93 protein-coding genes (1 of these 93 cut by a window edge) are annotated in these 95907 nt (G+C 63.3%); 41 read left to right on the top strand and 52 right to left on the bottom strand.

Features of this window, described 5'->3' with window-relative positions; translation table 11 throughout:
• Window positions 1-180: 180 nt before the first annotated feature.
• The 15 genes from ACP7DW_RS24750 to ACP7DW_RS24680 all read right to left on the bottom strand — a co-directional run bounded on the left by ACP7DW_RS24750 (window position 181) and on the right by ACP7DW_RS24680 (window position 15649).
• Window positions 181-2421: an Ig-like domain-containing protein gene (locus ACP7DW_RS24750; protein WP_426056943.1), complete on the bottom strand. Its 2241-nt coding sequence runs from the start codon at window positions 2419-2421 to the stop codon at window positions 181-183.
• A gap of 50 nt (window positions 2422-2471) precedes the next feature.
• Window positions 2472-3260 (bottom strand): LytR C-terminal domain-containing protein, encoded by a 789-nt coding sequence (locus ACP7DW_RS24745; RefSeq protein ID WP_426056944.1) that lies wholly within the window; start codon window positions 3258-3260, stop codon window positions 2472-2474.
• A gap of 38 nt (window positions 3261-3298) precedes the next feature.
• On the bottom strand, window positions 3299-4231 hold the full coding sequence (locus ACP7DW_RS24740; RefSeq protein WP_426056945.1) for a type II secretion system F family protein: 933 nt from the start codon (window positions 4229-4231) through the stop codon (window positions 3299-3301).
• A gap of 41 nt (window positions 4232-4272) precedes the next feature.
• Window positions 4273-5247 (bottom strand): type II secretion system F family protein, encoded by a 975-nt coding sequence (locus ACP7DW_RS24735; protein WP_426056946.1) that lies wholly within the window; start codon window positions 5245-5247, stop codon window positions 4273-4275.
• A 6-nt stretch (window positions 5248-5253) separates the two neighbouring features.
• Window positions 5254-6600 (bottom strand): CpaF family protein, encoded by a 1347-nt coding sequence (locus tag ACP7DW_RS24730; RefSeq protein WP_426057053.1) that lies wholly within the window; start codon window positions 6598-6600, stop codon window positions 5254-5256.
• Window positions 6601-6646: 46 nt separating this feature from the next.
• Window positions 6647-7807 (bottom strand): AAA family ATPase, encoded by a 1161-nt coding sequence (locus ACP7DW_RS24725; RefSeq protein WP_426056947.1) that lies wholly within the window; start codon window positions 7805-7807, stop codon window positions 6647-6649.
• Between the two features lie 37 nt (window positions 7808-7844).
• Window positions 7845-8123 (bottom strand): pilus assembly protein, encoded by a 279-nt coding sequence (locus ACP7DW_RS24720; protein WP_426056948.1) that lies wholly within the window; start codon window positions 8121-8123, stop codon window positions 7845-7847.
• A 10-nt stretch (window positions 8124-8133) separates the two neighbouring features.
• A complete protein-coding gene (locus ACP7DW_RS24715) occupies window positions 8134-9669 on the bottom strand; it encodes a type II and III secretion system protein family protein (protein ID WP_426056949.1) in 1536 nt (511 codons plus the stop codon).
• Between the two features lie 24 nt (window positions 9670-9693).
• Window positions 9694-10536 carry a Flp pilus assembly protein CpaB gene (gene cpaB / locus ACP7DW_RS24710; RefSeq protein ID WP_426056950.1) on the bottom strand — a complete coding sequence of 281 codons (843 nt, stop codon included), beginning with the start codon at window positions 10534-10536 and terminating at the stop codon, window positions 9694-9696.
• A gap of 16 nt (window positions 10537-10552) precedes the next feature.
• Complete coding sequence (locus tag ACP7DW_RS24705) at window positions 10553-11908, bottom strand: ATP-binding protein (protein ID WP_426056951.1); 1356 nt, start codon at window positions 11906-11908, stop codon at window positions 10553-10555.
• A gap of 27 nt (window positions 11909-11935) precedes the next feature.
• Window positions 11936-12529 carry an A24 family peptidase gene (locus ACP7DW_RS24700; protein WP_426056952.1) on the bottom strand — a complete coding sequence of 198 codons (594 nt, stop codon included), beginning with the start codon at window positions 12527-12529 and terminating at the stop codon, window positions 11936-11938.
• A gap of 139 nt (window positions 12530-12668) precedes the next feature.
• Window positions 12669-12830, bottom strand: coding sequence for a Flp family type IVb pilin (locus ACP7DW_RS24695; RefSeq protein ID WP_426056953.1), 162 nt, complete (start codon window positions 12828-12830; stop codon window positions 12669-12671).
• Between the two features lie 70 nt (window positions 12831-12900).
• Window positions 12901-13047 (bottom strand): hypothetical protein, encoded by a 147-nt coding sequence (locus tag ACP7DW_RS24690; protein WP_165829357.1) that lies wholly within the window; start codon window positions 13045-13047, stop codon window positions 12901-12903.
• Window positions 13048-13222: 175 nt separating this feature from the next.
• A complete protein-coding gene (locus ACP7DW_RS24685) occupies window positions 13223-13912 on the bottom strand; it encodes a response regulator (protein WP_426056954.1) in 690 nt (229 codons plus the stop codon).
• Between the two features lie 39 nt (window positions 13913-13951).
• Window positions 13952-15649: a sensor histidine kinase gene (locus ACP7DW_RS24680; RefSeq protein ID WP_426056955.1), complete on the bottom strand. Its 1698-nt coding sequence runs from the start codon at window positions 15647-15649 to the stop codon at window positions 13952-13954.
• Window positions 15650-15925: 276 nt separating this feature from the next.
• Between ACP7DW_RS24680 and ACP7DW_RS24675 the strand changes: the two genes are divergently transcribed.
• Genes ACP7DW_RS24675 through ACP7DW_RS24665 form a run of 3 tightly spaced genes read left to right on the top strand, consistent with a single transcriptional unit; the run spans window position 15926 to window position 18392 of the window.
• Window positions 15926-16417, top strand: coding sequence for a TadE family protein (locus ACP7DW_RS24675; protein ID WP_426056956.1), 492 nt, complete (start codon window positions 15926-15928; stop codon window positions 16415-16417).
• Window positions 16414-17028 carry a TadE/TadG family type IV pilus assembly protein gene (locus tag ACP7DW_RS24670; RefSeq protein ID WP_426056957.1) on the top strand — a complete coding sequence of 205 codons (615 nt, stop codon included), beginning with the start codon at window positions 16414-16416 and terminating at the stop codon, window positions 17026-17028. Before ACP7DW_RS24675 ends, ACP7DW_RS24670 begins: the two co-directional genes overlap by 4 nt.
• Complete coding sequence (locus ACP7DW_RS24665) at window positions 17028-18392, top strand: VWA domain-containing protein (RefSeq protein ID WP_426056958.1); 1365 nt, start codon at window positions 17028-17030, stop codon at window positions 18390-18392. The genes ACP7DW_RS24670 and ACP7DW_RS24665 overlap by 1 nt, the downstream gene beginning before the upstream one ends.
• A gap of 14 nt (window positions 18393-18406) precedes the next feature.
• On the opposite strand, the gene ACP7DW_RS24660 is transcribed toward ACP7DW_RS24665, so the two are convergent.
• Window positions 18407-20257 carry an amidohydrolase gene (locus tag ACP7DW_RS24660; RefSeq protein ID WP_426056959.1) on the bottom strand — a complete coding sequence of 617 codons (1851 nt, stop codon included), beginning with the start codon at window positions 20255-20257 and terminating at the stop codon, window positions 18407-18409.
• Window positions 20258-20323: 66 nt separating this feature from the next.
• Window positions 20324-20977, bottom strand: a complete 654-nt coding sequence (locus ACP7DW_RS24655; protein ID WP_426056960.1) for a hydrolase — start codon at window positions 20975-20977, stop codon at window positions 20324-20326.
• Between the two features lie 217 nt (window positions 20978-21194).
• Between ACP7DW_RS24655 and ACP7DW_RS24650 the strand changes: the two genes are divergently transcribed.
• Window positions 21195-21446, top strand: a complete 252-nt coding sequence (locus ACP7DW_RS24650; RefSeq protein ID WP_426056961.1) for a hypothetical protein — start codon at window positions 21195-21197, stop codon at window positions 21444-21446.
• Window positions 21447-21450: 4 nt separating this feature from the next.
• Here the strand turns inward: ACP7DW_RS24650 and ACP7DW_RS24645 are convergent, their stop codons facing one another.
• From ACP7DW_RS24645 to ACP7DW_RS24635, 3 genes are all read right to left on the bottom strand, one after another.
• Window positions 21451-23595, bottom strand: coding sequence for a TonB-dependent receptor plug domain-containing protein (locus ACP7DW_RS24645; RefSeq protein WP_426056962.1), 2145 nt, complete (start codon window positions 23593-23595; stop codon window positions 21451-21453).
• A 69-nt stretch (window positions 23596-23664) separates the two neighbouring features.
• On the bottom strand, window positions 23665-25092 hold the full coding sequence (locus ACP7DW_RS24640) for a M23/M56 family metallopeptidase (RefSeq protein ID WP_426056963.1): 1428 nt from the start codon (window positions 25090-25092) through the stop codon (window positions 23665-23667).
• A gap of 3 nt (window positions 25093-25095) precedes the next feature.
• Window positions 25096-25473 (bottom strand): BlaI/MecI/CopY family transcriptional regulator, encoded by a 378-nt coding sequence (locus ACP7DW_RS24635; RefSeq protein ID WP_426056964.1) that lies wholly within the window; start codon window positions 25471-25473, stop codon window positions 25096-25098.
• A 269-nt stretch (window positions 25474-25742) separates the two neighbouring features.
• Between ACP7DW_RS24635 and ACP7DW_RS24630 the strand changes: the two genes are divergently transcribed.
• Together ACP7DW_RS24630 and otnI are read left to right on the top strand one after the other, a co-directional pair.
• A complete protein-coding gene (locus tag ACP7DW_RS24630; RefSeq protein ID WP_298412075.1) occupies window positions 25743-27113 on the top strand; it encodes a DEAD/DEAH box helicase in 1371 nt (456 codons plus the stop codon).
• 130 nt (window positions 27114-27243) lie between these two features.
• Window positions 27244-28020, top strand: a complete 777-nt coding sequence (otnI, locus tag ACP7DW_RS24625) for a 2-oxo-tetronate isomerase (RefSeq protein WP_426056965.1) — start codon at window positions 27244-27246, stop codon at window positions 28018-28020.
• A gap of 22 nt (window positions 28021-28042) precedes the next feature.
• On the opposite strand, the gene ACP7DW_RS24620 is transcribed toward otnI, so the two are convergent.
• The 3 genes from ACP7DW_RS24620 to ACP7DW_RS24610 are packed head-to-tail and all read right to left on the bottom strand — an operon-like array spanning window position 28043 to window position 30714.
• Window positions 28043-29140, bottom strand: a complete 1098-nt coding sequence (locus tag ACP7DW_RS24620; RefSeq protein ID WP_426056966.1) for a sensor histidine kinase — start codon at window positions 29138-29140, stop codon at window positions 28043-28045.
• A complete protein-coding gene (locus ACP7DW_RS24615; protein ID WP_426056967.1) occupies window positions 29140-29895 on the bottom strand; it encodes a LytR/AlgR family response regulator transcription factor in 756 nt (251 codons plus the stop codon). The genes ACP7DW_RS24620 and ACP7DW_RS24615 overlap by 1 nt, the downstream gene beginning before the upstream one ends.
• A 57-nt stretch (window positions 29896-29952) precedes the next feature.
• Entirely contained in the window at window positions 29953-30714 is a 762-nt protein-coding gene (locus tag ACP7DW_RS24610; RefSeq protein WP_426056968.1) for a hypothetical protein, read from the bottom strand.
• A 200-nt stretch (window positions 30715-30914) separates the two neighbouring features.
• Here ACP7DW_RS24610 and ACP7DW_RS24605 point away from each other — a divergent pair, with 200 nt between their 5' ends.
• A complete protein-coding gene (locus tag ACP7DW_RS24605) occupies window positions 30915-31445 on the top strand; it encodes a hypothetical protein (RefSeq protein ID WP_426056969.1) in 531 nt (176 codons plus the stop codon).
• A gap of 29 nt (window positions 31446-31474) precedes the next feature.
• Entirely contained in the window at window positions 31475-33808 is a 2334-nt protein-coding gene (locus tag ACP7DW_RS24600) for a CHAT domain-containing protein (RefSeq protein WP_426085238.1), read from the top strand.
• A gap of 3 nt (window positions 33809-33811) precedes the next feature.
• Here the strand turns inward: ACP7DW_RS24600 and ACP7DW_RS24595 are convergent, their stop codons facing one another.
• Window positions 33812-34261, bottom strand: a complete 450-nt coding sequence (locus tag ACP7DW_RS24595; RefSeq protein ID WP_426056971.1) for a hypothetical protein — start codon at window positions 34259-34261, stop codon at window positions 33812-33814.
• Window positions 34262-34531: 270 nt separating this feature from the next.
• Here ACP7DW_RS24595 and ACP7DW_RS24590 point away from each other — a divergent pair, with 270 nt between their 5' ends.
• The 4 genes from ACP7DW_RS24590 to ACP7DW_RS24575 all read left to right on the top strand — a co-directional run bounded on the left by ACP7DW_RS24590 (window position 34532) and on the right by ACP7DW_RS24575 (window position 36754).
• Window positions 34532-35326 carry a hypothetical protein gene (locus tag ACP7DW_RS24590; protein ID WP_426056972.1) on the top strand — a complete coding sequence of 265 codons (795 nt, stop codon included), beginning with the start codon at window positions 34532-34534 and terminating at the stop codon, window positions 35324-35326.
• Window positions 35311-35772, top strand: coding sequence for a hypothetical protein (locus ACP7DW_RS24585; RefSeq protein ID WP_298412063.1), 462 nt, complete (start codon window positions 35311-35313; stop codon window positions 35770-35772). The genes ACP7DW_RS24590 and ACP7DW_RS24585 overlap by 16 nt, the downstream gene beginning before the upstream one ends.
• 80 nt (window positions 35773-35852) lie before the next feature.
• Window positions 35853-36272, top strand: a complete 420-nt coding sequence (locus tag ACP7DW_RS24580) for a VOC family protein (protein WP_426056973.1) — start codon at window positions 35853-35855, stop codon at window positions 36270-36272.
• A gap of 110 nt (window positions 36273-36382) precedes the next feature.
• Complete coding sequence (locus ACP7DW_RS24575) at window positions 36383-36754, top strand: TraR/DksA family transcriptional regulator (protein ID WP_426056974.1); 372 nt, start codon at window positions 36383-36385, stop codon at window positions 36752-36754.
• Window positions 36755-36952: 198 nt separating this feature from the next.
• On the opposite strand, the gene phbB is transcribed toward ACP7DW_RS24575, so the two are convergent.
• Window positions 36953-37699, bottom strand: coding sequence for an acetoacetyl-CoA reductase (gene phbB / locus ACP7DW_RS24570; protein ID WP_426056975.1), 747 nt, complete (start codon window positions 37697-37699; stop codon window positions 36953-36955).
• A 232-nt stretch (window positions 37700-37931) separates the two neighbouring features.
• On the opposite strand from phbB, the gene ACP7DW_RS24565 reads away from it, so the two are divergent.
• Both ACP7DW_RS24565 and ACP7DW_RS24560 read left to right on the top strand, forming a co-directional pair.
• Complete coding sequence (locus tag ACP7DW_RS24565; protein WP_298412050.1) at window positions 37932-38252, top strand: hypothetical protein; 321 nt, start codon at window positions 37932-37934, stop codon at window positions 38250-38252.
• Between the two features lie 87 nt (window positions 38253-38339).
• Window positions 38340-39206, top strand: a complete 867-nt coding sequence (locus tag ACP7DW_RS24560; protein WP_099760024.1) for a universal stress protein — start codon at window positions 38340-38342, stop codon at window positions 39204-39206.
• A gap of 20 nt (window positions 39207-39226) precedes the next feature.
• Here ACP7DW_RS24560 and ACP7DW_RS24555 read toward each other — a convergent pair whose 3' ends face one another.
• The 8 genes from ACP7DW_RS24555 to ACP7DW_RS24520 all read right to left on the bottom strand — a co-directional run bounded on the left by ACP7DW_RS24555 (window position 39227) and on the right by ACP7DW_RS24520 (window position 45267).
• Entirely contained in the window at window positions 39227-39580 is a 354-nt protein-coding gene (locus tag ACP7DW_RS24555; RefSeq protein WP_071078622.1) for a hypothetical protein, read from the bottom strand.
• Window positions 39581-39777: 197 nt separating this feature from the next.
• Window positions 39778-40344, bottom strand: coding sequence for a hypothetical protein (locus ACP7DW_RS24550; RefSeq protein WP_426056976.1), 567 nt, complete (start codon window positions 40342-40344; stop codon window positions 39778-39780).
• A gap of 114 nt (window positions 40345-40458) precedes the next feature.
• Window positions 40459-41202 (bottom strand): amino acid ABC transporter ATP-binding protein, encoded by a 744-nt coding sequence (locus ACP7DW_RS24545; protein ID WP_426056977.1) that lies wholly within the window; start codon window positions 41200-41202, stop codon window positions 40459-40461.
• The gene (locus tag ACP7DW_RS24540; protein WP_426056978.1) at window positions 41199-41891 is read right to left on the bottom strand and encodes an amino acid ABC transporter permease; all 693 of its coding nucleotides are present in this window, start codon (window positions 41889-41891) and stop codon (window positions 41199-41201) included. Before ACP7DW_RS24540 ends, ACP7DW_RS24545 begins: the two co-directional genes overlap by 4 nt.
• Window positions 41891-42574 (bottom strand): amino acid ABC transporter permease, encoded by a 684-nt coding sequence (locus ACP7DW_RS24535; RefSeq protein WP_426056979.1) that lies wholly within the window; start codon window positions 42572-42574, stop codon window positions 41891-41893. The genes ACP7DW_RS24540 and ACP7DW_RS24535 overlap by 1 nt, the downstream gene beginning before the upstream one ends.
• A 14-nt stretch (window positions 42575-42588) precedes the next feature.
• Window positions 42589-43419, bottom strand: coding sequence for a transporter substrate-binding domain-containing protein (locus ACP7DW_RS24530; RefSeq protein WP_426056980.1), 831 nt, complete (start codon window positions 43417-43419; stop codon window positions 42589-42591).
• Window positions 43420-43531: 112 nt separating this feature from the next.
• On the bottom strand, window positions 43532-44404 hold the full coding sequence (locus ACP7DW_RS24525) for a zinc-dependent peptidase (RefSeq protein WP_426056981.1): 873 nt from the start codon (window positions 44402-44404) through the stop codon (window positions 43532-43534).
• Window positions 44405-44730: 326 nt separating this feature from the next.
• Window positions 44731-45267, bottom strand: a complete 537-nt coding sequence (locus ACP7DW_RS24520) for a winged helix-turn-helix domain-containing protein (RefSeq protein ID WP_099760033.1) — start codon at window positions 45265-45267, stop codon at window positions 44731-44733.
• Window positions 45268-45682: 415 nt separating this feature from the next.
• Between ACP7DW_RS24520 and ACP7DW_RS24515 the strand changes: the two genes are divergently transcribed.
• The 7 genes from ACP7DW_RS24515 (at window position 45683) to ACP7DW_RS24485 (ending at window position 52605) form a co-directional block, all read left to right on the top strand.
• Window positions 45683-45919, top strand: a complete 237-nt coding sequence (locus ACP7DW_RS24515; RefSeq protein ID WP_426056982.1) for a hypothetical protein — start codon at window positions 45683-45685, stop codon at window positions 45917-45919.
• Between the two features lie 372 nt (window positions 45920-46291).
• Window positions 46292-47293 (top strand): ABC transporter substrate-binding protein, encoded by a 1002-nt coding sequence (locus ACP7DW_RS24510; protein WP_298412005.1) that lies wholly within the window; start codon window positions 46292-46294, stop codon window positions 47291-47293.
• A gap of 27 nt (window positions 47294-47320) precedes the next feature.
• On the top strand, window positions 47321-48130 hold the full coding sequence (locus ACP7DW_RS24505; RefSeq protein WP_373629728.1) for an ABC transporter permease: 810 nt from the start codon (window positions 47321-47323) through the stop codon (window positions 48128-48130).
• A gap of 11 nt (window positions 48131-48141) precedes the next feature.
• A complete protein-coding gene (locus tag ACP7DW_RS24500; RefSeq protein WP_426056983.1) occupies window positions 48142-48933 on the top strand; it encodes an ABC transporter ATP-binding protein in 792 nt (263 codons plus the stop codon).
• A gap of 30 nt (window positions 48934-48963) precedes the next feature.
• Complete coding sequence (locus ACP7DW_RS24495; protein WP_426056984.1) at window positions 48964-50862, top strand: sensor histidine kinase; 1899 nt, start codon at window positions 48964-48966, stop codon at window positions 50860-50862.
• Window positions 50862-52208, top strand: a complete 1347-nt coding sequence (locus tag ACP7DW_RS24490) for a sigma-54-dependent transcriptional regulator (protein WP_081344829.1) — start codon at window positions 50862-50864, stop codon at window positions 52206-52208. The genes ACP7DW_RS24495 and ACP7DW_RS24490 overlap by 1 nt, the downstream gene beginning before the upstream one ends.
• A gap of 100 nt (window positions 52209-52308) precedes the next feature.
• Entirely contained in the window at window positions 52309-52605 is a 297-nt protein-coding gene (locus ACP7DW_RS24485; RefSeq protein WP_426056985.1) for a hypothetical protein, read from the top strand.
• A gap of 1 nt (window position 52606) precedes the next feature.
• Here ACP7DW_RS24485 and ACP7DW_RS24480 read toward each other — a convergent pair whose 3' ends face one another.
• Window positions 52607-53125, bottom strand: coding sequence for a hypothetical protein (locus ACP7DW_RS24480; protein ID WP_426056986.1), 519 nt, complete (start codon window positions 53123-53125; stop codon window positions 52607-52609).
• Between the two features lie 162 nt (window positions 53126-53287).
• Between ACP7DW_RS24480 and ACP7DW_RS24475 the strand changes: the two genes are divergently transcribed.
• The 4 genes from ACP7DW_RS24475 (at window position 53288) to ACP7DW_RS24460 (ending at window position 58420) form a co-directional block, all read left to right on the top strand.
• Window positions 53288-53968, top strand: a complete 681-nt coding sequence (locus tag ACP7DW_RS24475) for a hypothetical protein (protein ID WP_426056987.1) — start codon at window positions 53288-53290, stop codon at window positions 53966-53968.
• A 54-nt stretch (window positions 53969-54022) separates the two neighbouring features.
• Entirely contained in the window at window positions 54023-54256 is a 234-nt protein-coding gene (locus tag ACP7DW_RS24470; protein ID WP_426056988.1) for a hypothetical protein, read from the top strand.
• Window positions 54257-54365: 109 nt separating this feature from the next.
• Entirely contained in the window at window positions 54366-56684 is a 2319-nt protein-coding gene (locus tag ACP7DW_RS24465; protein ID WP_426056989.1) for a T6SS effector phospholipase Tle3 domain-containing protein, read from the top strand.
• Window positions 56685-56797: 113 nt separating this feature from the next.
• Entirely contained in the window at window positions 56798-58420 is a 1623-nt protein-coding gene (locus ACP7DW_RS24460) for a type VI lipase adapter Tla3 domain-containing protein (RefSeq protein WP_426056990.1), read from the top strand.
• Here the strand turns inward: ACP7DW_RS24460 and pbpC are convergent, their stop codons facing one another.
• Window positions 58421-60517, bottom strand: coding sequence for a penicillin-binding protein 1C (gene pbpC, locus ACP7DW_RS24455; RefSeq protein ID WP_426057054.1), 2097 nt, complete (start codon window positions 60515-60517; stop codon window positions 58421-58423).
• Between the two features lie 17 nt (window positions 60518-60534).
• Window positions 60535-66279, bottom strand: a complete 5745-nt coding sequence (locus tag ACP7DW_RS24450; protein WP_426056991.1) for an alpha-2-macroglobulin family protein — start codon at window positions 66277-66279, stop codon at window positions 60535-60537.
• 471 nt (window positions 66280-66750) lie between these two features.
• Here ACP7DW_RS24450 and ACP7DW_RS24445 point away from each other — a divergent pair, with 471 nt between their 5' ends.
• Entirely contained in the window at window positions 66751-67779 is a 1029-nt protein-coding gene (locus tag ACP7DW_RS24445; RefSeq protein ID WP_426056993.1) for an OmpA family protein, read from the top strand.
• 69 nt (window positions 67780-67848) lie between these two features.
• Window positions 67849-68796: a YihY/virulence factor BrkB family protein gene (locus ACP7DW_RS24440; protein ID WP_426056994.1), complete on the top strand. Its 948-nt coding sequence runs from the start codon at window positions 67849-67851 to the stop codon at window positions 68794-68796.
• 61 nt (window positions 68797-68857) lie between these two features.
• On the opposite strand, the gene ACP7DW_RS24435 is transcribed toward ACP7DW_RS24440, so the two are convergent.
• The 3 genes from ACP7DW_RS24435 to ACP7DW_RS24425 form a co-directional block, all read right to left on the bottom strand.
• Window positions 68858-69979 (bottom strand): AI-2E family transporter, encoded by a 1122-nt coding sequence (locus ACP7DW_RS24435; RefSeq protein WP_426057055.1) that lies wholly within the window; start codon window positions 69977-69979, stop codon window positions 68858-68860.
• Between the two features lie 150 nt (window positions 69980-70129).
• Window positions 70130-70441 carry a BON domain-containing protein gene (locus ACP7DW_RS24430; RefSeq protein WP_071078641.1) on the bottom strand — a complete coding sequence of 104 codons (312 nt, stop codon included), beginning with the start codon at window positions 70439-70441 and terminating at the stop codon, window positions 70130-70132.
• 82 nt (window positions 70442-70523) lie between these two features.
• Window positions 70524-71078 carry a hypothetical protein gene (locus ACP7DW_RS24425; protein WP_071078642.1) on the bottom strand — a complete coding sequence of 185 codons (555 nt, stop codon included), beginning with the start codon at window positions 71076-71078 and terminating at the stop codon, window positions 70524-70526.
• A gap of 268 nt (window positions 71079-71346) precedes the next feature.
• Here ACP7DW_RS24425 and ACP7DW_RS24420 point away from each other — a divergent pair, with 268 nt between their 5' ends.
• From ACP7DW_RS24420 to ACP7DW_RS24410, 3 genes are all read left to right on the top strand, one after another.
• Window positions 71347-71793: a glycine zipper 2TM domain-containing protein gene (locus tag ACP7DW_RS24420; protein WP_070278587.1), complete on the top strand. Its 447-nt coding sequence runs from the start codon at window positions 71347-71349 to the stop codon at window positions 71791-71793.
• A gap of 67 nt (window positions 71794-71860) precedes the next feature.
• Complete coding sequence (locus ACP7DW_RS24415; RefSeq protein ID WP_010396415.1) at window positions 71861-72013, top strand: DUF3309 family protein; 153 nt, start codon at window positions 71861-71863, stop codon at window positions 72011-72013.
• Between the two features lie 44 nt (window positions 72014-72057).
• Entirely contained in the window at window positions 72058-72360 is a 303-nt protein-coding gene (locus ACP7DW_RS24410) for a hypothetical protein (protein ID WP_426056995.1), read from the top strand.
• A 27-nt stretch (window positions 72361-72387) separates the two neighbouring features.
• Here ACP7DW_RS24410 and ACP7DW_RS24405 read toward each other — a convergent pair whose 3' ends face one another.
• From ACP7DW_RS24405 to ACP7DW_RS24375, 7 genes are all read right to left on the bottom strand, one after another.
• A complete protein-coding gene (locus tag ACP7DW_RS24405) occupies window positions 72388-73572 on the bottom strand; it encodes a patatin-like phospholipase family protein (RefSeq protein WP_426056996.1) in 1185 nt (394 codons plus the stop codon).
• A 105-nt stretch (window positions 73573-73677) separates the two neighbouring features.
• Entirely contained in the window at window positions 73678-74016 is a 339-nt protein-coding gene (locus tag ACP7DW_RS24400; protein ID WP_426056997.1) for a hypothetical protein, read from the bottom strand.
• Window positions 74017-74091: 75 nt separating this feature from the next.
• The gene (locus tag ACP7DW_RS24395; protein ID WP_298409171.1) at window positions 74092-74478 is read right to left on the bottom strand and encodes a phage holin family protein; all 387 of its coding nucleotides are present in this window, start codon (window positions 74476-74478) and stop codon (window positions 74092-74094) included.
• Between the two features lie 18 nt (window positions 74479-74496).
• Complete coding sequence (locus ACP7DW_RS24390; protein ID WP_034786336.1) at window positions 74497-74799, bottom strand: DUF883 family protein; 303 nt, start codon at window positions 74797-74799, stop codon at window positions 74497-74499.
• Between the two features lie 58 nt (window positions 74800-74857).
• On the bottom strand, window positions 74858-75394 hold the full coding sequence (locus tag ACP7DW_RS24385) for a ferritin-like domain-containing protein (protein ID WP_071078647.1): 537 nt from the start codon (window positions 75392-75394) through the stop codon (window positions 74858-74860).
• 75 nt (window positions 75395-75469) lie between these two features.
• Window positions 75470-76369 carry an OmpA family protein gene (locus ACP7DW_RS24380; RefSeq protein ID WP_426056998.1) on the bottom strand — a complete coding sequence of 300 codons (900 nt, stop codon included), beginning with the start codon at window positions 76367-76369 and terminating at the stop codon, window positions 75470-75472.
• A gap of 35 nt (window positions 76370-76404) precedes the next feature.
• Complete coding sequence (locus tag ACP7DW_RS24375; protein WP_298409162.1) at window positions 76405-76809, bottom strand: DUF4398 domain-containing protein; 405 nt, start codon at window positions 76807-76809, stop codon at window positions 76405-76407.
• Between the two features lie 257 nt (window positions 76810-77066).
• On the opposite strand from ACP7DW_RS24375, the gene ACP7DW_RS24370 reads away from it, so the two are divergent.
• Entirely contained in the window at window positions 77067-79106 is a 2040-nt protein-coding gene (locus ACP7DW_RS24370) for an AsmA family protein (RefSeq protein WP_426056999.1), read from the top strand.
• Window positions 79107-79276: 170 nt separating this feature from the next.
• On the top strand, window positions 79277-79495 hold the full coding sequence (locus tag ACP7DW_RS24365; RefSeq protein ID WP_010396384.1) for a glycine zipper 2TM domain-containing protein: 219 nt from the start codon (window positions 79277-79279) through the stop codon (window positions 79493-79495).
• Between the two features lie 78 nt (window positions 79496-79573).
• On the opposite strand, the gene ACP7DW_RS24360 is transcribed toward ACP7DW_RS24365, so the two are convergent.
• Entirely contained in the window at window positions 79574-80350 is a 777-nt protein-coding gene (locus ACP7DW_RS24360) for a Crp/Fnr family transcriptional regulator (protein WP_426057000.1), read from the bottom strand.
• 177 nt (window positions 80351-80527) lie between these two features.
• On the opposite strand from ACP7DW_RS24360, the gene ACP7DW_RS24355 reads away from it, so the two are divergent.
• The 4 genes from ACP7DW_RS24355 to ACP7DW_RS24340 all read left to right on the top strand — a co-directional run bounded on the left by ACP7DW_RS24355 (window position 80528) and on the right by ACP7DW_RS24340 (window position 82786).
• On the top strand, window positions 80528-81181 hold the full coding sequence (locus ACP7DW_RS24355) for a glycine zipper 2TM domain-containing protein (RefSeq protein WP_426057001.1): 654 nt from the start codon (window positions 80528-80530) through the stop codon (window positions 81179-81181).
• A gap of 113 nt (window positions 81182-81294) precedes the next feature.
• Window positions 81295-81606: a hypothetical protein gene (locus ACP7DW_RS24350; RefSeq protein ID WP_426057002.1), complete on the top strand. Its 312-nt coding sequence runs from the start codon at window positions 81295-81297 to the stop codon at window positions 81604-81606.
• Window positions 81607-81789: 183 nt separating this feature from the next.
• Window positions 81790-81936 (top strand): lmo0937 family membrane protein, encoded by a 147-nt coding sequence (locus tag ACP7DW_RS24345; protein WP_298409150.1) that lies wholly within the window; start codon window positions 81790-81792, stop codon window positions 81934-81936.
• 214 nt (window positions 81937-82150) lie between these two features.
• Complete coding sequence (locus ACP7DW_RS24340; RefSeq protein ID WP_298409187.1) at window positions 82151-82786, top strand: OmpA family protein; 636 nt, start codon at window positions 82151-82153, stop codon at window positions 82784-82786.
• A 70-nt stretch (window positions 82787-82856) separates the two neighbouring features.
• Here the strand turns inward: ACP7DW_RS24340 and ACP7DW_RS24335 are convergent, their stop codons facing one another.
• Window positions 82857-85703 (bottom strand): M16 family metallopeptidase, encoded by a 2847-nt coding sequence (locus ACP7DW_RS24335; RefSeq protein ID WP_426057003.1) that lies wholly within the window; start codon window positions 85701-85703, stop codon window positions 82857-82859.
• 286 nt (window positions 85704-85989) lie between these two features.
• Between ACP7DW_RS24335 and ACP7DW_RS24330 the strand changes: the two genes are divergently transcribed.
• The 3 genes from ACP7DW_RS24330 (at window position 85990) to ACP7DW_RS24320 (ending at window position 88541) form a co-directional block, all read left to right on the top strand.
• Window positions 85990-86265, top strand: coding sequence for a hypothetical protein (locus ACP7DW_RS24330; protein WP_426057004.1), 276 nt, complete (start codon window positions 85990-85992; stop codon window positions 86263-86265).
• Between the two features lie 82 nt (window positions 86266-86347).
• Window positions 86348-87895, top strand: coding sequence for a TerC family protein (locus ACP7DW_RS24325; protein ID WP_426057005.1), 1548 nt, complete (start codon window positions 86348-86350; stop codon window positions 87893-87895).
• Between the two features lie 67 nt (window positions 87896-87962).
• The gene (locus tag ACP7DW_RS24320; protein WP_298409143.1) at window positions 87963-88541 is read left to right on the top strand and encodes a DUF3617 domain-containing protein; all 579 of its coding nucleotides are present in this window, start codon (window positions 87963-87965) and stop codon (window positions 88539-88541) included.
• Here the strand turns inward: ACP7DW_RS24320 and ACP7DW_RS24315 are convergent.
• A complete protein-coding gene (locus tag ACP7DW_RS24315) occupies window positions 88529-89638 on the bottom strand; it encodes a porin (RefSeq protein ID WP_426057006.1) in 1110 nt (369 codons plus the stop codon). The two genes, ACP7DW_RS24320 and ACP7DW_RS24315, sit on opposite strands and share 13 nt — an antisense overlap.
• 318 nt (window positions 89639-89956) lie before the next feature.
• On the opposite strand from ACP7DW_RS24315, the gene ACP7DW_RS24310 reads away from it, so the two are divergent.
• On the top strand, window positions 89957-92068 hold the full coding sequence (locus ACP7DW_RS24310) for a site-specific recombinase (protein WP_141172336.1): 2112 nt from the start codon (window positions 89957-89959) through the stop codon (window positions 92066-92068).
• The gene (cls, locus tag ACP7DW_RS24305) at window positions 92065-93456 is read left to right on the top strand and encodes a cardiolipin synthase (protein WP_426057007.1); all 1392 of its coding nucleotides are present in this window, start codon (window positions 92065-92067) and stop codon (window positions 93454-93456) included. The genes ACP7DW_RS24310 and cls overlap by 4 nt, the downstream gene beginning before the upstream one ends.
• Before the next feature lie 243 nt (window positions 93457-93699).
• Here cls and ACP7DW_RS24300 read toward each other — a convergent pair whose 3' ends face one another.
• The 3 genes in view from ACP7DW_RS24300 to ACP7DW_RS24290 are tightly spaced (at most 33 nt apart) and all read right to left on the bottom strand, a layout consistent with a single transcriptional unit that may run on beyond the window.
• Window positions 93700-94518, bottom strand: coding sequence for a metallophosphoesterase family protein (locus tag ACP7DW_RS24300; RefSeq protein ID WP_426057008.1), 819 nt, complete (start codon window positions 94516-94518; stop codon window positions 93700-93702).
• Window positions 94519-94521: 3 nt separating this feature from the next.
• Window positions 94522-95409 (bottom strand): diacylglycerol/lipid kinase family protein, encoded by an 888-nt coding sequence (locus ACP7DW_RS24295; protein WP_426085174.1) that lies wholly within the window; start codon window positions 95407-95409, stop codon window positions 94522-94524.
• Between the two features lie 33 nt (window positions 95410-95442).
• Window positions 95443-95907, bottom strand: the 3' portion of a protein-coding gene (locus ACP7DW_RS24290; RefSeq protein ID WP_426057009.1) for a phosphatase PAP2 family protein. It continues 288 nt past the right edge of the window; only the last 465 of its 753 coding nucleotides appear in the window; the start codon falls outside the window, past its right edge — the gene reads right to left on this strand; it ends in the stop codon at window positions 95443-95445.

Below are 95907 nucleotides of genomic sequence, written 5' to 3'. Positions count from 1 at the left end.
GACAACGCTCAATTTAAAAGCCAGACTGTAATCGCGCTGGCTGCGCCTAAACCCTTGTTCCATTTGACACTCCTTCTCTGCATCGAAAAAGTGTCAACTTATTCCAGGATGGGTCACTGATGTCAAAAAAGCTGCCGGAGGAAACTCCGGCAGCTTTTTTATCGCCCAAATGTATGGCGATCAGTCGCTGACCGCATACGACGTCGACGTCAGGATGCCATTCGGCGTGCGTACCGTCACCGTCAACAGGCCGTTGCGCACGCTGTTCGGCTGGCACGCGGTGCCGATCTGGGTCACGTCGCTGATCATCTGCACGGGATAGATCCAGTTCGCGGAACTGGCGCTGTCCATGCTCGGCACGACAAAGCTGGTGCCGCTGACGATGCTGCCATTGCTCGCCGAGAAGCTGATCGTCGTGCCGGCCGGCAGCGGATTGCCGGGCAAGTCCATCGCCTGCCCCGTAACAGCGGCACGATTCATGGCAAACACGGTGTCATTGCTATCGCGGATGGCGAGCGGGAAGGTCCGTACCCGGTTTTCGAACACGGTGCCATCGACACACTTGTCCAGATCAATGGTGGCAGCGCCCAGCGGCGTGAAACGCGCCGTGCTGCCGGACAGCACCTGCACCAGTGCCTGGCGTATATGCACGGTGTTGGCGGCCGTCGTATTGGCGCTGGAGGCAGCGCGTCGGACGCCATTGTATTGCCCATCACCGGCCTGGTCCCAGATGCCGTTGCCATTCGAGTCAATTGGCATTTCGTTATTGGCACGCACGGCATTGCCCGTGCTGTAGGCGTCATCCTTGAAATTGGCATTGCTGCCAACAATGGCGCGGTCATTGCGGAACGGTTCACCCAGGTCGACATAGCTTTCGCCGGTATCATACAAATTGTTGCCATTCGCATCGACAAAGCTCTCCTCGCCCAGCGCAACCGCCAGGATGGTCACGCGGCCGTCAAGCGGACGGGGGTTGCCGGGGCAGAAACGCACGCTGCACGAACCCGCTATGCCCTTCTGCGTGATCACCGTACCATCCGTCAAGGTCGTGTTGACCAGGCCCGTCAGGCAGGATGCATCGACGGTGCCGCCTTCGGCCGTGAAGCTGACGGCCGTGCCGTCGGGCACGGGATTGTGGAAGTGGTCGCCCAGGCGCGCCGTGATGGTGGCCCCCGTCGGCGCGGTGCAGCCGGCAAAATCGCCGCCTTCCGTATTGAACATCGACGTGCTCAAGGTAAAGCTGTCCTGCTCGGGTACGCCGGTGGACACCACCAGCTGGTCCGAGACCGTCGACAGGCTGGTGCCTTGCAGGGTGGCCGTGACGCGGATCGGCGTGTTCACCGTGCCGGAAGCTACCGTGGTGCTGACGCTGCCATCGGCGCCGCTGGTCGATTGCGCCGGATTGAGGCTCAGGCCGCCGGCCGTGGTGTTGAGCGAGAAATTGACCGCTTTGCCGCTGACGGGATTGCCATTCCTGTCGAGCACCTTGAAAGTGACGATGGATGACTCTTGCCGGCCCGCACCGCCCGTGCCTTTCAGGGCGATGTTTTGCGGCAGCGCCGAGACAAAGCCGATCTGGCCGGCAGCGGCCGTCTGCACCGTCAGGGTGCCCGTCTGGCTCAAGGTGGTGGCATTGAAGACGGTGCTGGCCGTGATCACGTCGGGCGCGCCGCAGCCCTTGTCGATGTAGGACGTGCTGGCCACGCCATTGACCGTATTCACAGGACTGCTGATGGCCGCCTTGCCGGCTGCGGCGCAAGGCGAGCTGAAGACGACAGACTGTACCGGCGCATACACGGCCGCGCCATTCATCACCGTCACGCTCAGGCCAGCCGTGCCGCCCGCCGACAGGGTCGCCGGCACGACGCCCACGCCGCCCAGGGTCAGGGTCGGGAAGACCACCGTGTAATTGATATTCGACGTCAACACGCTGCCGTTCACCGTGGCGCTGGCCGTCAGCGCAAAAGCGCCGCTCTGGCTGCCGGCTGCGATGACGATGCTGGCCACGCCGTTCGCGTCCGTCAGGGCGCTGGCCGCACCCGGGGTGAAGCTGGCGCTCTTGTCGCTGCTGTTCAAGGTCAGCAAGACGCCCGACAGCACCGCACCCTTGCCATCCTTCACGACGGCTTGCACGGTGGCGCTGTTGCCGGGACTGACCGAGGTGGTCGCGTTGCCGGCCCCGTCTTTCAGGCTCAGCGCCAGGGTCGCCGGCACCGGCACGACAGGCGTCACGGGAACCACCGGCGTGACGGGTGGCACCACGCAGCCGGGCAGGTTCGGATTGCGGCTCGGGTCCAAGGTGCTGCAATCGCTGCTGCCGGAACCGCCCCCACCACAGCCGGCCAGCAACGTCACTGCCGTGCCGGCAGCCAGACACAGCGCCCAGCGCGCCGGCACACCGCTACTCTTCAATCCAGACATGTACTTCTCCCTGTTATTTTGCTGCTGATCATGTATTACTGCTATCTTGTTCAAGCCTGGTCGCGTCCCAGAATCAGGCGGATGCCGGCGCCGCGCCCCACGCTGGTGACGGCCACCAGTTGCACGGCCTCCCCCCGCTGCGCCAGGGCTTGCCGCAAGGCATCGGCCTGGCGTGCGTGGCCGGGCGCGTAGAGGATCTGGCTGCGTTCCTGGCGAAAACCGGGCTGGTTGCGCAGCCGGCTGACCGCCATGCCCCGCGCCTGCACGCGCAAGCGCATCTGCGCCGCCATGCCGCGTATGCCATTGCCATTGATGATTTCGATCTCGGCCAGCGCCTCCGGCGCGACGGCCACGGCTGGCGCGACCGGCGCGGCCGGCACCAACGCCAGCTGCGCCGCCTGCACCAGTTGCAAGTTATTACGCGCCAGTGCCGTGCCGCCATCGCACGCCATGGCCTGCTCGAGCATGCTGGACGCTTGCGCCAGCTCCCCTTGCAGGTAATACACATAGCCGAGATTATTCAGGGGCTGGGCAGCCTCAGGAAAGTCGCGCACCAGCGCCAGCAGCGCCATGGCAGCCTGTTCCAGCCGGCCCTGGCGCGCGTCGAGCACGGCCAGCACATTGCGCGCCGCCAGTTGCTGCGGATCAAGGGCGATCGAGGCGGCAAAGGCTTCGGCGGCAAGCACCAGCTGGCCCCGCTCCTGGTAAAACTTGCCCAGTTCAAAATACGTGACGGCATTCTGGCCGGCGGAATGGCTGGTGCGCTGTACGCCCTGGATCTGCCACTGCGGCGGAGCATGGCTGGCTGTGCAGCCCGACAACAGCAGGAATGCAAGCATATACAAGCCTGACATCCCGAACCTGCTCAATAGCGGCCTCATACCGCCCCCATCGCTGGCAGCAGGGCGCGGCGGATCTGCAGCAGGGCAGGCCCCATGAGCACCACCAGCAAGGACGGGAAAATGAAGAAAATCAGCGGGAACAGCAGCTTGAGCGCGATCTTCGCCGCCGTTTCCTCGGCCCTCTGGCGCCGTTTGGTGCGCAGCTCGTCCGACTGCACGCGCAAGGAGGCGGCGATGCTGGTGCCGAAACGCTCCGCCTGTATCAGCAGGGTCACCAGCGCATCGACATCTTCCACGCCCGTGCGCAGGGCCAGGTTGCGCAAGGCCTTGTCCTTGGCGCTGCCGGCGCGCAGCTCCAGCGTCACCAGTTGCAACTCCTCGGCCAGGATCTCACTTTTCATGCCAATTTCCTGCGCCACGCGTGCCAGCGCCGCATCCATCGCCAGGCCCGCTTCGACGCAGACGGTCATCAAGTCCAGCGCATCGGGAAAGGTTTCGAAGATTTCGCGCTGCCGCTCTTTCAGGCAATGCTTGAGCCATAAGTCGGGCAGGTAATAGCCCAGGGCTGCGGCCAGCACCAGCCACAGGAACAGCTTGTGCTCGCCATGGCGCAGCAGCAGATACGCCAGCAGCGGAAACAGCAGGGTCAGCCCCGTCTTGGCCGCATAAAACAGCGCCGGCGCGGAGCTCTTGCGCCAGCCCGCATTGATGAAGCGGATGCGGATGGGCGACTCTTCCCAGCCATCTTCAGGCAAGGATAACTTGGCCAGCGGACGAGTCAGGCTGACGACACGCGCCATCCAGCGCTGACTGGTGCGGCGTCCCTTTTCGGTATCGACCTTCTTGCCGTCAAGCGTATCGAGGCGCACTTGCACCGCGTTGCCCGCAAACAAGCGCGCCAGCACCAGAACGATGCCGAACACGATCAGGAACAGCACCACCAACAGGCCAATCTGCAAGCCGCTCATCGTGCCACCTTCCGTATAGTCAATTGCATCATTTCATGGCCTCACACGCGAATCCGGACAATCTTGCGGATGAAAAGGATGCCAATCACCAGCATGCCCAAGGCCATCGCCACCATCTTGCGGCCGCCGCTGTCCGTATACAACACGGCGAGGAACTCGGGGTTTGTCACCTGCATCATCAGCGCGGCGGCGAAGGGCAGCGAACCGAGTATCCAGGCCGACATGCGCCCTTCGGCCGACAGCACGCGCACCTGGCCCATCAATTTAAGGCGGTCGCGGATGATGGCGCTGATACTGTTCAGCAACTCCGTCAGGTTGCCGCCCGTTTCACGCTGGATCAGCACGGCGATGACGAAATAGCGCAGGTCCGTACTGGGCACGCGCGCCGCCAGGCCCGACAGGGCATCGGACATCGCCACACCAAAATTGACTTCATCAAACACGGCGCGGAATTCATCGGCCAGGGGACCCGTCATCTCGTCGCCGACCATTTTCAGGGCCGTGGGAAAGGCGTGGCCGGCACGCATGGCGCGGCTCATCATGTCCAGGGTGTCGGGTAACTGCTGCTCGATGCGCACCAGCCGGCTGGTCTTGGCGCGGGCCACGAGCAGGAACGGCAGCGCTGCACAGGCAAGGCTCAGAAGCAGACGCAGATACCAGGGCAAGGGGCTGAGGCTGCCCAGCAGCAGCCCGAATAGCCAACCCAGCAGGCAATAGCCGAGCAGCTTGCCCACGTTCCAGTTTTTACCCGACTGCAACAGCAAGCGGTCCAGCCATTGCACCCCGGGCAGTGCCTCCAGCAAGCCCTGTACGCCCGCATGCGAGCTGAGCAGCCGATCCTTGGTGATCGACACGGTTTTCTGCGCGTCGTCGCTGGCCGTATTCATCGCCCGCAAGCGGCGCGCCACGCGTCCGGCGCCAGCGCCGCGCGACTGCAGGTTGAAGTAAACGGCGCCGACCAGCAGCATGACCGCCAGGAAGATCAACAGATATACCAGATACGAAAGATAGCCCATGCCGCGTCAGCGCCCGCTGCCGGTCGGCTCGAAGACCGCGCTGGAAATGCCGATGCCAAAACTCTTCAGGCGTTCCAGGAAATGGGGACGGATGCCGCTGGCCGAGAAATACCCGACGACCGCGCCGCTCTCCCCCACCCCCGTCTGCTTGAAGCTGAAGATTTCCTGCATCGTGATGACATCGCCCTCCATGCCCGTGATTTCCTGGATCGACGTGACCTTGCGCTTGCCGTCGATCAGGCGCGACACTTGCACCACCACCGATATGGCCGAGCTGATCTGCTGGCGGATGGCCTTGCTGGGCAGGTTGGCGGCCGCCATGCTGATCATGTTTTCCAGTCGCGTAATGGCGTCGCGCGGGGTGTTGGCGTGGATGGTGGCCATCGAGCCTTCATGGCCCGTGTTCATCGCGCCGAGCATGTCGAGCGCTTCGGCGCCGCGCACCTCGCCCAGGATGATGCGGTCGGGACGCATCCGCAAGGCATTGCGCACCAGCGCGCGCTGCGACACTTCCCCCTTGCCTTCGATATTCGGCGGGCGCGTTTCCAGGCGGACCACGTGCGGCTGCTGCAATTGCAGCTCGGCCGCGTCTTCCACCGTGACGATGCGTTCGGTATGGCCGATAAAGCCGGAAATCACGTTCAGCATGGTGGTCTTGCCGCTGCCCGTGCCGCCGGAAATGAGGATATTCATTTTCGCCTTGCCCAGGCCCTGCAGCACCTCGGCCATCTCGGCCGTCATGCTGGTATAGGCGACCAGGTCAGCCAGGCGCAGGGGATCGACGGAAAAACGCCGGATCGACATCACGGGCCCGTCGATGGCCAGCGGCGGGATGATGGCGTTGACGCGCGACCCATCGGGCAGGCGCGCATCGACCATGGGGCTCGATTCGTCGATGCGGCGGCCCACGCGGGAGACGATCTTGTCGATGATCTTCATCAGATGGGCATCGTCATTGAACACGACATCGGTCAATTCCAGCTTGCCGCGCCGCTCGACATACACTTGCTTGTGACCATTGACGAGGATGTCCGACACGGTCGGGTCCGACAACAAGGTTTCCAGCGGGCCAAAACCAAGCATCTCGTTGCGGATGTCGCGCGTCAGGTTCTTGCGCTCGACATCATTGATGACCACGGCTTCTTCGTCGAGCAGGCGCTCGACCAGGCTGCGCAATTCGTCGCGGATCTGTTCCTGCGTCAACCGCTGCATGCTTTCCAGGTCAACGCGCTCGAGCAGCAGCGAATGGATGCGCTGTTTCAGCTCCCGGTAGCTGCGGTTGTCGATGGACGGCGCGCGCTGCGGCGTCAGGGTAGCGATCTTGCCATTACCGAGACGCTCGCGGATCGACAGACTGGGGGCGGGAGAAGTTGCCATGAGAATTCCTGTTCGAGTGGTGTTAGGCGCGCCGCAGCACGCGGCTCAGCCAGCCCTGCGGCACGGCTTCGGCGCTGACGCCCGTCAGGCTGGCGGCAAACTCCTGCAGCGAGCGCGTGATGGGGCTGTTCTTATCCAGCTGCAAGATCGGCATGCCCTGGTTGACCGATGCGGCGGCCGACGCATAATGATTCGGCACCGTGCGGTCGATCGTGGTGCCATACGCCGCCTCCAGGTCCTGCAGGCGGATTTCGCCGCCCTTGTCGTGCCGGTTGACGATCAGGCGCACCTTGTCCTTGTCGTATTCCAGCGAACGGAACATGCCCAGCAGGCGCTTGCCATCGCGGATGTACGGCAAGGTCGTTTGCAGGATGGGGAAAATCAGGTCCGCGTGGTCGAGCGCGCGCACGCTGACCGCATCGAGGTTGCGTCCCACGTCGAGCACCACGAAATCATACTGGCGCCGCGCCAGCTTGATGATGGCGTCGATATGTTCGGGCAGCACTTCGCTGGCGTGGGCCGGGTCTTCCGGTGCCGCCAGGACACTGAAATTGGGCAGCACATTGAGCATGCTCGAGGCGAGGAACGACGGATCGAGGCGGTGGATGTCACGCGTCACGTCGGCCAGGGTGGCCAGCGGCTTGCTCTCGGAGACAAACAGCGAGGCATCGCCGAAGTGCAGGTTCAGGTCCAGCAGGGCAACACGCTTGTGGCCGCTGGCTGCCAGGGCATAGCCGAGGTTGGTGGCGATGAAGGTGGCGCCACTGCCGCCCTTGCAGGAAATGAAGGCCAGCACCTTGCCATTGCCATTGTCGCGCCGCTCGAGTTTTTCCTCGATGCGCTCGAGCGCCGGGTAGATGCTGGCAACTGCGGCCGGCGACGGCAACACTTCGCGCACGCCGGCACGCATGGCCTGCAGCAGGAAGTCGGGCGAATGCTGCGGACACAGCAGGATGACGGCCAGGCGCGGAAACTGATTGCTCAGGCGCTCGATGGCGGCCAGGTCGGCGCCATCGTTGCCGGGCCGGTCGAACATCAGCACATCGGGCAGCTCTTGCGCCGAATACAGTTGCTCCAGCGGTCCGCTGTGCGCATCGACGTCGTCCGCCGGATTGCGGTTGCCGACCAGGCGGCCCAGCTCGGCCAATACTTTTTCATCCCGGGATATGATGGCGATTTTCACGATATACCTTGCCTGTTCTGTGGTAACGGCGACATGTTCATTGGCGTCCGAGGCTGATCGTCATGCCGCCCGATTGCGGCACCGGCGCGCTGAACGACTTCTGGTACGCGTTGTAGCCCGCCACCGCCGCCTTGCCATCGAGGCCGGTCACCGGGTCGCTGTTCAGTCCCGCCTGCGGGTTGATCACTTGCTGGGCGCGCAGCAAACCGACGCTGCGGCCAAAGTTGCGGTCGAAGTGCGGCGTGGTGGCGCAGCCGCTGACGGCAAACGACGCCAGCAGCACGCACAGCAGGGAATGGAATGGAGGACGCTGCATGCTCACTCTCCTATTGAAGGTCGAAGCCGGTCGCCGCTGCGGCGCCCGGTTGTTTGTCGGCCGCAGGCTGCGGCTGCCTGGCGTCGCCCTCCATCTTTCCTTGCAGGAAAAACTGCGCGCGGCTGGGCGCCACATAGGCATCCGTCGGCAGCACGTAGTCGCCGGCCAGCGGCTTGACCAGGTGCGGCGTGATGATGAACACCAGTTCGGTGCGGTCGGTCTGGAAATCGCTGCTGCGGAACAAGGCGCCCAGCACGGGAATCTCGCCCAGCATCGGCAGCGCCTTGATATTCGTGGTCACATTGTTCTTGATCAAGCCGCCGATGGCAAAGCTCTGGCCATCGAACAATTGCACCGTGGTGGTGGCGCGCCGCGTGGTAAACGCCGGCAGGATGGCGCTGCCGGCCGTGCCGCCCGTGCTGATGCCGATGCCGTCCTTGTTCAGTTCCGACACTTCCGGCGCCACCTTCAGGTTGATGCGCCCGCCATCGAGCACGGTGGGCGTGAATTTGACGGCGATACCAAATTCCTTTTCTTCCAGGGTGATCTTGTTGGTGGCGCTGTCTTGCGAGACGGGTATGTAGATCTTGCCGCCGGCCAGGAAGCTGGCTTCCTGGCCGCTGATGGCCATGATGTTCGGTTCGGCCAGCACTTTCACGAGGCCGTCGCGCTTTTGCGCATCGAGCGTGAGGAAATTGCCGTTTTTGCCGTTGAAACCATCGATCATGCTGGGGTTCCCACTCAACAAGTTCGACAGGAAACTGTAGGTCCAGTTGCCGCTGCTGGCGCGCGCGCCGATGCTCGCGCCCAGCTGGTCGACGAGGGTTTTCGACACCTCGGCAATCTTCACTTCCAGCATCACCTGCTGCGGCGCGGCGATGGTGAGCATATTGATCACGCTCACGCCGGCGGTGCCAGCACCGGCGGCACCGGCGGCAGCGGGCGCTGGCATCACACCCGCTGAGGCAACAGGCGCCGCCGCATCGCTGGCGCCGCGCTGGGCGAACGCCGTGGCCATGGCCATGATCTGGCTGGCCTTGACGGCATCCGAGACCATGCCCGTCAGCACGATCGCGCCGCCGGCCGAGCTGGCCTTGAGATCTGTTTCACGCGGGAACACAAGCGCCAGCTGCGCCTGCAAGCCGTCGGCATCGACACCGACTTCGATATCGACGATCACGGGACGGTGATCCTTGTCCCACAGAATCAGATTGGTACTGCCCGGTGCCAGGCCCCAGATATACAGCTCGCTGGAACTGCCCAGCAGCCTGGCGCCCGCCACCTTCGGATCATTCACGGCAATCTGCGAGACGGCACGCGTCAGGCTGCGCAAGGTCGACTTGCCAACGGACAAGCGGATCGGCGGACCCAGCCGGGCGATATCGGCCCCCAGCGACAGCGGGGCCGCCTGGCTGACGGCGTCCACCTTGCGCAAGGCGGGCGCGGCGCTGGCGCCGGGCTGCCACAGCAAGCTCGCCGTCAAGCCACTCAGGGCCAGGGCCAAGGTCAAGCGGGGCCTGACGATACGGGTACGAAATGAGGTCATCAACTATCCCTGGTTCTGAAATTTTTAAAATTGCTGGACACGCGTGTCCATGCCCGTGATCACTTTGACGCTCTCGGCCGGTGGTGCGGGAGCACGCGGCGCCTGCCGCGCTGGCGCTGGCGCATCCGCACGCGGCGCGGCGACCGGCACCAACGGCTTGAGTCCCAGCAGCGATTCCTTGGTGGCGCCGCCCGTGTTGACGGGCGCCGGATCGATCTGGTTGCGCAGCACCAGCGACAAGGTGCCCACGCTGCGCGCCAGGTCGAGCTTTTCCACCTGGTCCGGCGTCAATTCCAGGGTCACGGCATTGACCACCTTGGGCTTGTTGTCGTCGCGGTTCGATTCCTGCGCCACGGCCAGCACCAGGATGCGCTCAAGCACGATCTTGGAAATGGCCAGTTCGGCGCCACCGCTGGCCTTGGCGCGGTCGTCCTGGGTATTGACGAGGATGTCGACAAAGTTGCCAGGCAAGGCAAAGCCCGCCACCCCGACCACATCGTTGACGCGTACGGTCATGGCGCGCTTGCCGTCTGCCACGATGGACGACAGGCCACCACTCGTGCCTGGCGGCGCAAGTTTGCTTTCCAGCACCGGTTCACCGAGGCTGATGGCCTTGCGCGTGATGCGCCCGTCGAGCGCCTTGCTGTCGGCAAAGGCGCCGGGTGGCTGCGCGCCGGCGGGCCAGTCCATGCTGCGCAACATGAGCGGAGTGATCTTCGTCCCCACGCCGATATCGACCAGGGCCACGACGATCTTCTTGCTCGACGGCGTACTCTGGCCGCCCATCCAGATCGCCGCCGTCAGCACGGCGGCACCGGCCAGCACCAGGGCCAGCAGCAACATGAGTAAAGCACGGGTATTTCGCATCGTTTTTCCTCTGACTTCAGCTTGATTTCGGTTCACGCCGCTCTTGCACGGCCATGTCGTCCGCGCCATGGCGCTGATTCGCGCCGGCAAAATAATTGTTCCAGGCCCAGTCCAGCACCTGCTCGTTCAATTGCGCCGCCGTGCCCTCGTAGCGCGCCAGGTCGCGCACCTGGCGCAGCAGATCGCGCGGATAACAGGCCAGCAAGGGCATCGCGCCGCGCGCATGGCGCTGCAGCAGGAAGGCAAAGGCGGCCGCGTCGAACGGCACGCCGTAGGCGGCGCAGGTCTGGCGAAATACGGTTTCGTAATGCGCTGCGCTGAGCGCCGGCACTTCGATCTTGTAGCCCAGGCGGCGCAGGAAGGCCGCATCCGACAGGCGCTCGGGCAGGAAATTCGAGGAAAACACCACCACCACGTCGAACGGCACCTGGAAGGTGTGGCCGTTGTGCAGCGACAGGTAATCGATGGCGCGGTCCATCGGCACGATCCAGCGGTTCATCAGCTCCAGCGGCGAACAGCGCTGGCGACCCAGGTCGTCGATGATGAAAATGCCGTTGTTGGCCTTCAGGTGCGGCGGCGCCCGGTACAGACGCGTCACGCTGTCGAAGCGCAGGTCCAGCATTTCCAGGGTCAGCTCGCCGCCGGTGAGCACGGCCGGGCGGCGCACGCCGCGCACCCAGCGCGCGTCGAGCTGCACGGCGCGCTCGATGCCGGCCGGCGCTTCCGGCTGCTGCGCCGCCGGCAAATGCAGCACCGGGTCATAGAAGGGCACGACTTCACCATCGACCATGATGGCGTAAGGCAGGGCAATGGCCCCTTGCAGCAAGTCTTGCAGGCGTTCGGCCAGATACGTCTTGCCGCTGCCGGCGGCGCCGTAAATGAAAATGGCGCGCCCGGAATTCATGGCCGCGCCCAGCTGGTCGAGCACGCCCTGGTTGACCACCACGCCGTCGAAGCTGGCATGTACCTGCGGGCGCGTGACATGCATGTTGGCCACGCTTTGCGCCGCCACCTGCGCGTTGTAGGCGGCCAGTGGCACGGGACATGGGCCCGCATAGGCATTGCGCGCCAGGCACTCGAGGGCGCGCTGGCGGCCGCTGTCCGTCAACTGGTAATGGATGTCGGCATCCGTGCCGCTGGCGCCGCGGCGCATGACTTCGCACATTTTTTCCTGCCGCATGAAGACCATGACGGGATCGATCACGCCCAGGCCCAGCTTGACGTAGCTGGCCAGCTCGGGCAGGTGCAACTGCCCCCGCTGGAACAGCACCTTCACCAGCAATTCGACCAGGAAAAAGAAGGGCAAGCCCGTCTCGTCGACGGTGCGCGGGGCACGCTGGGCCGCCGGCGCGGCAAGCAGATCAGCAGCCATGGGCACAGGTGTGGAATACGCCATGGATCATGCGAACTTTCCCAGCTGACCGCTGGCAGCCAGCAGCAGATACAACAAGGTACCGCTGGCAATGGCGATGGCATAGGGCAACTGGCCGCTGGGCTTGGCAAGCGCATCGATATCGGGCCGTTGCGAAGCGATGGCGCGCATCAGGCTATTCAACACCAGCTGATAGCTGTTGCTCGCAACCTGGCGCAAGGTGCCGTGGAACGCCGCGACGGCCAGCGCCAGCACGCCGCCAGCAAGCAGGCTGCTCAGCAGGCAAAAGAAGACGGTCTGCGGGCCGACAAAGGCCCCCACCATCGCCATCAGTTTCACGTCGCCGGCGCCCAGTGCCTTGATCGCGTACATCGGCATCAGCAGCGCCAGGCCCAGGGCCAGGCCACCCAAGGCTGGCCAGAAGCCGAGCGCGCCGGGCGCGGCCGTCAACAGGCCTGCACCGGGCGGCAACAGCGTATTGAGCAGGAGTCCGGCCAGCGCACCGGCCAACACCAGGCGGTTCGGAATGCGGCGGCTGCGCACGTCGTGGTACACGGCCAGCAGCAGCAGAACGGCCAGCAGGACTGCCGGCGACCAGCTCAGGAAAAGATCGGTGTACATGGATTATCCGGCACAGGAAGGACAAGGACTCGGTACAAACAACAATGGCCCGGCGCCATGCAAGATGATCCGGGCCATCATCGGCGCGCACCCGAAAGGGGGGGCGACGCCATTGCACGTGTGGCGATTACGAGGCCGCTTACTTCAGACTGGTCGATATTTTGGTAAACACCGCACCCAGATCGGTGCCCACGGTAGTTACGACGCCAACGATTGCAACAGCGATCAGCGCAGCGATCAGGCCGTATTCAATTGCGGTCACGCCATCTTCTTCAGCGATAAAGTTTTTGATGAAATTCATGATTAATCCATTCGGAGTAAGTGTTAACAACGTCATATGGGACTGCTGATACAAGCAGTAAATTGCTCACTTATGAACCCTTGCAGATGGCCAGCAACGCAAGCAGGAACACCACGGCCATCAGCGACAGCAGCAAAGCATGTTCGAAAAATGAGTTACCACTTTGATCTTGCAAGAAATATGCAAGCTCACCCGTCCCACCATCGTTCAAGCGCATTTCCAGCTCCTGTCACCGTTCGCATTTTCAATCTGACTAACTCAGCGACGATCACCGATTGCTGATAAAGGTATTGCATGGAAATACACATTGATACCAATCAGACAAAAGTCATTTTGTTGCTGGTACAAAAGAGCCTATTTTCCTACACGGCACCAGTACATTTGTACTGGCATCAGCATTCCTGGGGCGCCGCCAACCCGTTCTTCACCGCGTAGACATACAATTCCAGGCGGTTGGCAACGTCCAGCTTGCTGTAAATCGATGTCAAGTGATTGCGCAAGGTTTGCTCGGAAATGAAAGCGCGCTGCGCGATGGTCTTGTTGAGTGCCCCATTGCCTTCGACCATCATGGCGACAATCTTGCGTTCCTTGAGGGTCAGCAGGGCAATGCGCGCCATTTCGGGATCGGGCGGCGCCGGCATGGGCGCCGGCTTGATCAGCGCTCCCAGCAGACTGCCCAGCAAGGCCTGGTCCAGGCACAATTCGCCCCGATGTACCCTGGCAATGGTATCGATCACCTGCTCCGCCGCCGCCTCCTTGCCGATCACGCCGCGCGCGCCGCTGCGCACGGCGCGGCCCAGCACCTCCTGGTCGCGCGTGCCGCTGAACATCACCGCCCGCGTGACGCCATTGGCCAACAGCGCGGGGATGAAATCGACGGAACACACGCCGGCGAGGTCGACGTCCAGCACGACAATATCGGGGCGCAAGCTCTCGGCAAGCTCCAGCGCGCCGCCTATCGTGCTGGTGCTGGCGACCACCTGCATCGCTGGCTGCGCCTCTTCCAGCAGTTTTTCCAGTCCCCACAACATGGTTTTATGATCATCAACCAGCATGACGCGGATGGGATGCAAACTTGACATACGATGGCCTTTAACGGGTCAGCCGTGACGCTCTTGCCGTCAGACTGGAATTTCAATATGCACGGCGGTGGCGCCATCAGCGCCATGGCTGACCTGCACCCGACCGCCCAGCGCCATGGCGCGTTCAGCAATGGAGGCAGGCATGAACTCGACGCGGGACGACGTTTCGCCCGCATTCTCTATCGAGATCGACAAGGCATGCGCATCGCAGACGAGTGTCACGCGGCCCTCGCGGGCGGTGGTGTGCTTGCGGATATTGCTCATGCCTTCATTGACGATCTGGAATACTTCGGCTGCCAGCCGGTCACTGAGATCAAACGCACTGTCCGAGACGATCTCGATCGTGATGCCAAAAAACTTCTTCAGCTGTTCCGCCTGGCGCCGCAACGCCACCAGCAAGGTCACCTGCTCCCGCTCCGCGCCGCCGCGCACCGTCTGCGCCATCCGGCGCAGGTCGCCAATCACCTGGCCACTCATGTCGATCAGCTTGTCAAGATCGGCCAGCAAGGGGCTGTCGGCGGCCACCTTGGCGCGCAAGGCGCTCAAGCCATGGCGCAGGCCGATATACGGCTGGATGGTCGAATCGTGCAAGTCGCGCGCAATTTTTTGCCGCTCACGGTACGCCGCGCCGGAGGCCAGCTTGTCGAGAATGGCGATGTTTTCAATCAGGGGGAACACTTGCGCCACGATATGCAGCAGGAACCTGGCGTCGGCCCGGGTCAGCCGGTTCTTCGCGGAGATCACGTAGATGCGACCCAGTCCCTTATGCAAAGGAAGGGGCACGCTGATGAAGGAGCGCGCATCGAGCAGTTCGGCCAGCGCCGTGCCCTGCGGCCCATCCGCATCGAGCCGCTGCCATTTCACACTGCCGCGTTCTACTCCCGTGAGCACGCTCGCCAGCCCCAGGCGCGCGCGCAACGACGGCGCGTACAGCACGCTCTGGCTGGCATTGAACACCATCAGCGGCGCCACCGCGGCTTCGCTCAGCTGGCTGACACGCCCCGCGTGTCCGCCTCTGTCTTCGAGCGCGGTACGCAACTGCCACTGCGCCGCATCGCCCTCGCGCATGACCAGGATACAGCTGCTGGCGTCAAAAAAAACTCGCGCTTTCTGCAAGACCGACGCCACCGTGTGGTCGACGCCAAAGCGGGGATTCGATTGCTGGCTGACCTCGCGCAACAACGCCAGGCGGCGCTTCTGCAACAGCCCCAGGCCGCCCCAGTACGCAATCATGTAGCCGAGCGCCATGACAAAGGTCGTGCGCAGCAACAGGTGCGAAATGATCAGCTCAGGGGTCGATGCCACCGATGCCAGCACCAGCAGAACACAGGAGGCAAGCGTGATGCGCGCGCCTTCATCGAGTCCGCGCTGAAACGCCGCCGCCAGGATGACGAAGAAAAAGAAAGGGAAAAAATAGCTTTCGGCGCCCCCGGTGCCATACACGATCAGCCCGCACCACAGCACGTCGAGCCAGCATATCACCTTGCCATGCACTACCGGATGCTTGAAATAAAGAAAAACAAACAATACTGCGCTATGCAGCACATACGCACACAGAATCAGCCAGGCCAGCTGATTCGGCACACCCAGTTTGCCGGGGTTGATGATCAACGTTAATAACGCCGTCACCGACAGCAGCAGGCGCATGCCGGAGATCATGACCAAATCTGCCTGATCGACCAATGGCAATGCCGTATCGGCATGTGGTTCCTCGTGCAGTTGTTGCTGTTGCAGCATGCTTATTTATTCACTTTTCAAAAACACCATCGGCTGGGTCGACAGGACAATGGTTGATTATTTTTTAATTTCTTAAGCCTCCGCATCTTACTCTCAGGAACCTTACTCAGGGGTATGGCGTATTCAATTAACTACATTTATTATAAGAAACTTGATTTATATGCACTTTAGTGCCAACCTTGCGCACTCGAAGCGAGCTACAATGAAGAGCGCCCCATGGGCGGCAGGCCCACCATCACACCGATGCCGGCGCGAGCCTTGATACGGATACCAGACATGATGCTCAACCAGGCCAAATCCCTGCGGCCCCCGCAAGGCAGATTCAGGCAATGCGGCTCCGCCATCGTCGAGTTCGCCATCATCGCACCGGTCTTCCTGCTGTTCATGATAGGCATCATCGAACTGAGCATGGCGTATTTCGCCAATCTCACCATGCAGCATGCGGTGCGCGAAGGCGCGCGCTATGCCGTGACGGGCAACAAGGATCTCGATCCCGCCAGCAGCAACCAGCAGCGCTACCAGGCCGTCATTCAAAAAATGAAGGATAGTTCGATGGGCATCTACGACAAAGTCAATCCCGTCATCACGGTGAACGGCACCAGCGGCACCAGTGCCGGCATGTTCGGCAACAGCGGCGATATCGTCGTCATCTCCGTCGCATACAACTGGAAATTCGCCACGCCGATGATGGCCGCTTTCTACAAGGACGGCAAATCGTCCAACGTCGTCGCCGCCACCATGCGCAATGAAAGCTTTGGCGGCTTATGATGCGCCGCCGCTCGCTCCCTCTGCCGCGGCGTGCCGCGCGCGGCATCGCCGCCGTGGAATTTGCCATCGTGCTGCCACTGCTGGCCGTGCTGCTGTTCATGGTGGTCGACCTGTCGCGCGCCATCCAGGCCAAGATCATCCTGCTCAACATCAGCCGCGAGGGCGCCAACCTGGCCTCGCGCTCGACCACCGACCTGAGCGGCTCGAGCCAGAGCATCATGGATGCGCTGGCCGCCAGCACGCCGCCGCTGGACATGAACAAGCGCGGCATGATCTATATCACCAAGATCATGGGCTACACGGCGAAGAGCGGCTTGCGCAATATCGTGCTGGAACAGTACCGCTGGGACGCCGGCGCGAAGGCCAGCGGCTACCTGCCCGCCAGCCAGGTGTGGCGCTGCGGCAGCTGGAGCAATGGCACGTGCACCAATATCGCCAAGGCCGACAGTGCCCCCGCAGTGTCACTGATGTCGGGCCAGCTGTCCGATGGCGAACTGATCTACGCCGTGGAGACTTTCTACAATTTCGACATGCTGTTCGGTACATTGAAAATTGGCAACAGCACGACGCCTGTCCTCGGTCCCAACCTTAATTCAATGACGGTATTCTGATGCGCATTCCACACAAGCGGCAAAGCGGCCAAGTACTGATCATGGTGGCGCTGTCGGCCGTCGTCCTGATCGCCTCGGCGGGCCTGGCCATCGATTCGGCGCTCGGCTACTTCGTCAAGGCCAAACTCAATGCGGCCGTCGACTCGGCCAGCCTGGCGGCGGCGCGCGGCGTGACCCTGGGCGACACACAGGCAGCGCAGGCGGCCAACGCGCGCCAATCGGCCAAGGAATTTTTTAACATCAACTATCCCGACAAATTCCTGCTCTCCACGCCCGTACTCAATCCCGTCGGCGTGGTTTTCGACAGGGGCACCGTCACCATCGACGTCTCGGCCACCGCCTCCCTGCCCGTCTCGCTGATGGGCATACTCGGCTTCAAGACCCTGAACGTGGCCGCCAGCGCGCAAACCATCCGCAAGGACCTGGACATGGTGCTGGTGATGGATACGTCGGGGTCGCTGTCCAGCAATGCGGCCGCCGTGCGGGCCGCCGGCAAGTCATTCCTGAATAAATTCAATTCCACCGTGGACCGGATCGGCTTGCTGCATTTTTCCAGCGGCACCGTCATCGACCTGCCGATCAAAAAGCTCGACCGGGGCTTCAACCGCACGCAAGCAAGCACTGCGATCGATAACTACGGTTTTAGCGGCAACACGAATTACTCGGAAGGCATGTGGCGGGCACGCGACGAACTCAATGGCATCAGCAAGTCCGACCGCTCCAGCCTGCGCGTCATCGTCTTCTTTTCCGATGGTGCGCCCACTGCCTTGTCCTCGTATTTTTTCCCCGCCACCAGCGGCAACTGCACGGAGGCCGGGGCGCTGGCCGTCTCCGCCACGCTGCCCTCCAGCGGCAGGGCAACGAGCGGGCTGTATCGCATTGATGCTGCCTCGCAAAGTCTCACCCCCACCAACTCGTGCGCGGCTAGCCTGATCAACAAGCTGCCTGCCTGGTATAACGCCCACCAAACCAAGGCCCAGGCCGATGCCGCGGCGCCAGGGGATTTTCCCATCTTGACCAATACGCCGCGCAAGGTGACTGCAGACATTTCCACACGCACGCTCCAATACAACAATGTGCACCGTGCAGCGCGCAACTTGCCCGAAGCGATGGCAAGCAAGTCGCGCCTGGAAAACACCTACATATTTACCCTGGGCATGGGCGCGGGACTGAAGGCCAAGGAAGGCCCGGACAACGAGGTGGGCGAAGACTTGCTGCGCTGCATGGCCAATACGGCCGATGCGCCAGTGCGCTGCCGCAAGCCGGCCGAACCCATGGGCCTGTACTGCTATGCGGCCACCGAGAGCGACCTGAGCCCCTGTTTCACGCGGCTCGCCTCGGCCATCCTGCGCATTTCCAAATAAGGCATGGCCATCGGCTAGAAGGCAAAGCAGCTGCAGCCCAAGGTACCCCAGAAGCCGGAAAAGTCGGAAATCGGCACGGCCGACTTGCGCGCCCGGTCGTGGGCATGCGCATGCACGCCGCAGGCGCCCGCGCACTGGTGCGGCAAGGCCGTTTGCGCCGGCCTGGCTGCGGGACGGTAATGGCCCGGCACCGCGCGCACGGGCGACCATTCGGGCAGCACGGGAATCGGTGGCGGCGCCAGGGTCGCAAATTCCGCCTGAGCGTGGACGATCTTGCCGCCCACCATGGTCAGCACAGAGTCGATGGACTTGATCGCCTCTTCCGGCACGGCGAAATAATCGGCCGACAGCACGGCAAGGTCGGCCAGCATGCCCGCGCGGATGCGGCCCTTCTTGCCTTGCTCGCTGGAAAACCAGGCGCTGCCCGCCGTCCACAGCTCCAGCGCCGTGTCGCGCGACAATCTGCCCGCCGCATCCGTCAGGGCCAGGCCACCCACGGTGCGTCCCGACACCAGCCAGTACAGCGCCGTCCACGGGTTGTAGCTGGCGACCCGCGTGGCATCCGTGCCGCCGCCGACCGGTACGCCCGCGTCCAGCATGCGCTGCACGGGCGGCGTGGCCTTGGCCGCTTCAGCGCCGTAACGCTCGACAAAGTACTCGCCCTGGAAAGCCATGCGGTGCTGGATGGCGATGCCGCCGCCCAGCACCCTGACCCGGTCGATATTGCGCGGACTGATGGTTTCCGCGTGGTCGAAGAGCCAGTGCAAGCCGGCGAACGGTGTGTCGCGGTTGACCTTTTCGAACACGTCGAGCATGCGGCTGATCGATTCGTCATAGGTGGCGTGCAGGCGGAAAGGCCAGCGCTGCTCGACCAGGTGGCGCACGGCCTTTTCCAGTTCATCCTCCATGCCGGCCGCCAGCTCGGGACGCGGTTCGAGGAAATCCTCGAAGTCGGCGGCGGAAAACACCAGCATTTCGCCAGCGCCGTTATGGCGATAGTAATCCGTGCCGTCGCCCGGTTTGACCATGCCGGTCCACTTCTGGAAGTCCTGCAGTTCCGCGCCCTTGTTTTGCGTGAACAGGTTGTAGGCGATGCGGATGGTCAGCTGCTCCTTTTGCGCCAGCTCATCGACGACGGCGTAATCTTCGGGATAATTCTGGAAGCCGCCGCCCGCGTCGATGGCGCTGGTGATGCCGAGCCGGTTCAATTCGCGCATGAACTGGCGCGTGGAATTGACTTGCAAGTCGAGAGGCAGCTTCGGGCCTTGCGCCAGGGTCGCATACAAGAGCATGGCGTTCGGCCGGGCGATCAGCAAGCCGGTCGGGTTGCCGGCCGCGTCGCGCACGATTTCGCCGCCGGGCGGGTTCGGCGTATTTTTATCGTAGCCGACGGCGCGCAGGGCGGCGCGGTTGAGCAGGGCGCGGTCGTACAGGTGCAGGATGAAGACGGGGGTATCGGGCGCGGCCGCGTTGATTTCGTCGAGGGTCGGCATGCGTTTTTCCGCGAACTGGAATTCGGTCCAGCCGCCCACCACGCGCACCCATTGCGGGTTCGGCGTGCGCAAGGCTTGTTCCTTGAGCATGCGCAAGGCGTCGGCCAGCGAAGGCACGCCTTCCCAGCGCAATTCCAGGTTGTAGTTCAAGCCGCCGCGAATCAGGTGCAGGTGCGAGTCGTTCAGACCGGGAATCACCGTGCGACCAGCCAGGTCGATCAGCTGCGTGTCGGGGCCGCGATGGCGCATCACGTCTTCGACGTCGCCCACGGCGAGGAATCTGCCATCGGCGATGGCAACGGCGGACGCCAGCGGCTGCGTCCGGTCGACCGTGTGGAAACGGCCATTGAGCAAGATCGTGTGTGCGTGCATGGGAACTCCCGAATCAGGTGAGAACCCGGCCCCGCCAACGGGCGGCGGAACCGGATCAATGAAAAATCAATGGCCTTCGCTGGCGTTGAACATGGATTTGGCATAGATCAGGCCCAGGCCGTAGCCGCCGCCGTGCGCCACGGCCGTCGCCACCGTCTCGTCGTAGGTCTCGCCGCGGGCCCAGTCGCGCTGCAGTTCCAGCAAGTATTGCACGGACGTCATCGGCTGCACGCCCGCCTGTATCATGCGCTGCATCGCCATCGCATGGGCTTCATCGGAGACGTCGCCGCTGGCGTCGGCGATCACGTAGACGTCAAAGCCCTGCTCCAGCGCCGACAGCGCGGGGCCGACGATGCAGACGGAGGTCCACAAGCCGGCCAGCACGATCTTGCCCTTGCCGTAGCCATTCACCTTGTCGGCGATGCGCGCATCTTCCCAGGTGTTCATGCTGGTGCGGTCGATCGGCGCCTGTTCGGGGAAGACGGACTGGATTTCATTGAAGATCGGGCCGGAGAACGATGTGGCGGCCACCGTCGTCAGAATCGTCGGCACCTTGAATTCAGCCGCCGCCTTGGCCACCAGGGCAGCATTGTTGCGCAGCAGGGCCAGGTCGATGGAACGGGTGGCGAACGCCATCTGCGACTGGTGGTCGATCATGATCAGGGTATGATCGTTCGGGGTCAGCAGTTTTTGTGCGGCTTGGGCGGTGGCGACAGGCATGATGTTTTCCTTAGTGAAAATAATTGAATATGAAGAGGGATGTCGTTGTACGGTGCTTCTGCTCCTGCCCTTGCGCCACGCTGTGTGTGCCGAGCCAGTGCCATGCAGTATGAACGAGATATTTTGAAAACAAAAACGGAAAGAATGCCAAGCTATATGCAATTTTTTCGATGATACGAAATAAACGCAACAGCAACCCACACATCAAGGAGAAAACATGGGATTTGAATTCAGGATCACGGCCAGCCTGACGCAGGAACAGCGCCAGCACCTCGCGCAGTTGCCAGAGTTGGCGGCGGCGGCGCGCCCGCCCGGCAGCGCCAGGCCCGATACCGAAGCCAGGCTGACGGACGCCGGCCTGTATGTCTGCCAGCACCTGCGCCCGGACCCGTGGCACGGCCTGGCCGTCCTGCGCGCCTGGCTCGATGCGCAGGGCGTGGATTACGCCGTCGCGGAGATCGACGACTAAGAGCCTACAGGGAGCCTTCGAGCATGATGCGCAGCATGCGGTAGCTGCCCGCATCGACCGTGCGCAGCAGGCTGCCGCCGCCATCCGCATACAGGCTGCGCGTGCGCTCAAGCTGGCGCAGCAGATTGGCGCCCGACACGCGCAGGCGCAGCTGGTCGCTGAACTTCCACAACGCGTACAGATCCAGTTCGCGCCGGGCGCCCTGCCAGGCCAGCAGCTGGTTTGACTCGCGCGATGGTCCACCGCCCTGGTAATGCAGATTGCCGCCCAGGGTCAACGGCTTGCCGGCCAGCCGGTAATCGGCGCCCAGGTTGGCGCTCCACGGCAACTGGCCATCGAGGCGGTTGTCCGGACCGGCGACGGCGTCCACCGTCGACCAGTTGCGCGCCACGTTCGCCCGCAGGTCCAGCGCGGGGGCGCCCGCCCACAGCGCCGACAGCGGCAGCTTCGCTTCCAGTTCGATGCCGCGCACCTGCGCCCTGCCATGGTTGACGGGCGTGGCCACCCAGCGCCCGTTGTCCTGGTACAGCCGGTCCAGCATCACGTCGCCGATGCGCCGCAGCGAGGTGCTGGCGCCCAGCATGGCGCCTTCCGCAGGATAGTATTCGTAGGCCGCGTCCAGGCCCCACGCCAGTTCCGGACGCAGCGCCGGGTTGCCCTGGTTGTCGGGGTTCACGGGGCTATTGCCGTTGTCGTTGAGGTAGGGGCGCGGGATCAGCTGGAAAATCTGCGGCGCCTTGTAAGTACGCGTGACGGCAAGGCGCAGCTGATCCTTGCCGGCGAGCTTCCACAGGCTTTGCAGCACGGGACTCCATACCTGCGCGCGCACGTCGACGGGGCCGGCGCCACCGGTGGCGCTGGCCGTGCGCCAGCTTTCCCAGCGCAGCCCCAGATACAGCGACCAGCGCGCGGAGACTGCCCATTCATCCTGCGCGAACAGGGCCAGGCGCCGCACCGTGGCCGCATAGTCCTCGTCCGGCAGCACGGGTGGCCCGCCCGGCGACAGCTGGCGTTCGCGTCGGAACTCCGTGCGCCGCCGGTTCCCCGCATCCCAGCCCGCCGCCAGCGCGTGCCCTTCGCCCAGCGTCCGCCGATAGGTGCCGCTGGCCTGCATGCCCACATCGTCCACGCCCGCATCGACCCGGCGCACATTCGCCGGCCCGGGCGCGGCGCCGACACCCTGGAACAGATAGTCGCTGCCACGGTGATTGGCATCGAGGCCCAGTTTCATATCGAGGCTGGCCCCCTGTCCGAGCTTGTGCAGCCAGTGCAGATCGCTGCGCACGGTGCCGCTGTCCTGACTGAAGGCGGCGTCATTGTCCGGATAGTCGGTATGGCCGCCCAGGTAAGACGTTTCCAGCACCTGGCGGCGGCTGGCCAGGCGGCGCCAGGTGACCAGGCTTTGCCAGGCCAGGCTGTCTTCGCCCGCCAGCGCCCATTGCAAACGGGGCGCCAGCTCCAACGTATCGCTCGTCACGCGTTCCGTCAGCGGCGTATGGCGCACCACCGTGGGTCTGCCATCCGCATCGTATGCGCGGTTCCATTCATCGAACAAGCCCCGGCGCCCCGTGTGAGCGAGCGTGCCGGCCAGCGCGTAGGACAGGCGGCCGTCCTGGTCCTCCCACTGCACGGTGGCGCTGCCGGCGGGCATGCCATGGCTGCCGGAGCCTCCCAGCTTGAAGGTGCGCTCGCGCCGCTTGCCCGATTTTTTCAGCACGATGTTGATGGAGCCGGCGATCGCCTGGGCGGAGAATTGCGCCGTGGCGGCGCGCATGATTTCCACGCGCTCGACCAGTTCCGGGTCCAGGGAGTCGAGCGAAAAACCGGGCGGCACGGGTACGCCGTCGAGCATGACGAGGGTATAACCCTGGCCCAGCCCGCGCAGCTGGATTTGCCCGCCAGTCGTGCCCGAAGCCGTGCCGGCGGGCGCGCCGATGCTGATGCCGGGCAGGCGCTTCAGGGCATCGGCCAGCACGCGGTCGCCCTGGCGTATCAGTTCCGCGTGGCCGACGACGATGGCGGCGACGGTGTCGTCGCGGCGCTGGTCCGCTTTGCCGGCGGTGACCGTCACGGAAGGCAGGACGTCCTCGGCACGGACCTGCGCCGTCAACGGCAGCGCAAGGCTGCACAATAAAATACTCAATCGCATGGGGAATCCTGAAAGGTCGATGGTGGTGTCGGGTGTGCGCGCGCGCACCCGACCTGCGGCCTGATAACACTAGCGGCCGAACTGCTCCTTGCGCAAGCGCAGGGCGCGCGCGGTGGCCTTGGCATCGAGATCGGCCAGCCACTGTTGCGGATCCTGCAAGCGCCCGTCCCGGGTGACCTGGAAATGCAAATGCGGCCCCGTCGCCAGGCCTGTGGCGCCCACCGTGCCGATGGCCTGCCCTGCCGTGACGGCCGTGCCGTTGGTGAGCGTGACCCGATCGAGATGGGCATACAGCGACTCGATGCCAGCGCCGTGGTCGATGCGGACGGCCTTGCCAAGGCGCGCATCCTCGCTGACGCTGGCGATGCCGTCGGCCGCCGCATGCACGGGCGTGCCGCGTCTTGCGCCCAGATCGATGCCGCTATGGCCTTGTGGCGTCATCTGGCGTACCACGCCAAAGAAGCCGGTCACGCGCATGCTGTCCAGGGGATTGCGCCAGACAGCGGGCGCCGACGCCGGCGCAGTGAGCCTGGCTGCCGGCGTGGCTGCCACGGCCCACGCCAGTGCCGGCTGCAGCGCCAGGCTGGCCGCGCCGATCACGCACAGCAACAGCGCCATCAGCGCCCGCAAGGCGGGAGCCGGGCGAGCCTGCCCGTCCCGCATGCGCAGCAGGCGCTCGGCCATACTGCCGCCGCCAAAGGCCAGCCCCGGCAGCGGCTGCGCCTGCAGCCCCAGCTGCCTGACCAGGGCCGCCGCATATTGCTGGCGCTGGCGCGGGGCACGGCCAGCCAGGACCTGGCGGTCACAACCGAGCTCTTGCGCCCAAGCCAGCTGGCCGGCCAGCCAGCGCGCGGCCGGATTGAACCACAGCAGCGCCTGCAGCATGGTGGCCAGCAGCCGGAGCAAGGGGTCGCGCCGGCGTGCATGGGTCAGCTCATGGGCGATCACCAACTGCCGTTGTTCCGGCGTAAATTGCGCCAGGTGCGCCGGCAACAGCAAGCGTGGCCGCCACACGCCCACCAGCATCGGCGAGATCGGCGCATCGACTTCCAGCACCTCCAGGCCATGCAGCCGCCGGTGCCGCGCCAGCTGCAGCAAGGTGCGCAACATGGCGTGGCCACGCCGCCAGCGCCAGGCTGCGCAAGCGACGCCCAGCAGATAGATCAGGCCCCAGGCGCAGGGCACCAGGGCCAGCCATGAAGCGGCGGGTGGCAGCCCGGCCGCTGGCGCAGCCATGGCCAGCGGCACGTCGGGCGCTGCGCTGGCCAGGGAAACGGGCACGCTCACCTCGGGCACCACGCTCAGCTGCCGCGTGTCAGGCAGCAGCGGCAGCACAAACACGGCGGCCAGCACCAGCTGGGCGCCGAGCCACACGCTGCGCTGCGCCGCCAGCGCGGGCCAGCGCCGCTGCGCCAGGCTCAGCATTGCCCACAGCAGCGGGCCGGTCGCGAGACAGGCGGCGCTGGCCTGCAACAGCGTGAGGGAAAACAGCAGCATCGCTTATTCCTTTCCCTCGAGCGGCCAGTCCTGCAGCAGTTGCTCCAGCGCCACCAGTTCCTGCTGGTCCACCAGTTTGCTGCCTGTAAACATACTGACCGGCAAGGGACTGTCGATTTCCATCACACGCCGGCCAAAGTCGTGGGCAAACGCGGCCAGGGTGGCCACCTTGTCCACGTTCGCCTCATACACGAGCACGCCATGCACGCTACGCTGCAGCAGGATGCCCTTGTCCAGCATGCGCTCGACCGTCTTGCGCGTGGACGAAAACGACCACCCCAGCTCTTCCTCGACGCGGGCGTGCAGTTCGCGCGCGGACAGCGGGTGGTCTTTCCACAAGGCTTTCAATAATGATAATTCGGTAACGGATGGCGTGGCCATGGAAATCCCCTCATGTGACGAATAAATCAATTATGCGACATGTGTCACATACACGCAAGCAAAACTTGCGACACATGTCGCAAGGCCAGCCTGCCCGCTCCTGGCCTTGCAAACTTGAAACAGTTGGAACGCTTTTTTGCCATGCTGTTATACTTCGCGTGTGCGGCACATATGACCAGTCCCCTTGCCGCTGTCTTTCGACCCCTAATCTGATTGCCTGCGACTGGCGCCCCCCGATGGCGACAGGCCGATCTCACAATAAAGTTACCATGTCCTTTTCCTCCCTCGGATTGTCCGACGCTATCGTACGTGCCGTTACCGAACACGGCTACACCGTGCCGACCCCGATCCAGACGCAGGCGATTCCCGCCGTGCTGGCTGGCGGCGATTTGCTGGCCGGCGCACAAACCGGTACCGGCAAGACGGCCGGCTTCACCCTGCCCTTGCTGCACCGCCTGTCGACTGACGCGAATGGCGCGGCCATCACCAGCAACACGTCCACGCGCCCGATCCGCGCCCTGATCCTGGCACCGACGCGCGAACTCGCCGCGCAGGTCGAGGAAAGCGTGCGCACCTACGGCAAATACACCAAGCTGAACTCCACCGTGATCTTCGGCGGCGTCGGCATCAACCCGCAAATCAAGCAGCTCAAACACGGCGTCGACGTGCTCGTCGCCACGCCGGGCCGCCTGCTGGACCACATGGGCCAGGGCACGGTTGACCTGTCGAAAGTGGAAATCCTGATCCTGGACGAAGCCGACCGCATGCTCGACATGGGTTTCATCCGCGACATCAAGAAAGTGCTGGCCGTGCTGCCGCCGAAACGCCAGAACCTGCTGTTCTCGGCCACGTTCTCGGAAGAGATCAAGGCTCTGGCCGACGGCTTGCTGAACAAGCCAGCCATGATCGAAGTAGCGCGCCGCAATTCGACCGTGGAAGTGATCCAGCAAAAGATCCATCCGGTCGACCGCGACAAGAAGCACCCGATGCTATCCTACCTGATCAAGTCGAATAACTGGACGCAAGTACTGGTATTTACGCGCACCAAGCATGGCGCCAATAAACTGGTCGAGCAACTGGGCGCGGACGGCATCGGCGCCCTGGCCATCCACGGCAACAAGAGCCAGTCGGCGCGCACGCGCGCCCTGTCCGAGTTCAAGGATGGCACCCTGCAAGTGCTGGTCGCCACCGACATCGCCGCGCGCGGTATCGATATCGACCAGTTGCCGCACGTCGTCAACTACGACTTGCCGAACATCCCGGAAGACTATGTGCACCGTATCGGCCGTACGGGCCGTGCCGGCGCCAAGGGCGAAGCCGTGTCGCTGGTCTGCGTGGATGAGCACGAAATGTTGAAAGACATCGAAAAGCTGATCAAGCAAACCCTGCCGCGCGAAGTCATCGCAGGCTTCGAGCCAGACCTGAACGCCCGCGCCCAGCCTGTGCAATTGCGCAGCGGCACCGGAGGTCACCGCAACAACAGCCGCGCGCCAGCGGGCGCCGTGGTGCGCGTGAAAACCGGCGGCAGCGGCGCCAAGCCACGCAGCGCCGGCCCGGCGGGCGGCGGTGGCGGCGGCAACCGCAGCGGCAATGCGCCGCGTTCGGCGGCCAATCACCGCTCCGGCGGCCGCGGCCGCTAATACCTGCGGGTAAGGTATCGCAGCAATAAAAACCGTTCCAGGACTTGTTTCTGGAACGGTTTTTTTATGCACGCCACCATTTGCCGTTTTGGGCTAGGATAGTGTCCATCATCCTCACCTGCATACTGCCATGCCGAACTTCGCTGCCAACCTCAGCATGATGTTTACCGAACTGCCCTTCCTGGACCGCTTTGCCGCCGCCAGGGAAGCGGGCTTCGATGCCGTCGAATTCCTGTTTCCCTATGCCGTCGAGGCGCGGCAGATCGCCATGCGGCTGGAGCGCCACCATCTGCAACTGGCCGTCTTCAATTTTCCGCCCGGCGACTGGGAAAACGGCGAACGGGGCATCGCCTGCGATCCGCGCCGGGGCGAGGAATTCCGCAGCAACGTACAATTGGCGCTCAACTACGCGCTGGCGCTGGGCGCAAAACAGCTGCACTGCATGTCCGGCATCGTGCCACCCGGCATGAGCCTGGAACGGGCGCGGCAAAGCCTGATCGGCAACCTGCAATATGCAGCCGACGCCTGCCAGCCGCATGGCATCCACGTGCTGATCGAGCCGATCAACCGCTACGACATGCCCGCTTACTTTCTGAACCATAGTCAGCAGGCGGCCGACATCATCGCCGACTGTCAGCGCAGCAATATCTTCTTGCAGTACGACATCTATCACATGCAGCGCATGGAAGGCGAACTGAGCAACACCATCCGCGCCCTGCTGCCCCTGATCCGCCACATCCAGATCGCCGACACGCCGGGCCGCCACGAACCGGGCACGGGCGAAATCAATTACCGCCATCTGTTCAAGCTGCTGGACCAGGTCGGCTACGCAGGCTGGGTCGGCTGCGAATACCGTCCCGCGGGCGATACCGTGGCCGGTCTGGGCTGGCGCGAACAATTGACGTAGCAAGCCGCGGCAGGGGAGGCATTCAGGCCAGCACCGCCGCGCCGAAGGGCAAGCTGATGCGCGCCAGCACGCCGCCGCCGGGCATGCCGGCCACGCTCAGCCGGGCCTGGTCGCCATATTGCTGGGCAAGACGTTCACGCACGCTGCGCAAGCCCATGCCGCTGCCCCGCGTCACCGGCGCCGCCTGCAGGCCGACGCCCGTATCGCGCACTTCGAGCAAGAGCATCGCCGGCGCATCCGGGTCGCAGCGTGCCGACACGCACAGCCGCACGGGGCCGGACTTCGGCTCGATGCCGTGCTTGATGGCGTTTTCCACCAAAGTATGCAGCAGCAGCGGCGCAAGCGGCACGCCGGACAGCTCAGGCGCCAGCTCGCAGCTGGTCTCAAGGCGCGGGCCCATGCGCATCTTCATCAATTCCAGATAGGCACGGACGGAATCGATTTCCGAACCGATGGTCCCGCCCCCCTCCTGGCTGGCAGGCACGGCCGCACGCAGATAGCGTATCAGGTGGCCCGTCATGGCGGCGGCATCAGCTGGCTTGCTGCCCGCCAGGTACTGCACGTGCGCCAGGGTATTCCATAGAAAATGGGGCTCGATCTGGGCCCGCAGCACGGCCATTTCCGCCTGCGCCAGCGCCCGCTCCCGCTCGGCCAGGCAGGCCTGTGCCTGTGCCGCCTCAAGCTGCGCCGCCGCAGTGCGGCGTTGCTGGCGCAAATGGCGCAAGGTAGCCCGCCCCGCTACCAGCAACGCCAGCCCGCAGGCACCAAAGATGATGAAATCGCTGCCCCTGTCACCCTGCATGAACAACTGCGTCAGCGGCAGCGGCAGCAAGGCGGCGCCGCTGGCGGCCAGGGCAAAAACGATGGCGGCACCCAGCGCCAGTTCCGCCACGGCCATCAGCGCGGCCAGCGCGGCGGCGGCCAGTTCGCCCCTGGCGCGGCGCGCCGCCAGCGCCAGGGGCAAGGGCAGCGCCCCCAGCGCCAGCCCGGCCAGCAAGCCATGCATCGACAGACTGCTGGCGAGCACCTTGCCGCCCGTCCACTCGATCAGGGCGAGGCCCGACAAGACCAGTACGGCCGTCAGCAGCGGCACGGCACGGCGGTAGTAAGGTGCCGCCATCACATCGCGCGGAACAGGTGATGGTTCGGCAATGACACCTTCAGGCGCGGCAAGTCCACCTTGAGTTCGATCTCCATGGTCTCGCCATGCCGGTGCACGGCGCGGATGTAGCGGCGGTTGACCAGGGTGCTGCGGTGCGTCTGCAGATACAATCCCGTATCGAGCTGGTCGGTCAACTGGCGCAGGGAATGACGGATCAAGCCATCGCAGCCCTCGCCCACCACGCGCGTGTACTTGCTGTCGGCTTCAAAAAAATACACGTCATCGATATGCAGCATGCATACCTCCTTGCCCACGGCCACGTGCAGCCATTCCAGGCGCTGTGGCGGCGCGGCGGACGGCACGGCAATGCCCAGCTGCGCCAGCGCCGCCGCCAAGTCCTGCAAGGGCACCGGCGACGCAACAGCCTGGCGCAATTTGGCGACCACCTTCGCCAGACGCGCCGTCTCCAGCGGCTTGAGCACGTAGTCGACGGCATTCGCCTCGAACGCCTGCAAGGCGTGGTTATCGAAGGCCGTCACGAACACCACCCGCGTGCTGGCAGGCAGCGCGTGCGCCACCTGCAAGCCCGTCAAGCCAGGCATGCGGATATCGAGGAAGGCGATTTCCGGCCGCAACGCCTCGATCATGGCCAGCGCCGCGATGCCGTCCTCGGCCTCGCCCAGCACGCAAAGCTCCGGCCACAGCAGCAGCAGTTGCTGGCGCAGGGCGGCGCGCATATGGGGTTCATCGTCGGCAAGAATGGCGGTACGCATGTGATACTTTCCTAAAAGTAAGATGACACGAATGATAGGCTAGCGCCGCATCAGCGTCTATCGGTGCGAGCTCGACACCAGCGCATACGCGCCGGCGCGCAAGCCTGCGGCATGCACTTGCCAGCGCTTGCCCGCATCGACCAGGCTGGCAGCCGCGCACTCCCACTGCGTCTTGTGCGGCGCCAGGTAGCACAGCGACGGCGCTTGCAGATTGCCGTAGCGTTCCTTGTCGAGCACAAAATAGATGGCGCTGTCGGCCGGCGTGAAATTGCTGACAAATTCGAAGCCATCGATCAGATGGCCCGGCAACTGCGCCATCGGCAAGCTGGCGTGCCAGTAAGTCGACCATCCTGCCGGCTGCGTATAGTTATTGCGCAATTTCGACAAGTGCACGGTGCAAGCGATGGAGCGTGGCGCCAGCACGGTGGGAATGCGCGCGCCCATGACCCAGGCCGTATCGCTGGCACCTGCCCAGGTGGGCAGGCTGTTGGCCGCAATGCCGCGGTAGTCGTTGATCTCGATGCTCAACGCCTGCCCCCCAGCGAGCGCCTGGCTGCTGCCGGCCAGCGAACGCAGCGAATTGGCCATATAGCGGTAAGCATTCATGGGAGTCGGTGCCGTATCCCAGCCCTCCCCGGCTACCGAACTGGTTTCCGGCGATTTGATGCCGCAATACTCGGCCATGGGCACGAACAGGCTGGCCTCGGCCGCCGGGCCGCGCGCCTCGCCATCGCTGCCGCCCGTGCCGCCACAGGCGCCGAGCAACAGGGCGGACAGCAGGCCGGCAATACTCAATGGAAAAGAAATAGGGGTAGTCATGCGGGCTTGCCTCGGTGAGTGGATGAGGCCCCGATTCTGGCTGGTGCGACGCGGGGATGCAGCCAGCTTGCGACGAATGACGGCAAACGTCCGAGCAACGCCGCCTTCCCGCTGACGAGTGCCAGGCAATATTGCCATGAGACACTATTACAACTGCTATACTTATGATTATTTTATAACATCCGCGGGCCATGCCGGCAATGCCATCTTCTGCACACTTGATTTCCTGCCGCCTCGCTGCCTGCCTGATTGCCCTCTGCAGCACTTCCCACGCCGCCCCTGCCGGCGCGCCGCTCGACGCGGAAGCCCTGCTGCAAATGCACAGGCTGCAGCAACTGGAACTGGCAGCGGGCCGGCCGCTGGCGTTGGAGACGGTGCTGTGCATGGATGACAGCCTGGGCGCGGCGTGGAAACTGCCAGGCAGCGGCTCCATGCCGCCCAGCCGCTGGCAACCGGTGGCCGAGCGCATACGCCTGAGCGCCGAACAGTGCGCGCAGCCGGAGGATGGTCGCCAGTATCGCGCCACGGCAAGCTGGCGCGAGGCATTGCAGCAAAAGCTGCAGCAACGTACGCAGATGGAGGCGGAACGGCATCGCCTGCGCGCCTGCGTGACACAGGCAACGACAACCGAGGCACTGAAAAGCTGCATCACGGCGCCAGGCCAACCCGCGCTCACGCCTGAGGCATGGCAGCGCTGGCTGACCATTTACGCCAACCGCGACCGCGTATGAGCGGGCACTTCCTTGCGCGCCGCCGGCTCATGCAGGCGACACTGGCCAGCCTGGCGGCACCATGGGCGCGCGCCGCGCAAGACGATCGCCCCAGCACGCCCGACGCGAGTGTGTTCCCCCTCCTGCAGGCCAAGGTGCGGGCCGCGGCTGGACTGCTCAGCAACAAACAATTCCTGGCGGCCCACACCTTACTGTCCGAAGCGCTGGTCGTGGTGGACGCCGATCCGGCCCGCCGCTGGCCATGGCGCTCCTATGTCTTGCCCACCTACGGCTTTGCCGCACTCGGCCTTGGCAGCACGCAAAGCGCGGTCGATGCCTTGCGCCTGGCGGTACAGACACAGGATCGCATTGCAGCTGAGCAACTACAACCTTACGCCATGCAGCTGGCCGGCATGGACAGGGCGATGGGTTTGCAACTATTAAAGGTGGAGTACGGGCGCCAGATGCTGTCGGCCATCAGCTCACCGGATACGCTGCGCACCGTCGGCGAACTGCCATACGATACTGGCCATGCCACGTCCGAAGTGTGGTTCACCACGGCGCGCGCCCTGCACGCGAATGGCGCCTTTGATGAGCTGGCGCGCTTTTATCGCCAGCACGTCGCGCCCATGCGGGCCGCGACGGATGACTTGCCGTCCATACTGACGCAGGAGTACCGCCACTTCAAGATCGGCCTGCTACTGTGGCAGGCCGGCCAGCACGGCGCCGCCGCGGAGGCCTTTGCCGCCGCGCTGGACAGGAATGGTCAGCGATTTTCCTATATGGAACAGACCAACACCACCATGGAAGCCGTCTGGTCGGCATTCGTCATGCGCCGCATCCTACTCTCCGCACAGCTGGAGCATGCCCGCCAGCGCGGTACGCTCGACGGCGCCGCCCCGGACCTGCTGGCCCGCCTGATCGGCGCCAAAGGCGGCGGTGTACGCTATCAGGAAGCCATGCAGCGCCAGCTCCATGCCAGCGCCGATGCACAATTGCAGCAGAACCAGGCGCAGATGCGGCAAGTGGAAGACCAGATCACCGCCCTGCCGCAAGCCATGCGCGACCTCGGCATCTTCATGAAACTTGCCGCAATGAACAGCATCCAGGTCGGCCAGGTGTCGGGGGCGCTGCGCATCGAGGCACTGCCTTTGCCGGGCCGAAGCGGCATCGACCTGGCAGCACTGCAACGTGGCCTGGGCAAGGATGCCGTCATTGGTTTCCTCGTGTATGCGCCACCGTCGGCCACGTCGTTCGCACCGGCGCCGCCCCGCTATCTGCGCTATTGCCTCACGGCTGCATCCATCAGCGTGCGCGATCTCGGTCCGCAGCGCGCGCTGGAACAAGCCGTGCATGGCTATCGGAGCGACCTGATGGGCAAAACCATGGCCGCCAGCCAGGCCGGCGGCAACGCGCTGGCACGGCTGCTGCTGCACGACTTGCCGCCAGAAGCACTGGCCGCACCCGAGTGGATACTCGACCCGGATGCGGCGCTGCACCTGCTGCCTTTCGACGCCCTGCCCGATGCCCAGGGCCAGCCGCTGGCGCTGACGCGCGCGTGCCGCCATGTCAGCTCGCTGCTGCAATTGTTGCCAGGCACGGCTGGCGCCGCACCCGCCTCCGGCGCGGCCTGCATTTTCGCCAACCCCGCGTATGGCGCCGGGCTGGCCCAGCCGGCCACGCCCGCCGCGCGCTTTTCCATGGCGGGTGAACACGCCGCTGGCGCACAGCGCATCGTCGCCGTCGCGCCACTGCCCGATACGCTGCGCGAAGCGGACGCCGCCAGCGCCGGCCTGCGCAGGCTCGGCATCGCCACGCAGCGCTACGAAGGTGAGCTGGCCAGCATGGCCGCCATGCGGGCCAGTGTTTCGCCCATCGTGCTGCACGTCGCCGCGCATGCCATCCTGGGACAGGATACCGGTCCCGCGCCCGAGGACGCGGGTGGCCTGGGACAGGAATCGATGGACTTGCTGCTGCCAGGCCGGCGCGCCGGCTTGCTGCTGTCAAACAAGGGGCAGGCCGAACTGATGCTGGCCAAGGATATCGCCCGCCTGCCGCTGCACGGCACGCAACTGGTGGTGCTGTCGGCCTGCAACACGGGCAATGGCACCGTCTTGCCGGGCGAAGGCCTGGCCAGCCTGCGCCGGGCCGTGGAACTGGCCGGCGCGCGCAGTTCCATCACGTCCTTGTGGAGCGTGCCCAGCGAGGCAAGCACTGAACTGATGCGCAGCATGTACGGCCACATCGGCAACGGCATGGCGCCCGGCGCGGCCTTGCATCACGCCAAACAGGCGATGATCAGGCTGGGCCGTCCGCCACTGGACTGGGCCGGCTTCGTGTTTGCGGGCACGGATGGGGCGCTGGTGGCGTCGCGTCCCGTCTGAGGGTCAGCGCTTGGCTGGCTGTTTGACGCTCGCTGCGGCCTTGGCGCGGTAGGCATCGATTTGCTTGGCGGCTTCGGTGAAATCGTATCCGTCCACCGCATCCGCGATGGCGTCGTACTGCATCTTCTCAGCTACATCCATGCTGGCTTGTTTGGCATTCACACGAGTGACCCATTGCACCGAGTCGGCCTTGATATGCAAGGCCGTGTCCAACACTGTCACATTGGCCCAGGCCACGGAGACGCCATCGAGTACGGTAGCTTGTCCATTGACCACCAAGGTCAGTTTCTTCGCATTGAGGGCGGCGCACTGCGCATCGCTGACCGGCCAATTACCATGGGCCTTGATGATTGCATTAACCTCGCCATTCGCTTGGCTGCTGAAAGTACACGCGGCCTGTGCCGCAGGAAGCACGGCCAGCAAGGTCAGGACGGCGAAGAGTGTTTTTTTCATGGTTTGTTTCCTTATGTGAGGATGCCTGCGCATCATGTCGGTCGGTTGGGTTACGCCGTGCAACTAGTCGTTCCCGGCTGCATGGACACCATTCTGGCCCCGCGCCGGCCAAGCCGCAGCCGGCTTTGGACGAAGCCCGCCAGCGGCGCGACGAACGCCCCCTGCGCGGCGACGAACGGCAGGCAAGATGCCACACATATTGCTTAAACGCAAACCTAATCCACGGGGAAGAGGCGACAATTCCCCACTCCACCTCAATACAGGTCCACCATGAAGCGCCTGATCGCCTGCGCCGGCCTGCCGCTGCTACTGATGCTACTGCTGTGCGGCTGCGCCACTTCACGCCCCGAGCTGGCGCAGGTGCGCGCCCTGGCCGCCGGCACCGATGCCTTGACCGCCTTCAGCGAACTGTCGCAGCGCCACGTCGACACTTACCGGCGCGCCCGCCCCTACCTGTCACCCACCGAAGACGCGCGCGAACGCCTGCTCGATGTCCAGCGCCGCGCCGCACAAGCCGATGTCGCGCGCCTGGCGCAAGCCGTGCGCCTGTACCTGCAGGCGCTGGGCCGGCTGGCGCAGGACGACGCGTATGACGTGCAACCCGAACTGACCAGTGCCGGCGCCGCCATCCGCGCCTGGCCGGGCAGCGGCATCGATGACCGCCATGTCAGCGCCTACACCTTGCTGCTGCAGCAACTCGCGCGCCTGGCCGGCGCGACCAGCCAGCAGGCGCACCTGGCGCAGGTACTGCACGACGGCGATGCGCCGCTGCAAGCCCTGCTGGCCGCGCTCGACAGCTTGCTGGTGCTGTACGACAAGAGCGGCGACAACGAACGCGACATGGTACTCGGCTTGCTGGACGTGGAAATCGCGTATGCCGACACGCCGCAGCAGCGCCTGCTGGCCGTGCTGGCGAAAAACATGCAACAAAGCAAAACCGAGGAATATCGCCTGCTTGGCTTGCGCCATACCCTGGCGCGCCGGCAACTGGCGGCACTGGCGCGCGAACACGCCCAGCTCGCCACCGCCCTCACCACCACGGAGGCAAGATGGACGGATCGGTAGGCAGCGAACGCCGCGAAGCGGCTCTGAGCAGCGCAATGCGCGTCGAGCAACTGGCCGACAGCCTGTCGCAGGCGGCCGTCACCCTGCATGGCGCCGTCATGCGCGCCATCCGCAAGCGCGCCAGCCAGGGAGAAAATGGCATCAGCCACAGTCAGGCGCAAGCCGTCTTCGCCCTGGAAGTAGCCTTGCGCCAGCAAGCCAACCAGCTGTATGCCGATGCCGCCGGGCACACCGTCATGGGACTGGAAACGGCGCAGCGCCAGCTCAGCGGCCTGCTCGACACGGTGCGCCTGCGCATCGCCCGCAACGACGACGTGCGGCACTGGATCAGCCTGGCGACGAGCTTGTTGCACCTGGGCAGCGCCGTCCTCGCCCGCAATCCCGAGCGCATCCTCGGCACCCTGGGCAAGGTGCGTGAGCGGCTGCAAGAGATGGCGCCGGACTGATTGAATTTGGCCGGCCAGCGCCTATACTGGGACGTCCCTGCCTGGCAATCGTGCCCGCAGGACCACCAGAGGAGGCCAATATGCGTATCGAACCGTATTTGCAATTCAATGGAAATTGCGCGCAAGCGCTGGAATATTACCGCCAGCACCTGCATGGCACAGACCTGTGCCTGATGCCGTTTCGCGGCTCGCCGGGCCAGGAGCAGGTCAAGGAAGACTGGTACGACAAGATCATGCACGGCTCCGTGCAGCTGGGCCCCACCATGCTGATGGGCTCGGACGGCGGCTGCTCCGAGGATGGCGCCAAGGGCATGAGTGGCTGCTCGGTCTGCCTGACCCTCGACACGCCGGAGGAAGCCGAACGGGCCTTCGACGCGCTGGCGCGTGACGGCAAGGTCCAGATGCCGCTGGAGGAAACGTTCTGGGCCAAGCGCTTCGGCATGCTGAAAGACCAGTTCGGCGTCGCCTGGATGGTCAACTGCCTGAAGGAGCCAGCATAGAACAGCCCATGCCTGCCTGCGCCGCGTCAAACGCGGCGCGGGTAATAGCGCAAGCAGAGTGGCCGATCTTGGACTACCATGATGGAAGTAACCTCTACCGGGTGACAACCATGAATGGATTGCCGCAAGACCAGTTGCAACGCCTGCAAGGCGTGCTGGAGCAACGCAAGCTGGCGTTGCTGGAACAGATCGAGAACGAGACGGCCGAAGCCGATGCGCGCGCCTCGCTGCTCAATGAAATCGAAGCCTCGCCGGCCGACAACGCCAGCGTGCGCACCTTGAACGCCCTCGTCAGCGAGGCGGCCGAGCACAACCTGGCGCAGCTGGCCATCATCCGGCACGCGCTGGCCAAGTTCGCCGATGGCAGCTACGGCCTGTGCGACAACTGCGGCGAAGCCATCGGCCTGTCGCGCCTTAACGCGCGCCCGGAAGCGCGCCTGTGCATCGATTGCCAGACGCGGCTGGAAAAAAACCAGCGCTGAATGCGCCTTGCAACGACGCCACGCGACAAAGGGCAAGGCATCGCTGCCCTGCCCCCTGTTTTCCAGCGTGACTACCATGCTGCCTGCCATCCTCCGCCAGCATCGTGCGTGCCGGCTGGGTGGACGGGTCTCCTCTACTGCCATTGCCCTACTGCAAGCAATATGCTTGCTTGATTCAGCTTGCTTGACTGAGCTTGCTTAACTCATGTGCTGCCCGCCATTGATGGCGATGTTCGCGCCCGTGACGAACGCCGCCTCGTCGGACGCCAGGTAAGCCACCAGGGCCGCCACCTCGTCCGGCTCGCCCAGGCGGCCCAGGGGGATTTGCGGCAGGATCTTCGTTTCCAGGATATCGGCCGGCACGGCCGTCACCATCTGCGTGCGCAGGTAGCCGGGCGAGACCGTGTTGACTGTGATGCCGTGGCGCGCCACTTCCAGCGCCAGCGCCTTGCTGAAACCATGCACGCCCGCCTTGGCGGCCGCGTAGTTACACTGGCCGAACGCGCCTTTCTGGCCATTCACGGACGAGATATTGATGATGCGGCCCCATTTTTTTTCCAGCATGGGTTCGAGCACCTGCTTGCTCATGTTAAACAGGCTGTCGAGATTGGTGCGCATGACCTCGGCCCAGTGCGACAATTCCATCTTGCGCATGCTCTGGTCGCGCGTGATGCCGGCGTTATTGACCAGCACGTCGATGCGGCCGAACCGCGCCAGCACGCTGGACACAGCTTCGCTGCAGGCAGCGAAATCGCCCACGTCGATGGCCAGCGGGTGAAAATAATACTGCTGCGCCTGTTGCTCGTCGAGCCAGCTTGCCACGCGCGCATTGCCCGGCGTATGTGCCGCCACAACGGCAAAGCCCGCCGCATGCAGGCGGCGGCACAAGGCCGTGCCCAGGCCGCCCATGCCGCCCGTGACCAGCGCTACCTTTTGTTCCTTCATTGCTGTCTCTCCCCGCTCGTTATGGTTGTTCTGCGTGGGATCAAGTGTAGGTGGCGCTTTTGAAGGCGACATTGCGCCAGATCAAAAGCTGAGCCTGCATATTGCGGTGTCCGTCTGCGCTGTATCCATGCAAGGGAAATTGTCAAAATTATACTCACCCAAGAGGTGATGGCACCTCGACAGGCAAGTCCTGCGGACTTTGCTTGACGGTAAGACTCACATGGAGAACGCGATGGAAATCCAGGACGACACAGAAGCATTGAGGGACTTGTTCAACGACATCAATCCCGGCATGAGCGACGTGGAATCGGTGCATCAGGCGGAGCTCGATCCACAGCATGCGCTGGCCCTGATGGCCAATCCGAAGGCGGCCTTGAAGGCCATGGGCATCCCCGTCAGCGATGCCTCGCAAGTGCAGGTGACGATGAAGAACCGCGCCAGCCGCAGCATGCTGGACGTGGCGCAAAAGGCGGCGCAATTGCGCCGCATCATCGTCATCGTGATTCACTACCGCAACTGCGACGCCGACATCATCATCATCGCCATGAGTTGAGGCGGCAAGCGCCGGCCGCAGTCGTGCGCGGCCGGCGCCCCGGACTGTGCCAGAATGGCCCCCTACCGCACAGCGAGAGGACAGGCCATGACGTACAAGACCGTATTGCTCCACATCGACGACAGCGCCGGGCGCGCCGCCCGCATCGACGCGGCAGCCAGCATCGCCCAGGCGTGCGGCGGCCACCTGACGGGCGTGGCGCTGACGGGCGTGTCGCGGCTGCTGTACCAGAACCAGCCCGACCTCGACGCCGACCCGAACCTGAGCTTGCATTTGAACTTCCTGCGCGAACGCGCGACGCGCGCCCTCGACGGTTTCGAGCAACAGGTGCGCGCGGCGGGCGTCGCCTCGTTCGAACAGCGCGTGCTCGACGACGAGGCGGCGGGCGGCATCAGCCTGCTGGCCCGCTATGCGGACCTGGTCGTCATCAGCCAATACAATGCCAAGGATAAATCGCCGTCCGTGATGCGCGACTTTCCCGCCTATGTGCTGCTGCATTCTGGCCGCCCCGTGCTGATCGTGCCGTATGCGCCGCCGCTGCCCCTGCTGGCGCCGCCGGCGGCCGCGCGCAATGTGCTCATTTCCTGGAACGCCAGCAAGGAAGCGAGCCGCGCCGTGAGCGCCGCCCTGCCCCTGCTGCAGCGTGCCGGACAAGTCCACGTCGCCATTTTCGATGCCCAGGTGCATGCGGCCGAACACGGCGAACAGCCGGGCGCCGAGCTGACGCACTACCTGGCACGCCACGGCGTGGAAGCGCGGCTGCATCTGCTCGATGGCGGCGGCGTGCGGCGCGGCGATATCGGCGAGGCGCTGCTGTCGCAGGCGGCCGACCTGTCGGCCGACTTGCTGGTGATGGGAGCGTATGGCCATTCGCGCCTGCGCGAAACCATCCTCGGCGGCGTCACGCGCACGATTTTGCAGAGCATGACGATCCCCGTGCTGATGGCGCACTAGGCCGCAGGCTGATGGCGGGGCTAGCCGCCCTGCCAGGGCTGGCTGCGGATCTTCGCCACCTGGCGCTGCGCCAGCCACTGCCACAGCTGCAGCGCGTCGCCCTGCGGCAGGGCCGACATGTGGCGCGGACTGGCCAGGGCGATTTCGCAATCGCGGTCCGACCATTCCTCGAAAGTGACTTCGCCTCCGCTAGCGACCTCGACCTGATACATCAAGCCATCGTCGTAGCCAAAGCGCAACAAGACGGCGGCCGGGCTGCCGTCCGGCGTGGCGCCGCGGTAGACCTCGGCCAGCGCATCGGCCAGCTGTGCCGGCGAGGGCGCGCAAATGTCGCGCCCATCGGCCCGTGTCAGAATGAACCATGCCTGTGTCATGACGCGCCCTCCTATCCATACTCGTTAGCATGCGAGGCAAGTACTACAGGCAGTCACCTTGGTCCAGTGTCACTACGGGCGCGCGGAAACTATCCCTGTCGGCATTGTTTACCAATAATTACCAATACTAACAAGTATCATACCTAAAATTGCATGCAGCGCGGCATTTATGCATCTTGCGCCACAAGGGCGCCGGTTCACGCCACCAGCACGGGAATGCTGAGCGGGTCAAAATCGAGCCAGTCGCCATTGGCGATCGTGCCTTCCGCTTCCTCGATATGCTCGGCGCCCAGCCGGTGCAGCGCCTCGAGCGCCCGTTCGCGCTCGTCGAGGCCGCCCAGCGCGACGGCGATCAGCATGCCAGGGTGGCGCGGCTGGCGGCGGTTTTCACCGTTGTTTTCGCCATGTTTTTCGGACTCGCCCGCCTCCTTCATCTTGTTGAAACTGTAGAGCGAACCCACGTGGGCGCCCACCAGCGCGCCGACGACCGGACCGAGCGGCCCTGTCGCCAGGGTGGCGGCGGCACCGATGCCCGCGCCCACCACGGCGCCCACGGCCACGCCTTCCACTACGCCTTCCGGCGTCTCTTTGGCGCCGGGCGACATGTCGCGGTCGCCGCCGAGCGCGTGCAAATCGTGCTGCCCCGGCTGGTTGACAAAGAAGGCGCTGATGCGGCTATCGGAAAAACCCGCCTGGTTCAGGGCGGCGCGCGCGGCGTCTATCTGTTCCTGCAACTGAAAATGACCTGCGATGATGCGTGACATGATACGGCCCTCCTGGTCGGCTGCGGGCGCACCGTGCGCCACCGTTCCAGCGTGCGCCTGACCACCGCGAACTACCGTTCGCTTACGCACACAGCCGCTCACTCCTGTGCCCAATCATGCCGACACACCGAAGGGGCTGCGTATATCGGAGAGGAATTGTTGTGCGCGCGCATGTTGTGGCCGCGCAAAGAAGTCCTCGGGCGTGGCGCGCTCCAGCACGTGCCCATGGTCCATGAACCAGACGCGGTCCGCCACCTCGCGCGCGAAACCCATCTCGTGCGTCACGCACACCATGGTCATGCCGCCCTGCGCCAGGTCGCGCATCACTTGCAGCACCTCGCCCACCATTTCCGGGTCCAGCGCGCTGGTCGGTTCGTCGAACAGCATCAGCGGCGGCTGCATGGCCAGCGCGCGGGCAATCGCCACGCGCTGCTGCTGCCCGCCCGACAGGGCCGCCGGCATGGCGCGCGCCTTGTGCGCCAGCCCCACCCGTTCCAGCAGGGCCAGCGCCCGCTCCTCGGCTTCGCGCCGGGTCAGGCCGCGCAAGCGCTGCGGCGCCAGCGCGCAATTGTCCAGCACCGATAAATGGGGAAACAGGTTGAATTGCTGGAAGACGAAACCGATGTGCGAGCGGAAGGCGTTGACGTCCAGCCCCGGCGCGTGGATGTCCTGGCCGGCCACCGTGATGCGGCCCGAAGCGATCGCCTCCAGGCGGTTGATGGTGCGGATCAGGGTCGACTTGCCAGAGCCGGACGGCCCGCACACGACCAGCACCTCGCCCCTGGCGACGTGTTCATTGATATCGCTCAAGGCGTGATAGTCGCCATAGTACTTGTTGACGTTGTCAAAGGTGATCATGCTGCCGCTTTCAAAAGACGCGCCTGGCGCCGCTCGAGCCAGAAGGCGGCGCGCGACAGGCTGAAACATAAAACAAAGTACGTCATGCCCAGCAAAAAATACACTTGCACGGGCTTGGTCAGCACCAGGCCATTGACTTGCGAGGCGATGAACGACACCTCCGCCAGGCCGATGATGGTGCCGAGCGAGGTTTCCTTGATGGTCGAGACGAACTGGTTCACCAAGGACGGCAGCATGTGGCGCAGCGCCTGCGGCAGCACCACCGTGCGCATGCTGTCCAGGTAATTCAAACCCAGCGAACGGGCCGCCTCCCCCTGCCCCTTGGGCACGGCTTGCACGCCGGCGCGCACAATTTCCGCCAGGTAAATGCCGTCGAAGATGACGAGGGCCGCCAGCATGGTGCCGAATTGCCCGCTTTCGTGGCCCGTGATGCTGGGCAGGAAGAAATACGCCCAGAAGATGACGAGCAGCAAGGGGATGCCCCGCACCACGTGGATCAGCGCGGCGATGGGCCAGCGCAGCAGGCGCCAGGGGCTCAGGCGCGCCAGCCCCAGCAGCAAGCCGAGCGGCAAGCTGAGCACCAGCGCCAGGCTGGCCAGCAATACCGTCAGCGCCAGGCCGCCCAGCGGCCCCTCGGGATAGCGTCCCACGAGGAAATACAGCCAGTAATCGTGGATGAGTTCCAGCATCAGGACACCTTCCTTTGCAGCAAGGCCGCCAGGCCCGCGATCAGCAGCGAAACGGCCAGATAGGCCGCGCTGGCGACAACGAACGCCTCCACGCTGCGGAACGAGGCCGCTTCCACGCGCTGCGTCTGGTACATCAGCTCGGCCACGCCGATGACGGTGGCGATGCTGGTGTTTTGCCACAGGTTCAGGGTTTGCGACAGCAGCGGCGGCGCGGCCAGCCGCAGCGCCTGCGGCACGATGCACAGGCGCATGGTGGCGAGAAAGCTGAAGCCCAACGCCCGGCCCGCTTCGAATTGCTGGACAGGAATGGCGCGGATGCCGCTGCGGAGGTCTTCCGCCATGTAGGCAGCCGTGTATAGCGTCAGCGCCGTGATGGCGCTGGCTGCTTCGATATTGCCGGCATACAAGCGCTCCTTCCACGTGTTGGGCAGCAATTCGGGCGCGCCGAAATACCAGAACAGGAAGTGCGCCAGCAAGGGCACGTTGCGGATCAGCTCGACATACGCGGCGCCCAGGCCATTAAGCAGGCGCGACGGGGCGAGGCGCAGCATGGCCACGCCGCACGCCAGCGGCAGGGCAAACAGCAAGGTAATGCCCATCAGCTGCAAAGACAGCAGCAAGCCGGACAGCAGCCAATCGCGGTAGTCGCCCGCCAGCAAAAAGTTCAGATCAAACATGCGCAAGCGTCAGGCAAGGTTCAGGCGTCGATCTTGTCCGATTCAATTCTGAATGTGCGTTTTTCAAATTTCACATTGCTCGTCGGGCCATACCATTTGAAAAACAGTTTTTCCGCCTCGCCCGATTTTTCCAGCCCGCGCAGCAGCTGGTCGACGGCCGTTTTCACGCCCTTCTCACCCTTGCGTATGCCGAAGGCAAACACTTCCTGGCTGATGTTTTGCGGCAGCACAATGTAGTCTTTTTGCGCACTGCCCAGCTTGGCGTAGTTATTGAGCAAGGAAACTTCATCGTCGACATAGCCGACGCCCTTGCCTTGCTGCAAGCCGAGATAGGCCTGGCCCGCCGTCTCGAACGTCACCACCTCCACGCCGGGCACGGCCTTGCGGATATTTGGTTCCTGCGTACCACCCTTGACGGTCAGCACTTTCTTGCCGGCCAGGCCCGACACCGTCGTGATATTGCTGCTTTTTTTGACCAGCACGCGCTGGCCCGTATAAAACGTCGACAGGGAAAAATCGATCAGCGCTTCGCGTTCCTTGTTGTGCGTCAGGGACGCCGTCAGGATGTCGATGCGCCCCTGCTGCAATTCGGGAATGCGGGCCGCCACGGCCAGCTGTTTCACGACCGCTTTGACGCCGAGGCCCTGGGCAATGGCGCGGCACAGGTCCACTTCATAGCCGACCAGCTGGCGCGACCTGGCGTCGATAAAACTGTTCGGTTCGTCCGTGCCCAGGGTGCCGCAGACCAGCTCGCCTTTCGCCTTGATGGCGGCCAGCTGGTCCGCTTGCGCCACCTGGGTGAAGGCGATGGAGGTGAAAAGAAGCGCGGCGAAGTGAAGACGGGTCTGCATGGGATTCCTCTGGTGGATAACGAATGCCGCCATTAGACCGCGGCGCTCTTATTTCCAAAAAGGAATCTTTTCACCCTTGCTTATAAGCGAATCATCTAAGAGCGTCGCCTGGCTACCAGTGCTGGGCAAAGTTGGGAAATGGCGAAGCCATGTGCTCGGGCTCGACAGGCGGCGCCATCCAGTCGCGCGGGTCGACCTTGTAGTACTGCAAGAATTGCGCGTACAGCTCTTCGTGGTGCTCGGCCATCTGGTACGGCTTCTCAAAGAAGGTTTCCGTAGCCACGGCAAAGAATTCGGCGGGATTCGTGGCGCCGTAATGGTCCATCACGCTGTGCTGCTGGACCATGGCGTCATGGCGCAGGTTGTCGAAGTCGCGCGACAGCACCGTGGCCCAGCTGCGGTAGCTCGACACGCTGGGCAGGTAGGGCGCGCCATTTGCGGCGCCCGATTCGCTGTCGAGCTGATGGGCGAATTCATGCAGCACCACATTGTGGCCATCGGTCCAGTCGGCCGCGCCGCGCTGTACATGGTCCCAGGCCAGCACCACGCGGCCATCGCCCCAGGATTCGCCCAATAAACCGTTGGCCGATGGCGTGACCACGCCGCCCGGCCCCACTTCATTGCGCGTGACGATGAATTCCGTGGGATACACGAGGATGGTGTCGAGCTCCGGATACACCTGGGTCTGGCGATTCAGCAGCAGCAGACAGGCCTGGCCGGCGATGGTGTAGCGCATCTCGTCCGTGATCTCCAGCCCGCCGCAGCCGACGAATTTCTTCTGGTACAGGAATTGCACGACGAGCCGGCGCAACTGTTCCTGCAGCGGCGCCGGCATGCGGGGATACACGGGAATATTCTTTTCCAGCACGGCCAGTCCTTCAGGCGGCAAGGGCCTGGACAGGGCCCGCTTCAAGCGCCAGCGGGGAAACCACAGCGACAAGACGATGGCGGCCGTGACGAGGGCGATCCATAGCAGCGGATTCATGCGGCGGCCCGCTTCAGGACAGCGATGGCAATGAGGCCAAGCGAGACGGTGTAGGCAGACAAGGACAGCTCCTTCGAATGAACCCGCAACGGAACGGGCGGGTAGTCCAGCCCACATGGGGATGCTTGCAGTCTTTTCAATCAGACTACGTGAAACGGCCTGCCTGAACGCCAAAAGCCGGGTTGCAACCCGGCTTCTATTACGTCACAACGCCTGACAAAACCGTAGCGAGCGGAAGGGAGAGGTGGCTAAGAAGCGCAACCGTACGAAGGTACGGTGAGCATCGCAGGCCGCCTATCCCGACGCGCAGTAGGTTTGGTCAGGTGTTACTCGGCAGATTTTTGCTGTGGGGCACCGAACAGGGCAGCGACGAGCGGATCGCGCGTCACGGGACCGCGATTGACGCGGATGGCGTAATGCGTGTCATCGGCCAGGATGTGGAAATGGCGGCCGCTGCCTGCCATGCTTTGCTCGCGCAGGCCGGGACGATCCTTGCGCGGTGGCGCGCCTTCACGTTTCGGCTGGACGATGGCGGCCAGGAAGGCGCGCACGCGCTCAGGGTCTGGCGTCAGCTGGTACACTGCCTTGCCCAGGTAGGTGGCGGTACCTTCGATGTAGCGGGCCAGTTCGATCACGCCCGCTTCGCGCAAGTCGCGGATGTATTTGCGGGCGCCCGATGGCGAAAACTTGAGGAACCAGGCGATTTCATCGGCCAGCATCTCGTGCAGCGACAATTCGCCGATCAGCTTTTGCATGTTTTCGATGCGGCGCAGGGTGGCCGACGTCGAACGCACGCGCTCGATCGGTGCCATGGAAATGGGATTCAGGCGCTCCGGGGGGATGGGTGCTGCGCGCTCTACCATTTGCGAGCCTTTTTCGGGGCTACGAAGTTCCTGGTGCGCTGCCTTTAATTCGCTCTTCACGTGAGACTGAGTCATTGCATGCATTTGAATACTCCTTTTAAACGATTGCCGGTAGCCCGGATTGTTAAGTTCTTGGCAATTTTTATACCAGAACACTACGAATCCTGAGCGTCTGGACATAGAATGCCACCCTGCTCTTCCTTGGTCTGTGCGTTAACGAACATTAGGAACAAGAAAGTGAAAAATATTTCCCCACTGAATTATTTCTAAAAAGCATCTACTACATGCAGTGACATTTCTGCGTTCAAGGTGAAGTGGCGAACAGAAGCATCGGTATTCTTGCCATAAATTCAAGCTTCACGCGCGGCGCCCGCTGCCCGCATCGTGATACCTCGACTCTTGCAAAGGAATCATCATGAAAATACCTGCCCTGTTGGCCGCCGCCTTGCTCGTCACTGTGTCCGCCTGTAAAAAACCGGCAGATGCGCCCCTGCCCGAAATGGCACCGACCCCCGCTTCCGTCCCGCAGGTGATGCCCGCCCCCGTCACACCGGCCATGCCGGAAGCCGGCCCCGGCCGCGTGACGCCGCCCGCGCCGCTGACCGACCCAGCCACCGCGCCGGCACTGCCGCCCGCCACGGCGCCGAAATAAGCCCGCCAACTGGCGATCGATCAGGCGCCCGCGCGGCGCCGCCCCTACTCCACGGGGGAGTTACGCGTTGCCAGCCTGTTTGCAACGCGTTTTTTTACGATTGGAGTCGGCCACGCCGTGAAGGTTCACCGGCATGCGCCGCGCCCGGAACGCGGCAATCCGCACACCCTTTCCCCTCGCCGTGCGGAAAGACGGAATATCGCTATTTTCCATTTTCAATAGAATCAAATTAAACCTTTATAAACAATCACTTGCAATAAACGCCAAAATGCGCTCCACTGGCACGGAAGATGCTTTTATATTTTCATAACCGCCATCAGAGCGGCAGCCTGACCCACTATATAAAACCATCTACCTTTTGGAGACAACAGCATGGCACGCACCTTCCGCATCTCGTCCTTCCTTAACACCAAGGCACTGGCCGTGGCCGTCGCACTGGCCGCGCAATTCCCGCTGGCCGTCCATGCGGCCGACCTGGTCCGCCTGGGCAACCTGAAATTCGCCCATTACGGCGCCGTCGCCTACATGAAGGAAATCGCACCCAAATACGACCTGAAAATCGAGGAACGCATCTTCGCCAAGGGCCTCGACATCGTGCCGGCCATGATCGCCGGCGAAATCGACGTCTCCGCCAGCGCGCTGGAAGCGGCCATCACGGGCCGCGCCACGGGCTTGCCCGTGTACCTGGTGGGCGGCTTCGCCAAGGGCGGCGTGCAAATCGTCGGGCGTCCCGACCTGAACATCAAGGGCATTGCCGACCTGAAAGGCAAGAAAGTCGGCGTCACGCGCGGCGGCCCGCAGGAAATCCTGCTGTTTGCCGAACTGTCCAAGGCCAAGCTGACCTGGTCCGACAAGCCGGGCAAGGACGTGCAGATCCTGTATATGGGCTACCCGGACCTGAACCAGGCTCTCTTGACGAAAGACATCGACGTCATGAGCCAGTCCGAGCCCTACTCCACGCAGGCGATCCACAAGAAATACGGCGCGGCCATCCTCAAGCCGTATGACACGCCGCTGGGCGAGCCCGTGCGCGCCCTCGTCATGACGGAAAAGATGTACAAGGAAAAGCCGGCCGTGGCCCAGCGCTTCATGGATTGCTTCGTCGCCGCCACCCGGGCATTTTTGGCCGACCCGAAACTGGCGGAAAAATACGTGCGCGAATCGATGTTCAAGAACCAGATCACGTCCGACGATTACCGCGATGCCATCGACAACGCCATCTTCACGGAAGACATCACGCAGAGCCACGTGCAGCTGACCACCGACTACATGGTGAAATTCGGCGTTGGCCGCATGGCCAAGCCGCCTGCCGCCCAGGACTGGGTCAAGCTCGACCTGCTGGAAAAAGCCAAGAAAACCTACGCTCCACGCTAATCTGAAAGTGTCACGATGAATATTCAAATGATGAAACGCTTCGCGCACGGTGCCATCGTGCCCGTGGTCGTGCTGCTGTTCTGGCAAGCACTGTCCACGTTCGGCTGGATCAACCCGCAAATCCTGCCCTCGCCCGTGGCCGTGGTCGTGAAATGGTATGAATACCTGATCCCCATGCAAGCGTACACGCCCGAAGCGGGCAATTACCTGGTGTGGATGTTCTCCGGCGAACTGCCGCACGACGCCTGGGCCAGCCTGTCGCGCGTGCTGGGCGGCTTCGCCATCGGCGCCGGCCTGGCCTTGCCGCTGGGCTTGCTGATGGGCACCAACAAGACCATCTATAAACTGTTCGACCCGCTGGTGCAGGTGCTGCGCCCGATTCCGCCGATCGCCTACATCCCGCTGGCGATTTTGTGGTTCGGCCTGGGCAACCCGCCCGCCTTCTTCCTGATCAGCATCGGTTCTTTCTTCCCCGTGCTGATGAATACCATCGCCGGCGTGCGCCAGGTCGACGGCATTTATATTCGCGCCGCGCGCAACCTGGGCGCCAGCCAGATGACGATGTTCCGCCGCGTGATCCTGCCGGCGGCCACGCCATATATTCTGGCCGGCGCGCGCATCGGCATGGGCACGGCCTTCATCGTCGTGATCGTGGCCGAAATGATCGCCGTCAACAGCGGCCTGGGTTTCCGCATCCTGGAAGCACGCGAGTACTTCTGGTCTGACAAAATTATCGCCGGCATGTTTACCATCGGCCTGTTCGGCCTGGCCATCGATATGGCCATGAATGCCCTGAATAATCATTTGCTGCAGTGGCACCGCGGCCTGGAACACTGAGAGGAACGGCCATGACCACGATCAATATCAATGCAGTCAATAAAATCTTCACCACGGGCGGCGCCGACGTCATCGCCCTGAAAGACATCAACCTGGAAATCGCCAGCGGCGAGTTCATCTGCCTGCTGGGGCCGTCCGGCTGCGGCAAGTCGACCCTCTTGAACGCCATTGCCGGCTTCTCGCAGCCGACGTCCGGCCAGATCCTGGCTGGCGGCAAGCTGATCACCGAGCCCGGCCCCGACCGCGGCATGGTGTTCCAGGAATACGCGCTGTTCCCATGGATGAGCATCGAGAGCAATATCGCCTTCGGCCTGGAAATCGCCGGCAAGACGCCGGCCGAGATCCGCGAACGCGTCGACATGCTGCTGAGCATGCTCGGCTTGACGGAATTCCGTGCCCGCTACCCGAAAGACTTGTCCGGCGGCATGCGCCAGCGCGTAGCGATTGCCCGCGTGCTGGCCCTCGATTCGCCCATCATGCTGATGGACGAACCGTTCGGCGCGCTGGATGCCTTGACGCGGCGCAACCTGCAAGATGAATTGCTGAAAATCTGGAAAGTCTTCGGCACCACCATCGTTTTTGTGACGCACTCGATCGAGGAATCGATCTACCTGGCCGACCGCACCATCGTCATGACCTACCGTCCCGGCACCATCAAGCGCGACGTGGCCATCGACCTGCCCCGCCCGCGCGACCCGAGCGACCCCGAGTTCAACCGCCTCAAGCGCATGCTGGGCGAGATGGTGATGGAAGAGCAGCAGCGTCATCACAATGCCGAGACGATGGCCAGTACGGCCGATTGAGGGAGCTTGATTAAGCGACTGCAAACTTATTTGGGGTCTGACCCGCCGGGTCAGACCCCAAAGCTATTCGCCCCCCTGCTGGCCGTGGGCTCGCTGGTCCTGCTGACGTGGGCGTCGTATGCCTGGGTCAAGCAGCGCCAGCTCGATGAATTGCACCGCACGCTCGATTCGCGCGCGGAACTGTATGCGGCGTCCATCGGCGGCGCCCTCAACAAATACGAATTCCTGCCCCTGGCCGTGGCCCAGAGCGATGCCGTGGCGCAACTGCTGGAGCAGCCCAGCGCCGACAGCGTCACGCAGATCAACGCCTACCTGGTCGACATGAACCGCCGCGCAGGCGCCTTTGCCGTCTACGTGCTCGATGACAAGGGCACGACCCTGGCGTCGAGCAACTGGCAAGACCGCAGCTCCTACGTGGGCGTCAACTACGGCTTCCGCCCCTATTTCAAGAACGCGATTGCAGGCGGCATCGGCCGCTTCTACGGCATCGGCTTTTCCACCTTCGAGGCCGGCTATTTCATTTCCCAGCCCGTGCAGCGCGACGGGCGCATCCTCGGCATCGTCGCCGCCAAGGTCAACCTGGACTGGATCGAGCAATCGTGGCGCACGCCCGGTGCGGGCGAACAGATCTGGGTCAAGGATGCGAATGGCGTGATCATCCTGGCCACCACACCCGCCTTCAAGTTCAAGACCCTGGCGCCTTTGTCGCCGGCCGCGAAGAACGATATCAGCGCACAGCGACAGTTCCTGCAGGAAAACCTGCCCATCCTGCCGCACAAGGTGCTGCGCCAGTTCGCCGACGGCGCCAGCGTCATGACCCTGGAGCGCCAGCAGTCGGGCGACACGCCGGCCCTGTCCGGCAGCGCCGAGAAGGTGGACTATCTGGCCGTGAACCGCGCGCTCGGTCCGCTGCAATGGCAAATCACCGTGCTGGCCGAACTCGACCAGGTGAACGAGGCGGCGCGCAACGCGGCCATGGCCGCCGCGCTGGGCTGGGCCTTGCTGCTGCTGGCCCTGATGTATGCGCGCCAGCGCCGGCGCCGCATCGCCGACAAACTCAATGCGCAACAAACCCTGGCGCGCGCCTATGAACAGCTGGAAATCAAGGTCGAGCAGCGCACAGCCGACCTGGTGCACGCGAATGGCCGGCTGCAGGCGGAAGTGGCCGAGCGCGAGCGGGCCGAGCAAACCTTGCGCTATGCCCAGGCGGAACTGGTGCAAAGCGGCAAGCTGGCGGCCATCGGCCAGATGGCGGCCGGCGTCACGCACGAGCTGAACCAGCCGCTGGCCGCCCTGCAGACCTTTTCCGACAATGCCAAGGTGTTCCTGGCACGCGGGCGCATCGACGATGCGCTCGACAACCTGTCGACCATTTCCGACCTCGTCAAGCGCCTCGGCTATGTCACCTCGCAATTGAAAGGCTTTGCGCGGCGCAGCGACGATGCGCGCAAACCCGTCAGCGTGCGCCAGGCGTTTGCGCAAACCATGCTGCAAATCCGCACGCGCAAGCATTCGCAACGCCTGACCCTGCATGAAAGCTGGCTGGAGGACGACATCATCGTGCTGTGCAACGCCATCGGCCTGGAACAGGTGTTTACCAATCTGATCACCAACGCCATGGATGCCGTGCCGGAAAGCGAGCCCGTGCAGATATGGTTCCAGGTGCGCCGCGAAGGTAGCCTTGCTGTGCTGCATATCACCGATAATGGCCCCGGCATCCCGCTGGCCTCGCTCGACAAGATCTTCGATCCCTTCTATACCACCAAGGAACACGGACTGGGCTTGGGATTATCGATCAGCGCAGGCATACTGCGCGCGGCCGGCAGCGCACTGGCCGTGCGCAACCGCAGCGCGCAGGAAGGGGGCGGCGCACAATTTACCATCACCCTGAGCTGCGACCCGGGGGAGAGAGACGAAGGAAACATCTGATGCACGAGAATAATTTTGAAGGCATGCAAGTGCTGCTGGTGGAAGACGACGCCGTCGTGCGCAAGGGCGCCCGGCAATCGCTGGAACTGGCAGGGCTGCAAGTGACGGCCGTCGCCACGGCCGAGGAAGCGCTGCCCTGGCTGGTGCCCGAATTTGCCGGCATTTTATTGAGCGATATCAAGCTGCCCGGCATGGATGGCTTGAAATTGCTCGATATCGCCGTGGCGCAGGATGCCAGCCTGCCCGTCATCCTCGTCACGGGCCACGGCGACGTGTCGATGGCCGTGGGCGCCATGCGCCGCGGCGCCTACGACTTCATCGAAAAACCGTTTTCCGCCGACTTGCTGGTGGAAGTATGTCGCCGCGCCCTGGATAAACGCCATCTGGTGCTGGAAAACATGAATTTGCGCCGCCAGCTCGAGCAGCGGGTCGGCATCGAGGCGCGCATCGTGGGCCGCAGCGCGGCCATGGCCAAGGTGCGCCAGCTGGTGCTGAACCTGGCGCCGAAGTCGGCCGACATCATCATCCTCGGTGAAACGGGCACCGGCAAGGAACTGATCGCGCGCTGCCTGCACGACTTCAGCGAACGGCGCGACCACCCTTTCGTGGCCATCAATTGCGGCGCCCTGCCCGAATCGATCTTTGAATCGGAACTGTTCGGCCACGAGGAAGGCGCATTCACGGGCGCGCAGCGCCAGCGCATCGGCAAGATCGAATACGCGAATGGCGGCACCCTGTTCCTCGATGAAATCGAAAGCATGCCGCTGGCCCTGCAAGTCAAACTGCTGCGCGTACTGCAGGAAAGGCAAGTCGAACGCCTGGGCTCGAACAAATTGATATCCGTGAATTTCCGCGTGATCGCCGCCGCCAAGGAAGACTTGAGCGTGCTGGCCGAACAGGGAAAATTCCGGCCCGACCTGTATTACCGCCTGAACGTGGCCAGCCTCACCCTGCCCGCCCTGCGCAACCGGCGCGAGGATATCCCGCTGCTGTTCGAATTTTTCGTGCTGCAGGCAGCGCTGCGCTACGGCCAGCCGGCCGCCCTCGTCAGCGGCGAACTGATCGCCTCCCTGATGGCGCAGCGCTGGGCCGGTAACGTGCGCGAACTGCACAACGTGGCCGACCGCTTCGTGCTGGGCTTGCTCGACGACACCCTGAGCCCGGCCGGCTGCCGCGAAGCGTCGCTGGCCGAGCAAGTCGACACCTTCGAGATTTCCATCATCGAGGAGGCCTTGCGCCGCCACAACGGCAACGTCATCGATGCGGCGGCTGCTTTGAATATCCCGAAGAAAACCCTGTACGACAAGCTCAAGCGCTTCGATATCTCGACGGAACAATTCCGTTGATCAGTAGCAAGTAGCCGACACAGCCATGAGGCGGCGTCCTACCCGTGCCGACGGCATCCTGTGTGAGAATGCAGGCTCAACTTCTGCACAGGACACTGCCATGAAAACCGCCGCTCTCTTGCTGGCCGCCACCCTGATGACCGTGGGCGGCGCCTGGGTGCAAGCCCAGTCGACGACCAATGTCAACCAGACGGGCAACCACACCAATAACCCGAATGATCCGGGACAGAAATCGGACCAGTCCGACAAACTCGACAACAAAGGCAAGCTGGTGCACGACACCAAGCCCGCCAAGGCGCGCACGGACAAGCGCAGCCGACGCGGCAAGCCCGTGGCCACGCCGGACACCCCGGCCGCCAGCGGTCCGGCCACCTCGCCACCAGCGACGCCGCGCTGAACTACAGCACGTGGCGGTCGAACAGCCAGGTGCCATAGCGTTCGGCAAAGACATAGGTGTTGGAATAGTGGGGCTGAGTATGACTGAGTCCCACGAACTCGACCGTCAAGCTGATGGTCTGTGCGTCATGCACGGTCCAGTTCCATAAGCGGCGCGCAAGAAGATAATTGTAGTCATCGATACGCGGCGGCTTGATCAAGGCCAGTTCGCCGTTGCGGGTCGTCACCATCCGTATCGCATGCGCAGGCTGGCGTACCTGCCCTGTCACCTGGAAAAATTGCACGATCGGATTGATGGCCGCCTTGACGACCGCCAGGTCGTCGGCACGGGTGATGGCGGACAAGTCCACGCGCCGCTTGAATTTCCGGTTGGGCGCCTCATTCATGAAGCCCAGATCCAGCGCGCCTGGCACAGGCGCCGAAGCGGCGCGCATGGCATACGGCGCATCTTCCGCCTGCGCGGCTGGCAGCGCGAGCGCGCCGCACAGCAGGGACAGCAATATCGATAATCGTAATGTCATGGGCTAACTCCTGCAACGATCCATGCCGCGAAACGCGCGGCCCGCTGATGCCAGTCGCAGGTGGTCCTGATGCCGCCTGCAGCTCGAGCATAAGGCAATCGTGCACAAGTGAACAGTAGCCGCACGCTATCATCGCATCATTAAAAAATAACAAGGATGGCAATGAAAGCAGCATGGCAAACGATGGTGGCGGCAGGCGTACTGGCCGCCGCCGGTGCACAGGCGGCGCCCACGGTGGGCGAATGCATGGAACTGACGACGGGCATCAAGTTCAGCAAGAACAATGGCGACGCGCAAGTCAACGTCGAGGAAATCTTCGAGGGCAAGAAACTCAAGGGTACGCAGCTGATCCTCGACGGCGGCGTCCTGCTGGCCACGTCCTACCAGGACATCCGCGACGGCCAGGTCTTCCTGACGGGCACGATCCATTACAACGAAGACGGCACGGTGCGCAGCAAGAACGTCTACGCGCCGCAGTCCGCCATCCCCGCCGCCATGCGCCCCGGCCAGGAAGTGCGCGTGCAGTTCACGGACACGCAAACGAGCACCCACTACCCGCTGGCGGGCCTGTCCGACAAGATCACCACCTCCACGCGCACCGATAAACGCGATTTCTCGATCACTTTCCTGGGCTGGGAACGCTTGGAACTGGGCGGGCGCCGCTTCCCCGACGCCTGCAAGTTCGAACTGCGCGACGTCGGTGGCAAGAGCCGTGGCAAAAGCGGCGAATACGTGTGGTACGCGCAAGGCTTCGGCGTGATCATGACGGACAAGCTGGACCAGGATGGCGAGGTGCAGCCGGCGTATCGTATCGCACTGACGAACATCCTCAGTGCGCCGTAATTTTTGACAACTTTTACGTTAGAATCGGGGATAAACACTTCTTATCAGGAAATCATGTCGCAGATCGAACGCAAATGGTGGTTTGCCATGCCTGTGATGTTTCTCGCCATGGGCGCCACGCTGTGGCTGCTCGATTGCGCGCAAGTACCACGCACGCTTTCTTTGGCCTGGGTCACTATTTTCAGCCTGTGCTGCGTGCCGCTGCAGCGTTGCCTTTCTTTTCTTCTCTGGATATTGCTGCTGTGGCTGGCACCTGGCCTGGCAGACAAAAAACTGGCCCAGCGATAGGACCATCCGCCGCGCATCGCAGCCTGCTTCCTCGCAAAGTTTGCGCAAGCACAACTAATCCGCCGTCGCGCCCCTCTACACTGTCCTGTCTGGTCAGCATGGAGCGGCGATGGCGTATCCCAAACTTCCGTATGTCAGCGGCAAGAGCAGCGCCCTGCTGCACTGCGACCGCATGCAGGACGCCATCGTGCGCATCCGCCCTGAGCTGCCGGGCAACGTCATCGTCATCCATGGCGTCAATGACGTGGGCACCAGTTTCGGCGCCGTGGAAAAGGGTTTATGCCAGGGACTCGACGCGCGCATGTACGGCGGCGGCCACGTGTTCACCCCAGCCGCGTACCGTATGCCGCAGGAATCCGACAAGCGTGAAGTGATCGCCGATCCGGACGCCATCTTTTTCAAGCGCCAGCCTGATGACACGACATACAGCCCCGTGATCCCGTTTTACTGGGGCTATCGTGAACAAGCCAACGCCAGCAAAGTGGTCAACGGCCAGAACACGGACCGCTACGGCAATCGCCTCGACAAGGACATGTCGAAGAACGGCGGCCCGTTCGGCAATGCCACCAACACCCTGCCGGACATGTGGAACAAGGGGCTGTTCTCGCCCTACGACGTGGGCGGCGACCCCGTGCGGCCCCTGATGACGGCGCCTGGCCGCATGTACATGGTGCTGGCCGCCAAGCGCCTGGCCGCGCTCATCGCCATGATCCGCGATTACGACAGCGACGACGTGGTCTCCATCGTGGCGCACAGCCAGGGCTGTCTGATCTCGCTGCTGGCGCAGGCCTTCTTGCTCGACGAGGGCAAGCGCCCCGCCGACACCTTGATCCTCACGCATCCACCCTACAGCCTGGTGGAAGACACGACCATGTTTTTCGGCGCGGCGGAAAAGAGCCGCATCTTCGGCGGCGGCCGGGATGCGGTGATGGAAGACCAGTACGACGCCATCGACAACCGCCAGACCCTGCATGCGCGCCTGCAAACCCTGGTGCAGATCGTGCAGGGCGTGGTGGCAAAAAAGCACGCCACGCCCACCTTTGCGCAGATCAAGGATCACGCCATCTGTCACGGCATGGCCGGCGCGGCATGGCGCGCGGAAGCGGACCGCGACAACCGGGGCAAGGTCTACCTGTACTTTTGCCCCGAAGACATGACGGTAGCGCTGGACAATATGCAGGGCATCGGCTGGCAGGGCATACCCGACCACATCGACGGTCATGGCCTGTCCAAGACCAAGGGCAAGACGGACAAAAGCATCTGGGGTGACGGCCCCACCTACTGGGAAAAGGAACTCCAGCGCCACCAGCCGCTGGCGGAGCTGGGCAAGGGATTTTACCAGCGCGTATTCACCAACAAACAGCGCCTTGACGCGGCTGGCAAGAACAGAGGGCCGGTGCTGGTGGGCCAGCCGCCGCACGACTTTGCCCTGCGCCTGGAAGGCGAGGACGACCATGCCCACGTGGCCGCCGCCAACCGCGGCCACCGCGGCATGCACGACGAGACGCCGTGGCCGCCCGTCAAACCCGGCAAATGGAATATCTTTTCAACGGAATCAGGTCGGCGTGAAGGCTTACGCACGATCAATGGCGAAGCGCTGCGCGCGCCCAGGGCGGCCGTGCTGGACGGCGGCGAGATCCGCCCTGGGCAATTCCCCAAGGATTCCGCCCAGGCCAAGCTGCCGCGCGACCAGCAAGGACCGTGCGAAGAGGTCGACCCGATCGATGCGGCCATCGCCATTACCAGTAAAAAAGGCGTGCGAAAACTCCCGAGGGAAGTTGTCGATGACCCACGCCCCCTGCACGACCGGAAATCGGAGTACAACTATGGCCCCTTCAGTCCGTCCGCACTCAAACAGGTGGAGCAAGCGCTCAATCTGGGCAAAGAACCGGGAGACTGGCGCAAGCTGGAACGCGTGGCCCGCTACCCGCGCGGCGGCGACCTGCTGTACATCGATCCACTGGAAACCCCAAACCAGGCGCGCAAACGCTGGCAGAACGAGGTCAGCCCCAAATCCTTCCACGGCGCCATCATCGGCAACGCGGAAAACCACCGCAACGTAACGGCGTATGACGTGGCCATCGGTGGCGGCAAGGCCTCCAGCGATCCGAAGTTTTACCGGTATTTGTGTGCGGTGGCGGATTGGCGAATGCAACGAGATGCACTGATACCTCACCGGCCGTCTATTCGCAGATGGGAAGAGTTCCTGACGCAATTTGGTATCTATTGGGCATCTGAATCCACGCAACGCAGACAAATTGTCGAAGGTAATGCCCAATACTACAGTTCGGGAGTGCTACCGGCCTGGTTACCTGCCCTGCAAGCTGGCTTGCCCTCCACCGTCGTGTGTGAAACCGTAACGGGCAGACGCACCGAATCGGTCATCACGCCAGTCGTCCACAAAGCCAGCGATGACATCCCAAAATGAAAAACTTGCTTCCGCGCTTGACGTATCCGCTCGGTGCTGGCCTTGGTGCACTGGCACTGCTACTGCTTTGGGCTGCACTGAGCAATCACTCACCTTTCTTGCTGGAGGCAACGATGAGCAGCAAAATATGGAAGCACTTGCAATGGCTCTTGCTGATCCCACCCATCGTGGCGGCCGCATTGCTTGGCGCACGCTGGCTGCATTCGTCCAAGCCTCTGCCCATCGCACAGCCGCAAGTGCAACAAGCGGCGCCCAGCGAACAGGACAAGCGGGAATATGTGCTGGAAGTCATCGGTCTCGGCGTCACCCTGGACATGTATCGTCAGGGCAAGCTGTGGGAAGCCCTGCAGAAGGGAAACGCCTATGCCAGCATCCGCGAACAGGACAAGGAAAAATATCCATGGGATGCCATGGAAAGATCCGGGATGTCGGGGGGGCGCAGTGGTGATGCGCTGGAAAATGGCGCAAAGTACATCCCCATGTATTTTGGTGTGCCCGTGTTTAACGCAGAACCACCTATCTTTAATTCACGCATGCTGGACCGCCCCGATGCGCCGGTAATAGGTTTGGCCGCTGGCGCCGCCCCCTCCGGTCTGCACTGGCATCTGTTCATTGCCGGCCCGCGCCGCTTCAGCGAGCATCCGGACCGTATCCTGGAAGACGTGTTCGCCTTTTTTGACGCCAACCCCGACGTACCGTACATCGTGCTCAATTCCGAAGACAGCACGCCCACGCGCGATCTGTACCGGCCCATTGATTCGCCATCACTGGTCAAGGACGGCCGCTACATCCCCGAAATGCCCGACGCCTCCGCCCTGTTCGTGCTGGCGCGGCGCGAGCGCATCGACGCCGTGCGCAAGTTCGCCTATGACGATGCGCCACCCGAAGACAGCGTCGATGATTTGAATACCTACGGCGTGGCGCGGCGGCTGTATCTGGCATACGATCATCTGAAAGGAACCGTGCCGCAGGCACGCCTGGAAAGCGATCCGTCAGCCATTACGCAGCGCCCACCTTTAGTTGCCGAATGGCTCCCAATCGCCGCGCAATTCGCCCAGCGCTCCGATATCCGCGGCACGGGCACGTTCAGCATGGTCGACAGGCTCAAGCACAAGACTTATCAGCCACCGAAAGACTGGCAACCCACGCCCTGGTTTCCCCTGCCCTTCAACAAGGAGCAGCTGGCCCAGCTGGACCGCCTGCCGACCTTCGGCTTCATCCACCGGCCCACATTCGTCAGGATGGTCGACAAGGATGGCAAACTGCTCACGCGGCGCGACCAGCGCGAACACGCCTTGCAGGCGGGCTGGCAGCAAGCCTTGCGCAGCTTGCCGGAAGCCGAGCGTCCCGCCGCGCCGGCGCGCCTGGTCGCCGCCACCGGTGGCAATCAGGCCCAGCTGATTGCGCTGCACAAGACCTTGCTGAGCCATGCGGAAGATGGCGGCACGGAACTCGACAGCGGCAACACGGCGCAGTGGATAGACACGGACCAGCGCCTGGGCAACACGGGCGCGGCCACCCTGTTCGTGCAGATGGCCATCGGCGTGATGGGCAGTTACCGCGATGGCGGCGTCAGCGCGGTGGTGAATCTGCGCAATCCGGAGGAAGCGACTATCGTGCTGGTGAGTCCGCCATCGGACGAAAAACGCCGTACGCAAAAACACCCGCACGGCGGCGATGTGCTGCGGCATTACGCCACGCCGGCCATCGACCCGGCGAACTATCCATCGAACTGATTATTTTCCCTGTACGGCAAGCTGCGCCAGCGCATTCCCCCGCACCTGGAACGCCACCCTTGCCACCGTCTTGCCGGCAGCATCGACGAGCGCCAGCGCGTGCTTCCCCGGCACGGGGCGCCAGCTGATGCTCTCCGCTGCGCCGCCCATATCCTTGCCGTCGAGCACCCAGCGCAAGCCGTGGCTACCCTGCGCCTGGAAGAACACGCGCTGCAGGGCGGGCGGGATGTCGGGGTCGATGGCGAGGATGCTGTCCTCGGCCGGATACACGATGGCGGGCGGCTTCACGGTGTCGCCCAGCACGGCGATGACGGGGCTTTCCGTGCCTGCGATAAACCATTCGCGGCGCGGCGCTTCCAGCGCGGGCTGGTACGCCACCATCTGCTGCAGCACGCCCGGTGGCGCTTTCGGCGCGTGGCTGGGCACGTTCTTGTGCAGATAATCCATGACGTCGCGCCACACGGGCGCGGCGCCCGTCACGCCCGACACGTCCCACATGGGCTTGCCGTCGAAATTGCCCACCCACACGCCTACCGTGTAGCGCGCCGAATAGCCCATGCACCAGTTGTCGCGCATGTCCTTGCTCGTGCCCGTCTTGACAGCGCTCCAGAAATTCGTCCCCAGCTCGTTGCGCAAACCAAAGGTCATGCTGCGCGCGGCGCGGTCGGCCAGGATGTCGCCAACGATGAAGGCGGCGCCCGCTTCCATCACGCGGCGCCTGTCCTTGCCCGCCTGCCCCGGCTGCAGGCTGGCGGTGCTGTAGAGCCCGTCATTGGCCAGCGCGCGGTAGGCGTTGGCCAGTTCCAGCAGGGTCACTTCGGACGAGCCCAGCGCCAGCGAGGGGCCGTAGTATTCGGCCGGTTCCGTCAGGCTCGACAGGCCCACGTCCTTCAGGCGGTTGTAAAAGCCGTCCTGCCCCGTCAGCAGCACCGTGCGCACGGCGGGAATGTTGAGCGAGCTGGCCAGGCTGGTGCGGGCGCTGACGTAGCCCTTGAAATTGCGGTCGTAGTTTTGCGGCGCATACATGCCCGACGCCGTGGCGACGTCGAGCGGCGAGTCGTCCATGACGGAGGCGGCCGTCATCAGCCGGCGCTCGATGGCCAGTTCATATAAAAACGGTTTCAGGGTGGAACCGGCCTGGCGCAGGGCCGCCACGCCATCGACGTGGCTACCGCCCGCGTTGCCGACGTAGGCAAGGACTTCTCCGCTGCGGTTGTCGAGCACGATGATGGAGCCATCGTTGACATTGCGTTCGCGCAAGGAGGCCAGTTGCTGGCGCAGATTTTCCTGCGCGAAACGCTGCAGGGGACCATCGAGTGTGCTACGCACGGCGGCGCCCGATTGCTTGAGCAGCTGCTGCGCCACCTGCGGCGCCGGCGCGAGGTCGGCGTACAGGGCCGTGCGCTGCAGGGCCGTCTGCACGCGCTGGCCGATCAGCTGGCAACTGCTGTCCATGCGCCATTCCTTCGCCAGCGCGCAGGCGCGGCGCGTGACGGTGGCCGGCGGCGCATTTGGCGCGCGCACCAGGCTGGCCAAAATGATGCCATCGGTCTGGTTCAGGCCGGACGGCGCCTTGCCGAACAGGCTGTGCGAGGCGGAGGCGATGCCTTGCAGCTCGCCGCGGAACGACACGAGGTTCAAGTACGCTTCAAAAATCTGCGCCTTGCTCCAGCTATCCTCGATGGCCTGGGCGGCACGCATCTGGTCCCATTTCTGGCGCAGGCTGCGTCCACCCGCTTGAGCCTGCAAGTCCGCATCGAGCTGGCCCGCCAGCTGCATGGTGATGGTCGAGGCGCCCCGGGGCTTTTTCGAAAACAGATTGTCCCAGGCGGCCGTGGCCAGCGCGGACACATCCACGCCGCCATGGCGCATGAAGCGCTGGTCTTCCGCCAGCAGCACGGCTTGCTGCACGGCGGGAGAAATATCGACCAGCGGCACCCACGGCAAGCGCCGCACCTTCATGTCCACGCGTAACGATTGCAGCGGCGCGCCGCTGCGGTCCAGCAATTGCGCTTCCGAACTGCGGTAGGCGGCCTGCACCTGGCCCGGCGTCAATATCGCTTCAGCGACGGCCGGGCCAGCCAGCAGGCAGCCCATCATCAATGCCAGACGTCTCACTGCCCCACCTTCACATTCGCGTTCGGCGACTCGCCAAACATTTCGGGCGAATACATGGCTTCGATGCGCGTGGCCGGCAGGCTGAAATCCCCGGCATTGTTCAGGCGCACCGTGTATTCCACGCTCCAGTTACCCTTCGGCACAAAGGCGTAGTAGGCGCGGAAGGCGTCGAAAGCCCGCTCCTCGAACGTGGGCCAGACCCAGCCCGTGGATTTTTCACCGGCCGTCAGCAGCTGCGAATCGCGGCCCAGGCCATTGCCCAGCACCGTGGCGCTGGCGGGGATCGGATCGTCGACCACCACCCAGCTCATGTCCGCCTGCGCCGACAAATCCAGGCGCACGCGGTAGACATCGCCGCGCGACCAGTGGCCAGTGGTTTTCTGTTCCACTGGTGTAATGGTTTTCTTGATCGTGTAGCCGCTGGAGACGGGCGCCGTGAGCGGGATGGCCGCCAGGCTTTGCACGGTGGCCCACGGTTTACCGGTGCCGCTGTGCGCCAGGCCCAGCGTGTCCGTGCCCTTCGGCCACGCCTGCAGCACGGGTCCGACTTTCGCCGCGCCATTCCACACGAGCGCTTGCGTATCGCCGCCCAGCTTGACGGCGCTGGCGCCCGTCACTGGCGTGGACTCGAACTTGGCCGAGAATTTACTGATGGCCAAGGTGCCCCAGGCGTTGGCCACCGTGGTATCCCAGCGGCCCTTCTTCTGGCGGCCCATGCTGCCGCGCACCAGGCGGCCAATGTCGTCCTTCCACGCCGGGTCGTCCATCACGGCCAGCAGCAATCGGTTGGCGTTGACGTCGCCGGACACCATCAGCCACCACCAGTTATCCTTGCGCTCGGTGGAAAAGCCCATGGTCGTGCCCTGGAAATTCAAACGGCTGCGCAGGATCTGCTGCGCCTCGGCCTGCAGCGCATCGCGGCGCGCCAGGCTTGGCGTGCGTTGCAGCAACAAGCTCCAGTCGATGACGGCGGACGTGGGCCACAGGTTCGGACTGATGCTGATGCTTTCCAGTGCGTCGGGCGGCACCTTGCCGGAACGCGACAGCGCTTCCAGCGCAGCGAGTTTACGCACGGCCAGGTCGGTCGTGGCCAGCGCGGAATGGCGCACGATCTTGCCCTGCACGAAGGCCGTCAAGGCTGCTTCCATGCGGTTTTTCGTCTGTTCGGGAATCGCGTAGCCCGCCTCTTTCGTGGCCGACAACACGTACGCCGTCAGGCTGTCGCTGCCCTGCTCCATGATGGGGAAGTATTTCAGCAGGCCATCGCTATCCAGATAAGCGGGCAAGCTGGCGGCCAGCTTGTTCCACGCCTCCTGGTCTTGCAGGGCGATGGCCTTCGAGGTGTTTTGCTCGAAGCAGGTGTACGGATACGCCGCCATGTACTCGCGCACGCCGGGCAGCTCGCCGCCGAGCCTGGCGACAAAGCTGGTCTGGATGCCGCCCCGGCCCGGCAAGGCGCCGGACGGCATCTGCACCGACATATTGACGGGCTTGTCGATCTGCAGCAAGGTAGCCTGATACGTGCGCACGGGCGTGGCCTGGCCCACCTTTTGCGTGATTTTCAATTTATCCGTGTGATTCCCCGCCTTCGCGCTGATCTCCCACACAATCTGTTGGGCACCGAGCGGCACCTGGTAATCCCAGCCCACTTCGCGCGCTTCGCCTGCCGCCAACGTCAAACTCTGGCGCGGCAAGGCCTTGCCGGCCGCGCTGGCGTTGAGGTCCACGTTCAAGGATGCTGCCGACGTGTTGCGCACCGTAAATCCGGCGCGCAGCTGGTCGCCTTCGCGCACCAGGGTCGGCAAGCCCGACAGCAAGATCAAGTCTTGCGAGCTGCGGATGTCCGTGCTGCCCGTGCCGAACAATTGCTTGCCCGCGCTGGCAATCGCAACGATGCGAAACGCCGTCAAGGAATCGTTGAGCGGCACTTGCACCGTGGCCTCGCCCTTGGCGTCGAGCTTGACGGTGCCCTTCCAGAACAGCAAGGTGTCGAACAGTTCGCGGCTGGCGCCCTTGCCGCCGCCACCGCCGGCCGGGAAGGCCTTGCGGCCGAAGTGGCGCTTGCCGATCACCTGCATCTGCGCCGTCGCCGTTTCCACCTGCAGGCTGCGCTGCGCCATCATGGTGTCGAGCAGCTTCCAGCTATCGTTGGGCATCAGTTCCAGCAGCCCCGTGTCGACGGCCGCCAGCGCCACTTCGGCGCCCGCCGGCAGCGGCTTGCCATCGGCGCGGCGCACGCGCACCGATACCTCCGCCTTGTCGCGCGTTTTATACACTTCCTTGTCGGACACCACCATGACGTTCAGCTCATGCGCCTGCCACCCCACGTTCAGCGGTGCGATACCCATCTTGTAGGCCGGCTTGCCCAGGTCGACCAGGGCCGTCGGCTGCACGCCATCGACACGCCCGCGCACGACAAACACGGACACATACACATTCGGCGCGTAACTCGCTTTGACAGGGATATTGACCACCGGTTCCCGGCCATTGAGCTCGCGCACATAGGTGTCGAGGATGCCTTCGCGCTCGACCGTGATCAGGGCCGTGCCCGAGCGGAACGGCATGCGCACCTGCAAGCTTGCTTCCTGGCCCGGTTCATAGCGTTTCTTTTCCGGCAGCACGTCGATGCGGTCGTTGTCGCTGGCGTTGAACCACCAGTCGCCGCTGCCGGCCACCCAGGTGTCGCGGTTGGCGACGGCCGCGTTGCCAGCTGCATCCTGCGTGCGCGCGCGCAGGATCAGATTGCCGCTGGCGGGCGCCTTCACGTCGCACATCAACAGGCCCTTGTTGTCCGTCTTGCCCGAACACGCCTGCCCCAGCTTGACGACTTCGCTGCTGTTTTCATACGCATAGAAGCCGCCGATCAGGCGGCGGCGGTGCGAATAGCTGTTGCGCTGGAAGAAATCGACGGCAACCGGGGCGTTCGCCACGGGCTTGCCATTGGTACCGAGCACGGCCACCGTAAACTTGAAGGCATCCTTGCTCAAGGCCCAGGCGTCGGGCTTGATGCCGATCACATAGTTGGAGGGCCACAGCGGCACGCGCGTGGCCACCGAGGCCGTCTCGCCATTTGCATCCTGGAACGCCATTTCCGCCACCAGGTCGCGCGGCGTGGACAGCTGCGGCAACTGGTCGATGACGATGCGTGCGCCGCCCGCCTTGTCGAGGGTCAAGCTTTGCGTGCGCGCGGCAGCTGCGCCGGCGCCGACACGTCCGCCATGGCCTTCGTCCTGCCATTCGCCCTCATCGTCGTCGTAGCCCGTGCCCTGTTTCACCAGGCCTTCCTTCACGTCGCCATTGCTGAAGCTATAGTCGGGATAGTCGGCAAACGTGACGCTCTTGTCTTGCAGCACCGTGCGCAGCTTGACGGGCGCGTTGGTGGCGGCGCCGCCGGCCAGGTAGGTGATCTGCGCATCGAGGGCCAGCTGCTTCGCCTGCACGGCGGGCGCCTTTGGCCCCTGCAGCACGGCTTTCATGGTCGGCACGCGGAACGCTTCCACGCGGAAACTGCCGGACGGGCGGCCCGCCATCGTCACGCTGTACTCGCCCTGCTTGGCGTCGGCGGGGATGACCCAGTCGCTTTCCGCCGTGCCGCCGGCCGACCAGCGCAGGGGCAGCTGATAGTTCTGGTCGCTGCCCTGGTGCGTGATGACGACGGAGGTGGCGCTGCCGGGGCCGTTGTTCTTGTCGACCAGGCTCATGCCCTCGGCCGTGTGCTTGCGAATAAAATGCTTCATGTGCACGGTTTCGCCGGCACGCAGCAGGGTGCGGTCGAATACCGTGGCCAGCAAGGTGTTGTCGGCGCGCGTGTCGTCCGTAGGTAAATTGAAACGCCAGGCTTCGATGCCGCCCACCCAGTCCGACAGGGTAAACGTCATGTCGCCGCCGCTGCGCGCACTGATAAAGTAGCCGCCATTGTTCTTGCAACTGGATGCAGCCAGCTCGCCCGGGATGTGCGCCACGCCGTCCGCGCCCGTGGCGCCTTGCCACAGCAGCTTGCCGGCGCAGTCGCGCACAGCCACTTGCGCTTTCGCAACTGGCGCGCCCTTGTCCAGGGTCGTCACCCACACGAGCGACGATTGCGCGCCATGCTTGAAGTGGGCCGCCAGATTCGTCACCAGCGCGGCCGTGCGGATGTAGGCCGTGCTCGGTTTGCCCAGCAGCACCTTGCCGAGGATGGGGCTGGCCAGCTCGACCACATAAAAGCCCGGTTTTTGCAAAGGAATACCGATCACTTCAAAGGTTTTTTTGCCATCGGGACGGGGCAGGCTGATGGGACGCGTACCGGATGCATCGGCCAGCACGGATTTGCTCATGTTGCCCGCATACTGGGCGTACGGTTGCCAGTATTCGCCGCCGTCGCCATTGCCGGCCAGGCGCTGCATCCACTCGATGATGAACTTGTCGTCATTGTCGGGCACGCGCAAGGTGGCGCCCGTGGCGGCAGCCGATGGCTGAGCAACTTCCTTGCCCGACAGCACAGGCTCGATATTGCGCACCGTCACGGGCAGCAAGCCGTCGCCCTTCGCTTCGATGATGCCGAACGGGGCCGGGAACTTCAGCAGCGGCGGCTGTTCACCCGTGCGCACCGTCATGGGAAAGCGCGCGTGGTTGAGCAAGGCGCGGCCCGCGTCGTCGGTCAGCTTCGGCGGCAGGTTCAGCACGAAACTGGCTTGCACGGGAAAGGGACCGTTGAAGGTGGCGCCATACAGGAATTCCGCCTTTTCTTCGTCTTTTGAAATCGTCGGCGCATACGTCTTGCCGCCACCCTTCAGGGTCATGGCGCGCACCTGCGCCGCGCTCACGGGCGCGGAAAACTGCACGCGCATGGGCAGGAAGGGGATGCACTGCTCCTTCGGGTTGCTGCGCTCGCAGCTGAATTTGGCCGTGAAATCGGGCCGCGTCTTGAACTGCAGGGTTTGCGCCTTGTCCGTGGCGATGCCGCTGGCGCTGGCGATGCCCTCGCCCCACACGAGCGACACCTTGGCGTTGGCGGGGAAGCTGCGTTTGCATTGCAGCACGGTGACGGGCAGCGGCGGCGCGCCCTTGCTGGCGACGGGCATGCCCACTTTCCAGACCGTACCCCGCTTCTTGAAGTAGACAGTCAGGTAGCGGTCGAGGAAGCTCTTGCGCAAAGTTAATACCTGCTCCAGTTCCTTGCCTTTGAGCAGACGTACGGGAATCTTTTCATTGATGCCATCGGCGCGGCAATACGCGTTCGCGGCCACGCTGGCCTCGTTCGGCGCAGCGTCCAGGCCCAGCACGAAGATCTGGTTTTCATCGATATAGGGCTGGCCGTCATACGGCACGGCCTCGACGATGGCCGGGCCGCCCGTGGAAAAGCGGTACGACGCCGTCCCCTGCAAAGGCTTGCCGGCCAGATCCTTCAGCCCCGGCTTCAAGCTAAAACTGCAGGCCACGCCGGCCGGCAAGTCGCGCTCGAAATCATAATTCCAGTTGCGCTCGTCGGCCCAGCGCCCCGCGCCCGCCACCACGGCAGGCTCGGCCTTGCCGCAATCGATGGCGAACGGCGCGGGCAAGCCCATGTCGCCGAACGGCACCATCGGGGTGGCGAACTGGGCCCGCACCTGGCGCACGGCCTTGACCGTGCCGCTCGGTGAAAACAGGGACACGCCGCTATCGGCCCAGGCCGGCATAGCCAGGCCCAGCGACAGCGACAGACATAGCCGGCCCAGCTTGCCAGACAGCGGGGAAGAAACAACACGGGACAGGTCAGGCACGGGTGACTCCTTGATGAAAAGTGGCGGAGCTGGCTGCGGCGCGCAAAAGTTGCCTTGAGGAAGCAACACAAGGCAAGCGAACGCGGCAGGAATACAACATCAATGTAATATTAGTTATCAAGCTCATCATTGTTGCTAATATACAGTGGCATGCCAGTAACAAGTCGTACGATTGCCTCGTGTCGCGGCGCCCGGAAGTGGCCGTGATTGCAAAACTTTCCCGAGGCGAATTAGTTTTTTTCAACAGCAAAGTATTTGTCGTGAATCTGCAACACCATTGATATACCACAATGCTTTGTGCGCTAACGCACGGACGTTGCGAACCTGCCATCGTATTCTCTACTCCAACAGCAGTGCATTTATCGCAAGATAGCGCACCTGGAATGGTTGTCTATCTCTAGCAATAGCATGTCTGGCAGTTGTCGCATTGATGCAGCAGAGAAAATCTCTTATCAACGTTGGGAGTTACTTGTGAATAATCTAAAAAAAATCGCCGTTGCCGCCGCAGTACTGTGCTCCGCCCTCGGCGCACAGGCCCAGGAAATCAATCCCTCCTGGTACATTCAACCTAGCATCAACGCACTCAAGCCAGATTCCGATTTTTCCACGGATAAAACCGGCTATGGCGCAGGCTTGCGTTTCGGCAAACCTGTTTCCCCGGACTGGGATATCCAGCTGGGCACCACGTACGCCCGCTCCAAGGATGGCGGTCAGCGCTACCAGCAAAATACGCTGGGCGTAGACGGCCTGTACATGTTCTCGCGTAAAGCCTTCCGTCCCTTCCTGCTGGTCGGTGCCGGCATGCAGCGCGACAAGGACACCAGCTTCGCCTTCGGTGAACGCACGAAGAGTTCGCCGTACGCCAGCGTGGGCCTGGGCTTCCAGTCCAGCATCACCGATCAATTGTCCCTCCAGGCTGACGTACGCAATGTGCACGGTTTCCTGCGCGGCAATACCTTCGACCCAAGCAGCAAGTCGAACAACTACTACGTCACTGTGGGCCTGAACTTCGCGTTCGACAAACCACCTGCACCGCCGCCACCACCGCCACCGCCGCCGCCAGTGCGCGAAGAAGTCATCGTGGTCGTGCCGCCACCACCACCGCCACCGCCGCCACGCTTTGAAAAAGTGACGATGGCGGCAACGGAACTGTTCGCGTTCGACAGCGCCAAGCTGGGCCCGACACAGACCAAGCTCGACGAAATCGCCCGCGTGCTGAACGCGGCGCCAGACGTCAACAACGTCGTCATCAGCGGTTATGCCGACCGCATCGGCTCGCCCAAGTACAACCTGAAACTGTCGCAGCAGCGCGCTGATGCAGTCAAGGAATACCTGGTCGCCCACGGTGTCGCCGCCAACCGTCTGACGGCTGAAGGCAAGGGTTCAACCAATCCGGTCGTGGAGTGCAACAACAAGAAACGTGCCGACCTGATCAAGTGCCTGGAACCTAACCGCCGCGTTGAAGTGGAACAGATCACCATCGAACGCCGCGTGCAGTAAGCTAACAGTGGTACGCCACTTGTGAATAAAAAAAGGGGCTCGCGCCCCTTTTTTGCATTGAAAGCCAGCATGAATTTTTCTACCCGTTATCCCAGACTGGCCGGCCTGGCGCCGTTCGGCAAGCAGATGCGCAGTGTCATCGTCTGTTCCGTCACCGAATGGCTGGAACACCGCGCCTCAAGCAAGGGTGCCGCCCTCGCCTACTACACCCTGTTTTCCATCGCCCCCATCCTCGTGCTGGTGATTGCCATCGCCGGCTTTTTCTATGGTCCGGCCGCCGCGCGCGGTGAACTGATGGGGCAACTGCAAGGTTTGCTGGGCACGCAAGGCGCCGAAGCCATCCAGCTGGTGCTGGCCGGCGCGAAGAACCACGATCAGGGGCGCATCGCCACCCTCATTGCCAGCGCCCTGCTGCTGTTTGGCGCCACCAGCGTATTTGCCGAACTGAAAGCCAGTCTCGATGAAATCTGGCAAGTACCACCACTGAAGGAAGCGGGCGCCTGGGACATGCTGCGCACGCGTTTGCTGTCCTTCGGCCTGGTGCTGGTACTGGCCTTCCTGCTGATGGTGTCGCTGGTGGTCAACGCCGCCATGGCCATTCTGGCCAACTTCTGGGAAGGCGTGTGGAAAGACACGGCCGTGCTGTTTACCATTTTGTCGAACCTGATCGGCTTTGCCGTCATCGCTAGCCTGTTCGCCGTCATCTATAAAATGCTGCCGCGCGTGCGCCTGTCCTGGCGCGACGTGCTGATCGGCGCCATCGGCACGGCCTTCATGTTTTCCCTGGGAAAATATGCGATTGGCGTGTATATCGGCAATAGCGGCGTGGCCAGCAGCTATGGCGCGGCCGGTTCGCTGGTGGCGCTGCTGCTGTGGGTGTATTACTCCGCGCAAATCTTCTTCCTGGGCGCCGAGTTCACGCGCCAGTTCGCCCTGCAGCTGGGCAGCATGCGCGATATGCCGAAGACGGAAGACGGCGACGTGCAAGTCAAGATATTGAAACGTCACCAGTCCTGATTCTCCGCAGCACACGCAACAACGGCGCCCGCGGGCGCCGTTTTTCTTGAGTTACCGCAAACTATTCGCCCAGCAGCTCGGCCACCGCTTCCATGCCTTGCACGCGCTCGGCCACCACCTTCACGATGACGATGATGGGCACGCCCAGCAGCAAGCCCCAGACGCCCCACAGCCAGCCCCAGAACAGCAGGCTGATGAACACGGCCGTAGGATTCATGCGGGCGATGCGCCCCGTCATCCAGGTGGTGACAAAGGTACCCACCAGGGTGGCGATGGCCATCGACGTGCCCGTCACCAGCAAGACCATTTCCAGTGATTCGAACTGCAAAAAGGCCACCAGCCCCGTGGCGATGGTGATGAGCAAGGGGCCGAAATACGGCATGATGTGCAGCAAGCCGGCCACGATGGCCCAGGCGCCCGCGTTTTCCAGGCCAATCACGCGCAGGGCGATCCACATCATGACGGCCAGCAAGCCATTCGTGACGAGCAGCATGAACATATAGTTCTGGATCGAGGTATTGATGTCTTCCAGGATGTGCACGGTGACCTTCTTGCGGCTCAGCGACGGTCCGGTCAGCTTGACGAGCTTGCGCTTGAAGGTATTGCCCGACAGCAGCAGGAAAAACACGAGGAAGATGACCATGGCGGCCTGGCTGAGGAAACCGACCAGGCCCAGCGAGCCGGCCCAGACCCAGTCCATGATCTTGAAGTTGGGCGCGTCCGGCGCGGTGACGGCGCGGCGGACGTTGCGGCGCGCCTCGGCGCCAGCGGCCACTTGCTCGATGGCATTGGCCACGGCTTGCATCTTCTGGAAGGTGCTGTTCTTGCCACCCGTGTTCTCGGCGATCAGCCGCGACATTTTCTGTGTGGCGGCCGGCAACTCTTCCACGATGGATTCAAATTCGCCCTGCACGCGCTCGATCACGACGAAGGAGCCGAACAGGATCAGGGCCGTGACAGCCGTGGCGGCGATGGCGCGCGGCAGGCGCAGCTTTTCCAGCCAGGCGACAACGGGATTGAGGGTATAGGCAATGAAAATGCCGAAAAGGACAGGAATGAGGAATTTCTGTGCCCACTGCAGCGCATAGATGAAGCTGACGGTGGCGATGATGCCCAGGGCAAGGCCGCGCGCATTGACATGCAGCGGCAGACGCAAGGATGCGTCCAGGTGCTCCCCGGGCATGCCGGGAGGTGGCCCGGCAGGCTCGGTGGAGGCAGCCGCCACCGGCTCGGGCGGGGTATCTGTAGGCTGGATATGCATGCGATTCCCGCGACGGTCGGTGGAGGGCCACAGAACCAGCCGTGGGGCTGGCCGCTGCGGCAGGTCAGGCTATTACTTGACGCGGATGTCGTTTTTCACCGACTTCACGCCCTTCACGCCACGGGCGATTTCGCCCGCTTTGGCGGCATCGGCTGGCTGGGCAACGAAGCCGCTCAGCTGAACCACGCCCTTGAAGGTTTCAACGTTGATTTCCGTCGATTTCAGGGTAGGCTCATTGAAGATGCTGGCTTTCACTTTGGTGGTGATGGCCGCGTCGTCGATGTACTCGCCCGTGCCTTCTTTGGTTGGGGTCGAAGCGCAACCTGCAACGGCGAACAGGGAAGCGATGAACAGGCCAGTAGCGATAGATTTAGTGAATTTCATGGTTTTTTCCTTAGGAGTGGTCAATCAATGTGCTCACAATGAGCTTCTTATACCAGTGTGGTGACTGCGCGCCGGATGGCGTTCAGTAGCCAAACTGGGTTTTTGCAGCCTTGATACAGTCATCCTTGGCTGCGCCGGCCAATGCATCGCATTTTTCTGTCGCGACCTTGTACTCGGCTTTTCTTTTTGCTTCACGCGCATCGCTGCGCGCTTCGATGACCTTCTTGTCCGCCTTGGCGTCGGCCAGGGCCGCCACCTTGGTGGACTTGGCCAGCTTGACGCAGACATCCTTGTCGTTGCCTGTCAGCGCATTGCAGCGCGCCAGGTCGACGTCGTAGTTGGCATCGGCAATCTTGATGCGCGCCTTGGTATAGGCACGCAGGGTATTCGTATATTGCGCCTGGGCCACCGCTTCATCGTAGGCACGCACGGCCTTCGCTTCGGCGATGCAGACATCCTTCGGGTTGCCCGTGATTTTTTCGCACTCGGCATGCGCCAGCTTGTAATTCAGGCCCGCCTGCTCATTGGCTGCCTTGTAGGCAGCTTTCGCTTCCGGCGTGGCGGCCACTGCCTGGCCGCCCCAGGCGGCGCATGCCAGGCTGACGACGATGGCGGTGAAGAGCTTATTCTTGTTCATGTTGTATTTCTCCCTGGTGGCACCAAGCATGTCTGCTTGGCATGACTACCGTTTTACGTGGATAGTCGCCACTCTTCTGTACGCTGCCGTACACAAGTAATTTATTTTGAAAGCAGAAGGCAAACAGGGAGAAATAACAACGTTTTACTGGATCGCTCCAAGCCACAATGCCAGTTCGACCGCAAATAAGTGCGTGCGGCAGCGTACAGACCGGGGACAGGGGCCTGACTAAGATGGCACTACACCTTCACCTCGTCAGGAGAATAAAATGAAAACCAACGCCACCTTGGCTGCACTGATGCTCGCCGCCACCGCCGTACTGAGCGGTTGCGCCACCGGCCCTTCCCAGTCACAACAATATTACCCGGCCAACCAGCCTGAGTCCGCCATGTACGGCACCGTCGACTCCATCCAGATCGTGCAGGGCGGCGGCCAAACCAGCGGCGCCGGCGCCGTGGTCGGCGGCATCGCCGGCGCCCTGCTGGGCAATACCATCGGTTCGGGCGGCGGACGCACGGCCGCCACCGTGGCGGGCGCCGTCGCCGGCGGCGTGGTCGGCAACCAGGTGGAAGGCCGCAGGCAGCAAGCGCAGGCTTACCAGATCAGCGTGCGCCTCGACAACGGCGAATACCGCACCGTGGTGCAGGACAACGCGAATGACTTGCGTCCGGGCAACCGCGTGCGCGTCGTTGACGGCCGCGTCTACCGCTATTAATTTTCGGCGGAGCTTGCCAGCAAGCGTCCGCCATCCCGCATCCGTCGTACCATAACAAGGAGTTGCCATGGGCACCATCATTCTGATCATCTTGATCCTCGCCCTGGTCGGCGTCCTGCCTACCTGGCCGCATAGCCGCAACTGGGGTTACGGCCCCAGCGGCATCGCCGGCCTGGTCGTCGTGATACTGATCCTGCTATTACTGACAGGCAGGTTGTAAAAAAAGGCGCTTCGGCGCCTTTCTTATTTCAAGGAGGAAATATCATGACTATCCACAACACACTGTTGGCCACCCTGTTCGCCTGCAGTCTGGCGCCACTGGCACTGGCCCAGACGGCCGCGCCGCAGCCGGGCGACCCGCAACGCTGGTACCAGGAAGACAGCACGGCGCAAGCCCAGCTGCGCACCTTGCGCAAGGAAATCGCCGCCGCCCTGGCCGAGGCCAAAAAAGCCTGCCGTTCGGAACCGTCCGCCGCGCGCGCCAGCTGCCTGAAGGATGCGCAAGATACTTACCGACAAGACATGGCGAACGCGGAAAAACTGCGCGAGGCAGCCCATCCGCAGTGATGCGCATGTGATGTCGACGCGGCCGGATCAGGCCGCGTCGCGCTCGTAGGGCGGCAGTTCGTGCACCACGAGCGGCGTGTCTTCCGTGACAAAGGCGAGCCAGCCGGCCGCCTTGATCGCGCGCAAGCCGTCCTGGTAGCCCTGCTCCCAGCGCCACTCGATGGAGCCCTTGGAGAAATTGATATCCTTGGCCGCCATGTGCCAGTCGCGCCCCGCGTACGGCAGGCGCACGATGTGCATGGTGCTGTCGCAGCCCAGCGCCACCAGCTCTTCGGTCTGCTGGCGGTTGTGCGCCGTATCGGGCAGCTTGGCATACAGTTCGCGCAATTTGCGCTGCAAGGTGTGCGTATTGACATAGTCGGCGATATGCCGCTTCGAGCGCGACGCGAAGGTGACGTCCTTCTGCCGCGTCTGCACTTCGTCCAGGGTGGTCGGCTCCGGCCCTTCCGAGCTCCACAGGTCGACCATGAAGACCAGCGTGTCGACGTGGGGCGTGTCGTCGAGCACGGTTTCCAGCGGCGTGTTCGAATACAGGCCGCCATCCCAATACAAATCACCGTCGACGCGCACGCCGGCAAAGCCCGGCGGCAAGGCGCCGCTGGCGCGGATATGCTCGGCCGTCAGCGGCTGATGCTGGCTGTCGAAACTGGTGAGGCTGCCGCATTTGACGCGCAGCGCGTTGACCGTCAGGCGCATGCCGCCCGGCTGGTTCAGGTGATCGAAATCGACCAGTTCATCGAGGGTGCTGGCCAGCTCGCTGGTGTCATAAAAACTCGCCTCTTCCGGCTTGACGGCGATTCCTGCCGGGAACAGGCTGAAGGCACGCGGCTTGAAGAAGCCGGGCACGCCGCGCAGCACCGTATCGAGCGTGGCCAGCCAGATGTTCGAGCGGCGCTGCTGGTCGGACACCAGGTTCATGTCGATGCTGTCGCGGTGCGCGACGCGCTGCCAGAACTGTTTCAGGCGCACCAGCCTGTCCTCGTGCTTGTTGCCGGCCAATATGGCGGCATTGATGGCGCCGATCGAGGTACCCACCACCCAGTCGGGCGCCAGGCCATGTTCGTGCAGCGCATGGTAGACGCCGGCCTGGTAGGCGCCCAGCGCACCGCCGCCCTGCAGTACCAGCACGATGCGCAGGCGCGAGGGATTTAACTGATTGATCGGTGTCTTCGCATTCGTCATCAAGATGGCCCCCTGTGCACCGCGCGGCATGCGGCGGGTATCATTGTAAGGGATTGCTTCAGTGCGCGTCGGACCTTGGGTACGGGCAAAAAAAACGCCGTCGATGACGGCGTTTGCATGCAACACGGCTGGCGTTCAGCGCTTGCGGCGCAGCCAGCTGGCGGCAACGGCGGCCACGGCCAGGAGGACCAGGGCCGGCTTGACCAGCTTCTTGCGTCCGATGAACGATAGCGCCGTCAGCACGTAGGGCATGGCGCCTTGCAAACGCATGCCGCCCGGCGCCAGCAAGGACTCGACGCGGTGGCCGGCAAAGCCGACCGCCGTCTCGACCACACCCTGCAACAGCGATTCGGGACGCAAGGCATAACCCACGTTGGCGCGCGCATGCACGATGCCGACGCGGTACATTTCGCCCTGGGCGATCAGCAGGCGCTTGCGGGCGGCTTGCGCCACCAGTTTGTCGTTTTCCGACATGAATTCTCCTCGTAAGGCAGGCTGGACATGGCGGGCCCCGTGCCGGCACCAGTCCGGATGGTTCCCGCCAGCAGCTTACATCAGCATGTCGCGGTCGGCCTTCAATTCCGCCATGGTGGCGGGCATGGACAACTTTCCTTGACGCAGCATGGCGCGCGCATACATGACCAGCGCGATGGCCAGCAGTACGAACACGACCGTCATGATCGCCAGGATCTTCCAGCCCAGGCTATCCCAGGCCAGGAAGACGACCAGCACGCTGCCGTAAGCGATGGCGAACAAGCCCGCCACCGTCGCCAGCGCGAAAATGACCACCAGCTGCAGCATGTGATTGCGCACTTCCGACAGTTCGATGGTGGCCAGTTCCAGCCGCGACAACATCAGTCCGACGGCGTTCTTGGCCAGGCCGGCGACCGAGCCGATCAATCCCGGCCCCTGGTGAGACGAAGCAGACTTGTCCATATCGCTCCTGACAGTGGATTACTTGCGGCCCAGGATGAAGCCGACCAGCACGCCGACGCCAGCGGCGACGGCCACCGTGCGCCATGGGTTTTCCTTGACATAACCATCCGCCTGGGAGGCGAGTTGCTTGGTAGCAACGATGGCCGATGCTTGCGCTTCGTGCGCCTTGGCCAGCGCGGCGTCCAGGGTTTTCATGCCCTTGACGCGCACTTCATCGGCTTTTTCGCCGGTCAGGGCGGCAGCGGCGCTGAACAGGGCTTGCGCATCCTTGACCAGGGTTTTGACATCGTTATTAACGGTGGTGATATTGTTTTCCAACATGGTTTAGCTCCTTAGCTGTGGATGAATGTAGTTACTATACCTACTTTACTCAAAAACACTATTCCATTAGATCGCGCATATCATCGGCGTGCTCTTCCTCGACAGCCATGATCTTGATCAACAAATGGCGTGTGGTCGGGTCTTTGTCGCCAATTTTCACGATCATCTGGCGATACGACTCGATCGCCACGCGTTCCGCGATCAGATTCGCACGCACCATGCTTTGCACGTCTTCGGAGTCATCATACTCGGCATGGCTACGCGCTAGCAATGTTGCCGGATTAAAATCTGGCTTGCCATTCAATTGCACGATGCGTTCGGCCAGCCAGTCGGCGTGTTCCTGCTCCTGCTGCGCATGCTCCAGGAACTCGGCCTTGATGCCGCCGTTGTCGCGTCCGCTCACGGTGTAGTAATGGCGTTTATAGCGCGCAATACACACCAGTTCGGTGGCCAGCGCCCCATTCAGCAGGGTGATCAACTCCTGGCGATCGGCCTGGTAACCGGCCGTCACGGCGCCGTCGTCCAGGTTGCTGGCGGCCGCGCGGATGGCCGCCGTGTCGATGCCAGCTGGAATCTCAACAGATGTTTGGGTCATGATGTTTCCTTTCAAGTCTTGCATGGGTATCCACCGGCCAAGTGGCGGCCGGTGCTGCCTTTCTACTGCCGCGGCTTAACGGCGGGCGGGAATGGCCGTGTTATCTTCGGACAGGACGATTTCCACCCGGCGATTCAGCTGGCGATTCGACGCCGTATCGTTGCCGGCGGCCGGATAGGCGGCGCCGTAGCCTTTCGTGGCGATGCGGTCGCGGCTGATGCCTTGCTCCAGCAATGCATTGCGCACCGATTCGGCGCGGCGTTGCGACAGTTGCAGGTTATGCGCGGAGCCGCCCGTGCTATCCGTAAAGCCTTCGATCAGCACGGTGCGCTGCGGGTTGTTTTTCAGTACGTCGGCCAGCTTGCGCGCCGTATTCGTGCCATCGGCCGTCAGGTTTGCCTTGTCCGTGCCAAACAGCACGTCACCCAGGGTGATGACCATGCCGCGTTCGGTTTTCTTGGCGGCCAGGTCGGCCAGCTGCGCTTCGAGTCCGGCGGCGCGGGCTTGCGCATCGCGGGCCGACGCTTGAGCCGCTTGCGCCTGGGCCTTGGCCGCTTCCGCATCCGCTTGCGCCGACTGAGCGCGGGCCGTGGCCTGGTCAGCCTGCTGCGTGCGTGCATCGAGGCGCAACTGGTCGCGCTGCTTGCCGGCGTTGGCGATATCGGCTTCCGCTGCCTTCTGCTTGGCGACTTCTTGCGCCGTGGCTATCTTTTGCTTGGCCAGATAGGCCAGCTTGTCGACCTTTTCGCTATCATCCTGGCGCGTGGCGGCCGCGTTCGCCGCTTCCAGCGCAGCGCTCGCTTCGCGGAATTCGCGTGGCGCATAGGTCGACACGAGCGGGTTCGATTGCGCCGCCATGTAGTCGCCGCGCGTCTGGTCGAGCAGGCTGGTGGTGGTCGGTGCGGAGCTGCAGGCGGCAACTAAAGCGGCCATGGCCAGCAGGCCGGGAATGGTGGTGTAAGTAGCTTTTTTCATGATGGAATCCTGTTATTAGTTATTGTTGTTGTTGCTTATTGTTTTGGCGCTTGCTGATTGGCACGGTCGAGTTCTTCGCGCATGACGCGGATGTTCTCGTTGATCTCATCGGCGGCGCTGGTGGCCTTGGCCGAGTTGGCCTTGCTTTGCGCCAGCTTGGCATCGGCTTGCGCCTGGTCGGCCAGCTCGCGCGCCAGTTTGTAGTCGCGGTCTTTCAAGGCCTGGTTAGCCATGCGCATTTTTTCGCGGGCCGAACGCATTTCATCGGGTGCCAGTTCGGCGGCGCCGGCGCTGGCGGCGTTATCGACGGCGGCGCGCGACACGGCGACATCGGCCGTCGCAGGCGTTTTCAGGCTGGAGCAACCCGTCATCAGCACAACGGCGGTGAGGCAGGCGGCCAGAACGGTCAAGGGGGTTTTGATGGAATCTCGGTTTGTCATTTTTTTTCTCCTGGAGAATGTTAAGCGGTAGGTATCAACGTCGGTACATCTGGAATCAGGAACTGCGTTTGATGTATGACGTTATAGGCTCCGGCTCGCCACATATCCGTTCGGTGCCGCACATAGAGTAAGAAATCGACAATACTTGCAGGGGCAACGTGCGCCAGCGCACGTGCACGCCTGCAAAACCTGAAACGGGACCGGTTTTGTGGCGATTCCTGTAGCATCGTGTCTACTTGTCCAGAAAGAATCAGCTTATGCCGCTCTCCCGCCGCCAGAAAATCACCCTCGCCAGTGCCACCGTACTCATTGCCTTACCCGTCGTCGCCGCCGTCGCCCTGCTCAATATGGACTGGAACCGCGCCAAACCCTGGCTCAATGCGCGCGCCAGCGAAGCGCTGGGGCGGCCATTCGCCATCGAGGGCGACCTGGCGCTGACGTGGCAGCAGCCAGCTACGAGCGCGGGGCAAAAAACCTGGCGCGCCTACCTGCCGTGGCCGCACTTGCAGGCCAAGGACGTGCGCCTGGGCAACCCGAGCGCCATGGCAGGAACGGATGAGCCGGCGCAGCTGGCCACTGTCAGCCAGCTGGCGTTTTCGCTCAACCCCCTGGCCCTGCTGGACAAAAAAATCGTCATCCCGCAATTGCGCTTCGACATGCCGCAGGTGCGCTTGCTGCGCAACCAGGATGGCAAGAACAACTGGACTTTCGACAAGCAGGAGCAGCCGTCGCCGTGGCAGCTGGAACTGCAAAGCGTGGTCTTCAGCAAGGGCAGCGTGACCCTGGACGATGCCGTCACGCACACGGCGATGCGCGCCGACGTCGACACCATCGCGGACGATGCGCGCTACGGCATCGCCTGGAAGCTGTCGGGCAAATACCGCGGCGAAAGCATCCAGGGCGGCGGCAAGGCGGGCGGCGTGCTGTCGCTGCAGCAGCAAGGCACGCCCTTCCCCATCCAGGCCGACATGCGCGCAAGCGGCAGCAGCGTGGCCATCGAAGGCACGCTGACGCGCCCGGCGGACCTGGCCGCGCTCGACGTGCGCCTGAAACTGTCCGGGCCCAGCATGGCGCGCCTGTATCCCTTGACGGGCGTGCTGCTGCCGGAAACGCCGCATTTCAGCACGGAAGGCCATTTGACGGGCACCCTGGCGCCGCGTGGCGGCGAGTGGGTCTACGACCAGTTCAGCGGCAAGGTCGGTTCCAGCGACATCAGTGGCAAGCTGGCGTTTTCCGCCAGCACGCCGCGCAAGCGCCTGACGGGTGAAGTCCACTCGCGCCTGCTGCAATTTTCCGACCTCGGTCCGCTGGTGGGCGCCGATTCCAGCGCCAGCAAGAAGGAACGGGGCGTGCCGTCGACGCAGCCGGCCGGCCGCGTGCTGCCGGTGGAAACCTTCAAGACGGAGCGCTGGACCAGCCTGGACGCCGACGTGCGCTACACAGCCGATAAAATCACGCGCGATGCCGAGTTGCCAATCAGCAAGCTCGACACGCATGTGGTGCTGACGGATGGCGTGCTGTCCCTGACGCCGCTCAACTTCAACGTGGCGGGCGGCACCCTGACGTCGCAGATCAGGCTCGACGGCAGCGGCAAGGTCATCGCCAACGGCATCGCGGCTGAACTCAAGGCCAGCGCCCGCCATCTGCACATCCAGCAACTGTTTCCCCGCCTGCCCGCCCTGCAAGCGAGCGTGGGCGAAATCAATGGCGACGCGTCGCTGTCGGCCACGGGCAATTCCGTCGCCAGCCTGCTGGGCAGTTCAAACGGCGAAGTGCGCGCACTGATCAACCGGGGCAGCATCAGCAAGCTGCTGCTGGAAGAAATGGGCTTGAATATCGGCAGTATCGTGCTGACCAAACTGGTGGGCGACAAGCAGGTCAGGCTGAACTGCATGGCCGCCGATTTCGTCGTCACCAAGGGCTTGATGCGCACGCGCCAGTTCCTCGTCGACACGGACGATGCGGTGCTGCATATCGACGGCACGGTAAACCTGGCCAACGAGCAGCTGGACCTGACATTGCAGCCGGACAGCAAGGGCTTGCGCATCTTTTCGCTGCGCTCGCCCCTGTATGTGCAGGGCACTTTCAGCAAGCCCGACGTCAGCGTAGACAAGGGCGTGCTGGCCCTGCGCGCCGGCGGCGCCCTGGCGCTGGCCGTGGTGGCGCCCGTGGCCGCCCTGCTGCCACTGGTCAATACCGGTCCCGGCGAGGACAGCGAATGCGCAGCCCTGCTGGCCCAGGCGCGCGTCAAACCGGTGGCGCCCAAGCCGGGCAAGCCCGTGCGCAAGGCACGCTAAGCGTGGCGTGTGTGCTTTTACAATTGTTACACCCCTATGTGCGTTGCCGAACAGACCCTGCCTTGCCGCAATTCTATTCTGTGATCGTGCCTGAAACACGTGGCGACACGAAGTCCCACCGGCCCATATTATGCCGGCGCCACGAGGTCCGAATTCATAGGAGAACTATCATGCAAATCATTAAAAAAATCGCCGCTACCACTTCCGTTGCCGCTCTGCTGCTGAGCTTGACCGCTTGCGCCAACATGTCGGGCCAGGATAAAAACACGGCCATCGGCGCCGGCATCGGCGCAGTGGCCGGTTCCGTGCTGACCGGCGGCAGCGCCGTCGGCGCGGTCGGCGGCGCCGCCGTCGGCGGCGTGATCGGCAACCAGGTCAAGCCGAAGTAATTGGCGCGCAAAAAAGCGGGGTGGGTGCTCAGGCGCCCGCCCCGCTTTTTTGCGTCCGCGGCACAAGGATGCGGAAGATCAGACGAAGACGTTGGCCATGCCGATGGGGCCGCTGTCCTTGACCAGCGCGTAGCAGCGGCAGGAGACGGCTTCCAGGCCGGCCGAATCGAGGATTTCGATATTGCCGCGGCTGTAGGTGATGAGTTTTTGCTGCTGCAGCGCGCTGGCCGCCTTGGTCACGCCGACCCGCCGTACGCCCAGGGTGTGGGCAAGGAATTCATGCGTCAGGTGAAATTTTTCCGACTGCAGGCGGTCGCGCGTGATCAGCAGCGAACGGGCCAGGCGTGCCTCGAGCACGTGAAAGCGGCTGCACACGGCAATCTGGATGGCTTGCGCCAGCAAGGTGTCCGTGTAGCGGTACAGCAAACGCTGCAGGGAATCGAGCTGGGCGAACTCGGCGCAGAACTCGGCCCGCCCAATGCGGCTGGCCGTACCGGAACGTTGCACCACGGCACGCACTTGCGCCAGGTCATGGCCCAGCGCGACGGAAGCGCCCAGCACACCTTCGCGGCCGACGGAGCCCACTTCCAGTGTCATGCGCCCTTCCGCCACGGCCAGCAGCGAGATCAGGCAATCGCCGGGGAAATAGATGTAGCCGATAGGCTGGCCCGGCTCATACAGCACCTCGCCCACCTCGACCGTGACGCTCTCGAACAGCGCCGTCAGGTGCCGCAAGTCGTGCTCGGGCAGGCTGGCCAGCAAACGGTTACCGGCAGCGAGCGCGCCCGCAGGCGTGCCCAGGCCGAATCGGCCTGCATCGCGGGACAGGGTCATGCTGGCGTTCGTTGGTGGCATTGCTTTTCCTTGGTGTCGTTACAACTCGACATAATTTTTACTTAGCCTACGGTGCAGTACCGTGCCTGTATGTACGGTGACGCACGGAAGCGGGGCACGCGGCACAGCACACTGGCTGCATGCACGGATAACACGCACTACCCATTTCATTATTTCAAAAAAACCAAGGAGCTCTCCATGACTACCACGACCAAATCCCTCCATCCGCTGGTGCTTGCCGCCGCTGTCGCCGTCCTGCTGTTTTGCGGCGTGGGCACGGCGGCCCTAATGGGCTGGCTGCCCTCGTCCCAGCGCGATGCCCAGCCACTGGCGGCCAGCACCTCGGCCGAACAGCTGGCCAGCCTGCAGGCGAACCAGCCGCAAGCGAACTTGCAGCCTGCCAGCGCGCAAGCGCTGGCGGCCCTGCCGCCGCAGCAACAGCAGCAGCAACCCGTGCGCCAGCCGCAACAGCAACCACAGCAGCAATACGCGGCAGCCGCCCCTGCGCCGCAGGTGTGCGGCAATTGCGGCGTGATCGAAGCCATCCATGAAGTCAATACGCGCGCCGAAGGCAGCGGCGTGGGCGCGGCCGGCGGCGCCGTCGTCGGCGGCTTGCTGGGCAACCAGGTGGGCGGCGGCCACGGCAAGCAGCTGGCCACCGTGCTGGGCGCCGTTGGCGGTGCCGTGGCCGGCAACCAGATCGAGGGCAGCGTGCGCGCCACGCGCAGCTACAACATCGTCGTGCGCCTCGATAACGGCAAGACGCGCACCGTGCACCAGAGCGCCGCGCCGAACTGGCGCCAGGGCGACCGCGTGCGCGTCGTCAACGGCGCCTTGCGCGCCATCGGCTAAGCGGCTGGCGGCTGGCGGCTGGCGGCAAGTAGGCCGCTCGCCAGCGTGACAAATCCAATACACGCCCGGCCTGTCCGGGCGTTTTCTTTTTGATCATGTTCGTTGGCGTACAGATGAGTTTTCCATCCCGCGAGATGATGCACTCAGGAAAGTTCAACGAGTATCTTCAAGGAGCTGCGATGGAAAATGACAAGGCAGGCAACAAGCGGATCTGGCTCGGCTTTATCGGAGCCGGCATCCTGGCCACCGCGCTGGGTTTCTGCGCGCTGGACCTGGCGCCATTGCAGGCGAGCGCGCCCGTGTTCGGCGTGATGCTGCTGCTGACCGGCGGCATGGTTAGCTGCCTGGCAGGCGCCGTCGGCATGGCCGGCATGCTGGCCTGGATACCGGGCATGGCAGATGACCACGCTGACCGGTCCCGATAGTTGATCCTTGTGTACGACAGCGTACAGAACTCAAGCGAAACAAAGTAGACACTTAGTCATGGCATCAGCGTTCAGCGACCCAATCGCCGCGCAATGACAAAAAACCGATGACGGCGCCACGCGCCAGCGCTGCAAGGCCATGGCAGTCGCCGTCATCCACACATTACTCTCGGAGGACATATCATGCTGTATACAATCGCCGTCGTACTCATTATTCTTTGGCTGCTGGGCCTGGTAACTTCCTTTACCATTGGCGGCTTCATCCACATCCTGCTGGTGGTCGCCGTGATCATGGTGCTGCTGCGCCTGATCAGCGGGCGCGGTTTATAGCCCAGGCCGTTAGCCTGGCCTGACAAGAGCGGCGCGCGTGCAAACGGGCGCCGCTCTTTTACCGCCTTTAGCGACAGTGGGCACGCACTGGCAAGCAGCTGTATTTTGCAGTAACGTGTACGGGTAGTCCTGGGTATGTCCCAATAACAAAACAAGGAGAAAATCCATGAAAGAAACATTCAAAAAAGGCCCTGGCGCCAAATCCCTGATCGGCATGCTGGTGATCGCATTGGCCGCCAGCGGCTGCGCGGATATGTCCTCGACGCAGCGTGGCACGGCCACGGGCGCCGGCATCGGCGCGGGTCTGGGCGCCTTGATCGGCGGCACCACCGGTGGCGGCAGCGGCGGCCGTACGGCCGGCGGCGCCCTGCTCGGCGCGGCAGCGGGCGCCGTGGTCGGCAATATCTGGTCGAACCGCATGGAAAACCAGAAGCGCGCGATGGAACAAGCGACACAGGGTACCGGAGTGCAAGTGTCGCAGACGGCCGATAACCGCCTGAAAATGGAAATCCCCAGCGATATTTCCTTCGACACCAATCGCGCCGACATCAAGGGCAACTTCCGCCCCATCCTCGACCGCTTTGCCGCCACCCTGAATGAAAATCCGAACACCACGGTCAGCATCATCGGCCATACGGACAGCACGGGCAGCGCTTCGATCAACGAACCGCTGTCGGTGGAACGCGCGGCCCACACGCGCGACTACCTGGCCATGCGCGGCGTGTCGCCAACGCGCATCGTCACGGAAGGCCGCGGCGCCCGCGAGCCGATCGCCTCGAATGCGGACGCCTCGGGACGCGCACGCAACCGCCGCGTGGAAATCTACGTAGCCGAAATGGCACCACGCTAAGTCGACACGCATCAATAAAAAACCCGCCGGCAAGGTGACTTGCCGGCGGGTTTTTTTCATCTAAAACAGCTTATTTCGCCGTCGTTGCCTTGGCGCCGCTGTCGCCTTCTTTCGCCACCTTGGCAAAATCGCCCGCCGTCACGATCGACACGGCCGATGGCTTCAGGTACTCGCGCAAGCCCTGGTTCACTTGCGCCAGGGTCAAGGCGGCCACTTTCGTTTCCAGATCCTTGTCGTAAGCCATGGTGCGGTCCTGCGCCAGGTAGCCGGCCAGTTCGCGCGCCAGGCCGCTATCCTGCGTGCGGCCCACTTCCTGCGATTGCAGCCAGCCCTTCTTCGCCTCGGCCAGTTCCGCTTCCGTGAAGCCGTCGGCCAGCACCTTGGCGATTTCTTCGCGCAGGGCCGCTTCCACCTTGACCGTGTTTTGCGGCGCGCTGATGGCGTACGCCATCCAGTAGCCGGCCGGCTCGCGCGACGGGATGCTCACTTGCGAACCGACGCCGTACGACAGGCCTTCCTTCTGGCGGATGCGGTCGGCCAGGCGGCTGCGCAAGGCGCCGCCACCGAGCATGTGATTGGCCATCAGCAAGGCCGGATAGCTGGCGGCGTCATCCTTGAGGGGAATCGGCTGGATGGCGAACAGCACGCTATTCGCCTTGTCCGGCGTTTCCAGGGTGACTTTTTCGCCGCTGACGGGCTTGACGGCGTCGGGAATGCGCACATACGGCTGCTGCGCCTTCCAGCTGCCGTACAGGCTGGCCACTTGCGCCTTCAGCGCGGCCGGGTCAAAGTCGCCCACGGCGGCAAAGGTGGCGTTCGACGCGCCATAGTAAGCGCCATGGAAGGCTTGCACATCGGTCACCTTGATGGCTTTCCATTGTGCCAGTTCAGCCGGAAGAGTGGCCACGTGGCGCACATGGCCTTCCGGCGTGGCGTCGAGCAAGCGACGGAAGGCGTTCACGGCCAGCGGCTGCGGTTCAGGCAATTCCTGCTCCGCGCGGCCGACTCTTTCGCGCTGCAATTCCAGGAATTCCGTTGCGTTCAGGGCCGGCTTTTGCAACACTTGCGCCAGCAGGTCCATGGCGGCCGGCAAATTCTCGCGTTTGCCCATCAGCATCGCGGTCACGCCCTCGGCGCCGCCCGTGATCGCCACTTGCGTACCCAGCTGGTCGAACTTGTCCTTCACTTCCTGGCGCGACAGTTTATCCGTGCCGCGCGACAACAGATTCGCCGTGTAGCTGCCCACTTGTCCCTTGCCGCGCAAGCTCTCTTCGCTGCCGAGTTGCAGTTTCAGCACGACGCTGACGGTGCTGCCCTTGGTTTTCTTCGGCAGCAAGGCGCCCTTCAAGCCGTTCGGCAAGGTGAAGCGCGTGGTGCGCGCCTCGATATTGTCGGGGCTCGGGTCGAACGCTTCGCCCTGCGCCACCACGGCGCGGCCCGTGTAGCCGGCCAGTTGCGGCGCCACGTCGGCGTAGGCCGGCACGACGGTGCGGTCCGGTGCATCGGTGGGGATGAAACGGCCCAGGGTGCGGTTCGAGCTCTTCAGGTATTTCTCGGCCGCCGCCTGCACCTGCGCCGTCGTCAGCTTGTCGAGCTGGTCGCGCTGCAGGAAGAACAAACGCCAGTCGCCGGCCGCCAGCGATTCCGTCAAGGCAATCGTCAGGCGCGCCGTGTTCGAGGTGGCCAGTTCGATCTGCTTGTTCAATTGCTGCTTGACGCGCGCCACTTCCGCATCCGTGATCGGCTGCGACTTCAGCTCTTCCAGCACTTTCAGCATGGCCGCCTGCGCCGCATCGAGGTTGCCATCGACGGGCACCAGCGCGCCGAACAGGTTGTAGCCCGGCTCCAGGTTGCTCACCGAGTTGTATTCGATCTTGCTGGCCAGCTTGGTTTCCACCAGCGCCTTGTGCAGGCGGCCGGCCGGCGCGTCCGTCAGCACGTGGCCGAGCACCTCGATGGCGACGGCGTCCGGGTTGCCGGACGGCGCCACGTGGTAGCCGGCGCCGACGAATTGCGTGCCGCCGCTGCGGCGCACCGTCACGGCGCGCTCGCCATCCTGCACCGGTTCGGCCGTGTAGGTCGGTTCGATCACGCGCGTGGGTTTCGGGATCTTGCCAAACAGGTCATGGATCTGTTGCAAGACCTTGGCTTCATCGAAGCGGCCCGCCACCATCAGCACGGCATTGTCTGGTTGATAATATTTATGATAGAACGCGCGCAAGCGGGGAATGTTGACTTGCTCGATATCGGAACGGGCGCCGATGGTCGACTTGCCATAGTTGTGCCAGTCGTAGGCGATGGCCTGGATGCGTTCGCTCGTCACACCGATCGGATCGCTCTCGCCCATTTCGAACTCGTTGCGCACGACCGTCATTTCCCCTTTTTGCGTCTTCGGGTTCCACAGATCGTTCTGGTCGATGGCCGCGTTGACCATGCGGTCCGCTTCCATGGCCAGCATCTGGCGCAGATTGTCGTCGTTGGCGGGGAAGGTGGCGTAGTAATTGGTGCGGTCGTACCAGGTGGTGCCGTTGAACTGCGCGCCCGTCGAGTTCAGGATCTCGACGGGGGTTTTCGTGCCCTTCTTGATGCCGAAGTTGGCGCTGGGCTTGAACAGCAGGTGTTCCAGCAAGTGGGCCATGCCCGTTTCGCCATAGTTTTCATGCCGCGAACCGACCAGGTAGACGATGTTGGTGGTCAGGGTCGGCTTGCTGGCATCGGGGAACAACAGCACGCGCAAGCCATTGGCCAGCCGGTATTCGGTGATGCCTTCGACGGACGTGACCTTGACGGCGGCGCCGCGGTTGGGTGCGGCCTTGCCGGCTTTCTGGGTCGGTGCGGCTTCCACCGGGGTGGCGGCCAGGATGAACGACGGCGACAGGATGCCGGCGGCAAGCAGGAGAGCGGTAATTGGTTTCAAGTCAGAGTCCCGGTAACACTACGATATAAAGATGCGAAAGATGCGCAAGCGCAATGCGATACAAACGCAAGGATTGCCATGGGCCCGCGCTGCGTCTTCGCTGCCCAGGGAAATGATTGCTCTCACAATTTACGGCATACTTATCAGTTACGCAAGTCCCTGTCATCAAGCTGTTATGTGCCCGTGTTATACTCGCGCTTCCAGAACTATCTGCCTGTATATGAGACGAGCTCTCGTCCTACTCTGCCTTTTTGTTTTCATCGCCTTGCCCCAGGCGTTCGCCAGCATGGCTTACGCCAGCCCTTCCCCATTCCAGCATGCAATCGCGGCCGGCGCTACCGTCACGCCCGCCTTCGGCATCGATTGTCCCGACGCCAGCGTCCACGCCGGCTTGCCCGTCGACAACTGCGACGCCGACGAATGCGACAACGACCCCATCACGCTGTACCCGAGCTCGCGCCAGGGCGCGCCGTTTTGCGCCATCATTTGGCAGGCGGGACCGGGCGCACTTGCCGAAGCGGACGCGCGGCAGGCCACCCGGCCGCCGCGCGTCCGCCTCTGAACACATGCATGCAGCACCCACGCGCCCGGGGCATTAGCCGCCAGGCAAGCTTGATACTTACTGACTTTACAAGGTTACACACATGGAATGGTTATTTGACCCGACAATCTGGGTCGGCCTGCTGACGCTGGTCGTACTGGAAATCGTACTGGGTATCGACAACCTGATTTTCATCGCCATCCTGGCCGAGAAACTGCCGCCGCACCAGCGCGACAAGGCACGCGTGCTGGGCCTGACCCTGGCCCTCGTCATGCGACTGGGCCTGCTTTCGCTGATTTCCTGGCTGGTCACCCTGACCACGCCACTGTTTTCCCTATGGACATTCTCGTTTTCCGGGCGCGACCTGATCCTGCTCTTCGGTGGCCTGTTCCTGCTGTTCAAGGCGACCAGCGAGCTGCATGAGCGCCTCGAAGGCATCACGCATGCCCAGACGGGCCCGAAAGTCTACGCCGGCTTCGGCCTGGTGGTGGCGCAGATCGTCGTGCTCGACGCCGTCTTCTCGCTCGACGCCGTCATCACGGCCGTCGGCATGGTCGACAATCTGTACGTGATGATGGCGGCCGTCGTCATTTCCATCGTCGTCATGATGCTCGCCTCGAAGGTGCTGACGCGCTTCGTCAACGCCCACCCCACCGTCGTGGTGCTGTGCCTGAGCTTCTTGCTGATGATCGGCCTCTCCCTGGTGGCCGAGGGCCTGGGCTTCCACATTCCGAAGGGCTATCTGTACGCGGCCATCGGTTTCTCGATCATCATCGAGTTCTTCAATCAACTGGCGCGCCGCAACTTCCTCAAGCTGCAGTCGAACGCGCCGCTGCGCGACCGCACGGCGCAAGCCGTCCTGAGCCTGCTGGGCGGGCGCAAGGGCCGCGAAGCCGTCGAAGAGCACGAAGTCAAGGAAGTGCCCGATGCCTCCGCCTTCGGCGTGGAAGAGCGCAACATGGTCAGCGGCGTGCTGACCCTGGCCGAACGCTCGATCCGCTCCGTGATGACGCCGCGCGGCGACGTTTCGTGGGTCAACCTGAACGACAGCAGCGAGAAGATGCTGCAATTGCTGCGCGACACGCCGCACAGCATGATTCCCGTCTGTAATGACGACCTCGACAACGTGGTCGGCATCGCGCGCAGCAAGGACCTGATCGAGGACCTGGTATCGCGCGGCAAGATCGACCCGGCCAGCATGCGCGAAGCCGTCGTCGTGCCGGAAGCGGCCGGCGTGCTGAAAGCCATGGAAACCCTGAAGCGCTCGCGCGGCCAGCTGGTGCTGGTGGTCGACGAGTTCGGCACCGTGCAAGGCGTACTGACGCCGATCGACATCCTCGAAGCCATCGCCGGCGAATTCCCCGACGAGGACGAGCAGCCCGACGTGGAAGTGCTGGGCCCCAGCCACTGGCGCATCGATGGCGCCACCGACCTGCACTACCTGGAGCAGGTGTTCGAGAAGGAAACCCTGGTCAGCGAAGACGGCGACTACAACTCGCTGGCCGGCTTCCTGCTGGCGCATTTTGAAAATATGCCGGCCGTGGGCGAAGTGCTGGAGCTCGATGATCTGCGTTATGAAATCATCGAAGCGGACGAGCGCCGCATCGCCTGCGTGGACGTGCGCCGCATCGAGCCCGATCACAGTTTGTAACACAATGGCAAGCGTGCCCAGCTTGCCATGCCGTATGCTGGGGTCTGCCTTTTTTGGAGACACCAACATGAAACACTCTTTGCTACGCCTGACCCTGCTGGCCTGCGCCGCCTTGGGCGCCCAAGCCAATGTCATGGCCGCCTCGCAAGCCGCCGCCATCAAGCCGGGCCTGTGGCAAGTCGACAGCAAGATGGCCTCGCCGGACGCCGCCACCGACAACGCCATGTCGATGGTGCTGCAGCAGCTGGGCAACCTCCCGCCCGATCAACGCAAGCAGCTGGAAAGCATGGCCGCCAGCCGCGGCATGGCCATGCCCACCGTGGGCGCCGACGGCGCCGTGCGCGTGACGGCGTGCGTGACGCCGGACATGGCCGCGCGCAGGCAGATTCCCACGGGCCAGCCCGGCGATTGCAAATCGAACAACAGAGACATCGCGGGCGGCATGCATGTATCGTTCACTTGCGCCAACCCGAAATCGAGCGGCGAAGGCAAGGTCATGTTCACCGGCGACCAGGCGTTCAACATGCAGCTGGCCGTGACGACCAGCGCACGCGGCACGCCGGAACAGGTGAATGTGACGAGCAATGGCAAGTGGCTGGGCGCCAGCTGCCCGGCCCCGGCGACGACAGCAGCTCAGAAGCCGTGACGGAAACCCAGATTAAAAGCGGCGTCGCCGCGGCCTGCATCGCTGGCATTGCCCACCGTGTAGCGGGCGCCGTTCCTGTTGTGGATCTTCGCGTAGGACGCGTAGAAATCGCTGCGTTTTGACAGCGAATACGTGAGGCCAACGGCGACCTGCGTGGCGTCGCGGTTGGCCAGGTCGCGGTCATCCTTGCGCACCCAGGACGCCAGCAGCTTGAAGCCGCCCACCGGCACGGACACGCCCAGCAAGGTGTCGCGGCTGTCCGAGGACGACATCGACAGGGCCAGCGAGCTGTAGGCGTTGTTCGGGTCCCACGGTGAACTGCCATAGCCCTTGTTCACGCCCACGGCGGCAAAGGCGGTGGCCACTTTCAGGTCGATATTGGCCGCGATCAGGGTGTTGCGGGCCGACATGTCGATGGCGGGCAAGGTGCCGGAGGCGAGGATGAAGTTGTTCTTGCGCTGGTGCGACACGCTGACATTCACGGCGCCGGCCGAATAGCCGAGCGTGGCGCCATACGCGCGGTTGTTGGCGTTGCTGTACGGCGACTCGCCAAAACTGTAGATGGCGCTGGCGGACACGCCGCGCAAGGCGGGCGACACGTATTTGACGGTATTGTCGTAGCGTTTCACGCTGTAGCCGGCCAGGTTGCTGGCGCTGCCGGCCATGCCGCCCTTGAACGGGTCGGCCACATCGGTGAGGGTCAGGTATTGCAGGTTGTACTGGCGGCCCAGGGTCAGCGCGCCCAGGCGGCTGTCGAGGCCCACGTAGGCCTGGCGGCCGAACAGCCGGCCGTCTTCCGACTGGCCCGTGTCGTTCTGCACGCCCGCTTCCAGGGTAAATATGGCGGACACGTCATTGCCCAGCGCTTCGCGGCCCTGCAGCCCCAGGCGCGAGCCGGACGCGACGCCGCCGGACACCTTGCTGCTGGCGCAATTGGCGGCACAGCCCCGCTCGGCAACGATGCCCGCGTCAAGCACGCCGTACACGGCAACGTGACTCGCTGCGGCACTGCCCGCGCCATCGGCGGCCTGGGCCGTCGCGCCCAGCACGAAAGGCCCCATCCCTATCACAGCAAGCGCAACATACGAGGTCTTCATGATAAATATCTCGGTGACGTGGGTGAAACTTCCCGGTATTGATCAGGACATGCGCTGTGTGTCTGATCTCAGTGTTACCTTATCCTCGCTTTTTGTCCAGTCATCCGTGCGTTGCGCAACAGAAACTTCAGCTTAGTCCCGGGAAACACGTCGCGCTCTGACAACACGCAAGTTTGACCGTGATTGTGGCAATCTGCGGCAAAATGGCGTTAAAAGCAGGCCCTGCCGCAAAGCAATGTTCGGTGGCGAACGTTGCGCGATTTGACGCAGGCGGTACACTACTGGTTTTACCGACAGCGGCTCGCCCGTTTTTTTTGCATGCTAGCTATCCTCGAACGCATTGACCCCAACTCCAGCAATATCGACTTGCTGGTGGAATTATTCAACTCACTGCGTCCCAAGCGCCCGCACGACAGCGCTACCGCGATCGCCAACGTGCGCACCCTGCGCCAGCTTCTCAAAGGTAACCCCGCGCAAGCGCGCGCCCTGCACGAATACGTGCTGCGCGTGCTGGCCGCGCGCCGCCACGCCAGCCTGTACACGGACATCGGCGTGCTGTCGAACAGCGGTTTTTTCACCGAATTGAAACGCCGCATCGCCTACCGCATGCTGCCACCCGCCCTGGGCGATGAGTACCTGAACGACGCGCTCGACCAGGTGCTGTACCTGAAGACCGATTATTTGTGGATCAGCAACGTGCCCGCCACGGACTGGCTGGAACTGTTCGACGTGCTCACCAGCGACGACATCGAACTGGCCGTCGGCGACGGCAATATCATGCTGCCCGGCATACTCGACGCCATCCGCACCCTGTCCTACCGCGTCTGCGCCATGGGACTGGAACCGGAACTGACGCGTTTCCACAATGAAATCGAAGTGTTCCAGTCGCCGTTCATGGTGCAGAACACGGAAGTGAACGCCTACCTGGATGCCTACACGAATTTGCTGCAAGGCAATATCGAGCACATTGAGGACGCGCGTCACCTGCTGGTGATGCTCGACCAGTGCGATGCCGTCATCGCCAAGATCCGCAAGAAGGCGCTGTACCAGGGCACCAGCATTCCCCTGACGTATTTATTGGTGGCGCTGGCGCAAAGCATCGACCGCCTGCGCAAGCTGCTGTTCCTGGTCGACACGAGCGGCGAGCTACCCAGCTCCGCCAACGTGGATATCGCCGCCATCACGGTGGATGCCACGCAAGACTTGCTGCACCCGCAACCGGTCAGCCGCCGCCGCGCGGGCGCCGTGGGGCTGGCGCTGGAGCTGATACGCGCGCATAACCACAAGTACAAGGTCAGCGACCTGTTCTCCGACAATATCAACTTGCTGGCGCGCAATGTGACGGAAAACGCCAGCCGCACGGGCGAACATTACATCGCGGAAAACCGCCGCGAGATGGGCGCCATGTTCCTCTCGTCCGCCGGCGCGGGCGTGATCATCGGCTTCATGGCGCTGTTCAAGATATTGATGTCCTACCTGCGCTCGGCGCCGCTGGTCGAAGCGTTCATGTTCAGCATGAATTACTCGATCGGCTTCATGTTCATCCACTTGCTGCATTTCACGGTGGCCACCAAGCAGCCGGCCATGACGGCCTCGCGCATCGCCGCCGGCCTGCACAGCAAGGATGGCCGGAATATCGACCTCGACAGCATGGCGGAACTGATCAACAAGGTTTTCCGCACGCAAAACATGGCCGTGCTGGGCAACCTGGCCACCGCCATCCCCACGGCCTGGCTGATCGCGCTCGGCTACAAGGCGATCACGGGCCACCACCTGGTATCACCGGAAAAAGCCATGCACTTGCTGCACGATATCGACCCCATCGGCAGCCCCGCCATTTTTTACGCCATGATCGCCGGCGTGTGCCTGTTCGTGGCCGGCCTGATTTCCGGCTACTATGACAATCAGGCGCTGTACACGCGCTGGGCGCAGCGCATCGCGCAATTGCGCGGCCTGGGCCGCGTGATCGGCCAGGATCGCTTGCAGCGGCTGGGCTTGTACCTGGAAAACAACCTGGGCGGCCTGATGGGTAACTTCTATTTCGGTATCCTGCTCGGCTCCATCGGCACCCTGGGCTTCCTGATCGGCTTGCCGATCGATATCCGCCACATTACCTTCTCGGCCGCCAACTTTGCCACGGCGCTGGTGGGCCTGGACCACAACATGAGCTGGCAGCTGGCCGTCAAGTCACTGTCGGGCATCTTCGCCATCGGCACGGCCAATTTGCTCGTCAGCTTCGGCCTGGCCCTGTGGGTGGCGCTGCGTTCGCGCCAGGTGCGCTTCAAGCACGGCATGCAATTGTTGAAGATTCTGGGCAAGCGCTTCCTGCGCTCGCCCATCGTCTTCTTCTTCGGCTCGAAAAACCCGCCGCCCCTGGCACTGGCCGATGACTCGGCAAACCTGTCACTGACAAACAAGGCTCAAAAATGATCACCAGGCGCATGCAATCCTGCCTCACCGCCCTACTGCTGTGCTGGACCCTGGCTGCATGCGCCTCGCTGCCCGATGTCAAGAACCTCAACACCACCCTCGAACCGGTGGCCAGGCCCAATGTGATCACAGGCAAGGGCGCCTTGCTGAACGTCAATAGCCGCGCCGCCCTGCTCAACAAGCGCTGGGCCAAATCCGGCATGGACTTGAAGGCCCAGGCCGCGCTGGAAGAGGCGGCCACGGGCGTGCCTTTGATCAAGGGCAACAAGGTCACCCTGCTGTTTGACGGCCCGCAAACCATGGCCGCCATGTTCCGGGCCATCAGCGAAGCGAAAAACAGCATCAACCTGGAAACGTATATCTTCGACCAGGATCCGCTGGGCCTGAAGTTTGCCGACATGCTCATCGAAAAGCAGCAGGCCGGCGTGACGGTCAACGTCATCTACGACAGCGTGGGCACCCTCGGCGTGCCACAGGCGTTTTTCGAACGCATGCGCGCGGCCGGCGTGCACCTGGTAGCCTTCAACCCCGTCAATCCCGCCAAGCTCAAGGGCGAAGACTGGAAAATCAACAACCGCGACCACCGCAAGGTGCTGATCGTCGATGGCAAGACGGCGTTTACGGGCGGCGTCAATATCAGCGATACCTATGCGAAAAGCTCGCTGTTCCGCTCGAAATCGAAACCCACCGACAAGAAGGACGTGGGCTGGCGCGATACCCACGTGAAAGTGGAAGGCCCGGCCGTGGCCGCCTTCCAGTGGCTGTTCATCCGCACCTGGGCCCAGCAAGACCAGGCTGACTTGCCGGACGCCAATTATTTCCCCGTGCTGTCCGAAGTGGGCGACAAGCTGGTGCGCGTGGTCGCCAGCGAACCGGACGGCGGCTTCGAAATCTACAAGGCGTATATTTTAGCCATCCAGGAAGCCAAGAAATCCATCCACATCACGTCCGCCTATTTCGTGCCCGACCAGCAGACGGTCGATGCGCTGGTGGCGGCCGCGAAACGTGGCGTGGACGTCACCGTGGTGCTGCCCGGCGTGTCCGACAGCGGCCTGGTATTCCATGCGGGACACGCGCAGTACGATCAATTGCTGGCCGGCGGCATCCGCATCTTCCACTTGAAACTGGCCGTGCTGCACGCCAAGACGGCCGTCATCGACGGCGCCTGGTCGACCGTGGGTTCGACCAACATCGACATGCGCAGCTTCCTGCATAACAGCGAACTGAACGTGATCGTGCTAGGCGACAGCTTCGGCCGTGAAATGGAAAACGCCTTCCAGGAAGACTTGCGCGACTCGGAAGAGATCACCAGGGCGAAATGGGAAACGCGGCCCATCTCGGACCGCATGAAGGAGTGGGCGGCGCGCTTCATGAACTACTGGCTGTAAGGGAGTCGCCGTCAAAAAGCCCAGGGCGTTGTTGCATTGCCTCGCCGTACTATTCGTACTGTCTTCGGCAACGCGCCTAGCCCTGGCCATTTTGCCGGCCACTCCTGCTACCGCTGCAGGTCGGCGTAGGTCGGCTTAGCGCAGCGTAAGCCGACATCAGCGTAAGCCGACACCATCACGAAAACCACCACCACCGCCAACAATAGCGTCGGATTACGCGCGGCTTCGCCCCGCTAATCGGACCTACAGCGGCAGCAAACTGGCCCACACGCCGCCCTGGCGTGCAAACGCTTCCGTGCTGACCTTTTCAAAGGCGGCGCTGTCTTCATTCCAGCTGTAGCGCTCGACTCTGATGCCGCTGTCTTCGATGCGGACGACATTGAACGAGTTCGACTCGCCCCTGCCCCGCGTTGACGTGGCCGTGCCCGCCTGCACCATCAGGGCAGCGTAGCCGTCGATCTTGTAGCGCGCCGAGGTGTCGCCCGCATGGCTGGCGTGAAAATGGCCGGCCAGCAACAGGTCCACGCCGCATTCGGAAAACATTTGCAGCGCCAGCGGCGCGCGGTCGACCAGGTCATCCTTGTCGAAGTGCTCGGGCAAGTCAAACGGATGATGCGTGACGATGATGCGCGTCAAACCGGGCGGCAAACGCCCCAGGCGTTCACGCAGGACATCGATCTGCTCGTGGCTGATGCGGCCATCCTTGAACGTCAGCGAGCGGGCCGTGTTGATGCCCAGCACGGCGATTTCCTCGTCCACGTATTCGGGCGACAAATCGTCCGTCACGTGGCGCCGGTATTTCACCAGTGGCGTCAGAAAGCGGGAAAAGACGTTATACAGGGGCACGTCATGGTTGCCCGGGACCACGACCTGCGGCCCCGGCAAGCTGTCGAGAAAAGCCCGCGCCTGCTGGAATTGCACGCTGCGGGCGCGCTGCGTCAGGTCGCCCGAGACCACCACCACGTCCGGCTCCAGGCGTTCGACCAGCGCGCGCAGGGGCGCCAGCAGGGCCGCATCGACCCTGCCAAAATGCAAATCGGATAAATGCACGAGGGTACGCATGGCCTACTCCTGGGCGGGCGCCGGCGCGGGCACGATCACCTCCAGCGCTGCCGGACGGATGCGGTAGCGCAGCGGCGTATTCATGATGGTCACTTCGCCATCGGTGGCCACGCGCAGGCGGCGGTGTTTCGTGGCAATTTCCAGATCATTGGCCGTCAGCATATCGAAATCCTTGGCTTGCGACAGTTTGCCGAACAGCGCGTGCAAGGCCAGTTTCAGCAAGCCCAAACGGCCCGGGCGCTGCGCCACGTACAAGCTCAGCTGGCCGCCATTGAGCCGCTCGCGCTCGCCGATATTCAAGCCTTCCATCAGGTATTCATTATTGCCGATGAAGACGAAAGGCGTGCGGCGCGCATGCACGGCGTCATTGAGTTTCAATTGCACGCTGAGGAAGGGATAGCGGCGCAAGGCCGCCAGCAGGGCCCAGCTGAAGGCCAGCCACTTGCCCCGTCCCAGCCGGCGCTGCTGCTTTTCGCGGTCGCGCACGATATCGGGATACAAGCCCAGGCTGGAATTGTTCAGGAAAATGCGGCCATTGACTTCGCCCACGTCGACCTGGTGCCGCACGCCGCGCGCCACATTGGCGATGGCCGCACCGAGGTCGAGCGGGATATTCAAATCCTTGGCGAAATGGTTCAGGGTGCCCAGCGGCAAGACGCCAAACGGCGTGCCGCTGCCGACGACGACAGAGGCGACGGCATTGATGGTGCCGTCGCCGCCGCCGGCCACGATGATGGGCGCGCCATCACGCAGGGCTTGCTCGGCCGTGGAGATCATGTCGGCGCCGCTTTGCGCCAGGGTGATGGCGGCGTCGAGGCCCACGGCAGCAAATTGCGCTTCGAGCTGCTGCGCCCAGTCGGGCGCATAGCCACAGCCGGCGCCCCCGTTGATGATGACTGCAATTTTGGTCAGAACAGTTTCCCCTTATTTGGTTTGCCGGATATGCCGGCGGCGGCGCAGGGTCGACACGCCGGCGATGCAGATGGCCAGCCAGCCATAGCTTTCCGCCATGGCTGCCAGCACATCGCTCAGGTAATGCGCGCCCAGGTAGATGCGGCTGAAACCCACGAGTGCCGCCATCAGGAAGGCGCCCAGCGCGATGGCGATGCGCTTGCCCCAGGCGCCCGGCGCCGTCTGGCAAATCAGGTAGGCGGCCAGCAAGCCGTACAGGGCTGTCGAGGTGGCCGTATGGCCACTCGGAAAGCTGTACGTGCTCAGGGCCGTCTGCAGGAGCGGCTCGTCAAAGCTGGGCCGCGCGCGGACAAAAATGTACTTTAGCAGCAGGTTCAAAAACATGACGCCCGGCATGGTGATGACCAGGGTAAACAGCCAGTAATCGGCACCCTTGCGGTGCAGATACCAGCCCAGCAGGGTCGCCAGGGTGATGGC

The sequence above is a fragment of the Janthinobacterium sp. PSRC1-1 genome, from assembly GCF_049897525.1.
In the GTDB taxonomy this organism is placed as follows: Bacteria; Pseudomonadota; Gammaproteobacteria; order Burkholderiales; family Burkholderiaceae_D; genus Janthinobacterium; species Janthinobacterium tructae.
The sequence above is the reverse complement of the archived record's forward strand: the minus strand, read 5'-3'. Positions and strand labels throughout refer to the sequence as shown.

Coding starts and splice junctions, on each gene's coding strand:
- ACP7DW_RS24605 (WP_426056969.1), top strand. CDS start 30,915: ATGCCATCTTCTGCACACTTGATTTCCTGCCGCCTCGCTGCCTGCCTG.
- ACP7DW_RS24460 (WP_426056990.1), top strand. CDS start 56,798: ATGAGCAGCAAAATATGGAAGCACTTGCAATGGCTCTTGCTGATCCCA.
- ACP7DW_RS24685 (WP_426056954.1), bottom strand. CDS start 13,912: ATGTCAAGTTTGCATCCCATCCGCGTCATGCTGGTTGATGATCATAAA.
- ACP7DW_RS24520 (WP_099760033.1), bottom strand. CDS start 45,267: ATGGTAGAGCGCGCAGCACCCATCCCCCCGGAGCGCCTGAATCCCATT.
- ACP7DW_RS24630 (WP_298412075.1), top strand. CDS start 25,743: ATGTCCTTTTCCTCCCTCGGATTGTCCGACGCTATCGTACGTGCCGTT.
- ACP7DW_RS24545 (WP_426056977.1), bottom strand. CDS start 41,202: ATGATCACCTTTGACAACGTCAACAAGTACTATGGCGACTATCACGCC.
- ACP7DW_RS24615 (WP_426056967.1), bottom strand. CDS start 29,895: ATGCGTACCGCCATTCTTGCCGACGATGAACCCCATATGCGCGCCGCC.
- ACP7DW_RS24420 (WP_070278587.1), top strand. CDS start 71,347: ATGAAAACCAACGCCACCTTGGCTGCACTGATGCTCGCCGCCACCGCC.
- cls (WP_426057007.1), top strand. CDS start 92,065: ATGATCACCAGGCGCATGCAATCCTGCCTCACCGCCCTACTGCTGTGC.
- ACP7DW_RS24415 (WP_010396415.1), top strand. CDS start 71,861: ATGGGCACCATCATTCTGATCATCTTGATCCTCGCCCTGGTCGGCGTC.
- ACP7DW_RS24465 (WP_426056989.1), top strand. CDS start 54,366: ATGGCGTATCCCAAACTTCCGTATGTCAGCGGCAAGAGCAGCGCCCTG.
- ACP7DW_RS24565 (WP_298412050.1), top strand. CDS start 37,932: ATGGAAATCCAGGACGACACAGAAGCATTGAGGGACTTGTTCAACGAC.
- ACP7DW_RS24470 (WP_426056988.1), top strand. CDS start 54,023: ATGTCGCAGATCGAACGCAAATGGTGGTTTGCCATGCCTGTGATGTTT.
- ACP7DW_RS24690 (WP_165829357.1), bottom strand. CDS start 13,047: ATGCGCTTGAACGATGGTGGGACGGGTGAGCTTGCATATTTCTTGCAA.
- ACP7DW_RS24430 (WP_071078641.1), bottom strand. CDS start 70,441: ATGAAATTCACTAAATCTATCGCTACTGGCCTGTTCATCGCTTCCCTG.
- ACP7DW_RS24505 (WP_373629728.1), top strand. CDS start 47,321: ATGATGAAACGCTTCGCGCACGGTGCCATCGTGCCCGTGGTCGTGCTG.
- ACP7DW_RS24435 (WP_426057055.1), bottom strand. CDS start 69,979: ATGCCCGGGGAGCACCTGGACGCATCCTTGCGTCTGCCGCTGCATGTC.
- ACP7DW_RS24315 (WP_426057006.1), bottom strand. CDS start 89,638: ATGAAGACCTCGTATGTTGCGCTTGCTGTGATAGGGATGGGGCCTTTC.
- ACP7DW_RS24660 (WP_426056959.1), bottom strand. CDS start 20,257: ATGCACGCACACACGATCTTGCTCAATGGCCGTTTCCACACGGTCGAC.
- ACP7DW_RS24675 (WP_426056956.1), top strand. CDS start 15,926: ATGATGCTCAACCAGGCCAAATCCCTGCGGCCCCCGCAAGGCAGATTC.
- ACP7DW_RS24610 (WP_426056968.1), bottom strand. CDS start 30,714: ATGACTACCCCTATTTCTTTTCCATTGAGTATTGCCGGCCTGCTGTCC.
- ACP7DW_RS24540 (WP_426056978.1), bottom strand. CDS start 41,891: ATGCTGGAACTCATCCACGATTACTGGCTGTATTTCCTCGTGGGACGC.
- ACP7DW_RS24700 (WP_426056952.1), bottom strand. CDS start 12,529: ATGTACACCGATCTTTTCCTGAGCTGGTCGCCGGCAGTCCTGCTGGCC.
- ACP7DW_RS24350 (WP_426057002.1), top strand. CDS start 81,295: ATGAGTTTTCCATCCCGCGAGATGATGCACTCAGGAAAGTTCAACGAG.
- ACP7DW_RS24600 (WP_426085238.1), top strand. CDS start 31,475: ATGCAGGCGACACTGGCCAGCCTGGCGGCACCATGGGCGCGCGCCGCG.
- ACP7DW_RS24405 (WP_426056996.1), bottom strand. CDS start 73,572: ATGCCGCGCGGTGCACAGGGGGCCATCTTGATGACGAATGCGAAGACA.
- ACP7DW_RS24400 (WP_426056997.1), bottom strand. CDS start 74,016: ATGTCGGAAAACGACAAACTGGTGGCGCAAGCCGCCCGCAAGCGCCTG.
- ACP7DW_RS24395 (WP_298409171.1), bottom strand. CDS start 74,478: ATGGACAAGTCTGCTTCGTCTCACCAGGGGCCGGGATTGATCGGCTCG.
- ACP7DW_RS24440 (WP_426056994.1), top strand. CDS start 67,849: ATGAATTTTTCTACCCGTTATCCCAGACTGGCCGGCCTGGCGCCGTTC.
- ACP7DW_RS24380 (WP_426056998.1), bottom strand. CDS start 76,369: ATGAAAAAAGCTACTTACACCACCATTCCCGGCCTGCTGGCCATGGCC.
- ACP7DW_RS24485 (WP_426056985.1), top strand. CDS start 52,309: ATGAAAACCGCCGCTCTCTTGCTGGCCGCCACCCTGATGACCGTGGGC.
- ACP7DW_RS24490 (WP_081344829.1), top strand. CDS start 50,862: ATGCACGAGAATAATTTTGAAGGCATGCAAGTGCTGCTGGTGGAAGAC.
- ACP7DW_RS24575 (WP_426056974.1), top strand. CDS start 36,383: ATGAATGGATTGCCGCAAGACCAGTTGCAACGCCTGCAAGGCGTGCTG.
- ACP7DW_RS24320 (WP_298409143.1), top strand. CDS start 87,963: ATGAAACACTCTTTGCTACGCCTGACCCTGCTGGCCTGCGCCGCCTTG.
- pbpC (WP_426057054.1), bottom strand. CDS start 60,517: ATGGGCTGCCTGCTGGCTGGCCCGGCCGTCGCTGAAGCGATATTGACG.
- ACP7DW_RS24355 (WP_426057001.1), top strand. CDS start 80,528: ATGACTACCACGACCAAATCCCTCCATCCGCTGGTGCTTGCCGCCGCT.
- ACP7DW_RS24410 (WP_426056995.1), top strand. CDS start 72,058: ATGACTATCCACAACACACTGTTGGCCACCCTGTTCGCCTGCAGTCTG.
- ACP7DW_RS24425 (WP_071078642.1), bottom strand. CDS start 71,078: ATGAACAAGAATAAGCTCTTCACCGCCATCGTCGTCAGCCTGGCATGC.
- ACP7DW_RS24590 (WP_426056972.1), top strand. CDS start 34,532: ATGAAGCGCCTGATCGCCTGCGCCGGCCTGCCGCTGCTACTGATGCTA.
- ACP7DW_RS24750 (WP_426056943.1), bottom strand. CDS start 2,421: ATGTCTGGATTGAAGAGTAGCGGTGTGCCGGCGCGCTGGGCGCTGTGT.
- ACP7DW_RS24480 (WP_426056986.1), bottom strand. CDS start 53,125: ATGACATTACGATTATCGATATTGCTGTCCCTGCTGTGCGGCGCGCTC.
- ACP7DW_RS24375 (WP_298409162.1), bottom strand. CDS start 76,809: ATGACAAACCGAGATTCCATCAAAACCCCCTTGACCGTTCTGGCCGCC.
- ACP7DW_RS24340 (WP_298409187.1), top strand. CDS start 82,151: ATGCTGGTGATCGCATTGGCCGCCAGCGGCTGCGCGGATATGTCCTCG.
- ACP7DW_RS24745 (WP_426056944.1), bottom strand. CDS start 3,260: ATGCTTGCATTCCTGCTGTTGTCGGGCTGCACAGCCAGCCATGCTCCG.
- ACP7DW_RS24665 (WP_426056958.1), top strand. CDS start 17,028: ATGCGCATTCCACACAAGCGGCAAAGCGGCCAAGTACTGATCATGGTG.
- ACP7DW_RS24345 (WP_298409150.1), top strand. CDS start 81,790: ATGCTGTATACAATCGCCGTCGTACTCATTATTCTTTGGCTGCTGGGC.
- ACP7DW_RS24360 (WP_426057000.1), bottom strand. CDS start 80,350: ATGCCACCAACGAACGCCAGCATGACCCTGTCCCGCGATGCAGGCCGA.
- ACP7DW_RS24655 (WP_426056960.1), bottom strand. CDS start 20,977: ATGCCTGTCGCCACCGCCCAAGCCGCACAAAAACTGCTGACCCCGAAC.
- ACP7DW_RS24620 (WP_426056966.1), bottom strand. CDS start 29,140: ATGGCGGCACCTTACTACCGCCGTGCCGTGCCGCTGCTGACGGCCGTA.
- ACP7DW_RS24330 (WP_426057004.1), top strand. CDS start 85,990: ATGGCTTACGCCAGCCCTTCCCCATTCCAGCATGCAATCGCGGCCGGC.
- otnI (WP_426056965.1), top strand. CDS start 27,244: ATGCCGAACTTCGCTGCCAACCTCAGCATGATGTTTACCGAACTGCCC.
- ACP7DW_RS24325 (WP_426057005.1), top strand. CDS start 86,348: ATGGAATGGTTATTTGACCCGACAATCTGGGTCGGCCTGCTGACGCTG.
- ACP7DW_RS24640 (WP_426056963.1), bottom strand. CDS start 25,092: ATGCTGCTGTTTTCCCTCACGCTGTTGCAGGCCAGCGCCGCCTGTCTC.
- ACP7DW_RS24390 (WP_034786336.1), bottom strand. CDS start 74,799: ATGTTGGAAAACAATATCACCACCGTTAATAACGATGTCAAAACCCTG.
- ACP7DW_RS24560 (WP_099760024.1), top strand. CDS start 38,340: ATGACGTACAAGACCGTATTGCTCCACATCGACGACAGCGCCGGGCGC.
- ACP7DW_RS24645 (WP_426056962.1), bottom strand. CDS start 23,595: ATGCGATTGAGTATTTTATTGTGCAGCCTTGCGCTGCCGTTGACGGCG.
- ACP7DW_RS24680 (WP_426056955.1), bottom strand. CDS start 15,649: ATGCTGCAACAGCAACAACTGCACGAGGAACCACATGCCGATACGGCA.
- ACP7DW_RS24585 (WP_298412063.1), top strand. CDS start 35,311: ATGGACGGATCGGTAGGCAGCGAACGCCGCGAAGCGGCTCTGAGCAGC.
- ACP7DW_RS24595 (WP_426056971.1), bottom strand. CDS start 34,261: ATGAAAAAAACACTCTTCGCCGTCCTGACCTTGCTGGCCGTGCTTCCT.
- ACP7DW_RS24555 (WP_071078622.1), bottom strand. CDS start 39,580: ATGACACAGGCATGGTTCATTCTGACACGGGCCGATGGGCGCGACATT.
- ACP7DW_RS24510 (WP_298412005.1), top strand. CDS start 46,292: ATGGCACGCACCTTCCGCATCTCGTCCTTCCTTAACACCAAGGCACTG.
- ACP7DW_RS24365 (WP_010396384.1), top strand. CDS start 79,277: ATGCAAATCATTAAAAAAATCGCCGCTACCACTTCCGTTGCCGCTCTG.
- ACP7DW_RS24300 (WP_426057008.1), bottom strand. CDS start 94,518: ATGCGTACCCTCGTGCATTTATCCGATTTGCATTTTGGCAGGGTCGAT.
- cpaB (WP_426056950.1), bottom strand. CDS start 10,536: ATGCGAAATACCCGTGCTTTACTCATGTTGCTGCTGGCCCTGGTGCTG.
- ACP7DW_RS24500 (WP_426056983.1), top strand. CDS start 48,142: ATGACCACGATCAATATCAATGCAGTCAATAAAATCTTCACCACGGGC.
- ACP7DW_RS24475 (WP_426056987.1), top strand. CDS start 53,288: ATGAAAGCAGCATGGCAAACGATGGTGGCGGCAGGCGTACTGGCCGCC.
- ACP7DW_RS24370 (WP_426056999.1), top strand. CDS start 77,067: ATGCCGCTCTCCCGCCGCCAGAAAATCACCCTCGCCAGTGCCACCGTA.
- ACP7DW_RS24650 (WP_426056961.1), top strand. CDS start 21,195: ATGGGATTTGAATTCAGGATCACGGCCAGCCTGACGCAGGAACAGCGC.
- ACP7DW_RS24695 (WP_426056953.1), bottom strand. CDS start 12,830: ATGAATTTCATCAAAAACTTTATCGCTGAAGAAGATGGCGTGACCGCA.
- ACP7DW_RS24740 (WP_426056945.1), bottom strand. CDS start 4,231: ATGAGCGGCTTGCAGATTGGCCTGTTGGTGGTGCTGTTCCTGATCGTG.
- ACP7DW_RS24515 (WP_426056982.1), top strand. CDS start 45,683: ATGAAAATACCTGCCCTGTTGGCCGCCGCCTTGCTCGTCACTGTGTCC.
- ACP7DW_RS24735 (WP_426056946.1), bottom strand. CDS start 5,247: ATGGGCTATCTTTCGTATCTGGTATATCTGTTGATCTTCCTGGCGGTC.
- phbB (WP_426056975.1), bottom strand. CDS start 37,699: ATGAAGGAACAAAAGGTAGCGCTGGTCACGGGCGGCATGGGCGGCCTG.
- ACP7DW_RS24385 (WP_071078647.1), bottom strand. CDS start 75,394: ATGACCCAAACATCTGTTGAGATTCCAGCTGGCATCGACACGGCGGCC.
- ACP7DW_RS24705 (WP_426056951.1), bottom strand. CDS start 11,908: ATGGCTGCTGATCTGCTTGCCGCGCCGGCGGCCCAGCGTGCCCCGCGC.
- ACP7DW_RS24525 (WP_426056981.1), bottom strand. CDS start 44,404: ATGAATCCGCTGCTATGGATCGCCCTCGTCACGGCCGCCATCGTCTTG.
- ACP7DW_RS24670 (WP_426056957.1), top strand. CDS start 16,414: ATGATGCGCCGCCGCTCGCTCCCTCTGCCGCGGCGTGCCGCGCGCGGC.
- ACP7DW_RS24530 (WP_426056980.1), bottom strand. CDS start 43,419: ATGCAGACCCGTCTTCACTTCGCCGCGCTTCTTTTCACCTCCATCGCC.
- ACP7DW_RS24550 (WP_426056976.1), bottom strand. CDS start 40,344: ATGTCACGCATCATCGCAGGTCATTTTCAGTTGCAGGAACAGATAGAC.
- ACP7DW_RS24715 (WP_426056949.1), bottom strand. CDS start 9,669: ATGACCTCATTTCGTACCCGTATCGTCAGGCCCCGCTTGACCTTGGCC.
- ACP7DW_RS24635 (WP_426056964.1), bottom strand. CDS start 25,473: ATGGCCACGCCATCCGTTACCGAATTATCATTATTGAAAGCCTTGTGG.
- ACP7DW_RS24310 (WP_141172336.1), top strand. CDS start 89,957: ATGCTAGCTATCCTCGAACGCATTGACCCCAACTCCAGCAATATCGAC.
- ACP7DW_RS24580 (WP_426056973.1), top strand. CDS start 35,853: ATGCGTATCGAACCGTATTTGCAATTCAATGGAAATTGCGCGCAAGCG.
- ACP7DW_RS24720 (WP_426056948.1), bottom strand. CDS start 8,123: ATGCAGCGTCCTCCATTCCATTCCCTGCTGTGCGTGCTGCTGGCGTCG.